This is a genomic window from Rhizobium sp. A37_96, assembly GCF_053521765.1.
Map to the genome: position 1 here is coordinate 115344 of NZ_JBNWDS010000009.1, position 115343 is coordinate 230686.

A 115343-nucleotide genomic window follows, 5' to 3' on the forward strand; every position below is an offset into this window, starting at 1 on the left:
GCGATATCTTGCGGAACGTCGGCTCGCCGGTTGCGAAAGTGGTGTGAAGGCATATTCGATAGCCCTTGATGTCCTCGGCAGGCCAAGCGGTTTCGATGCTGCAAACGATCCGATCGTTCGCATAGAGATCAGCCGCCTGAGAACCAGCCTCGAAAGCTACTACGGCGTCTTCGGCGCGGATTTGGGCGTGTCGGTCTACATACCGAAGGGGAGCTATCTCACCCTGTTCCTGAAGACGCCCGACCGAGGCGGCGTCGAGGACTTGCCTGTAAACGGCGGCTTGCCGGCACCTTTGCGCGATTCCGTCCGCGTCGCCGACGTCAGACGGCCATCGCGTCCGAGATGGAAATGGCTTCTGGTTGCAGGGGCGGCGGTGTCCGTTGCCTTGTTGCTGGTGACAGCCGGCACTCTTTATCTCCTGCCGAACACCACGAGCAAACCCAGCGTCACGCTCGCCATGACGGCCGTATCCGCCGATCTGAACGACGAGGCCGCGCAGACAACGGATATGCTGCTCACCGCCCTCACGCAATTTCAGACCGTCGTCGTCGCGAAGCCGTCCCTGGAATCGAGCCGGAGCCTTGGGGTCTTCTCGAGATATGACGTTGAGATGAAGTATTACGGCACGAGCGACGATCATAGTGTGTGGTGGCAGATCGTGGACCGCATGTCCGGCGAGCTGTTGAAATCGGGCGTCGAAACCGTCGAGATCAGCGGCAGGAGCCCGGCGGCCGTCCGCGAGGAAATAACCGGAATACTGGCAAGGCGCATCGCCGCCACCCACGGCGTCGTCAACACATTCGAAGTGCAGAGCAGTCCGAAGGGAGCGCTTGGAAATGCATGTGTGCTGCGCGCCGAATATGCGTTGGACGAAGGCGGCAGCCGCGGCATTGCCGCCGCGTCCCTCTGTCTCGAGCGCACGCTCGCGCGCGCGCCTGACGATCCCGATGCCAACGCCCTGCTTTCGCGCATTCTGCTTGCTCCGCGCGACAGCGCCATCGATGCAGCCACGCGCGCGCGGTCGCTGGAATTGGCGAAACGCGCCGTGCTGCTTGCGCCGCTTTCCGACCGGGCACAGACGGCGCTGATGATCGCGCATTTTCTGGATGGAAGGACAGATGCGGCGATCGAGGCGGGCAATCGGGCAATGGCTCTCAATCCGAACAATCCGGATGCCGCCGCTTCTTTGGGCCTCGTGCTATTTTCCGCCGGATATTGGAAAGCGGGCGTGGATCTGGCGCAGACCGCAAGCAACGAGAGCGACACGCCGCCGCGCGATGCCATGGTGGTGCTGGCGCTCGACGCCTACCGAAACGGCAATTGGTCCGAAGCATCGCTTCTGTCAGATCGCGTCAACTGTACGGACTTCATCGTTCGTGCCGTGAGAGCGGCTGCATCGGGGCAGCTCGGAGCCACGGATGCGAATGCCCTCCTCAACGACGTGAAGGGATCCGACCACAACTTCGAAGACCTGTTTCGCGACCGGATGGCGACGGCTCGTATGCGGCCGGAGATCGTGGCCGACCTCGAGGCCGGCCTTTCGAAGGCAGGTGCAAATTTCCCGACCGTCATCAGCGCCCAGCAGCCGTAAATTACAGCCCGGTTTACCGTTGCGTACTTGCGCATGAACTCCCCGCACGAGATCCTTCGTTAGAATAGTGATTCTACTTGGGATTGTGTTCAAGGGGGCTGCATGAAGTCGTATTATTTGGTCTGCCTGATGGCTGCGGGTGCTTCCTTGCTGCTGTCGGGTGTGGGCGTTCATGCCGCAGAAAATGGAACAGGCTTCTATCTGCTTGGCTCCAAAGGCCCCGGTGCAGGCTTCACGCCTCCGCCGGGCGTCTATTTCGAGAACGACGTTTATATCTATTCCGGTAGCTTGGGTGGCGGCAAATCCTTGCCGACCGGGGGCCGGGTTGCGGTCGGCGTCGATGGGAATGCCGTCTTCGAACTGCCGACAGTTCTGTGGATCCTTCCGGAGGATGTTGCCGGCGGCCGGTTCGGCCTTTCCGCGACGGTGCCGGTCGGCTGGATGAAGACGTCTGCGGATCTGACCTTGAAAGGTCCGCGAGGCCACGCGGCGGACGGTAGCGTGACGGATACGGTATTCACTGTTGGCGATCCCGTGGTCAGCGCTTTGCTTGGCTGGGAATCGGGCAATTTCCACTGGCAGACCGGCGTCATGGTCAACGTGCCGATCGGCGACTATCAGGACGGGGAAATATCCAACGTGGCCTTCCATCACTGGGGCGCGGACGTCTCGACATCGCTGACGTGGCTTGATCCCTCGATCGGCCTGGATCTCTCGGGAACGGTCGGCATGACGTTCAATGCCGAAAATCCGGCGACCGACTACAGAACCGGTAACGAGTTCCATTTCGAATGGGCGGCCGTTCAGCATTTCAACGAGCAGTTCGATGCCGGCCTGGTTGGATATTATTATCAACAGGTCACGGGCGACAGCGGGCAAGGTGCCACGCTCGGCGACTTTAAGGGACGGTCGCTCGCAATTGGCGCGACGGTGGGCTGGACCTTCAAGGTTGGCGAGCTTCCGCTATCCACGCGCCTGAAATATTTCCATGAATTCGACACGAAGAACCGAGCAAGCGGCGATGCTGTCTTGCTCACCCTTTCAATGCCGTTGTCGATTACAAAGCCGGTCTCCGCGCAATAAGCGATATCCGCCTCGCAAGTTTCCATGATCGCTGTCGGCTTGAGAGAGGCCCGGCGAAGCCGCCGTCCGCGTTTGAATCCGGCGCCATGAGCAAAGCCCCACGAATATGGCTGCCGCTCCGTCAGGCTCATGACGGAGCGGCTTTATCGTCATTGTTCGAAGGCGAAGATCTTCTTCCAGTCGGTCTTCATGTCAACGACCAGCCAGTTCCGGCGTTCGGCCTCGTTCAGCGCCTTGTCGAGCTTGCCAAAAGCCGATTGGCGGTCGTAGGCATATTCCCGGTCTGCGTCGGTATGGTGGACCAGCATCGCAAAGCCCGGTCCTTTGGCGGCCGTCACCCATCGCATCATCTCGTAGTCGCCATCGGAGTTGCCTGCCACGAAGATCGGCTTGCGGCCAATGAACTTGTTGATGCCCACCGGTTTGCCTCGGCCGTCGTCGACGAAATCTATCTTCGGCAGGCGCTTCAGCACAGGCACGTCGCCGACGATGGCATATTCCGTGGCAATCGTGCTGCCGACGACCTGTTCGGGAGGAATGCCGTACAGACGCTCGCTGACCGGCCGCATGAATTCGACGCCGCCGCCGGAGACGATGTAGGTCTTGAAGCCGTTGGCGCGAAGGTAATCCAGGAGCTCGCGCATCGGCAGATAGGTCATGTCGGTGTAGAGCTTGCCTGTCTTCGGATGGGTTGCCGTTGCAAACCAGTCCGTGACGATCTTGCTGAACTGATCGGTTGTCATGCCGGCATGGGTTGCCGTTCCCAGTTCCATGATGCCCATCTCGCCGCCCTTGGCCAATCCCTTGAGATCGCCGTTCAAAATGCTCTTGAACGGTTCCTTGGTCTTCCATTCCGGGTGTTGCGGAGCGAGCGTCTTGACACGGTCCAGCATAAAGCCGAGCTGGGGATAATATGGCTGTTCCGTCCAGAGCGTTCCGTCATTGTCGAAGACGGCGATGCGGTCTTCCGGCGCCACATAGCCTTCGCCTCCTTCGGTGACCGTCGCCTTCACGAAGTCCATGATGCGTGATTTGGCGGCAGTGTCGTTCCACGACGGCAAAGGTTCCTGGGCCAAGGCCGGGAGTATGCCGACCAGGATCATCACAAGCGCTGCGATCAAGGAAGCAAGCGTTGCCTCCGCCCTGTCATAAGCTGTTCTCATCGTCGCTCTCCTCATGCGGAAATCCGCTTGATGCATCGGAAGCCAACATGGCTCGTGGAGGTGTCTTCCGGTTCGGCATGCCGCGCCGCCGGTCTGTACCGGCGGCAGTAGTTCGGTGCGCAGAGATGCGAGCCGCCTTTCAGGACACGGCGCGGAATTCGGATGTCCGGTTGGCGCGGGTCGTAGCTGGCGTCAGCTCTGCCGCCTCGGGGATTGGCAGGAATGCAGCATGAATGCTCCGCAGGCTCCGGATGGCGCGAACTCCAGTAATCGGATGTCCATTCCCAGACGTTGCCGATCATGTCGTAGAGGCCATATCCGTTGGGGGGGAACGACCGGACGGGGGTCGTGCGTTCCTGGCCCTTGGGCTTTGTCGTGTGGGTCGGAAAGGTGCCTTGCCAGGTGTTGGCCATCGGCCGGCCGTCCGGTTGCAATTGGTCACCCCAGGCAAATTCCGTGTCCTCGAGGCCGCCACGGGCCGCAAGTTCCCATTCCGCCTCTGTCGGCAGGTCCAGACCCGCCCAATCGGCATAGGCCTTGGCGTCATGCCAGGCGACATGAACCACCGGATGATCCAGCTTGCCGCGCAAGTCGCTTAAGCCTCCAAGTGGCCGGCGCCAGTTGGCGCCGAACTTGAAGGTCCACCATTGTTGAATATCCGGCCCATCGACGGATTTCGGCTGGAAGAAGACAAGGGATCCGGCTCTGAGCATTTTGGGGATTGCACCCGGATAGTCTTTCGGATCGGGCGCCTTTTCCGCAACCGTCACGTATTCCGTCGCCTTCACGAACTCCATGAAGCGGCGATTGGTGACGGGAGCTTCGTCGATCCAGAAGCCGTCGACCTTGACCGGATGAGCCGGAGCCTCCTCCGGATAGTGGTGATCGGAACCCATCATGAAAGTCTGGCTGGGTATCCAGACCATGCCGGCCGGTCCCGCTTCTTCTGACGCCGTGCCCTCGAAAGCCAGTGCCATTCTTGCCTCCGGTTCGTGAGAGGCCATGTTTGCGTGTCATGGCACGGCTGATAAGTACGTAACAGTAAATGTCCGGGTCGTTTACGTAAGCCGGCTGTAAAAGTGCTTCATCGTGAAACTGAACGGTTTCAGCCCGGATTCAACTCGGGCAGAAAATGCTTCGACGAGGAAGCCCCAGGTCGGCTTTCCGTCTTTGCCAGAAGACGTGCAACCCGGCGCCGCGCAAAGCCTCCTTCTCGGCCGGCATACAGCTCTTCCTCGAGACGACGGACATTGTCACGCACTTCCTGCGGCTGCAGATCCGACCAGTCCTGGAGCGTCCTGTATCCCTCGAACCGGCTCCACTGCTGGAGTGCGGCATAGACCTGCGGCAGATCGGCGGACAGGAGCTTGGCTCTCAGGCGCCTGAGCCGCGATCGTCGGGATGTCGATATGCGCAAGCGGACGTCCCGCAGCATCCTCGCGGCCTGTCTCGGGAGGCGGCGGGCCAGCCAGATGGCGAGCACCAGAAACAGCAATACAGCAACTGCGACCACGATGAGGCGGGATCCTTCGGCGAATTTGCGCCGGCCGTCCCTCTGCGTGGGAACGATCCCCGCCGTTGCAGGGGCAGCGGTCACGGTGACATCTCCCGCAGTCAGGTGGGCGAATACCTGGCTGTGAGCATCGGCATCGAACCAGGGATAATCGATCGCCGGAAGCGCAAATCGTCCGGGCTTCGTTGCCGTATAGACGATGGTTTCGGTGCGGCGGCTCGCCGTTTCCCTGCCAAGAGCGACATTGTCTTCGAGCTTTGGCTGCCTGATGTACTGATCGAGCCCCGGCGCACCCTCGAACCGGATCGGGGGGATCAGCATTGATTGGGTATCGGACGCCGTAATCGTGATCGTCCGCACCAGGGCGTCGCCGGTCCTCATGGCTTCCGGGTCGCGATCGAAGGACTGTTTGATCCGAAGGCCCCGGGCGGCGAAGATCGGCGCGGAATTGTCGTCACCCTTGTCGACTGTGAAAGCGAGCGGTTGGGTTGCGGCAACAGCGGTCGTCGGCGTTCCATCGGCCGAATATCCAAGCTCGATCTGGATCGCCGGTACGGTAAAGGCGCCCGAGACTTGCGGAACCACCACATAGCCGCGGGCGATGATGGAATATTGCGTGCCGTCTATGGTCTGCACCGCGTTGCGAGCACGTTCGTCCGAAAGCGTCACCAAAGCATTCGGCATATCGAACAGGGGAAATTGCGGCGGCGAGGTGAAATAGTTCGGCGCGAAGACCTGGATGGTGACATGCAGTTGCTGCCCCGGTACGATGTTCTTGCCATCGTCAATATCCGCCCGCGCAAACGGCCCCGCCGCCATGGCGGTGGCGGGCACGAGCATAGCGAATACCAGCATTAGCCAGTTCATGGCCGTGCTCCCTTGGTCTCCAGGGCAAACCGCCGCGCCATCAAGTCTGCCGGGCTGATCGGGATATTCCGGATCCACATTTCCGCTGTCTGTTCCGCAAGGTTCACCGTGCCGGCCTTGCCACGCTTGCCCTTGTCGTCGAACTGGATGCTATCGGGCTTTTCGTTCGGCTCCTGCGCCTGATCGTCGTCTTCCTGCTGCTTCTTCAGCCGCTCGGCGATTGCGAGATTTGCCTCGGCCTCCGGCCAATCCTTCCTTGCCGCAAGCGCTCTGCGATAGGCGTCGACGGCCTCGTCGAACTTGCCCATGTGCATCAGGCAATTGCCCTGATTGTACCGGCTTTCCGGCGTGTCGCTCGCGGCAAAGGTATCGTAGGCTTGATCGAAGTGGCCAGCGCGGTAAAGAGCGATGCCTTTCCACGGCGGATCCTTGAAGAGCTTGGCGGCCGTCTCGAAGTCGCCGTGCTCGAAAGCCAGCCGTCCCTGCTGGTCCGGCGTCAGCCACATATCCGCAAATTCCCCGGCGCTTGCTTCAATCGGCGTAAGCAGACGGATTGCCACCATGGTCGCCATCAGCTTCACAACCCAGCCGCGCCGGAACGACAATGCGAAAAGCAATACCGCCGGCATGAGGAACCACCATCCCAGGTCATGCCAGCGGTCGCTATCCTTGGAGCTTTGCCGAACAAAGTTCGCTTGGATGTTTCGAGCGATCCACCGTATATCGGTGTCGCCATCCGTCATGGTCGCGACATCGGCATCCATCGCGGTGGCGGTCTTTTGCAATGCGTCCGTGTCGAGCCCCGAGGCGGTTTCGTGACCACCCGATACCGCGCCCGGATTGCCCCTGGCCGGATTGAGCGAACCGCCGGCGGCCGTCCCAAAGCCGAGGATCAGGATGTCGTTTTCGATGCTCTTGGCAGCCGTGATCGCGGCGTCCTCCACCCCGTCCGTCAGAAGCAGGATCGTTCCACTCGAACCGTCCGTCTTCAACAAGCTGTCGGCCAGCAGAAGCGCAGCGGGCGTGTCCTTGCCAGGCTTCGGCATTATGCCGGTTGCCAGCGCGTCCGTGTAGGTTTCGATCAGGGCGTCATCGTCGGTCAAAGGCACGACAAGATGCGCGCTTCCCGCGTAGGCGATCACGGCTGTGCGCGCGCCTTGCCTCATCGCCAGAATGTCATGGATCTTAAGCTTTGCGCGCTCGATCCGGCTCGGACTGATATCGGTGGCGTCCATTGATCGCGAAAGGTCGACGGCGATGACGAGGGCGGCCGTGTCTGCGGCAAAGGGCGATGCCTCGCGCCTCCATGTCGGCCCTGCCAGGCCCACCGCCATCAGGGCAAGCACCAGGGCGAGCAGCCAGACCGGCCTCAGGTGGCGCTGCTGATCCGGCTCGATCAGAAGGTTGTCGAGCAGATGCGGCGCGATCATGCCTTTCCAGTGCCGCCGAATATCCGTCGTTCGTGACGCCAGCCAAACGATGATTACAGGCAGGACGATGGCCGCCAGGCACCACGGCCTTAGAAAATGGAAATCGGAGATCATCCTGCGAGCCTCCGCCTTGCGACTCCGATCATGCCGGAAGAGAGATACCAGCCGGATAAAAGCAGAACTGCGGCGGCGAGCGGCCACGGAAAAAGTTCGACGCGCGGCCGCCAGGAGAGGCTCCGCTGCGCCTGCGGCGTGATTGCGTCGAGAACATTATAGATGGCAGACAGAGACGTCTGGTCGCTGCCGAAGAAGTAACGTCCGCCTGTTTTTGCCGCGATCTGTTGCAGCGTCGCCATATCCAGCTTGTCCTCGCCGCTCGCCTTCGGATCGCCTATGCCGATGGTATGGATCGTAATGCCCTTGGTCCTGGCGATTTCGGCGGCCTTCAGAGGCGGCATCCGGCTGGCCGTATCGTTGCCGTCGGTGAGCAGGATCAGGACTTTTTCCGGCATGTTCGTCTTGTCGAACATCCGAATGGCGAGGCCGAGCGAGTCTCCCAGTGCCGTGCGCGGCCCGGCGATGCCCGGAAGCAGGTTTGCGACCATCTTGCTCACCAGCGGATGATCCATTGTGAAGGGCGCGAGCGGGTAGGGGGCGTCGCCAAACGCAATCAATCCGATCCTGTCGCCGGTCCGCTTCGCAATGAAGTCTGTAACGGTCTGCTTGACCGCCTCGACGCGCGGCTCCGGCGATCCGTCAGGCTTGGCGAAATCTCGTGTATCCATCGATTGGGAAAGGTCGAGAGCCAGCAGAATGTCGCGCTGCGGTTCCGATTTTTCGATCGGCGGCTCGATGAACTGCGGTCGCGCCAGCGCAACGACAAGCAGACACCATACCGTTGCCTGCATGGCCGCCTGCGACCGGGTTCTTCCTGCAATGACGGAGCCCTGAGACGGTGTAATGCCGGCCGCCTTGGCGACATCGTCGAAAAAAGGCAGCCGCACCGAGGGTTCGATCGAGTGGCGCGGAGGGAGCAGGCGCCACACCAGCAGCGGGACCGGAAGCAGAAGGAGCAGCCAGGGCAGGGCGAGTTCATACATGATGTCCCTCGATCCATCGCCTGGCGCCGGCGATGGCGTCGCCCGCGGCCATCGGCGAGACCTCCTCCGGTGTCCCGTCCTTGCGATATTCGAGGTCGTCAAGCAGGCTCTTGAGAGCCGGATTTTCGGAACCGTCGAAGGAGGCGCCCAGAAACGCATTCCAGTCGGCGCCCGCCAAACCGGCCACACGCTCGCGTTGCCAGGTCGCGAGCGCCGTTCTTTTGACGATTTCCGCCAGCTCTTCCATCTGCCGGCGTTGCAGTCCCGTCCCTTCGACGTTGTCGGCGATCCGGTCCACGAGGCGCAAGGCTTCGCGGCGGTAGGCGTTTTTCTGGTATCGTCGCCATCTCGACCAGGCATAGGTGCTTAAGGCCGCAACGGCGACGATGAAAAGAACCGCCCATCCCCAGGTTTGCGGCAGCCAGGCAACCGGCTGCGGAACGGCAACGTCGTGCAGCGAACGAAGCGCGACGTTGGTCATCTGGTCGATGCTTGCCCCGGACGCCATCATCGCCTCCGTTGTCGCCAGGCCGCCTGCTCCAGGAGGCGCCGCAGTTGTGGCGCCGTTTCCTCGGCGGAAGACACAGGCAGCATGGGCAGGCCCAGATCCCGCTGCCAAGCGCGAAGCTCCCGGCCGCGACGACGGGCAAATGTGTCGATGGAACTGCGCACCGCATTCCTGCCGAGTGGAAGCTGGGCCTGCAATCCGCCGCCGCTGACGACGATATCGCCGCTTCGCGGCAGTTCCAGAAGAAACGGATCGTAAATCAGCAGGCAGATGACATCGTTGCGGCTCGACAGCCTGAGAAGGAGGTCGCGCGTGCGATCACCGTGGCCGTCGAAGTCGGTTATCAGGATCAGCAGATGATCGTGATGGGCGATGTTGGCGACCTGCAGAAGCGTTTCGTCGAGCCTGGCCGGAGATGCCTTCTCGGTGTAGGTCGCGCAAAGCGGGGCGTTCTGCCGGGCGATCGCGTCGGCAAGCGCGATGACGGCGTTGCGGCTCCGATGCGGCTTGATCTCGGCAATGCCGGTATCGCCGATGACGAATCCGCCGATACGGTCGCCCGACCCGAGCGTGCGCCAGGCACATAGCATCGCCGCCTCGGCCGCCGTGACCGATTTCATGGATCGGCGACTGCCGAAGAACATGTTGATCCTTTGATCGACGATGACGATCGCGGGCCGCTCCTTCTCCTCGTCGTAGACGCGAACGACCGGTCCGCCGGTCCGCGCCGTTACCCGCCAGTCGATGGAGCGGATATCGTCTCCCGGGAGGTACTGGCGCAATTCCTCGAAGATCAGGCCGCGGCCGCGAAGGGCCGATTGCATGCGTCCCGCGAGTTGCTGATGGCTTCTGGCGCGCTGCACGAAGGTAAGGTCCCGCGCCTGGCTTTCGAGCGCGACAAGCCCTTCCGTCGTGACATGAATCCGTTCGTCGCCCTCCGCCGTCGCCCGGGAATTCATGAGACCGCCACCAGTTCCGTGATGCGATCGACCACGTCATCTGCGCGGGTGTTGGATGCATGCGCCTCATAGGAGAGGATCAGGCGATGACGAAGGACATCGTTGACGACGGCCTTGACGTCGTCCGGGGTCACATAGTCGCGCCCGTTGAGCCAGGCCCGAGATCGCGCGACCTTGTCGAGGCCTATGACGCCGCGCGGACTTGCGCCGACCTGCAGGAGCTTGGCAAGCTCCTTGTCGTAGCGGTCCGGGTAGCGCGTCGCGAAAACGAGAGCGACGATATATTTCTCCACGGGTGACGACACCGTGACGCTGCCGATTTCCTTGCGTGCCTGGAAGACGGCCTGCGGGTCGAGGCGTTCCGTCGTCACCGGCGGGTGGCCGCTATGGGCGGCGTTTTCCTCATCGCGATTGAGGCGCATGATCGCGGCCTCCGAGGTCTCGTCCGGATAGCCGACCTCCACATGCATGAGGAAACGGTCGAGCTGAGCCTCGGGGAGCGGATAGGTTCCCTCCTGCTCGATGGGATTCTGGGTTGCCATCACCATGAAGAGATCAGGCAGGGGGTAGCTTTTTCCTCCGACCGTGACTTGCCGTTCCTCCATCGCCTCCAGAAGCGCGGATTGCACCTTCGCAGGCGCGCGATTGATCTCGTCGGCGAGGATGAGATTGGCAAAGATCGGACCTTGCTGGAACTTGAACTCGCCCTTGCCGCCGTCGGAAAAATAGATCTCCGAGCCGGTGATATCCGCTGGCAGCAGGTCGGGGGTAAACTGCACGCGCGAGAGTTCGGAGTTGAGGTTCTTGGCAAGGCTTTTGATGGCGCGCGTCTTGGCAAGCCCCGGCAGGCCCTCGACAAGGAGATGGCCATTGGCAAGAAGGCCCAGCAGCAGGCGTTCCACCATGGTCTCCTGCCCGATGATGGACTGGCCGATACGCTTGCCGAGCGCGAGGATGTCGTCACGAGCGGTCATGAGGCAGCTTTCGATCTACAGATGTGAAGCGAGGCGCGCCGAAGCGCGCCCCACGGTGATCGCCTCTATTTTTCGATGCCGCGATCCTTGAAGGACTGGTCGATCGCCTTGTCGACCTGCGCACGGACGCCTTCGATGTTGAAGCTCGCACCCCGCTGGCTCGGAGGATAGGTGAGGAATGTTTGCAGGAAGGCGGCGGCCTGCAATTGACCCTTGACGAGAAGGTAGTCGTTGCGGACGAGCCAGTCGTTGTACTGGTCGGATACGATATCCGCGCGCTCGTAGGGGTCCATTCTGAGATTGAACAGCTTCGGAACCCGCCAGGTGATCAGAGGCGTTTGCCATACCGCGAAGCCTCCAGGCGCGGGCTGCTCGTGGAACACGACCTTCCAATCGTCGAACCGCGTTGCGACCAGATTGCCGTCGTCGTCGAAGTAGTAGAAGTCGTGGCGGGCGCTCTGGTCGGACTTGCCTTCCAGGTAGTCGAGCTGGTTGTAGCCGTCGAGATGGTTCTTGAAGGTCGTGCTGCTGCCTGCAGGCTGCCATCCCTTCAGCAAGCGGTCCTTGACGCCCGGATCACCGGCAGCGGCAAGAAGGGTTGGAAACCAGTCGAGACCGGAGAAGATGCCGTTCGTGACCTGGCCGGGCTGGATGTGTCCGGGCCAACGGATCATCGCCGGAACGCGGAAGGCACCTTCCCAGTTGGTGTCCTTTTCGCTGCGGAACGGGGTGGTCGCGGCGTCCGGCCACGACCACTGGTTGGGGCCGTTATCCGTCGTATAGACGACGATGGTGTTGTCCTTGATGCCGAGATCGTCGAGCGCCTTCAGCAGCTTGCCGACATCGCCATCGTGCTCGACCATGCCATCGGCATAGTCGTTCCCCGGCATGCCGCTCTGGCCGTGCATCGATTCCCGTACATGGGTGAAGGCGTGCATGCGCGTCGTGTTCATCCAGGTGAAGAACGGCTTTTTCTGCTTGACCTGCCGGCCCATGAAATCGATCGCGGCGGCGGTGGTCTCGTCGTCGATCGTCTCCATGCGTTTCTTGGTCAAGGGACCGGTATCTTCGACCTTGCCGTCGGCCGATGCCTTGACGACGCCACGCGGATTGTAAGCCTTCAGGAATTCCGGATCGTCCTTGGGCCAATAGGGAGCTTCGGGCTCTTCCTCGGCGTTGAGATGATAGAGATTACCGAAGAATTCGTCGAAGCCGTGGTTGGTCGGCAGATATTCGTCCTTGTCGCCGAGATGGTTCTTGCCGAACTGGCCGGTCGCATAGCCAAGCGGCTTGAGCGCCTGGGCAATCGTCATGTCACCGGGCTGCAGGCCGACGGGGGCTCCCGGAGCGCCCACTTTGCAAAGACCCGTCCGCAGGCAAACCTGGCCCGTGATGAAGGTCGAGCGGCCGGCCGTGCAACTGTTCTCCGCGTAATAGTCGGTAAACATCATGCCCTGTTTGGCAATGCTGTCGATGTTCGGAGTCTTGTAACCGACCACGCCCATGGAATAGGCGCTGATGTTGGTCTGGCCGACATCGTCGCCGAAAATGACAAGAATGTTTGGCGGGGCGGGATTGGCCGGCGCTGCCGCGGTCGTGGCGGATTGTGCATGAGCTGACGTCAGGAACGTTGTCGACGTCAAGGTCATCGCGGCGGCGAAGGTCGCGAAAAAGAGCTTGTTGGAAAGGGAGGTCATCACGTCCTCCCAGCAATTCGGTCGTTGAACATTACGGTCTCCCTATCGTCGGGCGGACGGATGCCGCCGCAGCTGGATCGTCGTCATTCGACGCAGGGAAGACTTCTTCTTTATCTACGGGCGCGGAAGTACGTAACGGTAAATGGTCGCGTTGCTGATGGTAAATGCGGACGTAAAACACGGATGTTCATTGCGTCAGCGGTTTCGATTCCGGATCTTCGGTCAAAGTCGACCCGAGATCGGTCGGCGAATGGTGCGTGTGCGGCTGTTCGACGGCGTTCAAGGGGGCGGAAATCGTCGTTGCCGCAACGGTTCCGACCGTCCTTGCGGTTCCGCCGATAACGGCCGCGACGCCTTCGCCGAGCGAAACGTTGGAGTCCGTCAGCGTCTGGCCCGTCATCAGCCGCTGGCCGATAAGCTGAACGATCTGCGGGCTCTCGGCGAATTTCCCATGGTTCATGCTGTCCCCGCTCTTGACCTTCGTCAGATCGATCGCGGTGATCCCGGCCTTTTCGAGGCGCGAACGATAGGGTTCCTCGGCGGGGTTGATGGCGCCGAGCCTCTGGACGCGGCCGGTGATCCAGCTCGAAGCGGCAAGGGCACGGTCGTCCTGGGAGACGAATATCGTAAACTTGGGATGCGGGCTTCCCATCTCGACGAACTGCTTGGCAAAGACCTGAATGTCGATATCGGGCGAGGCAAGAATGACATCGCGGATCTTGGGGTCGACGTGGCCGTCGCGAATGCCCATCTGGCGCAGGGACTCCATGGCAAGCCATGTCCCCATAGAGTGGGCGAGGATCGTGATGTCCTTGACGTTGGGGTCGCGTGCAAGAATACGCAGCGCCTGTTCCAGCGCGGTTCGGGAATAGTTCGTGCTCTCCTTGTCGTATTCATAGGCGAACAGGCTTGCGCGCGACGGCCAGGTGAACAGGATCGGCGTCGCCCTCATGCGGGAGTCATGGACGATCTGCGCCAGCCGGAAGACCGAATCCTCGTACTTGTTGTTGAAGCCGTGGACGAAGACCAGGGCATGGCCATCCTCGACATGCTGCTTGAACCATGTCTTGCCCTCGGAGATCGTATCGATCTGTTTGACGCGGGTGACGGCGAAATCGGTGTCCGGGTTGGGAGGCAGGCGCCTTGGCCACTGCACGGTGCCGGGATCCCGTTTCGGCGGGATGGAGACGGCGATCTCGGTCAGATAGGGCTTCGGGCTGCGCTCGCCATTGAACAGCGTCGCCGGATTGCCGGAAGGCTGCCGCGTGGTCGCGACCAGCATATCGACCTGGGAGGTTGCCGGTGCGCCGGGGCGCAGCGCGACGGGCGTCATCACACCAGCCGGATGGCCACATCCGGCCAGCAGAAGGAGTGCAGCGATGGCGAGGTATCGATGCATGGGCGCTCCGTCGTTGATCGCTGGCACCATCGGCAATCGCGGGCGCGGGCGTAAGTACGTAACCGTAAATGCACTGTCGTTTACGGTCGGCGGCGGCGCATTTACCGTAACGTACTCCCGCAATCGAAGTCCGCGGTGTCTTATTCCCCCGCCAAGCGAAACGGGAAGGGTGCCATCATGCGACTTGTCGTCATGTTATTCGCGGTTCTGTTCGCCTTGCCGGCGGTCGCCGCCGACAAGGCATCGCAAGCCGCATTCGATCGGGAGATCGAGCGCAATGCCGTGCAGGCAGCGGTCTGGGGAATACCCGTCGTAAACTACGATCTCATGCGCCAGGAAATGCTGGCAAAGACGCCGGGCAAGGTGGGGCAGGTCATTTACTGGGGACGGCCGCTTGATTGGCGTAATCAGACCCTGACTCCAAATCCGGACGCCCTTTACTTCATGGTGTTCTTCACCACCAAGGATGGCCCGGTGGTTCTTGACCTGCCGCCTGCGGAAGAGGCGGCATCTTTCAACGGCAACATCGTGACGGCATGGCAGTTGCCGTTGGAGGATGCCGGCCTGCTCGGCTACGACAAGGGGAAGGGCGGGAAATTCCTGGTGCTTCCGCCGAATTACCAGGAGACGGTGCCGGAGGGATATATTCCGCTGAGATCGGAGGTGTATGGGGGATACATGCTGTTTCGCTCCAATCTCGCAAGCCACGGCGATGCCGACGTCCAGGCCTCCATCGCCTATGGGAAAAAGCTGAAGGTCTATAGCCTCGATCAGGCCGATCATCCACCGGAGACCGTCTTCACCGATGTGAAGGATGTGCTCTTCGACTCCACCATCCGGTGGGATGGGAGCTTCTTCGAGAACCTCAATCGGGTCGTACAGGAAGAGCCGTGGATCGCACGCGATCGAGCAATGATCGATCCGCTGAAATCTCTTGGGATCGAGAAGGGCAAGCCGTTCGCGCCGAACCGGCACACGGAAACTCTCCTGACGAAAGCCATAAAGGAAGCCCAAACGCTGCTCGAAGCAAAATACGATGCGGGATTGCCGCCATTCTTCAGCGAGACGAGCCGCTGGACTTACCCCGCCTATCCCGATCTCATCAAGGCGGCCCAGGCGAATTTCGATGATCCGGACGACTATCCGATAGAACATCGCGGCGTCGCCTATAGTTACGCCTATATCGGCATCAAGCGGCTCGGAGCCGGCCAGTTTTATTCGATTTCCATTCGCGACAAGGAAGGGCATCCCTTCGATGGCGGCAAAGCCTACCGCCTGACGGTTCCGGCGAACGTTCCCGTTCAGCAATATTGGTCGATAACGGCCTATGATCGCAAGACGCACGCCCTGATCAAAAACGTGTCGCGCGCCAGCCGCTCGTCTCAGATCCCGGAGCTTGCCAAGAAGCCCGATGGTTCCATCGATCTCTATTTCGGCCCCAAGGCTCCGCGCGGCCAGGAGGCAAACTGGATTCCGACCGACGCGAAGCGGAAATTCGAGCTGATGTTCCGCGCCTATGGCCCGACGAAAGACTTCTTCGACAAGAAATGGATACTTCCGGATGTCGAGCGGATAAACAACTAAAGCCGTTTGGTGCCTGCCAAAACGGGTACGGCCCTCATCGGAAACCTTGTCGGCCCGGCGCAGCCGTTTCCTATGGGGCGAGCGATTTCGACAGCAGCAGCAGCGTTGGATCGTCCGGATAAGGCTTTGCCGTGAAGCCCATGTTCTGTTCGAGTTCTATGGCGTCATAGTTGCTTCTGTCCTCGATGGACTCGATCTTGTCCATGCCGCGTTGTCCGGCTTCCTTGACCATCAGGCCCAGAAGCTCCCAGCCGAGGCCATGTCCCTTGAATTCGCTTCGTACGGAAATGGCGACTTCGGCCCGCTTCCTGTCGCGATCGCAGGCGAGCACGGCGGTGGCGATCGGCACTGCGTTATCTTCCGCAAAGGCGATGTAGCTCTCAACCGCGCGGTGGTCGATGCCGATCAGATCCGCAATCTGCCGTCGTGAAACATGCTTGACCGCCGACAGGAAGCGGAAGCGAAGATCTTGCGGGCTGACATGATCGAAAAGGTCGGTCAGGAGCTGCTCGTCTTCCAAGCCCGCGGGCCTGACCGAGACCCGCAAGCCATCCCGCGTGGTGATGCTCCATTTCTGTTCCGGCATGGTCGTCTCCTGTGTTCGAATGGCATTTGACCTGCATCGCCTCACCCACGATCGGCGGCAGCCTCGGGTGGTCGTTCAAGCGATCTGGGGCGCGAGATGCAGTTCGTCAATATAGCTGCATGTGCCCCCGACAAGTTCGACGAGCACCCTGATCGCCTGGCGCTGCAATTCGGAATCGATACTGCCGCTCACGCGAACCTGGGTATCGTGAACATCGACCTCGATCCGCTTGCCGTCGAGACCCAGTTCGTTCCTCAATCGCGTTTGGATCGCCAGCTTTAGAGCCGCATCGCCGGATGCGATCCTGTCCGGTGCTACGTCGGCGATGGCGCGCAGGAGATCGCGGCGGCTGACAAGGCCGACCGGCCGACCCTCGTCGAGAACGAGAACGCGCCTGATGCCATGGGATGCCAGGAGCTTGGCGATCGTGGAAATCGGTGTATCCGGCGTGACGGCAATGATGTTCGGCGTCATGATGTCGCCGACGCGCCAGGCCTTGCTCCTGATATAGTTCAGCAGCGCGCCGTCCGCTTTGCCGATATCGGCGCATGATTGTTGCAGGGAGCCGATTTCGCAGCGCGCGAGCAGATCGCCCTCCGTCAGCACGCCGCAGACGCGTCCCAGCTGATCGAGCACCGGAAGGCCGCTGATTTCGTTCTCGATCATCAGTCGCATGGCGTGGCGGACATTGGCGCAGTCATCGATCGAAACGATCGTCGTTGTCATGATGTCTTGTGCCCGCATGGCCATCTCTCCAATCGATGAACTTTGTTCAGGATGGTTCGATGTTTTCCATGGATTGGCCGATCCGACATTGATCCGCGTCAAATCCGCCGGCGAATACGAAAACGCCTGCACGTCATCGCTTCGCCCCCTATCCCGACGGGGATCCCCGACCCGCTTATGTCCGGAACGGGGCCTCAATTTTTCAGGGGAGGCGCCACCGCGACGGTTAAGAGACCGCCGCGCGCCATCGTTTCATCTTCTCACCCGGATCGCGGCCGATCGTGCCGCGGCGCGGTGATATCAGCTTCCCCAGCCGACGACGCCCTTGATTTCCAGGAAGTCGTGAATGGCCCAGTCGGCATATTCGCGGCCGTTTCCGGACTGCTTGTAGCCGCCGAAGGGGGCGAAGGTGTCCCAGTCGGGATAGTTGAGATAGACAGATCCCGCCCGCATGCGCTTTGCCACGGCGCGGGCGTGCTCGATGTTCGTCGATTGAACATAGGCGGCCAGGCCATAGACGGTGTCGTTGGCGATGCGGACGGCGTCCTCCTCGTCCTCGTAGGAGATGATGGAGAGCACGGGCCCGAAAATCTCCTCGCGCGCGATCGTCATTTCCGGTGTCACATGGCCGAAGATCGTCGGGCGGATGTAGTAGCCGCGGTTCAGGCCTTCGGGCCTGCCGGGGCCGCCGGTCACCAGCGTCGCGCCTTCGCCGATGCCGCTTTCGATCAGGCGCTGGATCTTGTCATACTGGATCTGGCTGACGACGGGGCCGAGATCGATCCCCTCGGCGCGGGGATCGCCGGTCTTGAAGGCTTCGGCTGCCTTCCGGGCGATCGCCAGCGCCTCGTCGTGGCGTTCGGCGGGCACGAGCATGCGCGTCGGTGCGTCGCAGCTTTGCCCGGAGTTGCCGAAGCAGCCGTTGACGCCCTTGGTGACCGCGGTCTCGAAATCGGCGTCGGGAAGAATGATATTGGCCGACTTGCCGCCCAGTTCCTGGGCGACACGCTTGACGGTGTCGGCGGCGGTCTTGGCGACGATGATGCCGGCGCGCGTGGAGCCGGTGAACGACACCATATCGACGTCGCGATGGCCGGCCATGACTTGCCCGACATCGGGCCCGGTGCCGTTGACGAGGTTGAAGACACCCTTCGGCGTTCCCGCCGCGGCCATGACCTCGGCAAAGATGATGCCGCTGATCGGGGCGATCTCCGATGGCTTCAGGACGACCGTGCATCCGGCGGCGATCGCAGGCGCCACCTTGCAGACGATCTGATTGAGCGGCCAGTTCCAGGGCGTGATCAGCGCGCAGACGCCGATTGGTTCCTTGAGAATGGTGGTCGTGCCGCGTTGCGCCGTGAACTCATAGGATTCGAAGGCCGTGATCGTCGCTTCAAGATGGCCGCGGCCGGCCCAGGCCTGCGAATCCCTGGCGAAGGGCAGCGGAGCGCCCATTTCGTCGCTGACGGCCTGCGCTATGTCTTCGAAACGCTCGTTGTAGCATTCGAGAATCCGCTTCAGCAGGGCAAGACGTTCTTCCCTGGAGGTCAGGGAGAAGCTCGCAAAGGCTCGCTTTGCAGCATCGACGGCCTTGTCGACATCGGCGGCCGAACCACCGGATATCGCGGTATAGGCTTCCTCCGTTGCCGGATTGATGACGTCGATCGCGTTAGGCGTGACAGGATCGACCCAGGCGCCGTCGATGAAGAATTTCAGGTGGTTTGTCATGGGTTCTCCATTGTCTCTGATTGATCAGGCCGGAAGCACGGGGCAGGTAGCGCCCGGACGCAGCGAGGCAAACAACTGCTCTCCCACCGTCATTGCGGCGGGCTGCGCCTGCCTGGGTATGTCGGCCATCAGATTGCGTTGATCGTCGGTTGCGAGGTGGACGCGCAGGCTGCGCCCGTGAAAGACGACGCTCTGCACGCGCACGCCGACGGAGTTTTCTATCCGCTCGCGCGACACCAGAATGTCTTCCGGGCGCACCCCGATCGTCGCCGCGTCGCCGGGGGCGAGCCGGGCGGCATCATCGGCGGCAAGGTTCAAGGGCAACGTTCCGGCAAGGAACTGCAGTCCGTCCGCATTGCGGCCGGCGAGTTTTGCCGCAAGCAGGTTCATCGTTCCGATAAAGCCGGCGACGAAGGTGGTCGCCGGATGATCGTAGAGCTCCGACGGCGAGGCGATCTGCTCGATCGCCGCCTTGTTCATGACGACGATGCGATCGGAAATCGACAGCGCTTCGGTCTGGTCATGTGTGACCATCACGAAGGTGGTGCCAAGCTCGCGCTGCAGCCGCTTGAGTTCCACCTGCATCTGTTCGCGCAGATGCGCGTCGAGCGCGGAAAGCGGTTCATCGAGCAGCAGCACGCGCGGTTCGCAGACGATCGCCCTTGCCAGTGCGACGCGCTGGCGCTGGCCGCCGGAAAGCGCCTGGACGCGCTGGTTGATCTTGTCGGCAAGGCCGACCATGTCGAGGGCTGCGGCAACGCGCTTGCGCCGTTCCGCGCCGGCAATCTTTCGCAACGACAGGCCGAACCCGACATTTTCGGCGACCGACATATGCGGGAAGAGCGCATAGTCCTGGAACACGGTGTTGACCGGCCGGTCGAATGCGCGGAGCGGCGTTATCTCCTTGCCGTCGAGGAGTATCCGGCCCTCGCTCGGCGCTTCGAAGCCGGCAATGACGCGCAGCGTCGTCGTCTTGCCGCAGCCGGAAGGCCCGAGAAGGCTGAGGAATTCGCCCTCGGCGATGGAAAGATCGATCTCCCTGAGGCCGACGATACCGCCGGCGAAATGTTTGGAAACCTTGTCGAGGCGGAGCAGGGCGTCAGTCGCCATCACGCGCCTCCGAAGGCTTGGTCGTGTTGACCCAGAGAATGGTGCAACGTTCTGTTCCGGGATTGCGGAACGAATGCAGCAGCGTGCTCTTGAAGGCGAAGCTGTCTCCGGTCTTCAGGAGGTAGCGCGTCGAATCGACGACGAGTTCGGCTTCGCCCGAAGTCACGATCCCGAATTCATGGCCGCTATGGGCATAGGCATCGGTGCCGCCGCCGGGCTCGACCGTCACGACCATGCCGGTCAGCGATGCGCCGGGAGGAGACAGCAGATCCTTGGTGATGCCTTCCGAATGCACGGGCAGCGGCCGGCGGCTGTTGGCGCGCACACAATAAAGATCGCTGACCGGCTCGCTGCCATCGGTAATCAGCGCGGACGGCTCGACGTCGAGCGCTGCGGCAAGCGGCCAGATCACCCGAACGCGTAGCGAAGACATGCCGCGCTCGATCTGGCTGAGTGCCCCGATCGATATGCCTGCCTTGGCGGCAAGATCCGCCAGCGACAGGTTCTTTTCGAGCCGCAGGGCGCGCACGCGCCGGCCGATGCGGACATCGGCCTCATCCGCCTCGCGCTCCGCCCTGGTTGTCAATTCATCCACGTCCATCCGCACTCCACATCTCAAGATTGGGAATGGCCCGGACAATTGCGTCCGGGCCAAGCATCTCGGGCTCAGCCGCCTGCCTTGACCTTCTCGAACATCTTCGCCAGATCGTCGTTCTGCTTCATCGGTCCGGTAAAGACGGTCGACTTCAGCATGGTTTCCGGATCGGAGGGAAGCTGCAGATTTTCGAGCTCATCCTTCGGTACGGCGGCAAAAGCCGTCGTCGTCGATGCACCATAACCATAATTTTCGATCAGCGCCTTGCCCGAATCCGCCTCGAGACGGCTGTTGATGAAATCGTAGGCCAGATCGGTGTTCTTGGCGTCCTTCAGCATGACGAAACCGCAGGCCCAGGTCAGCATGCCTTCCTTCGGCTTCATGAACTCCACCGGCACGCCCTGTTTCTTCAACGCGACGGCGGATGCGTTCCAGGTCATGGCGGCCACGAGCTGGCCGCTTGCGAGCGACTGCTCCACCGAGGTCATGTCGGTCGTATATGCCGAAACCAGCGGTCGCTGCTCGCGAAGCTTGTCGGCCACCTTGTTCAGCTGGTCCGGTGTCATGTCGAAGGGGCTGACGCCGGCGAGCAGGGCCGCGACGACAGGCGTGTCATGCACGGCATCGATGGTTGCGATGCGTCCGGCATACTGCTTGTCCCAGAGGAGATTCCAGCTCTGCTCGGGGTTCTTGACGAGGTCGGTGCGATAGAGAACCGAGGTGTTGCCCCAGTCCCACGGAACCATCCAGACCTTGCCGTTACCGGCCTGAATATCGGGAAGATTGCGGAAGACCGGGAAGATCTTGTCCCAGTTCTTGATCTTGGCCGTATCGATCGGCTGCAGCAGGCCCTCCTTGTTCCAGCGCGCCACCTTGTCGTAGCAGGGATGGGCGACATCCGGATGGAAGCCTGCCTTGACCTTGGTGAAGGCGTCATCGTCGTCGCCGAAGACGGAGATATCGACGCTGTCGGGGTGCGCGGCCGTGAAAGACTTGTGGAAATCGGGAAGCTCGTAGCCCGACCAGGTGAAGTAGGTGAGCTTGTCGGCGGCTGAGGCCGGCAGGCTCAACGACACCGAGAGGGCGATTGCCGTCATGACGCTCGATGCGCGTCTGGCGGAGCGGCCTTTATGATCATGATGCATAGCAGTTCTCCTCTTTCTGATTTTTGGCATTTCAGGTGCTGGAAGCAGGGGATTTCGACAGGCCGCGCTGCCGCAACAGCTCGGCGCAGCCGGCAATGACGATCGAGACCGCAAGAATGGCCGTCCCGAGCGCCATTACCGTCGGCAGCGACTTCGGGAATCTCAGCTGGCTCCAGATATAGAGCGGCAAGGTCGGCTGTGTTCCGGCCAGGAAGAAGGCGACGATGAACTCGTCGAACGAGGTCAGGAAGGCCAGCATGAAGGCCGAGCCGACGGCCGGCAGGGCCAGAGGCAGCATGATGCGGCGGAAAATTATCGCTTCGCCCGCGCCGAGATCTTCCGCGGCCTCGGGAATGCTGCGCGGAATGGACGCGAAGCGGCCGCGCATGATGATCACGGTCGTCGGCAGGCAGACCAGAACGTGGCCGAGCACGATCGCGAGCCGCGAGGGGCCAAAGCCGAGCAGATTGACGAGGATCAGCAGCGAGATGCCGACGACGACGCCCGGGATCAGGATCGGCAGGCGTGCGAGGCTGGAGACGAGCTTGGTAAAGGGTGAGCGGACCTGCGTGTCCATGTAGCCGATGGTGATGCCGCACAGCGTCGCGATCGCTGCAGCGGTGATGCCGATCGACAGGCTGGTCAAAAGCGCGCCGGTCAGGGTCTCGTTGCCGATCAGCGTCTCATACCAGGCGAAGGTGAAGCCCTTCAGCGGAAAGGCCGCCTGTATGGAATCGTTGAAAGAGAAGAGCGGTATCAGCGCGACGGGCAGATACAGGAAAATGAGGTAGAGGCCCACATACCAGCGTAGCCAGCCGCCATTGGCGGCGTTTGTCGGACGGCGCTTCATGTGCGGCTCCCGAACATGCGGTCCGCCTGGCGGACGATGAGCACGACGGCGAGAATAACCAGCATCACGACGACAGCCAGCGCCGCGCCGAACGGCCAGTCGTTGGCCTTGCCGAATTGCGCCTGCACGAGAGAGCCGATCATCGTGCTTGCCGGGCCGCCGACCAGGGCCGGCGTCACGTAGTCCCCGACCGTTGGCACGAAGACGACGATCGCCGCCGAGAGCACGCCGGGCATGGAATTCGGCAGGATGACCCGGCGAAATGTGGTGAAGGGCCGCGCACCGAGATCGGCCGCCGCCTCCATCAGCGATTTCGGAATGGTGTCGAGCGCAACGAAGATCGGCAGGATCGCGAAAGGGGCGTAGGCGTGGGCGAGGGTCAGCACGACCGCGGACGGCGTGTTCAAGAACAGGGTCGAGGGCTCGGATGTCAGGCCCGACAGCATCAAGGCCGAGTTCAGGACGCCGTTATAGGCCAGAACGATCTTCCAGGCGAAGACGCGCAGAAGGTAACTCGTCCAGAAAGGCAGCGTAACGAGAAAGAGGATCAGGCTGCGCCGCCGGCCGGCATGAAATGCCAGATAATAGGCGACCGGATAGGCGGTGACGACCGTTGCCAGCGTCACGAGCCCGGCAATCGTCAGCGATCGCAACACGACGAGGCCGTAGAGCGGATCGGTGAGGATGGCGATGAAGTTCTGGAGGGACGCGCCGGCGCCGAGAAGCGATCCGTCATTGATGCGGATCGAAAGGAAAAGCACCAGGAACAGGGCAAAGAGCACCAGGGCCAGGGTTACGATCGTGCCCGGCGCCAACATGGCGCCACGGAAGATCCGGGTGCCGCCCAATGCTCCAGACGAGGTGCTCTCATTGATCATGTGTGACCTATAAATGAAATTTGAATGATAATTTTCATTTTTGTGAAAAATGTCAAGCGCGCTATCCGCGCATTATTTTTCGAGCGTATCGAGCAGCCGGTACCAGGCGATCGCGGCGGCGACGCCGACCTGACGGAACGCGTGGAGCGGAATCGGCCGGATCGTCGAGATGGGGAAAGGAAGTGCTGCGCGATCGCCGGACTCGATGTATCGGGCAAAGCGTGGCCCCAGCGCCGTCATCATGCCGACGCCGCGTCCCTGGCATCCGACGACGGTCAGCAGGCCCGGCTCGGGTTCGTGAATATGCGGCAGATGGTCCGGCGTCATCGCAACCCGCCCGAACCAGCGCCTTTCGATGGGTACGCCATCGAGATCGGGGTAGAGGCGCCGCATCGCGTGCTCCAGATGTTTCCAGTCGGCCTCGCTCTTCGGCTCCGCCATCCGCCCTCTGCCGCCGAGCAGGAGACGGCCGTCGGCGCTTTTTCGATAGTAGACGAGGATCCTGCGGGAATCGGAGACTGCCTGTTCGCCTGCCAGAATGGTCTTTTGAAGCCTGTCCGGAAGCGGCCCTGTCGCGATCTGAAAGGAATGCAGCGGCACGATGCTGCGCGCCAATCCGGGAAGAAGTCCGTCGCTATAGGCGTTGGTCGCAAGGACGACGAAACGGGAGCGAACCGATTGTCCGTTTGCCGTGGTGACGATCCAGCCGCCACTTTCGCGTTTTATCGCGGCTGCCCTGGCATGTTCGGCGATCCGGACGCCGGCTCGCGTTACCGCAAGCGCGAGCTGCGTGACGAAGGAAAGCGGATCGATGACGCCGGCGCGGCGGTCGAGCCAGCCGCCGAGATAGCCATGAGCGCCTGTCAGCCTCTCGATTTCCGGAGCCTCGAGCATACGGACATCGGCGCCGCGGGCGCGCCACTGGGCGTCCCGACGTTTCGCGGCCGCCAGGGCATGTTCGGTATGTGCCGCCTGGATCCAGCCATTGCGCGTACGCGGGACATCGAGATGCTCACGGTCGATCAGATCGAAGACGGCATCCGCAGTCGATTGTGCGAATTCGATCAGGGCCTCGCCGCGCACCGCGCCGAAATGTTCGAGCAGCCAGTCCGGATCATATTTCAGCCCCGGGATCACCTGCCCGCCATTCAGGCCGGATGCGCCGGTGCCAACCTCGTTTGCGTCCAGAACGCGGACGGTCTTGCCCAGTCTTGCAAGTTCGAGCGCGGTGGAGAGACCCATGAATCCCGCACCAATGATTGCAACGTCGACGTTCTCCGCTTCCCGGATCGGCGTATGCAACGATTGATCGCCACCGGTTTTTTGCCAGGCGGAGCGAAGTTTCATGCGTAGGGGCATTTGCGATCTCCAACGATAATGTGAAAAATACTATATGATTTTCACAAATATGAAATAGCCCATGGGGCCAATCATCGCAAAATGTGCTGTTGATGAATTCAGGCGTCAGGCTATGGCGGTCGTCGGCAATGACGAGGAGATGCCGACTTCGCTGGGCAGCCTTGTAAGAATCACCGTCAGTCCAACGGCTTTCGCGGCAAGGAGCGGCGCTTCTCCGGGCCGAGGACGCGGTGACGGAATCGAGTGAGGCGGGCGGGCGCTTCCCTGCATGATGTCGGCGAGCGGATCGCGGACGCGACCGATATGCCGGATCGCAAGTCTGCTTATGCGCCCGCTATCGGGATCGTTATTGTTTCGCCTGGGATGCAATCGCCAAGGTGATTATGCGGAGCGAGATGCCACGATGACATGACGGGCCAAGCTAATCCGGTCGAACGCCGGGCCGCCCGTTCACAGGCCCCCGGCGCGTCGCCCGAGATCAGGCTTGCGGATCGACGGTTGGAAAGCGATCGGGCCGATCAAACGGCCCGGGCATCGGCACCGTCGTTCAGCGGATAGGGGAGACCATAGCGATCGCGTATCGTCTCCTGTTCATAGGCCGTTCTATAGACGCCGCGGTCCTGCAGGATCGGCACAACATTGGCCACGAACTCTTCGATGTCGTCGGGAGCGCGTGGCGGCTGCAATGTGTAGCCGTCGACGGTCCCATCGGCCCAGAGATCTATGATCGCATCGGCGACCTCCTCCGGTGTTCCGAGAACCAGCCGATGGTGCCCTTCGGACCGTCGTACCGCCTGGCGCGCGGTGAGTTTCTCGTGCGCGAGAAGATCGGACAATCCCAGGCCCATGCCCACGGCTTGAATGCGGTTGGCATCGGGGATGAAGCGTTCCGCGTCCAAAACGGCATCGGGATCGAAACCATCCGGGTCGATGCCGTTGTCCTTGACGAAACGCGCGATCAGACCATCCTCCGAGCCGGTGCCGCTAAAGAGTTCATGCTTGCGCAGCGCTTCGTCCCTGCTCTTGCCGAGGATGACGACGAGGCCCGGAACGATGCGTATTCCCGAAGGGTCGCGCCCGAACGCGACGGCTCTATCCTTGACCTTCTTGCCAAAGGCCTGACCTGCCGGGCGAGACAGAATGTTGCAATAGATGATTTCACCATGACGGGCAGCCAGATCGATGCCGCCTTCGGAGGCACCCGCCTGTGCGATGACCGGATGGCCTTGCGGACCGACAGGCACGTTCAACGGCCCCTTGACGGTGAAGTAGTCTCCGGAGTGGTCGATCGTTTGCGCGCTCGCCGCGTCCCAAAAGCGGTCGTCGGGAATTTCGCCCTCGCGCGCCGGATCCCAGCTTGACCAAAGCCGCTTGGCGACATCGAGAAACTCGGATGCCTTCGCATAGCGTTCGCTGCGCGGCGGCAATGGCGCTGCGCCGAAATTGGCGGCGACGTTCGGGTTGAACGACGAGACGATGTTGATGATCAACCGACCGCCGGAGATGATATCGGCGGATTGTGTGCGCCTCGCCAGATTGTAGGGTGAATTGTAGGTCGACGACATGGTCGCGACGAAGCCGATGTCGGGCACTTGTGCGGCCAGTGCCGTGCACAGGATCAACGGATCGATGGTGTGGAACGGGCGCCCGTTCGGATCGGTCATCAATGCGGGGTGGTCCGAGAAGAAGACCGCGTCGAACAGCCCCCTGTGTGCCAGTTCCGTCAGCCGGCGGTAGTATTCGGGGTTGTTGATATCATGGCGGTCGCCGGTGCGGTAGCGCCACGCATTGGCAAGATAGCCGGTGGTGTTGATGCCGACATTGAGATGAAGCTGTCGTTTCGCTGAGGTCATGCGGCTGCGCCTTTTATTCGGGGAGGGCGATGCACGCTAGTTCGCACGGTCAATTCTCTACAGAATTTATAGACTAATATTCCGCTGACCCGGGAAATTAATTTGCGCCCACCGGAAGCGGGGCGGATGGCCGCATCGTTCCAAGCGGCAAACGCCGAATATCCGGGTGCGGGAAGGATTGCTTTCGCCGTGCGCTAGAAAAACTGTCTTTGGATATCCGGGTTTCGAAACGATCATTTTTGCAACGGGACATCGTGCCCGATAACGCCAATTTCGGAGCGAGCAAATGTCGATCAATCGCCGTCACTTCAACCAATTGCTGCTTCTGGGAGGTGCGGGCCTTGCCTTTGGAGGCATCCCGTCATGGGCTGGCGCTGCCGAGACGCCCGTGAGCGGCGGAACCCTGAACTGGGCCTATTATCCCGATCCCACGGCGCTGATCGCGATCAACACCTCTTCCGGCACAGGGCAGGCGATCGGCCCGAAGATCAATGAGGGATTGCTCGACTTCGACTACGATCTCAATCCGACGCCGTTCCTGGCGACATCCTGGTCGGTCAGTGACGATGGTCTTCGCTACAGCTTCGCCCTGCGAAAAGGGGTCAAGTGGCATGACGGCAAGGATTTTACCTCCGAGGATGTCAAGTTCACCATTTTCCGTCTGAAGGAAGCGCATCCGCGCGGGCGCATCACCTTCCAGAACGTGACATCGGTCGAGACGCCCGATCCGCTGACGGCCATCATCGTGCTGTCCAAGCCGGCGCCCTACCTGATCTCCGCACTCGGAAGCTCGGAATCGCCGATCGTGCCGAAGCACGTTTATGAAACCTTCAAGCCGACGGAGCAGCCGACCCTTGCCCAGACGATCGGCACCGGCCCGTTCATCCTCAAGGAATGGGTGCCGGGCAGCCATCTGATCTTCGATCGCAATCCCGACTACTGGGATGCGCCCAAGCCCTATCTCGACCGCGTGGTCCTGCGTGTCATCCTCGATCCGGCGGCAAGGGCCGCAGCGCTTGAGACCGGGGAAATCGATATCGGCGCAAACCCGGTGCCGCTCTCCGATGTCGAGCGCCTGAAGGCCAATTCCAATCTCGTCGTCGATACCACGACCTATGCCTATTCCGGGCCGCAGCAGCAGCTCTTCTTCAACTACGAGAACGAGATCCTCACGAAGAAGGATGTGCGGCTGGCCATTGCCCACGCCATCGATCTGCAGAAGCTCGTGGATATCGCCCTGTTCGGCTATGGGCAGGTTTCTCCAAGCCCGATCAGCACCGCATTGCCGAAATGGTACGACCCGAGCATCAAGGCGCGCGAACCCGATCCCAAGCTTGCCAACAAGCTGCTTGACGATGCCGGCTATCCGCGCGGCGCCAACGGCACGCGTTTCAAGCTGCGGCTTGCCTACAATCCCTTCCTGCAGACGTCCTATGCCGATTTCATCAAGCAGTCGCTTGCCGCGGTCGGTATCGATGCGGAAATCCTGCAGCTCGACCTCGCGACCTTTCTGAAGACCGTCTATACGGATCGCACCTGGGATCTTGTGATCGAATCCCTTTCCAATACGTTTGACCCGACCCTCGGCGTGCAGCGCGCCTATTGGTCGAAGAACTTCAAGATCGGCCTGGTGTTCTCCAATGCCAGCCACTATTCCAATCCGGAGGTCGATGCGGTGCTCGAGGCCGCCGCCACGGAGCCGGACGAGGCCAAGCGCCGCCAGCTCTGGTACAAGTTCCAGCACATCGTCCACGATGACGTCGTGTCCGTCGATCTGGTTGCCGCGGGGGCGCAGATCGTCGCCAACAAGCGGGTAAAGAATTTTGCACCCGGGGCGCAGGGCATCAACAACAGCTTCGGCCAGATCTGGCTGAGCCCGAACGCCTGAGGGGGCCGGCGCTTTCCGCCTGTGGATCTTGAGCCGGCTTATCCAAGCCGGCTCAAGGCGTTCCTGGCCGCGATCGTACGGATCATATGGCTTTGCGGCGCGTGCGACCGGGCGGTGATCGAGTCGCGATGATGACGCTCCAGCTGAAAGTCGCGATTGAGGCCGGGATTGCCGGCAAGCTCGAGCGCGAGGCTGGTCACGGCAACCGCATTGTCGATGACGACATGGCGGACATGCATGCCGTCCATTCCGACAGGCCTGCCGGCATCGACATCCTCCCCGAGCGAGCGCAATAGCCGCGCATTCGTCGCAAGCCGTACCTCGATTTCGCCGAGGCCATCCTGGATACGCGGCACCGTTGCGATCGGCGCGCCGAGGCTGGCGGGCGCATGATGGCTTGCGAAGGCAAGAACGCGGTCGCGCGCCGCCCTCGCCACGCCATGATAGACCGCGCCGAGCAGGCCGAAGAAGAAGGCCGCGGCATGCTCGTCGCGGCGGATCGGCTCGCCGGCCGGCTGGGCCTCGATGAGGTCGTCGAGCGGGACAGAGACGTCCTCGAGGATGATGTCGTCGCTCGCCGTCGCATGCATGCCCGCCGCATTCCAGCTCTTTTCGATCCGCAGGCCGGCGGCATCGGTCGGCACCAGAAAGGAAGCAAGGCGCGGTTCCGGCTCGTCGGTGAGGGCAAGGAGCGACACCCATTTCAGGACGGGGATGCCGGTCACGTAACTCTTGTGGCCGGAAATGCGCCAGCGATCGCCGTCACGGCGCGCGATGGTTTCCGGCAGGGCGCCATGGGCCGGCGAGCCGATGCGCGGTTCGGCCTGCGCGTTGTTGATCAGTGCCACGCCCCGCCTGTTTGCCGACAGCACCCGTTCCGCCAGATGCCGAGGCCACTTGCCGAAGCGGCGGATCGCAAAATGCGAGGTATAGTGCATGGCAAGCACCAGCGCGGTCGAGGGCTCGCCCCGGGCAATCTCGCTGATGACGGCCTGCGTCGAGGTCAGGCCCTCGCCAAGCCCGCCGTGCTCGCGAGCGGTGACGAGCCCCAGCAGGCCCGCGTCGAAGAGCCTGTCGAAGTTCTCAAACGGAAAGGCGCCGGTCGCGTCGTGATGCGCGGCTGTGCCGGAGAAATCGTCGGCAAGGCTCCTGGCTTTGCCGATCAGGTCGGTGAATGTCTCGGTCATCGATGTTGCAAGTCTTCAGGCAACGGCAGGTTCGGCAAAGCCGTCGAGATGACGGCGGTCCACCCAGGCGCCAATGTCGAAATCGCCGGCCAGGAAACCGAAGTCGCGCAGGAAATTCTTGTAGTGCTCGACGGCGCCTACAAGCTCCGGATCCAATCCGAGGCCGAGATGGCGATGGATTTCCGGGCCGTTGGCCGCAAGGACCTGTTCTTCCGTGGCGCCGGATTCACGCGCGACGAAACGCCGTGTTTCCTCCGGATGGGCTTCCGCCCAGGCGCTTGCCTTGAAGATCGCCTCGATGAGCTTCCGCACGAGATCGGGACGTTCGTCGGCCAGCAGATCATCCACGGTCAGCACGCGCGGCGAGCCGGAATTGATGCGGATCTTCGGATCCGGATGAAAGCCGAATTCGGCCACCTGGACGGCGCCGATGAGATTGGCGACGTTGATGCCCGCGGTTCCCTTGACGTAGATGGCGTCCACCTCGCCACGCAGCAGAGCGGCGATTTCTTCGCCATAGGCCTGCCGGCGCTTGAGGCCGAAAAGCGATGGCCCTTCCTGGCTTGCGAGCACGGAATCGGCAAGCGCGATCTCGACAATCTCGACATCGTCCTTGGACAGGCCCTCGAGCGAGAGAGCCGAGACCAGGCCCTTGAGCGCCGTCGCACGCATGAAGTCGACGATCCCCTCGGGGCGGCGGGCAATGCCGAAGCGACGGCCCTTGAGATCCCTGGTCGTCTTGATGCCGGTTCCCCGCAGGGTGATGATTGCCTGAAACTCGTCCGTCCATGTGATGCCGACAAGGCGCGTGCGGCGCCCTTCCGAGCGGGCGCAAATGGGTGGCACGTTGCCGCCGTGGCGGAAGGACCAGTCGAGCGTATGGTTGAAGTGGCTCTGCCGGATGTTCCGGTCGGGCGAGTCGATGATGGATTTCAGCGTCACGCCCTCGGAGCGAAAGGCGTCTTCGAGATAGCCGAGCTGTGCCGCAAGGCCGACGGGCGTCGGAACAGGGCAGCGCGTGTACCAGATTTCGGAAATGGCATTGCTGGTCATGGTCGTTCCTTTCAGTGGCGCAGGCCGGCTTGTTTCATCAGCGGCAGGACGTTCGTGCCGAAGAATTCGAGGTCGTCGCGGAAGTCGAAGAAGCTGAGCTGAAGGCCGTCGACGCCGGCCGCCTTGAGCTTGACGAACTGGTCGACCACCTGTTCCGGCGAGCCGATGACCCGGATGTTGCCGCCGACGAAGCGGTAGGGATCCTGCGGGTCGCGGCCCTTCCATGCCTGGGCGTCGGAGCTCAGCGACTGGAAGCCCTGCGGAGAGCGCTGGTCGGCATGGGCGACGATCCGGTCCGCCAGTTCCCATGCCTCCTTCTCGGTCGGCCGACAAATGACCATGGGATTGAGCAGGGTGCGTACGGTGCGGCCAACATCGGTGGCGGCGTCCTTCACCCTCTTCGTGTGGGCCGGCAGGGAGGCAAGGGCGCTGTCGATATCCGCCCCGGTCGGGCTGGTGATGAAGACGATATCGGAGTAGCGGGCGGCGAAGGCGATGCCGGCATCCGAACCGGTGGCATTCACCAGGATCGGCCGGCCGAAATTCGGCTTCGGCGTGACGAAGCCGCCGCCGAGCTTCCAACTGCTCTCGCCCTCGAAGGAATAATTCTCATCGTCGCTCCACAGCCGCTGCACGACCTCGAGAAATTCCGCCGCAAGCTCATAGCGCTTGTCATGCTCGATGCGCGGCCAGCCGAACATTTCGTGTTCGACCGCCCTGTGGCCGGTGACGACATTGATGCCCCAGCGGCCGCCGGTGATGTGATCGAGCGTGGCGCCGAATTTGGCGAGATGCAGGGGATGCCATGGTCCGTAGAGAACATGCATCGTGGAAATGAGCATGATCTTCTTCGTGAGGCCGGCCAAGGCGGCGGTCGAGACGAAGCTGTCGAGCGCCTGTCCGTTGAAGACACCGCCATAGCCGCCCTTGGGAAGCCATTGCGACAGTGCGAACACCAGATCGAAGCCAAGCTCCTCGGCGCGCAGTGTCAGCGCCTTGTTGTAGTCGAAGCGCCAGTCGGTGGAGCGTTCGAGCGTCGATTGCGTCCAGCCGCCGGCCTGGATCGGCAGGAAGAGGCCGAGAAGTACAGGCTGCTTCAGGGCCTGCGACAGCGGGCTATCGGCAAAATCGGTCGGCGCGGCGAATTTCGGCAGGCCCACGATGGAGCCGGGCAGGTGCTGAATAGACATGGCATTCCCTGCTTTCTATGCTTCAGGCGGTTGCGAGATAGGCGTAGGCGAGGCTGCCGGAGATGCCTTCGCCGCCGAGCGTGTGGTTGGCGATGCGCTTGTTGTAGATGGTCAGTTCCGGCTGGCTGACGATGTCGAGCGCCGGCAGGTCGTCGACGAGGATCTCCTGGATCTCACGCCATTGCTCGACGCGCTTCTTTGCATCCACCTCGATCGCGGCGGCTTCAAGCAGAGCATCGACCTTGGGATTGTTGTAGGCCGAGCCATTGGAGAAGGGCACACCCGGCTGGAAATTCTTGCTCCAGTAGAGCCGCTGCACGCCGACGGTCGGGTCGAAGAGATTGCTCATCCCCTCGAAGGCGAAATCGAAGTCGCGATCGGTATAGATGCGCTTGGTATAGGTCGCAAAGTCCTGGCTGCGCACCGTCACCTCGACGCCGACCTTGGCGAGCGCCTGGCGGATATACTCCGAGCCACGGCTATAGCTTTCTCCGCTCGGCACGTAGTCGAGGTTGAGGCGCAGGCGCACGCCGTCCGAGCCGCGTGGATGGCCGGCTTCGTCCAGCAGCTTCTCCGCCGCGGCGAGGTCGATCGGATATGTCTTCAGGTCGGCGACGTACCATTTCGTCAGGTTGGGGTTGATGGGGCCGGGGATCGGTTCGCCGTAACCATAGTTGATCGTGTTGCGGATCACCTTCCGGTCGATGACATGCGCAAAGGCGCGGCGGACCCGGACATCCTTGAAGGCCGGCTTTTCGAGGTTGAACTCGATGCGGCTGACGCCGTTGGAATATTGATAGCCGCGGGTTTCGAAGGCGAGGCCATCCACGCTCTTGAAGCGTTCGAGATCGCTGAGCGGGACGGGCGTCGATGGCGCCAGATCGATCTCGCCGGTTTCGATCGCGATGGAGCGCGCGGCGGCATCGGGAATGAAACGAACGATTAGCTGGTCGAGATAGGGGCGGGGCTGGTCCCAATAGTCGGGATTGCGCTCATAGACGATATGGCTGCCACGCACCCATTCCTTGAACCTGAACGGCCCGGTGCCCACAGGCGCGAGATTGACCGGATTTTCCGCGACCTTCGTGCCCTCGTAGAGATGGCGCGGAACGATGGGAGATTCGGAAGCCGCGAGCGCGGTGATGAGATAGGGCGCCGGTTTGGAAAGGACGAGTACCGCGGTCAAGGGATCGGGCGTTTCGATATCGACGAGATTGAGAAACGTGTTGCGCCCGCGCGGGTGAACATCCTTCAGCGTCTTGATCGAAAAGGCCACGTCATCGGCGCCGAAGGGTTTTCCGTCATGCCATTTGACGCCGTCGCGCAGCTTGAACGTGTAGCGCAGTCCATCGTCGCTGACAGTCCACTGCGTGGCGAGCAGCGGCTGCGGATTGAGGTCGAAATCGTAGGTCAGCAGACCCTCGGTCACCTTCGGCGACACGTAGACCGAATTGAAAGCCGTGTGGGCGATCGTCGTCAGAACCGGCGGTTCGGCCGAAAGCAGCAGGGTTGCCGTGCCGCCCTTGGATGGAGCCGTATAGCCCGCCGTTCCCGTCATGACGAGCGCGCCGAAGGCTGCGGACGAAAGCAGGAAACCACGCCGTGTAGTTGCTGGAAGTCTGGTCATCTGAGGTTGCCTCGCATGTCTGGGGCCGTGCTGCGACTTACGAGCGGCGGCTGGTTTTATCTTTTCGACGAGAGCGGCTCCCGTAGGTTCCTTTGTCCCCGAAAGTTCGATTTTTAGTACGGAAAACTCGTTTGTATCGATACGTCGCACATTTATTCCAAACTTTGCCGACCAATCGATAAATTCTGGAAATATCTACCAATACGGATTTGACAAAACCTACAGATTTAGTCAACTACTATTGCGATGCAGCGATTGGAATTTCCGTGACGCTGCCGGGGAGTCTCGATGTCGGCTTACATGCGGATAGGACGAACGCTACGCCGGACGGCCGTTCAGGCGGTGCCGACGGTGCTCGGCATCGTCATCCTGAACTTCTTCCTGCTGAAGCTGGCGCCGGGCGATGCGGCGGATGTCATGGCGGCCGAAGCCGGCTCGGCGACGGTCGAGACGATGGCGGCGCTGCGCGAACGCTTCGGCCTGGACAATCCCATCCTCGTGCAGCTTGCGAACTACCTGAACAATCTTGCGCATTTCAGCCTCGGCTTTTCGCCGCGCTACGGCATGCCGGTGGCCGATCTGATCGGGCAACGATTGCCCGGCACCCTGACGCTGATGCTGGCGGCGCTTATCTTCGCCATCGTGATCGGCCTGACGCTTGGATCGCTGATGGCCAGCTTCGCCGGCCGGCTGCCGGACCGGCTGATTTCGATCGTTTCGCTGCTCTTCTATTCCATTCCCGGTTTCTGGATCGGGCTGATGCTGATCCTCCTGTTTTCCGTCAAGCTCGGATGGCTGCCCAGCGGCGGCGACAGCACCATCGGCTCGCGGCTGACCGGACTGCCGGCGCTGCTCGACCGGATACGTTACATGGTGCTGCCGGCAGTTTCGCTCGCCTTGTTCTATCTCGCCATCTACGCCAGATTGACCCGGGCAGCGATGCTGGAGGTCAAGTCGCAGGATTTCGTGCGCACCGCCCGGGCGAAGGGTGTCTCACCCTTCATCCTGACGACCCGGCATGTGCTGCGCAACGCGCTGATCCCGATCACCACCATGGCCGGCATGCATTTCGGCGGCATGCTTGGCGGGGCCGTCGTCGTCGAAACCGTCTATAGCTGGCCCGGCCTCGGACGGTTGGCCTTCGAGGCGGTCATGGCCCGCGATTTCAGCGTTCTGCTCGGCATTCTGCTTCTTTCGTCATTCCTCGTCATCATCGCCAATGCCGCAGTCGATATCCTGCAAGCCTGGCTCGACCCTCGGATCGGAGCAAGCCGATGAAAGCGCAAGAGCTCAAGGTCTATGCGGATGAAGAGCGTGATTTCAGCTCCGAAGCGTCCGGAACGGAAGCAAAGCCGGAGCCGGTCGCGGAGCGTCGGTGGACCCATATTCACGCGCCAGATGCCCGCACGACAGCCGTATCGGGCGGGCGCTGGCAGGGACGCAGGCGGGAGCTGAGGATCTTTCTTGCCAATCCCAATGCGCTCTTCGGTCTTGCGGTCCTTGCCGGCATCGTGCTTGCGGCTCTGCTCGCGCCGGTGCTTTATCCCGGCGATCCGCTGGAGATGGTGGCGCGGCCTTTCCTCTGGCCGGGCCAGAACGCGGCCTATCCGCTGGGCACGGATTCCATGGGGCGCGATGTGCTGGCGGGCATCCTGCATGGTGCCCAGATCTCGCTGACCGTCGGCATAGCCGCAACGCTTCTCGGACTTGGCGCCGGTGTCACGATCGGGGCGCTCGCCGGCTATTTCGGCGGCGTGGTCGATGATCTGCTGGTCAAGCTCATCGAGATTTTCCAGACCATACCGAGCTTCGTCCTTCTCGTGGTGCTGGTCGCAATCGCGCAGCCGACCACGTCGACGGTGACGATCGCGATTGCCATCGTCAGCTGGCCGACAGTCGCGCGCCTGACGCGCGCCGAGTTCCGGGCGATACGGGAAAAGGACTATGTTCTTGCCGCCCGCAGCCTCGGCTTCGGCCATGCCCGCATCATCTTTCGCGAGATCCTGCCGAATGCTTTGCCGCCTTTGATCGTGACGTCTTCCGTCATGGTGGCGAGCGCGATCCTGATGGAATCGGCGCTGTCCTTCATGGGGCTCGGCGATCCCAATCGCGTCTCCTGGGGGTCGATGATCGGCTCGGGTCGTGACGTCATCCGCACGGCCTGGTATCTCACCGCCTTGCCCGGACTTGCCATCGTCTTCACCGTGCTTGCGCTCAATCTCATCGGCGACGGTCTGAACGATGCGCTCAATCCCCGCTTCTCGGAGGAGCGCTGATGGTGGGGCTTCTGGAGGTTCGCGATTTCTCGGTTGGCTTTGGTGCGGCGCAGCCTGTCAAGGGTATCAGCTTCAGTGCCGTGGCCGGTGAGATGCTGGCGATCGTCGGCGAATCCGGTTCCGGCAAGTCGTTGACGGCGCTCGGCCTGATGGGGCTGTTGCCTCGGCATGCGAAGACAGCCGGCGAGATCGTCTTCGACGGGCGTGACCTCCTGAAGCTGCCCGAACGGGAGATGCGCGGCATTCGCGGGCACGACATCGCCATGATCTTTCAGGAGCCGATGACCTCGCTCAATCCGGTCCTGACGATCGGGGACCAGATCATCGAGGTCCTGCGCATTCATGAGCGGTTGAGCCGGAAGCAGGCTCGCCAGCGCGCGGTCGACCTGCTCGACCTCGTCAGCATTCCCGAGGCGGCAAAACGTATCGACGACTATCCGCATCAACTCTCGGGCGGCATGCGCCAGCGCGTGATGATCGCCATTGCCGTTGCCTGCAATCCGCGGCTGCTGATCGCCGACGAGGCGACGACGGCGCTCGACGTCACGATTCAGGCGCAGGTGCTGCAACTGCTCGATCGCCTGCGCAGCCAGCTGAACATGGCCGTGATCCTCATCACGCATGATCTCGGCATCGTCGCGCAATGGGCCGATCGCGTCGTCGTGATGTATGCGGGGCGAAAGATCGAACAGGGCCTGCCGGGCGCGCTGTTTGAAACGCCTTATCATCCCTATACGCAGGGGCTGCTCGCGGCTTCGCCGCGCCTGAAGGCCGACTATCACTATCGCGACGGACCCTTGACGGAAATCCGTGGCTCGATCGTTTCGGCAGCCAGCGAGCCGGGCTGTTCGTTCCGTCCCCGCTGTCCCGTCGCGCGATCGGCCTGCGGGCAGTCGGTGCCCCCGCTTGTCGAGGTTTCGGCCAACCGAGAAGTGGCCTGCCCTTATGTTCCAGTGATTGCGGAGAGAGCCCATGTCGCTTCTGTCGGTCGATAGGCTCTCCACGCACTATCCCGCCGCGGCTGGAACGGTGCGGGCCGTGGACGATGTCTCGCTCGAGATCGTTGAGGGCGAGACCGTGGCATTGGTCGGCGAATCCGGCTGCGGCAAGTCCACGCTCGGCAAATCCCTGATGCGCCTGATCGATCCCACCTCCGGTCGTGTCACTTTCAAGGGGCGCGATGTCGCCGGGATGTCGGGCAAGGAGCTGCAGGCGATCCGCCGGCATATCCAGATGATCTTCCAGGATCCGTTTGCCTCGCTCAATCCGCGTCAGACGATCCGGGCGATCCTGACCGCACCGCTCGCAGTCCACGGCATCGGTGACCGCAGGCACCGCAACGCCATCGCCGCTTCGATGGTGGCCCATGTCGGTCTGCCGGCAGATTCGCTCGATCGCTATCCGCATGAATTTTCCGGCGGCCAGCGCCAGCGCATCGGCATTGCCCGTGCTCTGATCCTGCAACCGGAACTCGTCATCTGCGATGAACCCGTTTCCGCGCTCGATCTCTCGATCCAGGCGCAGATCCTCAATCTTCTCGTCGAGATGAAGACGGAGCTTTCGCTTTCCTACCTCTTCATCTCCCACGACCTTTCGGTCGTGCGCTATTTCGCCGATCGCGTCCTCGTCATGTATCTCGGCCGTATCGTCGAAAGCGCGCCGACGGCAAGGCTCTGGAGCGATGCGAAGCATCCTTACACGAAGGCGCTGCTTGCCGCGGTGCCCGATCCGTCGCGGCGCAAGCAGGCGGCGCCGATCACCGGCGATCTGCCGAGCCCTCACAATCCGCCGTCCGGCTGTCGCTTTCATACGCGCTGTCCGCTCGCCTCGGACATCTGCCGGGCCGATGATCCGGCCTACCGGCAAATGGGCAACGGCCATGCGGTTGCCTGCCATCACGCACAATGAAATGGAGAAATGACATGGTCGACTATCGCTATCTCGGGCGCAGCGCGCTGAAGGTATCGCCTCTCACCCTTGGAACCATGATGTTCGGCGGCCCGACGCCCGACGACGTCGCATTCCGCATCATCGACAAGGCGCGCGACCAGGGGATCAATTTCATCGACACCGCCGACGTCTATCATGACGGCAAGTCGGAAGAGGTGGTCGGCCGTGGCATCAAGGCGCACCGCGACCACTGGGTTCTGGCGACGAAGTTCGTCAACTCCCACAAGAAGGGTCCCAATCTCGGCGGTCATTCGCGCAAATGGGTGATCGAGACGGTCGAGAACTCGCTGCGCCGTCTCAACACCGACTACATCGATATCCTTTATTTCCACCGTGCCGTCTTCGACGCGCCGCTCGAAGAGCCGGTGCGTGCGATTGCCGATCTCGTCCGCGCGGGCAAGCTGCGCTATTTCGGCGTGTCGAACTTCCGCGGCTGGCGTATCGCCGAGATCGCCCATCTGGCCGATCAGCTCGGCATCGATCGCCCGGTCGCAAGCCAACCGCTCTACAACATCGTCAACCGCACGGCCGAAGCCGAGCAGCTTCCGGCCGCCTACCATTACGGCCTCGGCGTCGTGTCCTATTCGCCGCTGGCGCGCGGCGTGCTGACCGGAAAATACGAGCCGGGTAAGGAGCCCGCGGCCGATACCCGCGCCGGCCGTGGCGATAAGCGCATTCTCGAAACCGAATGGAGGCCGGAATCGATCGCCATCGCCAAGGAAATCGCCGCCCACGCCGCCGCCCGGAAGGTGACGCCGACAGAGTTTGCGATCGCCTGGGTGCTGAACAACAGGCTGATCACCTCCGCGATCACCGGTCCGCGCACGGAAGAGCATTGGGACAGCTATCTACGTGCCCTCGACGTCAAGCTCAATGCCGAGGACGAAGCCCTGGTCGATCGCCTGGTGACGACGGGCCATCCCTCGACCCCGGGCTTCAACGACCCCAGCCATCCGGTCGAGGGCCGCGTGCCCGTCAGTGCCGCCGGCGATGCTGAAAACGTCGTGCCGCTCGCCCGCGCCGTAGCCTAGTCGCCAAGCCCAAGGCCCTGCTGGAGCGGGGCCTTCTTTCCTTCCGGCGCGAAAAGAACCGTTCATGCCCATCATAGCTTCATCAGCCGTACCCTCCGCTCCCGTCGAAACCGATCGCGCGACGCTGCTTGCCCGAATACCGGACCTGGCGATGCAGATCGCAAAAGGGGCGGCGCGGCGAGATCTTGAGCGCGAGCTTCCGTATGGGGCCTTTCAGCTGTTCAAGGAGACGGGTCTTGGCGCCTTGCGCATACCGACGACACTCGGCGGTCCGGGCGGATCGGTGCTCGACTATATCGAGATGATCATGGCGCTCGGCGCGGCCGACTCCAATGTGGCTCATGCGCTCCGGAGCCACTTCAATTTCACCGAGGCCCTGCTGCTCAATCCGAACAGCGCCGTCGATCGCACGCAGCTTGCGCGCGTTCTCGGCGGCAAACTCTTCGGCGGCGCTCATACGGAGCAGGGGACGAAACGTCCGGGCGAGGTGACGACCCGACTGACGAAATCCGGCGAAAGTTACCGCCTCAACGGTCGAAAATGGTATGCGACAGGCACGGCATTCGCCGATTTTGCCTCCTTCAGCGCCAAGGACGATGAAGACCAGCTTGTCAGCGTCTTGTTGCCAGTGGACCGCAAGGGGATCGCCATTCTCGACGATTGGGACGGCATGGGCCAGCGCCTGACGGCAAGCGGCGGTGTGCTTCTCGACGACGTCGAAGTCCTGCCGCACGAGATTTCGACGCGCGGGCTGAACACGCTGGTCGGCAGGCACACATCGACGCTACGCCAGCTTCACCTTGCCGCCTCGATGGCGGGCGCCGTCCGCGGAGCGCTGAGCGAGGGTACGGAATATGTGCGCAGGCAGGCGCGTTCGGCGGCGCACAGTGCCGCCGAAACAGCCGATGCCGATCCTTTCGTGCAAAAGATACTGGGCGAGATCGCCGCCGGCTCCTTCGCCGTCGATACGCTGATCCGCGAGAGCGCCCGCGCGCTCGACCGTACGGCCGCGGCCTTCGCGGGCGACGATCCCGAGAGGCTCGAAGCAGCCCTGGTCGAGAGTGCCCTGACAACGGCGCGCACCCAGATCGTCGCCTCCCAGCTTGCCCTTGCCGCCGCCACCAATGTTTTCGAGCTCGGGGGCGGTTCGGCGACATCGCGCCATCTCAATCTCGACCGCCATTGGCGCAACATCCGCACCGTGCTCAACCACAATCCGCTGCTGCACAAGGCGCGGGTGGTGGGCGACTATTATATCAACGGCACCACGACGCATCTGGAAGAAGGCAAGGTCTTCTGAGCCATGCACATAGACCCGCATTCCCATCACTCCATCGCCATCATCGGCGGTGGCTTTGCCGGTGCGCTGACCGCGATCAAGCTGCTCGACAGGACCGAGGTGCCTTTATCGATCACGATACTGGAGCCCCGCGAGGAGCTCGGACGCGGGGTCGCCTACAGCACGGTCGAGACCGTTCATCTCGTCAACGGCCCGGCCAGCACGTTTTCGCTTCATCCGGAGGAGCCCGAGCATCTGGTGCGCTGGCTCGGCGATCATGCGCCGCGTTACGGCTGGACGCCGCCTGCCGATATCGCCTCCAGTTTTCCGCCGCGATACCTGTACGGAACCTACGTTCGCGACGAGCTGCGCCGAGCGATCTCGACGGCACGGTCCGGATCGATATTCCGCCATGTCAGGGCTTCGGCGTCCACGCTGGTTTCCGCTCCGCACAGAGTTGCGATCACGACGAGCGAAGGAGAGACCATCGAAGCCGATGAGGTGATCCTTGCCCTCGGCGTCTTCCAGCCCGAACTTGCTGCGCGGGAGGCGTCTGTCGCGACCCATGCGGCCTATGCCGCGTCGCCATGGGATAGCGGCACGCTGGATCGTCTTGTCGACGCCGAGGAGATCCTGCTCGTCGGGTCGAGCCTGTCGATGGTCGATGCCGTCGCCAGCATGGAGGCGCGCGGCTTCCGTGGCCAGTATCGGGTGATATCCAGACGGGGCCAATTCATCGAAGATCGGCGCAATGCAGCGCTGGAGCGCGACTTTCTCGCTGAAGGACCGCTGCCGACCACCGCACGATCGCTGCTATCCGTCGTCAAGGCCGAGCGCCGCGCATTGGCGGCGGCCGGCAAGGATTGGCAGGCGCTGCCGCTTGCCATCCGGCCGCACATCCTGCCTCTCTGGCAGAGGGCCGGCGATGCGGAGAGATTGCGATTTGCCCGCCATCTCCGCGCGTTCTGGGACGTGACGGCGCATCGCGCGGCGCCCGACAGCTATCGCGCCGTCTCCAATGCGGTTGCCGAGGGTCGCCTCCGGCACCAGCCCGCACGATTGCTTTCGATGAAGCCCTCCGGCCGGTTGATCGCCGCGACGCTGAAAACCCGATCCGGCACCGAAGCCCATTCCTTCGGCGGCGTCATCGATTGCCGCGGCCATCAGTTGCACGACTGGCGGCGCATTTCGGATCCCTTCGTCAAAAACCTGCTCGAAGGCGGAGAGGTTCGTCCGCACAGCACCGGCTTCGGCATCGACGCCACGGAGCAGGGCGATGTCATCTCCGAGGAGGGGCGGGTCCACCGCAACATCAGCGCGATCGGCCATCCGCTCAGGGGCGTTGCCTGGGAATCGAGCTCGATCACCGAGCAGCGTGCGCAGGCGATTGCGCTGGCCGACCGCATCCTCGGCAAGCTGACGCCGCTTTCGCTCATCGCGTCCTAAGGCGACGGGCGACATAAAAAAGGGGGCGCCGCATCGCCCCCCAAACGATTTGCCGCGAGCGGATCTCAGCCCTCGCCTTCCTTGATATAGACATCGGCGAAATTCGATTGCACGCCTTCGGCGCCGGTCGTGTGGTTCTTGACGCGCTTGTTGAAGACGGTGACGTTTTCGAGCGCGATCAGGTTGATGACCGGAAGCTCGTCGGCGATGATCTTCTGGAAATCGTTGAACTCCTGCTTGCGCTTCGCCTCGTCGACCTCGACCGACGCTGCCTCGAGAAGCCTGTCGACCTCCGGGTTCTGATAGTGGCTGGCGTTGGAAAAGGGCAGTCCGAGCTTGAAGTTCTTCGACCAATAGATGCGCTGCACGCCAAGCGTCGGATCGAACTGGTTGCCGAGATACTCGGCCGCCAGGTCGAATGCGCGCTCGGTATAGACCTTCTGGATGTAGGTGGAGAAATCATAGGAGTCGATCCGCGCATCGATGCCGATGCGCGCCAGGTTCTGCTTCAGATATTCGGCGACGCGCTTGAAGCCCTCGTTGTAGGAATTGTGCGTCAGGCGAAGCGCGAAGCGGGTGCCATTGCCGTTGCGCTTGTAGCCGGCGTCGTCGAGCAGCTGTTCGGCGGCTTTCAGATCGAAGGCATAGGGCTTGATCGTGGTGTCCAGATATTGCGGCAGGAACGTGCTGACCGGTGTCGGCGAAACGTGTCCATAGCCATACCAGACCGTGTTGAGGATCACGTTGAGGTCGATGGCGTGGGCAATCGCGCGGCGCACGCGGACATCCTTCAGATACTCGTTGTCAAGGTTGAGGATGAGCTGCGTCTGGTCGCCCTTCGTCTCGTAACCGCGGGAATCGATGCCGATATTCGGCAAGGCCTTGATGCGATCGAGATCGGCGAGCGGAATCGGATTGTCGCCGCCGAGATCGAATTCTCCGGTTTCGAACCCTGCAGCGCGAGCGGCGCCGTCGGGCACGAAGCGGACGACGACCTGATCGAGATAGGGCTTGCCGGCATCCCAATAGTCAGGATTGCGCTCCAGAATGATATGGGAGCCGCGTACCCATTCCCGGAAGACGAACGGACCTGTACCGATGGGCGCACCGCCATTCGGGTTGGTCGGAACATCGGCGATCTTGACGCCTTCGTAGACATGCTTGGGCACGATCGGGGATTCGGCCGCGTAGAGCGCCTTCAGCAGATAGGGCGCCGGCTTCGAAAGGCGGAATACCGCAGTCAGCGGATCCGGCGTATCAACGGCGACGACGTTGGCAAAGGTGCCTCGCCCGCGGGGATGGACCTGTTTCAGGAGTTCGATCGAATAGGCGACATCAGCGGAGGTAAAAGGCTTGCCGTCATGCCATTTGACGTTGGGTCGCAGCTTGAACGTATAGGTCAGTCCGTCGGCGGCGACCGACCATTCTGTTGCGAGCTGCGGTTTCGGCGTCAGGTCGAAATCGTAGGCCAGCAGGCCCTCGGTGATCTTCGGGCTGATCTTCTGCGTGCCGCCGGCGGTGTGGGCAAGCGCAAGAATCGTCGGCGGTTCGGGTTCGACGATGAAGTTGAGCGTGCCGCCGCGCGGCGGCGCTGCGTCTGCCGCGTAGGTTGCGGCGGACGGCAGAAAGGTCGCGGCGGTCGACAGCAGAAGCAGTTGATTGAAACGGCGGCGATTGATGGTCATTCGATTTTCCTTGCCGGCTGGATGGATCGGCTTCTGTACGAATAGATGGCGGACAGGCCCCTGATCGGCACATCTTCGGGTGCCGAGCCGGCAAAACGGAAGAATGTTTTTCTCATCGACCGAGAAAGAAAAGCTTTGCGAAATCCCCTCCCGCCGGCGGCCGCCGCGAACAGTTATCTAGTAAAAATATAGACTATTTCGCGATTTTAGTTTTTGCTTCCACAGCGTCCGCAAAGCATGGAAGAAAATGTCCGTCCGCTTCCAGACAAACGCAAAGCGCGTTCTCGTCTTCGATGGTCGGATCGTGCTGCAATCGCAACATGAACACGCTTGCCAGCAAACGAAAAAAAGCCATCCAGCCGACCTTGGCGCGCCTGCCGCCGTTGACCTCGCTGCGCGCCTTCGTGGCGACCGCGCGGCATCTGAACTTTCTGGGCGCCGCCGAGGAGCTGCATGTCACGTCGGCTGCCGTCGGCCAGCAGATCCGTTTGCTGGAGGACTATCTCGGCCAACCACTCTTCCACCGCGTCAGGGGCCAGCTGCAACTGACGGCTGCCGGCCTGGCGTTGGTTCCCGGCTTGACGGACGCTTTCGACGCCGTGCTCGAGACGATGACCCAATTCATTGCCAGTGACCACGAGCTGCCGATCCGCGTTTCCGTGGCTCCGTCCTTTGCAAGCAAATGGCTGATCCCCCGGCTGGACGGGTTGAGGAGGGCGGCACCTGGTTTGCAGATCCTGGTCGATGCCTCGACCCACTTGGCGGATCTCAACGTCGGCGACACCGATTGCGCCATTCGCTACGGCAGTGGCGGCTATCCCGGCCTGGTCGTCGATCATCTCTTCTCGGAAGCTGTCGTGCCGATCTGCAGCCCGGAGTTTGCCGAGCGGCATTGGCTCTGGAACGATCCGCAGGCGATAGAGGGAGCGCCGCTCCTGCACGAGGACGGGGTTGAACACGATCACTCGTGCCCTGACTGGAGTGCGTGGCTGCGCGCCGAAGGGCTGTCCTGTCGGTTGCCGCAGGGCGGGTTCCGCCTCAACCAGTCATCGCTCGTCATCGATGCTGCCCTGGCCGGACAGGGGCTCGGCCTCGGCAAGGTCCGGCTGGCGGAGGCCGACTTGAAGGCGGGGCGTCTCGTCAGCCCCTTCGGCAGTTTGCAGCCGGTGAGCTTTTCTTACTTCTTCGTTACGGCACAACCCAAGGCGCGTGTCATGCGCGTCGAGCTTTTCCGCAACTGGCTTCAGGCCGAGGCGAAGGCGCTGCGCGCCGTCGGCGATGTCTTGTCGTGGCATTCACTCCGCAAACTCGACATCGCCGCGGCCGAATAGCGCCGATCATTTCAGCCTGAAGCCGAGGCGGCGGGCGGCAACGCCAAGCAGGTGCCGTCCCTTCAGGGCTTCGACGGTGCCGATCCTGTTCTTCACCTGTACCGTCCAGTCTACGCGCGGCATGCGCTGCTCTGCCTGGAAATCCTGCAGGACGCTGTTGTAGTGGCGCAGATCTTCCGGCTTCGGCTGTCGATCGTAGTGCTCGTTGTGCAGCACGCTTGCTTGCGGCAGACGCGGCTTGACGGCGGCCGGCGCGGCAGGATCCGGATAGCCGACCGTCAGGCCGAAGACCGGAAATACGCCCTCCGGCAATCCCAGTTCGCGTGCGACGATTTCCGGATCGTTGCGGATGGCACCGATATAGCAGGTGCCGAGGCCCTGCGCCTCCAGGGCGACGACGGCATTCTGCGCGGCCAGGGCCGCATCGATGACGCCCAGCAGGAAGCTTTCCACATAGTCCAGGCCATCGGCGGCGGAACCCTGGTCAGCGGCAATGCGGCGTGGCCTGGAAAGGTCCGCAAGCCAGATCAGCAGCAACGGCGCCTGCGTGATCTGCCGCTGCGTTCCGGCAACGGCGTTCAATCTGGCTTTGCGCTCATCGTCCCGGACGGCGACGACGCTCCAGGCCTGAAGATTGGATGAGCTCGGCGCGGATTGTGCCGCAGCGATGGCGAGACGGAGGATGTCGTCCGGAACGGCCTTCGGCAGATAATCGCGCACGGTGCGATGAGACAGCAGCGTCTCGATCGTTTCGTTCCAGTCCGAAGCAAGGGGCTGGCTGTTGCGATAGCGCTCCCTGATGAGGGCGGCGAGCCGATCATCGTCCGGAAGCTTTGCGGTCGCCACTGATGTCATGCTCTTTCTCCTTCATTCCGCGGCTATGGCATAAGGATTGGCGGGCCGGGAGAGGCCCAGATGGTCACGCAGCGTACGGCCGGCATAGCTCTTCCGGAACAGGCCGCGACGCCGCAGGATAGGCACTACCTCATCGACGAAGACTTCCAGGCCATGCGGCAGCACATCCGGCATCAGGTTGAAGCCATCCGCGGCGCCGGCGGTAAACCATGTCTCGATATCGTCTGCGATCGCGTCCGGCGTGCCGACGATGGTGCGATGTCCGGTTCCGCCATTCAATGCGCGAATGAGGCCGCGCACGGTCAATTTCTCGTGCTGCGCCAGGGCGAGCGTCGCCCGAAAGAACGTGTGTCCGCCATCGGCGGGCAGCGGAATGTCGTCGGGCAGATGTTCATCCAGCTTCAGCCGGTTTGGATCGATTTGCAGAACGCCGGCGAGCCGCGCGAGGCTGTATTCCAGCGGGATGAGTTCGCGCAGCTCTTCCTGCCGCTGTCGGGCTTCCGCCTCGGTGCTGCCGATGATGGTCGCAAGGCCGGCGAGCACCAGCAGGCTGTCCGGCGTCCGGCCATAGCGTGCGGCGCGCTGCCTGAGATCGCCGGCATAGTCGAGCGACTCCTCCAGGGATTGCGAGGCGGAAAACACGGCCTCCGCATGCTGTGCCGCGAGTTCGCGGCCATCGTCGGAGCCGCCGGCCTGCACGATAACAGGGTGTCCCTGTGGCGGGCGCGGGACGTTGTGCGGACCGTGAACGGAAAAATGCTTGCCGCGATGGGCGATCGGATGGACCTTGCTCGTATCGACGAACCGCCCGGTGGCGACGTCGCCGATAAAGGCGTCTTCCTCCCAGCTATCCCACAGCGCTTTCACGACGGTTGTGAATTCCGCTGCGCGCTCGTAGCGGCTCTGGTGCGCAACCGGCTTCTCCAGGCCGAAATTGCGGCTTTGCGAGAGGTCGGCGCTGGTGACGATGTTCCAGCCGACGCGGCCGCCGCTCGCATGATCGAGCGTCGCAAACCGGCGCGCGATGTTATAGGGCTCGTTATAGGTGGTCGATGCCGTCGCGATCAGGCCGATATGCTCGGTGTTGGCCGCCACCGACGCCAGCACGATGGTCGGCTCGAGAGACGTGAGCGGCCTGAAATCGATGCGGTCCGATATGGCCGCCTGATCGGCGAGGAAGATCGCGTCGAAGGTGCCGCGTTCGGCAATCCGGGCAACGTTGATATAGTGGTTGATATCGAAGGACGCGCGGGGATCGCTTCCCTGCATGCGCCATGCGGCCGGTGAGAAGCCGGAATGCAGGATGTTGATGTTGAGGTGAAGTTCGCGTTTCCTGCTCACTGGAATATCCCCGCTTCCGGAAACTCGCCGTCCAGGAACCATGCCCCGACATTGCGGGTCTTGTATTCGGCGGGATTGTGAAGCGTGTGGATGCGCACGTTGCGCCAGAAGCGGTCGAATCCAAGCGGCCTGACCGCGGACCTTGCTCCCATCACCTCGAATATCTCGCTCGTCACCTCGAGGGCGACCCGGCCTGCAAGGACGTTGGCGGACGCAACGGCGATCGCGGCTTCGCCGCGATCCTCTGCGGTAAGATCCGGCCCTTTTTCATAGACGGCATCGACCGCTGCCAACGCCCGGTCGGCAAGCGCCGTTGCCGCCTGCACCTTGATCCACAATTCGCCATATTGCCTTTTGATCCACGGATCGTCGGCATGACGCTCGACGCCGGAATAGATCCACGGGCGTGATTTCGTGACAGTATAGTCGCGCGCCGCGATCAATGCGCCCTGAGCGCTGCCGATGAAGACGTTGAGAAGCACGCTCTGCTGCTGCAACGGCGCCAGCAGGGACGCCGGAGCCTGTCGTCGCTCCGGCAATATCTCGCCGCCGCCGATCTCGACATCCTTGTAGAAGACGCGTCCGCTTCCGGTCTGCCTCTGGCCGATCCCGTCCCAGTCGTCGGCGATGGTGATGCCGGCGCGGTCTGCCGGTATGTAGGCAAAGCTGCGCTTGTTGGTTTCTTCATCCTCCCAGGCAACCATCAGATAATCGGCGACATGGGAACCCGAGGCAAAGGGCCTGAACCCGTTCAGCACGACCTTTCCGGCGTCCTGTCGACCGAAGAGGCTTTTCGAAAAGCTGTTCGTCGTATTGCCCCAGAACCAGCGACCGGCCGCCGAACGGCGCAGGATGTCCCGGGACCGTTCATCCTCGAGCGTGGCGACGGCATTCTGCAGCGGGCTGAAATGATAGCCATAGAGATGGCCGAGCGAGCCGTCGACCTTGGCGAATTCGCGGACGATCCGCATGGCGGTGGAGTAGCGTTCGCCGGCGCCGCCGAACTCTTTCGGGATCAGCAGATTGACGAGGCCGCTCTCCTTGAGCAGCCCGATTTGTTCGCGGGGCCTGCCACCCGACTGATCCCTCTCGACGGCATCGCGGGCGAAGATCTCGCGCAGTTCCACCGCCTTTGCCAGAAAGCGGTTCGCCTTGTCGGCCTCGAAGAGGGAGGGCGAAGGAGAGGGCGGTTCGAAGCCGCCGGGCTTTACGGTCATGGCGACCTCCGTTCATCAGTGCAAACGCGGAAAGCCGTGCCGTTCGGCGAGCAGCTCGAGGATGCGATCGGTAGAGTTGACGAAGCGCGTGCCATTCCAGTCCCCAGCATCGTCAGGCGGGTTTTCCGCGAAAATCAGGAGCGGCAGGGATTGGTTCGCTTCGCCGGCGACGTCGATCACCTTTTGCCGCGGGCGCAGGAAGGCAACCCTTTCGACATCGATTGCCGAAGCAAGATCCGGGAAGGAGGCCAGCAGTCCCTCGATAGCATTGCAATAGGGGCAGACGAAGCTGACGCCCGGATGCTTCGGATCGGCAAAGCCGGGCGAAATGAGAAACAATTTGTCACGAGCCATCTGGTCTTCTCCTATTCTGCTGCGACCGCATTGCCTGCGGAAAAACGATTGTCTGGACGTTTGAGCCCGAGATTTTCCCGCAGCGTCGCGCCTTCATATTCGGTGCGGAACAGGCCGCGCCGGCGCAATTCCGGCACGACGAGCGCAATGAAATCGGCAAGCCCTCCGGGCATGATCGGCGCCATAATGTTGAAGCCGTCGGCCCCGTAGTTTTCGAAGCGCTCTTCCATGACATCGGCGATCTGCGTCGGCGTGCCTACAACTTGCCAATGCCCGCGCGCGCCGGCGATGCGCAGATAGAGCTGGCGAATGGTCAGGTTTTCGCGGCGGGCGAGATCCAGCACCAGTTCCTGGCGGCTCTTGCCGGCATTGGTGGTTGGCGGCTCGGGCGGCACGGGGCCGTCAAGGGGATAGGAACTCAGGTCGACGCCGGTCAATTGCGAGAGAAGGTTGAGGCCGACTTCCGGCTGGATGAGGTCCTGCAGGGCCTGGAATTTGTCCTCGGCCTCCGCCTCGCTGCGCCCGACCACGGGGAAAATGCCCGGCAGAATCTTCAGGTCGTCCGGCGTACGGCCATACTTGCCGAGGCGGCCCTTGACGTCGGCATAAAAGGCCTTTGCCTCGTCAAGGGTGATCTGCGCGGCGAAGATCGCTTCGGCGGTACGTGCGGCCAGTTCCTTGCCCGGTTCGGAGGCCCCGGCCTGCACGACGACCGGACGTCCCTGCGGCGATCGCGGAATGTTCAGCGGTCCGCGCACCTTGAAATGGCGGCCCTTGTGGTCGAGGCGGTGCAGCTTTTCCGGATCGAAATAGCGGCCGCTGTCGCGATCCCGGAGGAAAGCATCGTCCTCCCAGCTGTCCCATAGGCCGAGCACGACATCGGCGAATTCCTCCGCCCGGTCGTAGCGGTCCGCATGCAGGACCTGGGCGTCGTGGCCGAAGTTGAAGGCAGCGTCCGGATCGGAAGAGGTCACGAGATTCCAGCCGGCGCGGCCGCCGCTCAAGCGGTCGAGCGAGCCGAACTGGCGCGCAAGGTTGAAAGGATCGGAAAAGCTCGTCGAGGCCGTGGCGATCAGGCCGATATTGCGGGTGACGCTGGCAAGCGCCGACAGCAGCGTGATCGGTTCGAACGGATAGACGCCGCTATGCGCCTTCCGGCTCGCGGCATTGAGGTCCTTCAGCCGGGCGGCGACGCCATCGGCAAAGAAGATGGTGTCGAACTTGGCGGATTCGGCGAGTTTCGCGAGTTCGAGATAGTTCTCGAACTCGGTGCCAACCGACGCCTCCGGATGCCGCCAGGCCGCGACATGATGACCGGTGAAAAGCAGGAAGGCTCCAAGCTTGATCTGGTCCTTGCGTCTTGCCATGAGATGTCCTTTCAGCGGTACATGGCCGGAATGGGGAGCTCGCCGGTGAGCAGCCATGTGCCGATCGTGCGCTTCTTGTATTCGGCGGGATTGTGGAGCGTGTGGGTGCGCACATTGCGCCAGAAACGATCGAAGCCGTTGGCCGTGGTCGCCGAGCGCGCGCCCATGACCTCGAAGATCTCGCTGGAGACGGCAAGCCCGATCTCGCCAGCATAGACATTGGCCGTGGCGATATCGATGGCGGCCGCCCCGCGATCCTCATGTTTCAGGCCCGGTCCCTGATTGAAGACTTCGTCCAGGCTGCGCGCCGCCCTGTCGGCAAGCTCGGCCGCCGCCAGCGTGCGGATATAAAGGTCGCCATACTGCCGCTTGATCCAGGGATCGTCCGCGTGCCTGTCGACGCCGGAATAGATCCAGGGCCGCGACGATGTCGTCGTGTAATCCCGGCCCTCTTCCAGCGCGCCTTGCGCGCTGCCGACGAAGACGTTGAGCAGCACGCTTTGCTGCAGCAGAGACGTCAACGATGTGTAGGGGGTGAGGGGGACCGCCGGAGAGCCGATGAGTTCGTCGTCCCGAATTTCAAGATCGTGAAAGCTGACGGTGCCGCTCCCGGTCTGGCGCTGGCCGATCCCGTCCCAGTCATCCTCGATGACGATACCCTGGCGGTTGGCCGGCACGGCTGCGGAAAACCGCTCCCCTTCGGCATTTTCGAAGGAAATCTGGATGTAGTCGGCCACATGCGAACCGGAGGAAAATGGACGCCACCCGTTGACAAGCCAGCCATTGTCGACCTTCCGTCCCGACGATGTCTTTGACATCGCATTGCCGGAGTTGCCCCAGACGAGGTTGCCGGCGGCGGAAGCCCGCAGCAATCGTTCCCTCTGAACGTCCGAACCGCGAAAGAGCACGAGGTTCAGCGGCAGGTGGTGATAGCCGAAGAGATGCGCGAGCGACCCGTCGGTGCGGGCGAACTCGCGCACGACCCGCAGGATGGAGAGCCAGGAGGCGCCCCGGCCGCCATAGCGCGTGGGGATCTGTGCGGAGGGCAATCCGCTCTCTTTCAACAGGCGGATCTGGTCGATCGGCCTGCCGCCTGCCTTGTCGCGCGCCACTGCGTCCCGATGGAACGCCTGTCTGAGTTCGATGGCTTTGGCAACGAACGGATCGGATGTGTCTGAATTGAAAGACATGCCTGCTCCACGCCTATGGATTCGAGCGGCACTTGGCCGCTTCAGGCACGAAGGGTTCGGTGATAACAGGCCCAAGTCCAGCAATATCTATTTGATCCGGCAGGAAGAAATTCTTTTCGGCACAGGGATCGGGATTGCTGGGCCATGACGGTTCTCGATCATTCGATGCCTGCCGGGAAGAAACGTTCTCCGCGCGGCCAAGGCCATGGCGCGATGACAATTCGAAGCGTCGGCAGTAAATAGAATATAATTTCTATAGATTATATTATTTAATGGATAGCCTTCTTCCCGCAGCGACGACGGAGAAGACGATGACGGGCAGACGACGGCAATTGAAGCTTGGGGCTTTCCTCTATCCTACCGGCCATCACATTGCCGCGTGGCGGCACCCTTTGACGCAGGCCGATGCCGGTTCCAACTTTTCCCATTATGTCGAGCTGGCGCAAATCGCCGAAGCTGCGAAGTTTGATCTGATCTTCATGGCCGACGGCGTCGGCACGCGCGGCGCGGATACCGAGGCGTTGCATCGCACCGCCCTTCGGTATGTCGCGCAATTCGAGCCGATCACACTGCTGTCGGCACTGGCGGCAGTGACGAAGCGCATCGGTTTCGTCGCCACCGCCTCGACATCGTTCAACGAGCCCTATCACATCGCCCGCAAATTCGCCTCTCTCGATCATATCAGCGGCGGCCGGGCCGGATGGAACCTCGTGACCTCCTCCAGCGATCACGAGGCGCATAATTTCGGCAGGGACGAGCATTATGCCCATGCCGAGCGCTATGACCGCGCCGAAGAGTTTGCCGATGTGGTGCTTGGTCTCTGGGATACCTGGGAGGAGGATGCTTTCCCTCGCGACAAGCAGAGCGGCGTCTACTACGATCCGGACAAGCAGCACATCCTCAATCACAAGGGAAAGCATTTCAAGGTCCGCGGGCCGTTGAATGTGGCGCGTGCGCCCCAAGGCCACCCTGTCCTGGTGCAGGCGGGTTCCTCCGAACCGGGCAGGGAGCTTGCCGCCCGCACCGCCGAGGTCGTCTTCACGGCTCACCAGACCATCGAGGACGCCCGGACCTTCTACGCGGATCTCAAGGGTCGCCTTCAGAAATACGGCCGAAATCACGACGACCTCAAGATAATGCCCGGCATCTTCCCTGTCGTCGGCAGAACGCGCGAGGAAGCACAGCGAAAGTTCGCCGAAATCCAGGACCTCATCCATCCGGCGGTCGGCCTCTCGATGCTGAGCGGCATGTCGGGCGGCGTCGACCTGTCGCAATATCCGCTCGACGGTCCCGTTCCGGATCTGCCGGAAACCAATGGCAGCAAGAGCCGGCAGAGACTGCTGCTTGAGCTTGCGCGGCGCGAAAATCTGTCGATCCGGCAGCTCTATCTGCGGATTGCCGGCGCGCGGGGTCACTGGCAGATCGTCGGCACCCCGACCGAGATCGCCGATCGGATGGAGGAATGGTTCAAGACGGGCGCGGCCGATGGCTTCAATGTCATGCCGCCGCAGCTGCCGACCGGCCTCTATGATTTTGTCGAGCATGTGCTGCCGGAGTTGCGTCGCCGTGGCCTTTTCCGGAGCAATTACGAGGGCACGACGCTTCGCGAAAATCTCGGATTGAAGGTGCCGCAGCATCCGGCCCGACGACCCGTCGCGGCGGAGTAGCAAAGCCATGGGCAACTCCCTGCATCTGCAGATCAGCCACGTCAGCCGCCAGTTCAAGGTCAACGGCGAGATCCTGACCGCTCTCGACGATGTGAGCCTCGATATCGCCGAAGGCGAATTCGTGACCATCGTCGGCGCCAGCGGCTGCGGGAAATCGACCTTGCTGCGGCTGGGTGCCGGTCTCGACACCCCCACGTCGGGTTTCGTCGGCCATGCCGGGCGGCCGGTCACCGAACCCAGTCTCGAACGCGGCATCGTTTTTCAGGAGCCGCGGCTTTTCCCTTGGCTGACGGTCGGCCGCAACATCGCGCTCGGCCTGGAAAACTCCGGCCTGCCGAAAGCCGAGAAAAGGAAGCTCGTCGAATCCCATCTCGAACTTGTCGGGCTCTCCGGTTTTGCCGGGGCCCATCCGCACCAGCTTTCCGGGGGCATGGCGCAACGCGCCGGCATCGCAAGGGGTCTGGTCAATCGACCGAACGTTCTCTTCCTCGACGAGCCCTTCGGTGCGCTGGACGCCATCACCAAGGCCAGGTTGCAGGACGAATTGCAGACGATCTGGGCGAAGGAGCGCATCACCATGGTTCTGGTGACGCATGATGTCGAGGAGGCGGTCTATCTCGGTGACCGTGTCGTCGTCATGTCACCCCGGCCGGGCCGCATCCGCGACATCATCCCGGTGGAGTTGCCGCGCCCGCGCGCTCGAACCTCTCCGCGGCTGGTCGAAATCCGCAATCGCGTGCTCGAAAGCCTCAATGAGACCACGCCGGAGTCTCGTCCGGCACCCGTCAGGGGAGGCCACCCGGCTAAAACCCGGCCAGCCGTCCTCGCCGCAGAATAGAAAACGGAGCAATAGATGAAACTGCCAGATATTTCGCGCCTGGTCGCCGGAGCCGCCATCGCCCTGACCCTGTTTTCGGCTTCCGCCAGGGCTGAGGATTCACTCGTCATTCATGTCGGCTACGCGGCGATCGGCGTCGACAATCGCCCCTATTCCGAGGGTACGTCCGCCGCAACGGCACGGGCAGGCGAATTTCTCGAAAAGGAATTTGCCGGCGATCCGAACGTCAAGATCGAATGGACCTTCTTCAAGGGCGCCGGCCCGGCCGTGAACGAGGGCTTTGCCAATGACCAGCTCGATTTCGCCTATCAGGGCGATCTTCCCGCGCTGATAGGCCGGGCAACGGGCCTGAAGACGAAATTTCTGCTGGCGAGCGGTGCACGCAAGCCGCTCTATCTCGCCGTTGCCAAGGGCTCTGGCATCAAGACGATCGAAGACCTGAAGGGGCGCAAGATCGCGCTGCAGCGCGGCACCAACGGTCACCTGGCGGCCATCAAGGTGCTGGAGGCGCACGGGCTGACCGAGCGGGACATCCAGGTGGTCAACCTCGACAGCGCCGGCACGGTCGCGGCGCTCACCAGCAGGGACATCGACGCCGCCTTCGGCGACACGCAGCTGATCAATCTGGCTGCCAAGGACAGCGCCGACATTATCTACACGACGAAGGGTGACGATCCGCGTTTCGGCCGCAACGCGGGGATCATCGCCCGCGAGGCCTTCATCGACGCCCATCCCGAAATCACGCAGCGCGTCGTGGATGCCTTCGTCAAGGCGGCGCAATGGTCGTCGGAGGAAGCGAACCGTGCGGCGCTGTTCGAGCTGTGGCACAAGTCCGGAACGCCCGTTCCGATCCTCGAGGAGTATTTCCGCAACGATACGCTGGCCTATCGCAACTCGCCGCTGATCGATGATCTGTTGGTCTCGCAGTACAAGGAGCAGGCGGTCAAGAGCAAGGAATATGGCCTGATCCGCCGCGACGTCGATCTGAATGGCTGGTTCGAGTCGAAATACCTCGACAAGGCGCTGGAAAAGCTCGGCCTGACCAAATTCTGGCAGCCCTATGGAGCCGACGGAAAGCCGGCTGCTTCCTGAATGGGGGCGGTCGAGCGAAGGAGGCTTGCGTGAGCGCTATTGTCGAGATCGCCGGTCGTGCCGGCACAGGGCTTCCTCCTGCGAAGGCGCGGCGGCTGGCCCCGCTTGCGACGGGCCTGATCTTTCCTCTGGCTCTGCTCGGCCTCTGGTGGATTACCTCCGCCAGAGGCTGGCTGCCCGAACAGATTCTGCCGGCGCCGGCCTACGTCTATCAGACCGGCCGCGACATGATCCTGAGCGGCGAGCTTCTCTATCATACCGGGGTCAGCCTGGGCCGTGTCCTCGTCGGTTTTACGATCGGTGCCGGATTGGGACTTGTTCTTGGGATCGCCATGGGGCTTTCCGAAACGGTCGAGGATTATGTTAAGCCGCTGTTTCTCGCCTTTGCGCAGATCCCGACGCTCGGATGGATCCCGCTCTTGATGCTGCTGGTCGGCATCGAAGAGACGCTGAAGATCATCATCATCGCCAAGGGTGCCATCGTGCCGATGACGATGAATACCTTGACCGGGATTCGCGGCGTCTCCCCGAAATATATCGAGGTCGGCAGGGCGCTGCGCTTCAGTCGCTGGCAGATGCTGCGGCTGGTCGTGCTGCCGGGAGCCGTTCCCTCGATATTCACCGGCATCCGCTATGGTCTCACCCATTCCTGGACCTCGCTTGTCGGCGTCGAATTGCTCGCCTCGTCCGAAGGGCTTGGCTATCTGCTGGTCTGGGGTCGGCAGATGTTCTGGCTGGATACCGTCATCGTCGCGATGATCGCCATCGGGCTGGTCGGCCTCATCATGGACAAGGGGCTGGATCGCACCGAATTGCTGATCCAGCGCTGGAAGCGGCAGGAGCGTTGACGATGGCGAGAGCGAGCCGTTTCGTCCGTTTCCGGCGCGGCATTACCTTGCCGATCCTCCTGTTTATCGCCTGGGAGGTCTCGAGCCGGACCGGCCTGGTCGATGCACGCTTCCTGCCGCCTCTGGAAGATGTCGCCGCCACCGCCAAGCGTGAGCTGATCGACAACGATCTCATCGGCGAACTGGGCTTCAGCCTGATGCGAAACATCGCCGGCTTTCTCATCGGATGCGTATTCGGTGTCGGTTTTGCGAGCCTGCTCGCCCTGTCGCGGATTGCCGACCGGCTGATCATGCCGACGTTCAACGGCCTGAAGCAGATATCCCTCCTTGCCTGGATACCGCTGATTTCCGTCTGGTTCGGCTTTGGCGAGCAGGCGAAAATCGTCTTTGTCGCTCTCGCGGCCTTCATCCCCATCGTTCTCAACACCTATGACGGCATGCGCGAGGCTCCCGCCGAGCTTCTGGAGGTCGCAAGGGCATTGAAGTTCAACGCGCGCCAGAAGGCGTTGCGAATCTACATACCGGCGGCAATGCCGTCGATCGCGACCGGCGTGCATCTGGGCTTGATCTATGCGTGGCTTGCAACGGTCGGCGCGGAATATTTCCTGGCGGTCGGTCCCGGCGTCGGCGGCCTCGTCATTGCCGGACGCGAGCGGTTCGACATGGCGCTGGTCATGGTCGGCGTTCTTGTCCTCGGCCTCGTCGGCTTCACTCTCAATCGTCTTGCCTATGCGTTGGAGGCTCACCTGCTGCGCTGGCGGCCGAGGCAGATCATGTAAACGCGCAACAACAGCCTCGACGAAACAGCACGCGTTCCGCGGGCGTATCGGCGCCAGAAAACATCAACCAGGGACACAATTCCATGACCCACCAGACGACCATTCTACCGGATGCTTCCCAGCCCGCCGTCATTGATCGCATCGAAAGTTATTTTCCGGAGCTCGTGGCTCTTCGCCACGATCTGCATGCCCATCCGGAGATCGGGTTTGAGGAGGTGCGGACCTCGGCGATCGTTGCCGAACAGCTCGAGTCCTGGGGCATCGAAGTGCATCGCGGCATCGGCAAGACCGGCGTCGTCGGGCGCCTTGTCGGCCGTCAACCGGGCAACCGCTCGATCGGCCTGCGCGCCGACATGGACGCCTTGCCCATGCCGGAGGAAACCGGCTTGCCCTATGCGTCGGTCTATCCCGGCCGGTTCCATGGCTGCGGACACGATGTTCATACGACCATTCTGCTCGGGACTGCACGGTATCTTGCCGAAACACGGGATTTTGCCGGGACCGTCATCTTCATCTTCCAGCCGGCCGAGGAAGGGCTGGGCGGCGCCCGCGCCATGATTGCCGACGGTCTGTTCGAGCGTTTCCCCGTCGATGAGATCTACGGGCTTCACAACGCGACCCATCTGCCTCCCAACCATCTGCATGTATCCCCCGGGACCGTGCTCGCCGGGGCTGACTTCTTCGACGTGACTTTCCGTGGAAAAGGCGCGCACGGCGCTCACCCGGACGTCGCGCGCGATCCGATCCCGGCGATTACCGAATTCGTCCAGGCTTTGCAGACGATCGTCAGCCGGAACGTGCCGCCGACGGAACCTGCCGTTCTTTCGGTCACCAAGATTTCCAGCGGTTCGGCCTATAATGTCATCCCGGAGACTGCGTCGGTCGGCGGCACGATCCGCGCCTTCTCGGATGATATCAGGGAACTCATTCGCGGCCGGCTCCGGACGATTGCCCATAATATTGCGGCCGCGCACGAGCTGCAGGCCGAGATCGATCTCAGGGACATCTTCTCCGTTTTGACCAACCATCCGGAGCATGTCGATATCGTCGCCGAAATCGGGCGGGATGTTCTGGGGCCGTCGCAGGTTTCGACCTTTTCGAAGCGGGCCATGGGCAGCGAAGATTTTGCCGATTTTCTGCTGCACGCGCCCGGTGCCTTCTTCACGCTTGGCCATTCCGGCACCGTTCCGGCTCATAATCCCGGCTTTATCGTGGATGACGCTATCCTGCCCGTCGGCGCGACCCTGTTTGCCCGCCTTGTCGAAAGCCGGCTGAAGGCCGCCTGATTTCCAGCCGATCCATTCCGTAGGTTCAAACACACAAGAGGATTGCGATGCATCTCTCCAGGCGCGAAGCGCTTTTGCTCGGTACCGCACTTGCCGCAAGTGCCGTTCTGCCCACACGTTCCACCTTCGCCCAGACGGCGACGCCGAAGAAAGGCGGAACACTGACATCCATCTCCGTCGGCGAGCCGACGACGCTGGTGCCGCTGCTGGATTCGAACACGCGGACGCGGGCGATTTCCACGAAGATCCTCGAGGGCCTGGTGCGCTTCGACGAGAGTTTCAACCCGCAGCCGGTCCTTGCCGAATCCTGGTCGGTCTCTCCGGATGGCCTCCGCTACACGTTCAACCTGCGCAAGGGCGTCAAGTGGCATGATGGTCAGGATTTGACCGCGGCCGATGTTCGCTTCTCGCTGCTTGCCTTCAAGCGTGTCGGTCCGCGCGGGCGAATAACCTTTGCCAATGTCGCCGACGTCGAAACGCCGGACGCTCATACGGCAATCGTCATCCTGTCCAAACCGACACCTTTCCTGCTGCGGGCTTTGACCGGCGGGGAAACACCGATCCTCGCCGCACACACCTATCCGACGGACGATTACGCCAGCAGCCGTAACGGGACGAACCCGATCGGCACGGGTCCCTTCGTTTTCGAGGAATGGAAGCGGGGAAGCCATGTGTCGTTGAAGCGCAATCCCGACTACTGGCAGGTCGGCCTTCCTTATCTTGATGGCGTCGTGGCCCGCTTCGTCGGCGATGCTGCCGCCGCCTCGATCGCCATCGAGACAGGCGAAGCGCATCTGTCGACCGACATCTCGCTAAACGACATCGACCGGCTGAAGCAGAATCCGCAGCTTGCCGTGGACATTTTCACCGACGCCTATCTCAACAATACGCAGGTCTTCGAATTCAATCTTGAAAATCCCATACTCGCCAAGAAGGAGGTGCGGCACGCGCTGGCCCATGCCATCGACCGCGATCTCATTATCGAGACGGTCTTTCTGGGAACGGCCAAGCCCGCCGCCTCCACCATTCCGGCGATATTCTCTGCCTACAATGACGAGGCGCCGTTCCAGTATCCGTTCGATCTCGCGAAAGCGGGGCAGCTTCTCGATGCCGCGGGCCACAAGAAGGGTGACGATGGCGTGCGGTTCAGCCTCCGCCTCGCCTTCATTCCCGGCGAGACCTTCAAGAAAACGTCGGAGGTTCTTCGCTCCTCGTTCGGCAAGCTTGGCGTCAAGGTCGAGATTCTCGATGGGGATCTGGCGACCTATATCAAGCGCGTTTACTCGGAGCGCGGCTTTGACATCAACCTCAACGGCATCAGCCGGCTGTTCGACCCTACGGCCGGCGTCCAGCGGCTTTACTGGTCTGACGGTATCAAGAATATCGCGCCCTACGTGAATGCCGCCCACTACAACAATCCGGATGTCGACAATCTCTTCCGTGCCGCTGCCGTCGAGCAGGACGACGCCAAGCGCGCCGGTTATTTCAAGCAGATTCAGGCGATAGTCGGCGACGATCTGCCCAATATCGCCGTTGTCGCATTGCCGACCGTCATAGCGCGGTCGGCTGCGGCGAAAGCACTGGTGACGACGGTCGATGTGGCATCCGGCGATTTTGCGGAGAGTTGGCTCGACGTCTGAGCGATGCAATGCGTGGCCCGATCTCGATCGGGCCACGCGATGGCTGCGCATGACTATGGCGCGGTGTCTTCATCTCGCATCGGCGGAGATGTCTGTCTGACGAAACAGGGTTTTGGACCCGCAACGGCTCAGTGAGTAGCCACGGTCCAGAAATAGTAGGCAAGCGGAATGGCAAGAAGGTACATGCCGATAGACACCTGCTTTGCTTCCCCCGACAGCACCTTGACGATGACGTAGAACAGCAGTCCTCCGGCGATGCCGGTGCCGAAGCTGTTGGAGACCAGGGTCAGCAGAACCATCATCAAGGCGGAAAGGCCGTCAGAGAAATTCTCCAGATCGACCCGCTTCAGGGCACTGAACATCGACATGCCGACGAGGATCAGGGCCGGCGCGGTCGCCGCGGCCGGGATCATCAGCGCGATCGGCGTAAAGAGCAGGGTGAGCGCAAACAGGGCCGCGGTCGCAAGCGAGGCGAAACCGGTACGGCCACCGGCTTCCGCGCCGGTGGCGGACTCGACGAGGGCCGTTGCGGAGGGGATGCCGAGCAGCGGGCTGATCGTCGCGGCAATCGAGTCGACGAGGAACGGCTTTCCCAGGTCCTTCATGTTACCCTCTTCATCGACCAGACCGGCCTTCGCGCCGACGGCAAGCGTCGTGCCGAGCGTCGAGAAGAATTCTGAAGCGAAGAAGGCAAAGAGGTAGGGGAAATACTGTATTTTCAGGGCGCCGAGGAAATCGAGCTGAAGACCGGTTTCCGCAATGCCGTGCGGTGCGCCGAACAGCGTCTCCGGCACCTTGGTAATTCCAAGCGGAATGCCGAGCAGCGTGCTGCCGAGAATGGCCCACAGGATCGGTCCGGGTACTTTACGGCCGCGCAGAAACACCGCCAGGAAAATGCCGAAAATGGCGACGATTGCCTGCGAGGAGTTGATCGAACCGAGCATGAGCGCGTGGCTGCGGGCATTGACGTCGACCAGGCCGGCATTCTTGAAGCCGAGAAGCGCTATGAACAATCCGATAGCGGCCCCCAGGCCGAGCTTGATCTGCGCCGGAACCATGCGGGCGATGACCTGTCGCACGCCCAATACCGTCAATAGAACGAAGATGACGCTCGACCAGAAGGAAATGGCGAGACCGGTCTGCCAGGGGATGTGCTCCACAGCCGCCATTGTCGGACCCACCAGAACCGATCCCCCGATGCCCGGGCCGACCACGAAGGGCATGTTGGCATAGAGCGCCATGAACAGGGTTGCGCCGATGATGACCAGAATGGTTGCCGTCGTCGCGGTGGCGCGGTCGATGCCTCCTGCCGAAAGCAGGGACGGGATCACGACGAGAAGATATGCAGACGCAAGGAAGGAGGTGATGCCGGCAATGATCTCCGTCTTCGTATCGGTATTGCGTTCGCGCATGCGAAAATAGGTCTTCCACCGCGCTTCAGACGCGTCGCCCGGCTGCCCGACATTCATATTTGTGGCCATTGCATCTATCTCCTAAATCGGCAAACGCTGCCGCGCGGCGAGTGACATTAGTTTTGGCTTGCAGCCAGAAGCGGTCTGATTTCCTGGGTCGTGCCGTCGGTCAGTCCGAGATCGGTGACGTGCGGGCCGGGATTGCATGCAAGGCTGGCTCCGACGACTGCCTTGAACGTGCGAACCGGAGGCATCCAGTCGGCGATCGCATCGGCCGCCGCGCGCAACCTGGCGAAATCGTCGGCGACCTCGTGTGCCGGAGCGTCCGAAAGCAACCCGCAGACGGGCAGGGCCAGCACCGCCGTGACCTCGCCGTCGGCTGCTGTCGCCATGCCGCCGCCTGCGTCGATGACGGCGTTGGCTGCGGCGGCCATGTCTTCCGGATCGCGACCGAAGACGGTCAGGTTGTGGCTGTCATGCGATATCGTCGTCGCCAAGGCACCGCGCCAATGGCCCCAGTCTTCCAGGATGCCGATGACCGGCGAGGGGTCTTTTCTGCCGTGGCGGTGGATGACTGCCATTAAAAGCATGTTGTCGGGCAGGACGAGCTTGTCGTCCTCGACCTTGACGGTCGCTTCTCCCCATTTCGTGAAGCGGGGGCTGACGACGGTATTGACGCGCGCCTTGGCCATGCCCGGTATTTCGATGCTAAAGTCGGCCGCAGAGAGCTTTCCAAGCTTTACGGTGTCGCGGTACGCATCCGTGGAGACGCGATCGGTGGTTCCGACGAGACTGCCGTCTCTGGCAACCTCGGCTCCCGAGGCATAGACACGGTCGACCACGATCTTGTCGAGATCGGACAGGATGACGATATCGGCGCGGCGGCCGGGCGCGATCAGCCCGAGATCGTAGCGGTTCAGCCACATGGCGGCGTTGAGCGTGGCGGCCCGAATGGCGTCGACCGGGTTCATGCCATAACCGATAAGACGCCGGAGAACGGACGACATCGCTCCATCGCGCACAAGGTCGTCGGGAAAGACGTCGTCGGTGCAGATCGTCAGTGTTTGCGGCAGATGCGGCAGTGTCTTCAGCGTCTCGATCACGCCGGGCAGGACATAGTCGTGGGAGCCGCGAAGCTCGACGGTGAGGCCGGCCCGTAATTTCGCGAGCAGGTCTTCGCCTGAGGTGATCTCGTGATCCGATTGAATCCCGGCAGAGGCAAAAGCCTGCAATTCCGCGCCTTCAAGGCCGCGGGCGTGGCCGCAGACACGCTTGCCGCTGGCAAGTCCGGCTTCGACGATGCCGCGCATCGGCTCGCTTCGCTCAAGCACACCGCGCATGTTCATCACTTCGGCAACGCCGGCAATCTCCGGCCAGCTCAGCATGGTCGTCATCTCGCCAGCCCTGAATTCCGCGCCGGCGAGTTCAAGGCCGGGCGCCGAAGGCACGCAGGAGGGGGCCAGGGTCAGAAAGCGCAGCGGCAGGCTTCGGGTTTCTTCCAGCGCCCACCGAATGCCGTCGAGGCCGGCGACGTTGCCGATTTCATGCGGATCCCAGCAGACTGTTGTCGTTCCCTGGGGGACGGCGGTTTCCGCATACCGTCTCGGCGTCACCATCGAGCTTTCGACGTGCATATGCGTGTCGATAAATCCGGGAGCGATGAAGCGCCCCGTGGCATCGATCGTCTCTCTGGCATCCGTCCTGCCTGCCGGCGCATGCACGCTGGCTATCAGGGGGCCGACAAGGCCGATATCGGCCGCTCTCATCTCCGAGGTCGCGACATCGACAAGCGTTCCGCCGACGATGAGCACATCGAACGGTTCGAGGCCGCGCGCGGCCCGGACGGCACGATCGCGCAGTTCGGAGGAGTTGAGATCATGGGGTTCATTCGGCATGTAAGCCTCCCTTAGCGAGAGCCGATGGGCGCGCGGTTGATTGCCTCACAACGAGGTCTGTCGGGAAAATTCTGCTGGTGTCGGATTCGCCGACCACGAAGGAGAGCGCATGGTTTGCCACCGATTCGAGATCCTGCCGGACGGTGGTCAGAGGAGGCGAGACGATTTGCGCCCACATCAGATCGTCGAAACCGGTGAGCGATATGTCTGCCGGTATGCTGAAACCCCTGTTTTGGGCAGCAATGGCAAAGCCGACGGCGAGGGCGTCGTAGGCGGCTGCGCAGGCCGTGAAGCGATGGAGATCGAGCTCGCGGCCGAGGATGCCGCCTGCTTCGAAGGTTGCGTCGCTGTATTTCAAGGCCGGCTCGATCCCGGCCGGCCGGAAGACCTCGCACATGCCTTCGACGCGCTCGCGCGCCACCTGCGAATTCTCCGGGCCGGCGAGGACAAGAAGCCTGTCGTGACCAAGCTCGATCAGATGACGCGCGATCATGCGCCCGCCCTCGCGATGGTCGCTGGCTGCAATGTTGCCGGCGGTGACGGCGCTGTCGATGACGGCAACCGGGACTGAGACGCTCTCCGGCGCAATCGTCGTGCCGCGCGTCGGTATGACGATCAGGGCATCGACGCCGCGGGCGATCATGTTTCGGATTTCGAAATCCTGCTGTTGGGGATCGCTCTGGCTGTCGCCGATCAGGACCGCAAGACCCCGCTGCTTGGCCGCGCGCTCGATGGCCTGGGCAAAGGCAGGAAACAACGGCTGTCCGATGTTCGGGACCAGCAGCCCGACGGTATTGCTTTTGCCCGTGCGCAGGGCGCGCGCCGTATGATCCGGCACATAGCCCAGTATATCCGCTTCCCGGCGAATCTGCGCGGCCAGGGTCGACGACACCCGCCCCTTGCCGCGCAGGGCATTGGAAACGGTTGCGGTGGACACACCCAGCTTGTCTGCAATTTCACGAATGGAAGAAGGGCGTGCCTGGCTCATTAGACGATGCGCTCGGATTGGATTGATTAATCGATTAATCAAAATTGCGCACTTTTGCAAGCGGATCTTTTCGGTTCCGCAAACAAGGGCGCGGCCGTTGCGATACCGCCGGCCGCCTTGTTTACCCATCAGCGATGAGAAGAGACGGGAGCGCCATAAGCCAGCATGACAGCTATGTTGTTCAGACCAGCAGGACCGTCAGCGAGCGCACGCCCTGGGCACCGTGGATCAAAACGCCTTCGATATCGGCAGTTGCCGAAGGGCCGGTGTGGAAACTGGCATAGCGGTGATGCCTGAATTCCTCCCGCAGGTAGGCATCCTGAACGGTCGGGACGATATCGGATGGCGACAGCAGGACGATAAGATGTTGGGCGAGATAGGCGATCGCGTTGCACAGGAGCTTCTCATCCGCCAAAAGCACCGAGCCGGTCTCGGCTATGCCGAAGCTCGCGCGAACGATGGCGACATCGACATCGGCAAGATCGCGCGGGTGAGCGACGCTCGCGAGATCGCGGTTGCCGAGAAATTCCGGAACCGCCGACGCGATGACCGCCGCGCCGGGAAATTTGTCGCCGAGAACGGAGGCGATATCGGTCCGTCCGTCGCTAAGGCCGCCCATCGCCTCGAGGTTTTTCAGGAAGACGGCGACAAGATCGCCGCTCTCCGCAAGCGGAAAGTGCGGCAGTTCGGGAAGCGGGTGGTCGCCTTGCGGCCGGTTCGTACGCACCGCCGTCAGGATGGCGTCTCGTGCACTCATTCTCCCTCCTCCTTGCCGCCGTCGGTCCGTTTGAACCATTGGTGGAAGGTCTCCTTCGGCGCATCGGGCATATCACGGCCGCGTGCCGTCCAGCTGTTGAGCGGATTGGCGAGTGCGAAGTTGGGGAGCGTCCGGAGCGCCGAGTCGGCCGTCGCAATCGCGGTTCGATAGAGCTGCGGATGCGACAGGACCGTACCTGCCGCCTTCATCAGCGCCTGCTTGGTCCAGCCGATATCGTGGCTTTCGGAAAGCGCTTTGCGCCAGGCGAAGATCTGCTCGTGAATATTGATCTTGACCGGACAGACATTGCTGCAGGATCCATTCAGCGTCGATGCGAAGGGAAGTGTCGAGTAGCGCTTCCGATCGAAGGTCGGGTCGAGAATGAGGCCGATCGGTCCCGAATAGGTGGCCCCATAGGAGAGCCCGCCCGAGCGGCGATAGACCGGACAGGTGTTCATGCAGGCGCCGCAGCGGATGCATTTCAGGCTTTGCCAGAATTCCGGCTCGGCGAGCCGCGCCGAGCGGCCGTTGTCGACCAGTACGATATGCATCTCGCCGCCCTCGCGCGGGGCACGGAAATGCGACGTGTACTGCGTCATCGGCGATCCGAGGGCGGAGCGCGAAAGAAGCCGGATGAAGACGCCGAGATCGGCAATGCGCGGGATCAGCTTTTCGATGCCGATCGAGGCGATATGGAGCGGCGGCACGTTTGACGACAGGTCGGCATTTCCCTCGTTGGTGCAGACCACGAAGCTGCCGGTTTCGGCGACGGCGAAGTTGGCACCGGTCATGCCCGCATCGGCTTCAAGGATGAGGGGCCGGGTCTTCTCGCGCTGTTGCTCGGCCAGGTAATGGACATCGTCGTTGCCGGCATCCGTGCCCAGTGTTCTTGCGAACACGTCGGCGACATCGGTCCGCAGCTTATGCACGGCAGGCACGACGATATGGCTCGGCGCCTCGTCGTCGAGCTGCTGGATGCGCTCGCCCAGATCGGTTTCGATCACTTCGATGCCGACCCCCGCCATATAGTGCCGGAACCCGGTTTCCTCGGTGAGCATCGATTTCGACTTTATGAGCCGCTTGGCGCCGTGATCGGAGAGAATGCCATGGACGATGCGGTTATGCTCGGCGCCATCCTGGGCCCAATGGACATGGACGCCATTGGCCAGCGCCTGGGCTTCGAATTGCTCAAGATAGTCGCCGAGATGAGAAAGCGTGTGCTGCTTGATGGAAGAGGCGAGGTCGCGAAGCTCCTCCCATTCCGGGATGGCACTCATCTGCCTGTCGCGCTTCTGGCGTAGATCCCACAGCCGCTCGTCATGCATCTTCTCATGCCGCTCGGCGTTGATGAAGCGCTGCGCTGCTTCGTCATGGTCGACAGGATGCCGGTGGCTCGGTCTGGCGCCGCGCGGCTGTATTTCCGGCGGCGCTCGCAGCGGTCGGGAGGAGGCTTCTCCATGATTCAGCCGGCTGCCGTCCGGCCCTCTTGCACCATCATCCTCATTGGCGTGCAGTTCCTCGTGAAGAAGTGCCGGAAGTCCATCCTTCCCGCGGCGGGATTCGATCGGCGTGCTCATACCGGGTCTCCGTTCAGCACCTGAGCGATATGACGGAACTTCAGCGGCAGGCCGAGCCGTCCGGCGCAGCCCTTCTGATGCAGCATGCACGAGCTGTCGGCCGAGACCACGTATTCGGCGCCGGCCGCCGTATGGTCGCGGACCTTGTCCTGCCCCATCTTCACCGAGACCGCGGGTTCGAACACGCTGAACGTGCCGCCGAAACCGCAGCATTCGTCCGGACGGGCCTTTTCGACGAGTTCGACGCCTTTGACGAGCCGCAGCAGATCGAGCGGTTTGGAATAATGCACGGTGTCCCGACGCTCCGACATGCTGGCGTGGAAGATGCCCCGAAGCGCATTGCAATTGTTGTGATAGCTCACCTTGTGCGGGAACTCGGCCCAGGGGAGGGCATCGACCTTGAGGATATCGTGCAGGAACTCCACGAGGTCATAGGTCCGCTCGCGCACCTGACGCGTTTCCTCGGTCTGCTCCGCGGCGGTCATATGACATCGTATCTGATGGGTGCAACTGCCTGAGGGCACGACGATATAATCGTAGCCGGCGAAATTGCGCACGAACAGTTCCTCGGTTGCCTTCGCTTCGGCATGACAGCCGGAATTGACCATGGGCTGACCGCAGCAGGTCTGGTCGAACGGGTATTCCGGATCGATGCCGAAACGTCGCAAAAGCCTGAGCGTGGCGATGCCGACCTCGGGTTCGAAAGCATCCATGTAGCAAGGGACGAAAAGAGCGACACGCATGACAAACACCTCAATGCAGGAGGTTGACCGTTGCGAGCTCGACCACCTCGTCGCCACGCCCGGAGAGGATGGCGCGCAGCATGTAGAGGCTGAAGCCCTTCGCTTGCGCCGCCTGGATGCGCGGCGGCACGGAAAGCTCGTGCCGTGCCGTCACGACGTCGACAAGCGCCGGTCCGTCATGGGCGAGCGCCTCGATGAGGGCCGGCTCCAGCGCCTCTGAATCCTCCACCCGAATGCCCTTCAATCCGATCGCCTCCGCAACCTCCGCGAAGTTTGGATTTTGAAGTTCAACGTTCGTGCCGGGATGACCGGATGCCTTCATCTCCATCTCGACGAAGCCGAGCGTGCCATTGTTGATGACGACGATCTTGACCGGCAGCTTCAGCTGAATGGTCGTCAGAAGCTCTCCCATCAACATGGCAAGGCCGCCGTCGCCCGATAGCGATATGACCTGCCGCCCGGGGAACGCAGCCTGCGCGCCGAGGGATTGCGGCATGGCATTGGCCATCGAGCCGTGATTGAAGGAGCCGAGCAGACGCCTGCGGCCGTTCATGTGAAGATAGCGTGCCGCCCAGATCACCGGCGTTCCGACATCGGCCGTGAAGATCGCGTCATCCGCCGCGACCTTGTCCAGCACGGCCGCGACATATTGCGGATGCAGCGGCTCACCGGCCGGGCGAGGCTTGGCAAGCTCATCCAATCCCTTGCGAGCGGATGCGTAATGCCGGACCGCATTGTCCAGGAACGAACGGTCGCGCCCTTCCTCGATCGTCGGGATCAGTGCCGTCGCGAAGACCCCGGCGTCGGCGACGACGGCAAGATCGAGCGGCGTGCGCCGGCCCAGCGCCGCCGGATCGACATCCACCTGGATGATCTTGGCGTGCTCCGGATAGAAATCACGATAGGGGAAATCCGTCCCGAGCATGAGCAGCGCGTCGCATTCCTTCAACGCATGATAGCCCGACGAAAAGCCGATCAGCCCCGTCATCCCCACATCGAACGGATTGTCCCATTCGACATGCTCCTTTCCACGGAAGGCATGGACGACCGGTGCGGCCAGTCGGTCGGCCAGCGCGACGACGGCATCGTGCGCGCCGGCGCAGCCAGAACCTGCAAGGATGGCGACGCGACCCGCGCTGGAAAGGATCGCCGCTGCTTTTTCGATATCTCCCGGCACGGGCGCCGGAGCGGCGGCCGAGGGCGGCGCAAAGGCCGGCACATTGCCGGGCACCTCGAGCAGGGACACGTCCCCGGGCAACACGATGACGGCGACGCCTTTTTTGCCGATCGCCGTGCGCATGGCGCGGTGCAGAAGCTCCGGCATCTGCCGCGGGTTGGTCACCATCTCACAGAAATGGCTGCATTCGCGAAACAGCTCCGTCGGATGGGTTTCCTGGAAATAGCCAAGGCCAATTTCGCTGGAGGGGATATGGCTGGCGATGGCAAGCACGGGGACGTGGTTGCGATGGCAGTCGAACAGCCCGTTGATCAGATGAAGATTGCCAGGACCGCAGCTCCCCGCGCAGACGCCGAGCTGTCCCGTCACGGCGGCGTCCGCTCCGGCAGCGAAGGCGCCCGCTTCCTCATGGCGGACATGCATGAAGGCGATGCGGCCGTCCTTTGCAAGCTGCCAGTTGACGGCGTTCAGGCTGTCGCCCGTCACGCCCCAAATTCGTTCAACGCCGGCATCGGCGAGGGTCTGCACCAGAAGTTCTGCGATTGTCTTTGGCATGGCGTCACCGTTCAATAGATCTGTATCGATTTTTGAAATTCACCTTGAGCCTGGCCAGGTGAGCCACCCGGCACGGCGATGGCAAAACAGTCTACGCGTCGTCGCACAGCATTCTGTGCTTCGACCAACGTGTCACAAAATTAGCTCGGCGTCATGTTCAGGCCCGATCTTTTCGAGTTCTGTTGCCGAGGGTCACCACGGCAGAAAGGCGGAATGGATGGCGCCTCCGCGAAAATGCGATGCCGGCGTGCAGCATTGCTGAACCCCGACATGGCTCGGCAACCTCAAGACCATCCTTCAAGCACGATTTTGCCGCGCGCCGTTCCGGCTTCGACACGCGCATGAGCCTCGCGCAGTGTCGCAGCCGAGATGGGCGACAATCGCTCCGTCATGGTGCTGACCACCCTGCCGGCATCCACCAGCGCCGCCACTTCGTTCAGCAGGCGGTGCTGTTCGATCATGTCGGCGGTCTGATACATGGCTCGGCCGAACATGAATTCCCAATGGACGGACAGCATTTTCGACTTGAGTTCGACGATATCGAGCATGTCCGGATCATCGATGCAGGCAATGCGCCCCTGTGGACCGATGAGCCTTCCGATCTCCGGAAGATGCTCCTTCGTATGGGTGGTCGAAAAGACAAACCCCGGCGCCCCGACGCCGAGGGCCGCATAAGCCTTGTCGAGCGGCTGGCGATAGTCGATGACATGGTGGGCGCCGAGCGAGCGGGCGCGTGCCTCCCCTTCCGGAAGCGAGGCGGTCGTGACGATGGTCAACTCGGTCATGGCCTTGGCCAACTGGATCGCGATCGAGCCGACGCCGCCGCTGCCGACGATAAGGATGGCATTGGCGCCGGGGACCGGTCTGTGAACGTCCAGCCGATCGAAGAGAGCCTCCCAGGCCGTGGTGGATGTGAGGGGCAGTGCTGCTGCGGCGGCCCAATCGAGCGACGCCGGCTTTCGGCCGACAAGGCGTTCGTCGACCGCGTGCAGCTCGGCGTTGGTGCCCGGCCGGGTAATGTCTCCGGCGTAGAACACCGCGTCGCCGGGCTTGAAGAGAGTTGCCTCCGGTCCGACGGCCTCAACGATGCCCGCGGCGTCGTAGCCGAGGATCTTGGCACCCCCATCCTTCGGCTCCACGCCCATGCGGACTTTCGTATCGACCGGATTGACCGATATCGCATGGACGCGCACGAGGAGATCGTGCGGTTGCAAAGAAGGGGGCGGTATTGTCAGGTCGACGAGAGAATCCGAGTTCCGGATCGGTCCAGCGCGATAGTAACCGACGGCCTTCATGCGGTTCTCCTGCAAAAAGCGATGGTGATCTGCGTCCGTTGCCGGCAATCATCGATCAGTTTCGGATGACTGCAGCTGGAACGGCCGTGCTCGGAAAGTCCCAAGCCGGTCAGTAGCTTTTTGCGGCATGCCGTTGATAGCAGCGTCTTGCGATTTATTGTTTCTGCTTGCTCCGGCGATCCGTGCGACGGGAAGGGGGATTCCGGGCAGGTTTGCGTCCGTGCCAACAGACGGACAGCGGCCGACGCTGCGCGTCTTTACTGTGACGGCAGGCAATCACCCTGAATCTGTCGTGATGTGGTTATCGCCGAACCACATGAGCGGCGAGGCCGCTCCGGTCAGCGATGGCAGGCTGGTAAGCCCACCTGGCGGCGTAGCGGCAAGCTCCGGCGCCGTCCGGGTACGACTATAGGGTTGGGATGCCGCATCGCGACCCCTTCGAGACTACCGGCCAAAATGGGCGCAACGTCGCCGTCTTCCGGATTATTGTGCCGCCGTCTTCTTGGGGGCGCTTGCCTGCAGATCCGCTTCGTCGGCCAGAATGGCGGCTGCCTCGTTCAGCAGCACGTCTTTCGCATTCTTGCGCGCTTTCTCCAGGGCGATATCGGCGCTCAGGCTACGCTCGTTGGCCTGAAGACCGTCGTCTTCACCGGTGTCGACGCCATCGTTGATCTGGTTTCGCGATTTGAGGCGATCGGCCTGCTCCGCCAGTTCCTTGCGGCGCTCCGCTTCGTTGAGCGAAATGGCCTTCTTCTCGCGCTGCTCCTTCAGGACCGCAATGTCTTCCACAAAGCGTTGGAAATCCGGATCCTTTTGCACACGAGCGTCGTGACGGCTCTGCAACTGCGGCAGCAATGCCTTTATGTCGCCGGCAGGCTCATAATTGGCAGGCTTCACCTGTGTCCACGGCAAGGCGTTGTCATAGCTCGATTCTCCGAAAGTCGCGAGATCGGAAAGGCCCGGCAGGCTGATATCCGGGGTCACGCCGCGCAACTGCGTCGTGCCGCCGTCGACACGGAAGAACTGGGCGACCGTCAACTTCAGCTCGCCGAATTTCGGCTTGAGATTGTGAGCCACCTGATCAAGGTTGACGACGGTCTGCACCGTGCCCTTGCCGAAGCTGGGTTCTCCGACGATCACGCCTCGGCCATAGTCCTGTATGGCAGCTGCGAAAATTTCGGAAGCCGACGCCGAGCCGCGGTTGATGAGCACGCCGACGGGGCCGGTCCAGGCCGGTGCGGAGAGATCGTCGCTCTCCACCTCCACGGCACCACCTGCATCGCGCTGCTGCACCACCGGGCCCTTGCCGACAAACAGGCCCGTCAGATCGATCGCTTCGGACAGCGATCCGCCGCCATTGTTGCGCAGGTCGATCAACACGCCGTCGACCTTGTCCTGCTTCAGTTCGCCGAGGAGCTTGGCGACGTCGCGGCTGGCGCTGCGGTAATCCTTGTCGCCTTTTCGCCGCGCGTCGAAATCCTCATAGAAAGCCGGCAGGGTAATCACCCCGATCTTGCGCGTGGCGTCGCCATCCTTCACCGAAAGGACCGTCTTCTTGGCAGCCTGCTTCTCCAGGCTGATCTTGTCGCGCACCAGGCTGATGAGGCTATGCTTGCCATCCGGCCCCGCATCCGCCGGCAAGATGTCCAGCCGCACCACCGACCCCTTCGCGCCGCGGATCATCTGCACGATTTCGTCGAGGCGCGTCCCCACGACTTCCTTGATCGGGCCGCTCTCGCCCTGACCGACGCCGATGATGCGGTCGCCGACGGCAAGCTTGCCAGACAGCTGCGCCGGGCCGCCGGCCACGAGCTCGCGGATCGTCGTGTAGTCGTCTCTCTCCTGCAGCACCGCGCCGATGCCAACCAGCGAGAGCTTCATCGAGATATCGAATTCAGCCGAGGCGGTGGCGCCGAAATAATCGGAATGCGGATCGACCGACGTTGTGTAGGCGTCCATGAACGACTGGAACACATCGTCGCTCTTGTACTTGTAGGCGCGCTCGAGCGAGTTTTGATAACGCTTGTCGAGCGTATCGCGAATGGAGGCATCGTCCTTGCCCGCCAGCTTCAGGCGCAGCCAGTCGTTCTTGACGCGCTTGCGCCACAGATCGTTGCTTTCCGCTACAGACTGGGGCCAGGGGCCCTTGTCGCGCACCAGCGGATAGTCCTCCTGGACGCTGAAGTCGAACTTCTGCTTGAGCAGGCTGCGCGCGTAGCTCATGCGATCGACGACACGCTGCTCATAAAGGTTGAAAATAGCAAACGGGATATTCAGGTCTTCCTGCTCGATGGCGTCATCGATCTTGGTGCTGCCGGCCATGAACTTGTCGATATCGGCCTGCAGGAAGAGGACACGGTCCGGATCCAGAGACTTGATGAACCGATCCATGATCTTCACCGAAAGGGCATCGTCCAGGGGAACCGGCTTGTAGTGAAAGCGCGTCAGAAATTGCGATGTCAGATGAGCAGCTTGCGCCTGCTGCGGTAGCGGTGTCAAAACTGGCGGTGAGCCGGCGTCCAGAGCATATGCCGAGGGAGCAATTGCCAGGAACATCCAGAGGAAACCATATTTCATACGCATCAAGCTCTGACCCGATTCTCAACGTTAACTGTTCAATCTATAATCTAGGTGGAACAATTATGGTTTTTTGGCAACCAGACAGATGCATTCCTTGAGGAAAGATTTCCGGAAGGGGCAGCGTTGGCCGGGCGCGGAGCGATGGCTTCGATGCACCGGTGCTCGGCATCGAAGCCAAAAAACATCATAGAAATCACCCGCATCGTCCCGTCGCGCAAGCGCGGGGCCGGATCGGTGCGGCTGCAAGATCGTTTGCTCCTGCAGCCGGGATGGCGGCCTTCAAAAAGACGCTACCGAGCGACTTTTGCCACTCGGCAGGTCCCGATCCTGCGTATGACGGGAAGCGCCGATCGGCGGCATCAATCCGGCGCCACGATCAGCGTCTCATCGATTTCGACGTTCTCTTCCGGACGGCCGCGCTGGCGGACCAGGCGCACAAGCGTGGCCAGCAGCAGGATGGCCATCAGCCCGAGTTCGACGGTAATGGCCGTGACCCCAGCCGCAAGATAGAGGCCCGAATATTGCAGGACCTGGGCGAACACGGCACCCAGGATCGCCGGTCCGAGGCCCAGTGAAACCTGCTGCATGGTCGCGAGCATGGCGCTGCCTGCGCCGGCATGTTCGTGCGGCACGTCCGCAAGCCCCAAGCGGTAGAAGCAGTTGACGATCAGCGCCTGGCCGAACCCGATCAGGATGGTGGACGGGATGAGGTTGATGACGCCCGGCTGCGGCCAGACCATCTTCAGCGTCACGATGAGCAGCACGAGCCCGGTCATCTGGATCAGGCAGCCCGTCACCAGCATGGCCTCGCGGCGGATGCCGGCAAGCCGGCGCGTGGCGAAGACGGCGGAGACGAAATAGGAGCCGCCGAGCGCGATCAGGGCATTGCCCGATTGCAGCGGCGTCAGGCCGGCGCCGGCCTGCAGCGTCAGGGCCAGGATGAACATGAAGCCGCTCCAGCAGGTGAAGAAGATGATCGCGATCAGCCCGCCGAAACGCATGCTGGAAATGCGGGTCAGCGAGGGCGGCAGGATCGGGAAGGCGCCGCGCGCCTCCTTTGCCCGCTGGATGCGCCAGAGGAGCGCCATCAGCGGCAGGATCGGCACGAAGCCGAGAAGGCACAGCCAGTTCCAATGCAGGGACGGGCCAAGCGCCGTCGGGAGCAGCACTGAAAGCGTCAGGAGCGCCAGCGTCACCATGCCGGACCAGTCAACCGGGACTTTGCCGTGGCCACGCGTCTCGGGAACGTAGCGCCACATGCTCAAGAGAATCAGGATGCAGATCGGCAGGTTGATGAGGAAGATGCTGCGCCAGCCGGAGCCGGCGATATCGGCGGAGATCAGGAAGCCGCCGAGAACCTGGCCGACAATGAAGGCAATGCCGCCGATCGCGCCATAGAGCGCAACGGCACGCGCATGGTCGCGTCCGGTCAGGCTGACATGGATGGTCGCCAGCACCTGCGGCACCATCAATGCCGCCGCGATTCCCTGCAATGCGCGGGCAACGATGAGGAAGGTGACGGAAGTGGCCACCCCGCACAGCAGAGACGCAAGGCAAAACATCAGGACCGCCAGGCCGAACATGCGCCTCCGGCCGAAATTGTCGCCGAGACGCGCGCCCATTGCCAGGCAGACGGCAAAGGCGACGCCATAGGCGGCAACGAAGAGTTCGAGTTCCGTCTCGCCGGCGTGCAGCGAGGTGGAGATGGCGGCAAGGCCGACATTGATGATGGAAAAATCGAGCTGCAGCAGCAATTGCCCGGCAAGCAGAATCATCAGGCCGACTTGGCCGAGCCGGATTGGTGCGGATGACATGGGGACCTCAGAGCATTTCCGAAATAAGTTTCACACTCTTCTACACCCATGATAAACTGGTACAAGACATCTATTTAGACTGGTATAAAAAGTGATAGGCTGGAGAGAGGACATGCACGGCACGCCCGATATCGTCACCAACCACTCGCCATCGCGGGCGCAGGAACTCGGCGAGATGTTGCGCCGACGGCGGGAAACGCTGGATCCCAAGCGACTCGGCCTTGGCCGCGCTGGTCGGGTTCGTACACCGGGATTGCGACGGGAAGAAGTGGCGGCGCGTGCCGATATCGGCATCACCTGGTACACGAAGCTTGAACAGGGCCGGCCGATCCGCGTCTCGCCGCGCGTCCTTCTCTCCGTCGCCCAGGTTCTCGAATTCAATGAGGTCGAGACGGAACACCTGTTCAAGCTGGCCAGCCTGCCGGCCCCGCTGCGACCTGAGAATTCGCGCGTCTGCGAGCCGCTCACCGCGGCAAGCCAGCAAATTCTCGACCAGCTCTGTCCCTATCCCGCCCTGATCCAGACGAAGCGCTACAACATACGCGGCTTCAACGAAGCCTACCGCCGCCTGGTCGGCGTCGATCTACATGCGGTTCCGCCCGAGGACCGGAACTGTATCTACCTGTCTCTCGTCAACCCCGCCTGGCGCGCAAGCCAGGCCGATCCCGACGAGATGCTGGCAAACATGGCCGCCTTGTTCCGTGCCTCTATGGCCGAGCATCTCGACGATCCGGCCTGGGAGCGGCAGCTCGAGCGCTACATGAGCGCCTCGGACCAGTTCCGCATCGTCTGGGATCGCTACCAGCTCAAAGGCATAGAGAATATCGTGAAGCGGTTCCGTCTGGCGGACGGCACGATCCTTGCTCTGCAATCCAACAACTGGTGGGCAAGCCCCAGCAACGACGACCGGATGATCGTCTACACGCCGACCGACGAAGCCGGCGCGGAGCGTCTGAAGGCCATGATGAAACGCCAGCGGATCTGTTGAAAGGCCGAGACGGCTCGGCCTCCTCGGTAAAGCTTAGGGCGTGGCGCTCATGACGCCCGGAGGCCAGCCACGATGTCGTGATCGTCGATGCCAGTATTTATGTGAAACGAGAGCTGTTCAATCCGGCCGGGCGCGAACCACGCGCGCCGCGCGCCGCTGCCGGGTTTCTTCGAGCGCGCATTGAAAGTTCGCGTCGGTCTGGGCGTGGCGGGCGAGATCGTCGAGGAACTCGGCGACGGCTTGAACGGTTTCGACCACAACATATCGCAGCCCTGCTCCGGCATCGATGGAATCACGGCCGATATTGACCCCGAAACCGCCCGCTACCTTGCGAAACCATGCTGACCGCCAGCCGCGGAAGGCGGCCGGATCCGATCGAAATTCATCAAGCAGGGTCTTTTGCCGATCGATCCGGGCAAGGAAAATCGCAACCACATCCGTCGCTTTCGCTTGCGGCTTTTCAGCCATCTTGGCCGACCATTTCTGGAAGAACAGGGGCGCGGTTGGCGGGGTTTCCGCCTCGTCCTCATCGATCACGCTTGCTGCCGGCAGATCCGGCGCCGGTGCATCGGGCTGCGGCGCAGGCGAACCGAACGATGGTTCCCGCTCTTCCGCCAAATTCTGCTGCAGTTCGAAGGTCAGGTTGCCCCAGATCGATTTCGGTTGCTCGGGAGCTTTTGTTCTCTTCCGGCGGGTTGTTTTAATTTCGACGATGAAGGGCTTGGGCTGTTTAGGCATGGGTTCCGGGGCGTGGTGTCGACGGTGAGTTGCTGCTTGCGGGTGATCACCGAGGAATGCCAGAGGGGACTGGCGCCCGAGATCGCTGAATATTGATTGCTTATGGTTAACGCAGTGCACGCCTACACGAAACGGCTACGCCGGGCAATGCCAAGATTCCACGCAAGCCGGCGGCGCCGGAAACATGGTCTATCGCCATTTCACCATGGACCTTATCGTCTCGGCTGCAGTCTAAGCCCCATATTTCGCGCATAGGCCGCCGGCGTGCATCCCATATGGCGATGGAATCGCCGGGTAAAGTGGCTCTGATCGGCAAAGCCGACCGTCAGCGCGACATCGACAAGGGAAAGCCGGCCCTGTTGAATAAGCCCTTTTGCCCGTTCGATGCGCATTCGTTCGACATAGCTCATCGGCGTTTCGCCGAGGCTGTTTTTGAACAGGCGCGCGAAGTGGAAGCGGCTGACGCCTGCTATCGCGGCCAGTTCGAGCAATCCGATCGTCGATTGCATGTTGTCTTCGATGTAGCTCATGATCTTGCCGATCGTCCTTGCGGTCAGCGAAGGCGGACCGGTGTCGATCGCGGCGTCGAAGGCATTGTAGTTGCGCAGGAGATGGACGACGACCGCGCACGACACGGCATCGACGATCAGGCGCTGCGCCGGATGCGGCGGCTTGCCGAGTTCGTCCGCGAACAGCCGGGCGAAGCACTCGATATTCGTATCCCTGGCGCCGAAATTGTTCAGAAGTTCGATTTCGCCGCCGACCTCTTCCGCTGCCCGCGCGATCAGTTCCGTCGGGATACGAATGCGTGTCGAGGCCGGGAAGTCGCCTTCCCAGCTTGCTTCATGACCGGCGGGCATCAGAACAGACATTCCGATAGAAAGGCGGCCGTCATGGACCCTGCCGGCGCGTTTCTGGATGAGGCGTCCGCCGACCGTCGTGCAATAGGCGAGCACATGATGGTCGTATGCGGGCACATTCTTCATGTTCACCGGCATGCGCTCGTAGGTGTCGATCGTCGCACCCGACCAGCCCCGGTTGCGGCTCGTCGCGACCGGGGCTTCCGTTACCCTGTCGATAACGGAAGCAATCGTTATCCTGTCCGCCGACACCGGCCGAGCCGCTTCGCCATGCTCCGCTTCCGGCCGAACATCATCCAGGCTCTGGGCCATCAGGCGGGCAGCGACATGCAACCTGTCGCTTTCCACCCTTTCGTTCGTCAAATGGCAGCGCATCCCTCTGCACTCAGTCTTCGTTGCGTCGCAGGGAAAGCAGGCCGGCAAGGACATCGTCCCGATAGGTCTCGAGCTCGCCGATCGAGCGGGCCTGCACCATCTCGTGAACGCCATCGATGACCTTCGCACGCACCTCCGGCGTCAGCTCCGGCTGGCCGAGAACGCCCCACCAGGCGGTCATCGGTCCGGTGAACTGCTCGAAGAAATGCTCGATCCCGCCATGGCCGCCGCCGAGATGGTAGAGCAGGCTCGGCCCCATGATGCCCCAGCGCAGGCCGGGGCCCCAGCTGACAGCGGCATCCGCATCGGCGACGCTGACGACATCCTGGGAGATCAGATAGACAATCTCGCGATAAAGGGCCGCCTGCAGCCGGTTCGCGACATGGCCGGGTACTTCCTTGCGGAGACGGATCGTCCGCTTGCCGAGGCCGCGATAAAATGCCGTCGCGCGCGCAATCGTCTCCTCGGAGGTGGCTGCCCCGCCGACGATTTCGACGAGCGGGATGAGATGGGGCGGATTGAAGGGATGGCCGATGACGCAACGCTCGGGATGCCGTTCGCAGGCCGACTGGATGGTGCTCGCCGTCAATCCCGACGAACTCGATGCGATCACGACATCGGCGGGAAGGATCTCGTCGAGATGGTGATAGAGTTCCTTCTTGAATTCGATCCGTTCCGGGCCGTTCTCCTGAATGAAGTCGGCCCCGGCGACCGCGTCGTCGAGTACCGCGGTGAATTGCAGTTTCGACGGGACTGCGCCGGGCGCCAGGCCTGATTGCTCCAGCGCCGGCCATGCGGCCTCGACGAAGTCCCGAAGCCGCTTCTCCGCATCGGGCGCGATGTCGGTTGCGATCACGTCCAGCCCTTTGGCGAGAAACAACGCCGCCCAGCTGGCGCCGATGACACCGGTGCCGATGATGGCGACACGACGAATCTCTTTGCTCATGGTCTTTGGTCCTTCGGATCTGCGGTTAAACAAATGCACTGAAGCCGCTGACCGCCTTGCCGACGATCAGCGAGTTCATTTCGCGCGTACCTTCATAGGAATAGAGCGCCTCGGAATCGGCGAAGAAGCGTGCGACGTTGTAGTCGAGCACGATGCCGTTGCCGCCGAGAATTTCTCGCGCCCAGGCGACGGTCTCCCGCATTCGCACGGTGCAGAATGCCTTTGCCAACGAGGCATGCTGGTCCAGCAGCTTGCCCTGGTCCTGCAACTGCGCGAGACGGACGACCATGCATTGCGAGGCGGTGATGTTGCCGAGCATTTTCGCCAGCAGGTCCTGGATCAGCTGGAATGAGGCGATGGGCTTGCCGAACTGCTCGCGGGTCTGGGCATAGTGCAGCGCATGTTCATAGGCGCCCATGCTGCAGCCCACGGCCTCCCACGCGACATATTGCCGTGTCAGCTTCAGAACCCGCGCCGTATCCCGGAACGAGCGGTCGCCCTGCAGGCGGTTCTCTTCGGGCACGCGGCAATTCTCGAGCGTGATGACGCCGTTCTGCACGACGCGCAGCGCAATCTTGTGCTCGATCTTCTCGACCGAGAAGCCAGGCGTCGTCTTGTTCTCGACGACGAATCCCTTGACCTGGTCGTCGTCGACATCGCGGGCCCAGATAATCGACAGGTCGCACCAGGGCGCATTGCCGATCCAGCGTTTCTGGCCGTTGAGAACCCAGGTGTCGCCCTCGCGCTTGGCCGTCGTCAGAAGCCCGCCGCCGGTGCCGGAACCGACGAGTGGTTCCGTCAGGCCGAAGCAGCCGATCTGCTCCATGCGGGCCATGGCAGGCAGCCAGCGCTGTTTCTGCTCTTCCGAGCCGCCGAGATAGATCGACCCCATGGCAAGACCGCTGTGAACGCCATAGAAGGTGGCGATCGAGGAATCGACGCGAGCGATTTCCATGGCGACGAAACCATCGAGCAACGTGCTGCCGCCGGGGCAGCCATAGCCCTCAAATCCGATCCCGACGATGCCGAGGTCGCGGATCCCGGGAATGAGTTCGAAGGGGAAAGCGTCCTCGGCCCAGTATTTGTTGATGACGGGCGCAACCGTCGTCTCCATGAAGGAGCGGACGCCTTTCAGGAGCGCCTGCTCGGCATCGCTCAGCAGCTCATGGATCATGTAGAAGTCGCTGTCGCAGGCAGGAAGCGGCTTTCGATCGGCGGTCATGACGGTCTCCCGGAGGCATGTGATGAGGAAAGGGTTGGCTGCGGTGCCAGGTAATCGTGGACGACCTCGCCGCCGGCGATGGTCAAATCGGTGAGGATATGTATCGCGGAGACGACTTCGAGGACGGGCAGCTTGGCGACGGGCGCAAAGCAGTGCGGATGCAGTTCGAGGGAGGCGGGACCGGTCCAGGCGCCTTTCACGGTGACGTCGGAGACGTGGTATTTGACCAGCTCGCAAATGCGGACCGAACCATCGACATGCGGCAGGATCTTGAGCAGAAAGCCCGGTGCGGCAAGCGTCTTTTCGACCGCCTTGGGATCGAGAGCGTTGTACTTGTACGCCATCGTCGCGGTAGCGACGCGCACGCCGTTGTAGTCGAGCGTTCCCACCAGCGCGTCGTTGCGGACTTCCAGTTTCGGCTGGGCCAGGACTTTCGGAAATCCCAGCAGTTCGCGGCCGGAGGCGATACCGGCTTCGCTATCGAGATACATGGCATGGGTGTAGCCGCCGGCTGCTCCCTGGAAGCTGACGGGGATGACCTGACCGGACTCCGTATAAGAGCCGAGGCCGCTTGAATCGGGCATCTTGATGAATTCATACTTGACGATCGGCTCGACCGGCATCAGCGGCGCGGGAACGATCTTGGCGAGCGCGTCGGGATCGGTCCGATACGCGATGATGATGAATTCGCGATCGACAAACCGGAAGGGCGGCTTCGGATAGGCCGGGCTTGCGATCGGCATCGCATAGGCGGAATTGCGGACTTCGTCTTCTGTCATGGTGTTCTCCGGCGGTCTCGGGTCAATCCTGGAAGCGCGCCACAGCGCCGGTTTCGTTGAGGTGCTCGATGTCGGTGTCGTTGAAACCCAGTTCTTTCAGGATTTCGGCGGCATGTTCGCTAAGTGCCGGGGCCGGCCGTGGCTTGACCTTCTCGGTTCCAAGAATCTGGATCGGGCTGCTGACGGTGCGCGTGGTCGGCTTGCCCGGTATGTCGAGCGGCACGACGATGTCATTGGCGGCCAGCTGCGGATCGTTGATGATCTCATGGGCAACCTGCACCACGCCGAAGATGACGCGGTTGGCAGTCAGCACGTCTTTCCAGTCCGCCAATGGTCGGCTCGCGAAGACGGGGTCGAGGATATCGACCAGCGCCGCGGCATTTTCGGCGCGCTTGTTGTCGGCAAAACGCGGATCGTCGAGCAGGTCCTGTTTGCCGATCGCCTTGGCGAAGCTCGGCCAGTCCTTCCGCTGCGCGGCGACGAGCAGGATCCACCGCCCATCGGAGGTCTGGTATGGATTGAGCAGCGCGTTGGGCGGGTTCTTGCGATCATGCTGCGGGAAAAAGTGCGCGCCGTTCAGGCCGCCCTCGACCCATGCGGCCGCCGCCCAGATGCCGTTTGCGATCAATGAGGTCGAGACGTGGCTGCCTTTGCCTGTCGTGGAGCGGACATAGAGCGCGGTGACGATCGCGGCATACAGCGTTGTTGCCGTCGCATGATCGCCTATGCCCGGGATGGGCAGCGTCGGCGGGCTGCCGGCGTCGTGGGTCACTTCCATCAACCCGGATCGCGCCCAGTAAGCCGTCACGTCGAAGCCGGGCGTATCCGCTTCCGGACCTTCGGAACCGTAGCCGGTGATATCGGCATAGATCAGCCTTGGATTGAGCGGTGAAAGCATCTCGTAGGTGACGCCGAGGGCCGCCTTCACCCGCGGCGGGAAATTGACCACGATGACATCGGCCCAGCGCACAAGCCGTTCGAGAACCTCTCTGGATTCGCCGGCTTTAAGATTGATCGCGATGCTGCGCTTGTTCCGGTTGGTGAGCTGCCACGCGTAGTTGACGTCGCTGACCGGATTGGGGGGCGTTTGCGAGAAATAGCGGTAGATGTCCCCGGTTTCCGGCGGCTCCACCTTGATGACGTCGGCGCCGAAATCAGCGAGGATCGTGGTCGCGGCCGGCCCGGCGATGTAGCTCGCAAGATCGAGGACCTTCAGTCCGGAGAAGATGTAACTGCCGTTCATGAGCTTCATTCCTGTATGCGGGCCTGTATGCGGGAAAGATCGATGGTCGCGGCGGCACCGGGAGCCGTTCCGGGGAAGTGGGAGGGGCTGCCCGAGAACATCACCGTCCCTCGAACTTTGGCTGGCGTTTTTCCAGGAAGGCGGCGACGCCCTCCTTCTTGTCCTCGGTGGCGGCGCATAGCGCAAAAAGCTTGCCCTCGAGCGCCAAGCCCTCCTGCAGCGAGCCATCGAGGCCGCGATTGACCGCTTCGATGGCAAAGCCGATGGCAAGCGCCGAGTTTCTGGTAATGTCCGCCAGCAGGGCCTCCGCCCTTGCGATCAGTTCGGCAGGTTCGACGACGGCGTTGACGAGGCCGATCCGATGAGCCTCCTCCGCCGGGATCATCGCGCCGGTGAGGATGAGCTGCATCGCGCGGCCTTTGCCGATCAGGCGAGCCAGCCGCTGCGTTCCGCCGAAACCGGGAATAAGGCCCAGCCTGATTTCGGGCTGGCCGAATTGCGCGTGGGCCGTGGCGATACGGAGCGTGCAGGCCATCGCCGTTTCGCAGCCGCCGCCGAGCGCCAGGCCGTTTACGGCGGCGATCACCGGCTTGCCGAGGTCTTCGATGAGGTTGAGCAACTCCTGGCCGGCGCGCGTCTGGCGCTCGGCGTCGATAGGGGTCGCCTTGGCCAGTTCGGTGATGTCGGCGCCGGCGATGAAAGCTCGATCGCCGGCGCCGGTGAGGATGACGCCGCGGACCTCGGCGTCATCTCGGGCATCTTCGAACGCCTTTTTCAGCTCCCGGATCGTCCTTTGGCTGAGGGCGTTCATTACTTCGGGACGGTTCAACGTCACGTAGGCGGTCGTATCCCGCTTCTCGTAGAGGATGGTTTCGAAAGGTGCCGGAGGAGAAATTTGCGTCATCGGATCGAACGTTCCTCATTTTTGACGACGCACCCGATAGCCTTGGGCGTGCCGTCAGGAGATCGGGGCCTGGGCCGCTGTCGCGAATCTCGCGCGAAGGCGGCAGCCCTGACTAATTTCAGTGGATGAGCGCGGAAAACTTCCGTCCCTTGGGCACTCGGTCGATGTCAATGTGCCCCTTGCGGCCCCTCAACTCTATCCCCCGGTTGGGGGTGAAGGCGCCACGTTTTGGGGGATGGGGAAGATAAAGCCCTTTGCCTGCGGAGGCACGGCCGACCACAGGCAGCCGGGCCTCCCTGCGGGCTTTATTCCACCAGCGCCAACCGTGCGGAAGCGCTCAATTCGGTGGATTTCGCGGCGTTTTCCGCATCGTCGAGCGCCGCATAGGCGGCGGCGGCGGTCTCATGCACCTGCCATGTCGCAAGCGGCGTTTCAAAACCTTCGCTGACGTCAAGTGCGGAGGCGACGTGACGCAGGCTTTCGGCCGGCGCGCCACGGGCAATGGCGACCCGCGCCAGCGCGTCCCAGGCCAAAGCGCGCCAGGTTCGCTCGTCTGTCTGCTCCGCCAAGCCCACCAGCTCCTCGGCATGCTCCTGTGCCGCAACAACGTTGCCTTCGGCAAGCGAGAGGTTTACCCAGCCGAATTCCATCGCAAGCCGCCAATACCAGTCCAGCAGGACGGCCTGCCTGTTCATTTCGTCTTCGGCCGCGGTCAGATAGCCACGAGCGGCGGCATGATGTCCAACTGCGATTTCGGCAAGGGCGCACAAAACAAGCGATAGCCGGCGCTCGATCGGCAGCATGTCGGCGATGGCGGGATCGGCGACCTGTTGTTCCCTGACGGCGTCGGCGGTGACGCGGCATGTGTCGAAGACGGCGTCCACCTTGCCGGTGAAGAGATAGACGAGCGCACGATAGACTTTCAGGCCGCGCGACTCGCTATGGTTGCCGTTTGCCTCGTATCTGGCGACCGCCTCGTCGAAGGCTGCGAGCGAACCGGCGAAATCGCCGAGAAACAGCAGGCAGACCGGCACCCCGATATCATGCATCCAGAGCGCGCGCGGAATATCCGGCTCGTCGCGGTAATTGGCATGATCGATGATGTATTGATAGTCGACGCGCAGGCTTTGACAGACTTCCCGGTAGCGTGACGCAAAGACACCGATCATGCCGAAATCGATCATCGCGCGCGCGGTGGTAAGGCTTTCGCCCTCGGCTCTCAAGAACGCAACCGTCTCCTCGCAAAGACGCACATCCTCACCGTTCCAGCCGTCTATCCAGATGCGGCGGATCAGGACGTTGAGCCGGGTGAGCGCGCGTACCGTCGGGCTCCGCTGGCGCGCGCTCAACGCCTCGATGTCTTTGAGAAGACGAAGGCATAACGCCTTGTCCCGCCAGCTTGCGACCTGCGCCTGGCGCAGCAGGCAGCGCGCCTGCATATCGACGTCTCCCAGCTCTGTTGCCCGCCTGAGCAACGCGGCATGGGCCTCTGCGGCACGACGATCATGGGTTGCGACATAGATGGCCGCACGGCGATCCAGAAATTCGATTTCCGTCGCGGCCTTTATTTCCGCAGGCAGGCCCGCCGTCAGATCGTCGGCGCGATCGAGCATCGCCAGCGCGTCGCTGTAGGCGAAGCGGCGGATGGCGATGCGCAACGCTATGCGGAAATATGTCAGAGCCTTCTGCCACTCGGCTGCTCTCGCGAAATGACCGGCAAGCTCTCCCGCAACCGGATCCCGCTCATCCGGCGGGTAGACGGCTTCCAGCCGGCTGCCGATCGCCGCATGAAGCCGCGAAAGGCGGGCAGGACCCAACAGGTCATAGAGAACCTGGCGGTAGATGTCATGCCGGAAGCGATATTGCCGCAACTGCCGGCCGCCCGGCAGCAGGCGCAAGCCGTCGTGCTGAATGAACAACATGCGGCGGCAGAGGCTTTCGCATGCATCCTCGAAGGCATAGAAATCGAGATCCGTGGCGGCCACGGCGACCGACGCGCAGAATTGAAGGCCAGTGACGCTCGCAGCCTCCAGGATTTGTCTCTCGGTCTCGGGAAGCCATTCGAAGCGTGCTTCGATCAGCCGGCCAAGCGTCGGCGGCGTCTCGCGCTTGATGCTTTCGGCCGGCGTCTGCAGATGCCAGGAGCCATCCGGCCTTCGTGCCACGAGACCACGTTCTGCAAGATGATCGAGCGTGGCCTGCATGAACAGCGGATTGCCGCCGGACCATTCCCGAAGGAGATGTGCGAATGCCTTCGAGGCGTTCGCGTGCGGATCGTCACCGATAAATGCCGCGACCGCGCTTTCGGTCAGTGGTTGCAAGGCGATTTCCGAACCGTAGCGGTTCAGCACGAGATCATGCACCAGGCCGCGCAACGGATGGCGGCCGTCCACGTCTTCGGGCCTGTACGTGGCGATGATCAGCAGCCTTGCCGAAGACCGCCGGCGCGATATGGCGGAGAGAAAATCGAGCGTCGCGTAATCGGACCAATGAATGTTTTCGAGGACAAGGATGATGGTGCGCTGCGAGGCGAGACGCTCCAGCAATTCGCAGCCTTCGCGCAACATGCGTTCCCGCCCGGAGACGGCCAGGAGCGGCTGCAGGGCAAGGCGCTGTTCGTGGGAAACATGCGCCGGCATCTGCACCGCCCAGCTCGGCGCAAGCGTTATCAGCGAGCGCAGGACGGTGGTTCCGAGCGCTCCCGTGCAGAGCCCCGCAAGCGCTTCCAATATCGGATAGTAGGGTTCGGTTCCGGCAAGTCCTTCGACGCACTGTCCGAAGCCCACGACGGGACTGGAGGATACGGAAAGCTGCGCAAGGAATTTCCGCACGACCGTCGATTTCCCGAGGCCTGGCTCGCCGCTGAGAAACACGAGCTGCAAACTGCCGGATTGTGCTTGCCGAAATCTGGACATCAGGGCTTCAAGCGGCGTGTCGCGCCCGACAAACAAGGGATCGCCTGACTGCGAAGCCTCCAGAGGAAATGCCGAAACGTCGCCGATGGAGCCGATGAAGCGATATCCGCGACCGCGCACGGTTTCGATGAAACGCGGCTTCTCCGAGCGATCGTGGAGTGCGTTGCGGATGGCCAGGATATGGGTTTTTACCACCTCGGGCTGGACATGCACGCCCTGCCATAGCGCATCGAGCAATTCGTCGGAGCCGATCGCGCGTCCTTTGTTGGCCAGAAGATATCGCAATAGCTGGAATGTCTTCGGCGGCAGGTCCAGGCGCTCGTTTTCGCCTGGCACATCGGTGCGCCACAAGCACTCATTCGAAAGATCGATCCGGAAGGACGGCAGATCGGCCATGCGGCGCAGCTCCCCTCATTGCGTAGAGACTATAAGTAAACCGAGTGCGTCGGCCCGTGCTACGGCTTCGGCCCGTGTTTTTACCGCGAGCTTCGAAAAAATTCGCTTGATATGCGATTTTACGGTTTCCGGCGCAATTTTCAGCGACTGTGCAATCCGTTTGTTGGATAAACCCTGGCTGACGAGCCTGAGAATGTCCTGCTCGCGCGTGCTGAGGCAATCGTAGCTCTTGGGTTTTGATTTTGATTTCGAGGGGACAGGCGCAACAGTGTCGCCATGGCTGATGAGGCCGCCGGCATAGACCAGGATGTCTGCCGCATCGCCTCCCGGCTTCAGCGCGTTTTCATAGACGCGCTGCACGATCCCGCCGACTGCCGTTCCTTCATCGATAAAGATCTGGAAGAGGCCGAGAATAGCGCCGAGCCGCAGGGCTCTGAGAACCAGAGTTTCGGCTTGCGCGGGACGGCCGAGCATTTCGAGCGCGGCGGCCTTCTGCAATCCCAATCGCAAGGCCAAAAGAAGGTCGTGGCGTTGAATGGCCTCCGCATGCAGTCGTTGCAGCTCCGCGAGGGCTGCCGCCGCCTGTTCCGCTGCGAGATCCAGACGAACATGGGCGATATCCCGATGGCGCCTGATGGTGATGGCGGGTTCGCTTCCCCGCGGTTCGAAACCGGCTGCAAAGCGATCAAGCCGGGCGGCGTACAGCTCTGCTTCCTTGGCACGCCCGGCGCGCAGAAGCAGGTTCAGGCGCTCCTCGAAACAGGCCGCGATCAGCCGGCTCCACCCGCGCTTCTGGCCGATGGTTTCTGCCTGTCGCAGGAGCAGCAGAGCGAAATCGTATTGTTCTCTTTGCGCGGCAATGCGGGAGAGAATGAAGTGGGTTCGCCAGACGCTGTCGAGCAGGCCCGTCGCCTTGATCGTCTCCAGCCGGCGGAGGAGCAGTTCCTCGGCCTCCTCCAGAAGCCCCTCTTCGTAAAGCGCCTGCGCCGCGACGCTTGCGGCCAGTGCGGCAAGCGCAGGCTCCGGCCTGTCGAGCCGCTCTGCAAGACCGAGCGCCTCCATTGCCGTCCGACGGGCGGCCGACAAGCGCAGTTGCTGCAGCTCGATCGCCGCGTCGACGATCAGAGACAGAATGTCCGCCGGCATGCGATGTCCCGCAAGCGCCGTATTCCGCCCGCCCCAGACGGACGCATCGACATGGCCGAGATGCCCGAGTTGCCAATGCGCGAACCGGCAGAGTGCCGCTGCGGCGGCGTTGTCGGTATGTGATGCGTTCTTTCCAAGAAGGGCGGAGGCGGTGGCGAAGGCAGCATGGCAACTGTCTTGCATGGCAAGCGCCATCGTCCGAAGCAGACCGACGTCCTTCCTGAACACATCGGCTTTGCCCGGGCGCAGATGGACGAGCGCGCGCTCGATCCTGGCGATCAGCTCGAGCCCTTCATCGATGCGCAACTGCGAAAGCAGACGTCGTGCGCGCCAGATGCCGCGCCCGATATGGATCGACGGCACGGTTTCCGTTTCCGTGTCGGGCCGGCCAAGTTGTTTCACCATGAAGAAGACCTGGTCGCTGTCGGCTACGGCGGGGTCTTCGTCCGCGGATCGTCGTTCGGCTGAAGGCGTCGGATGCTGCCGCAATGTACCATGGTCTTTCCGAGAGCCGGGAGCTTGCTGCCGAATGGATGAGAGATCGATCTCACTATCCAGTCTGGTCGAGCCGCCGCCGTCTCTCATATCGTGGTCGTGGGTCACAGCGGATGCGAACTCCGGCTGCCGTGAATCTATCGAAACGGCAGACTAGCACCGGCCACGCCCCCCGGTCGTGATGCCAAGGTAATGGTCGGGTAATGTTTCGGTGTTCTTCCGGTAATCATGGCATGCCATGCAGCCGTGACGCGCTTCCGGTCGCTTCTCCCCCTATGTTTTTGCCGGGATTCCCCCGGAAGGGGGATTGAGAATGACGGCGTCCGGAGACACCATCGATATAACGGGAGAGTGTTCATGCCAAGCAGACATATTGCCGGCATGGCGTGGAGCGGCGCAGCCTGCCACCGTGGTTCATATTCGTCCCCAAGTTCGCATTCCACTACATGGAGAGCCGCCGATGGCGAAGGGAAGCGATCTGACGGAGCTGACAACATGGATCGTGGCGAGTTTCGTCGCCAACAACCGGATAACGACTGAGGAAATACCTGCCTTGATAGCATCCACGCATGCGGCGCTGCTGCGTGTGCAGGGGGAGGACGAATTACGGCCGCTTCAACCGTCCCCAGCCGTTGCGATCGAGGAATCCGTCACATACGATCACATCGTCTGCCTGAACGACGGCCGCAAGCTGAAGTCCCTGAAGCGCTACATCAAGCGCAAATATGCGCTGACGCCCGAGAAATACCGGGAGATGTGGCATCTTCCAGACGATTATCCGATGGTTGCTCCGGCTTACAGCGAATACCGATCGCGAATTGCCAAGGGCAAGCGCGCGATCGGCGATGATGCCGGTCATGCCGGCTGATGCAAGGCGGAAATGGCTTGGGCCGGCTTCAGAACGGCATGGCGATCGGTTGGTCCATCGGCATCATGTTCTGGCTCACATTCGCCATGATCCATAGCGATCCGGCGAGGATCAGGAACACGATCAGGATGCCGAACGCCAGCGCAAGCACGTTGTTGGTATTATCCGGCCCGGTCGTGATGTGCAGGAAGAAAACCAGTTGCACCCCCATCTGGGCGATTGCGAGGACGAACAGTCCGATCGGGATGCCGGGGCCCCAGAGCACGCCCGCAGACGCCACCCAGAAGGAAATGCCTGTCAGCGCCAGAGACAGCACGAGCCCGATGGCATAGGTTGTGAAGCCGGAGAGAAAGCTGTCGCTTTCCTCGCCGGGGGCGGCATCACCGTGGGGCAGGGGAGAGGAGTGGGGATCGCTCATGACAATGTTCCGAACAGATAGACGACGGTGAAAACGGCCACCCAGATGATATCCAGCGCGTGCCAGAACAGGCTGAAGCACATCAGGCGGCGCAGAATATTGGGCTGGAAGCCGCGAACCCAGAGCTGCACCGTCAGGATGGTCAGCCACACGAGGCCGGAGGCGACGTGGAGGCCATGGCAGCCGACGATGGCAAAGAAGCTGGACAGGAAAGCGGATCGCCCAGGGCCGGCGCCCTGCGCAATCAAGTCGCTGAACTCATGGAGCTCGATTCCGAGGAAGATGAGACCGAGGAGCCCGGTGACCACGAGGAAGATCCGGGTGAGCCCGGCATGACCCCTTCGGGAGGCAAGCGTGGCGAGGCCGCAGGTGAAGCTCGACAGCACAAGACAGACGGTTTCGACGCCGACCGTGGAGACGCGGAACAGCTCCATGCCGCCCGGTCCACCGTTCGTCGCCTTGTGCAGGACGGCATAGGCGGCGAACAGGGCCGAGAACATGATGATGTCGGATAAGAGGAAGAGCCAGAAACCGAAGCCGGCGACGATGCGCTTGTCGGTGGGCGCCCATGGCGGTTGAGTACCGTCATCGTCCGCACCGCCCCTATGGCCCAGGCGATTGGGATCGGCCTTGCTGGTGCCGGCCGCAACCTCGAGGGACGTTGCAATCTGCCTGTTGTCGGCCCTGAGGAGAGCTTGCGTACGCACTTCCCGCCGCTCGCGATCAAGCCGGGCAACGTCCGTCGCGGAAATCATGTGCTCCGCCTCCCGCCGCCACGAGAATTCGACAACTGCCGCGAAGCTGCCCACCAGCCCCACCACGGCCAGCCACCAGATATGCCATATGAGAGCAAAGCCCGCGATGGAGGCGAAGAAGGCGACGATAATGCCGATCGGCGTGTTCATCGGCAGATAGATCGGCCGATAATCGGGTTCCGCGGTCAGCTGCTGCTGCGCGATCGCCCGTTGCTTGATCCCCCAATAGGCTTCCTCGCCATGGACATTCGGCAGCACTGCGAAGTTGAACGCCGGCGGCGGGGATGTGGTCGCCCATTCGAGCGACCGCCCGTCCCAGGGATCGCCCGCTTCATCGCGCAGGCTCTGTCTGTTGCGAATGGATACCACGAGCTGGGCCACCTGGCACAGCACGCCGCAGAAGATCAGCAGCGCGCCGGCCAGCGCAACCACCATGTAAGGCTGCCAGCTCGGGTCATCATAATACTGCATGCGCCGCGTCGCGCCCATGAGACCGAGCATATAGAGCGGCATGAAGGCGAGATAGAAGCCGATAAGCCAGCACCAGAAGGCAGCCTTGCCGAGGCCATCATGGAGGCGAAACCCGAAGGCCTTCGGAAACCAGTAGTTATAAGCGGCGAAGATACCGAACACGACGCCGCCGATAATGACATTGTGAAAGTGGGCGATGAGAAACAGAGAGTTATGCAGCTGGAAGTCCACCGGCGGGACTGCAAGCAGAACACCGGTCATGCCACCGATGACGAAGGTGACCATGAAGCCGATCGACCAGAGCATCGGCACCTCGAACCGCACCCGACCGCCATACATCGTAAACAGCCAGTTGAAGATTTTCGCGCCGGTAGGAACCGCGATAATCATCGTCATGATACCGAAGAAGCCATTCACGTCGGCGCTGGCGCCCATGGTGAAGAAATGATGCAGCCATACCATGCAGGACAGGATGCAGATGGCCATCGTGGCGATCACCATGGTCCGATAGCCGAACAGCGGTTTGCCGGAGAAGGTGGAAACGACTTCGGAATAGACGCCGAAGGCGGGAAGGATGAGGATGTAGACCTCGGGATGCCCCCAAATCCAGATGAGATTCACGAACATCATGGCGCTGCCGCCGCCGTCATTGGTGAAGAAATGGAAGCCCAGATACCGATCCAGCGTCAGCATCGCCAGAGTGGCGGTGAGGACCGGAAACACGGCGATGATGACGAGATTCGCGGCCAACGCCGTCCAGCAGAAAACGGGCATCCGCGTGAGCGTCATGCCGGGCGCACGCAGCTTCAGGATCGTCGTTACCAGGTTTATGCCCGACATCAGCGTTCCGATGCCGGCGATCTGGACGGACCAGAGATAATAGTCGACGCCGACGTCGGGAGAAAACTGAAGCTCGCTCAACGGAGGATAGACGAGCCATCCGGTCCTTGCGAAATTGCCGATGAAGAGACTGACATTGATCAGCAGCGCGCCCGTCGCCGTCAGCCAGAAGCTTGCGGAATTCAGCGTCGGGAACGCGACGTCGCGGATGCCGAGCTGGAGCGGGACGACGAAATTCATCAGGCCCACCACCAGCGGCATGGCCACGAAGAAGATCATGATCGCCCCATGGGCGGAGAAGATCTGGTTATAGTGATCCGGGGGCAGATACCCTTCGCCAGGGCCTGTCGCCACGGCCATGTGGGATCGCATGAGCAGAGCATCGGAGAAGCCGCGCAGCAGCATGATCAGCCCGAGCAGGCAATACATGACCCCGATGCGCTTGTGGTCGACGGATGTGATCCATTCTTCCCAGAGATAGGGAAGATACCCTTTCAAAACGATCCATGCGAGCACGGACACGATGACGAGGATGACAACCAGCGAGGTGAACAGCGGAAGCGGTTCGGTGAAGGGAATAGCGTTCCAGGTGAGTCTGCCGAACATGCGTCACTTACCTCTGCATAGGGGGTCTATTGCGGCCATAAAGGCGGTATCGTTGTCGGAGCGCGGGGTCGTGGATGCCGAAAGCTTCATTCCGACGATGGCGTCGAAAAGGCCGGGATCGATGCTATCGTAGACGGTCGGCGCCACGCGCTGGCTCGGCCTGGCAAGTTCAAGATAGCTTTCGGCATTCAGGGGATGGTTCTTGCCGCGCGCGGCCGAGGCCCAGGCTTCGAACTCCTGCTGCGGAACGGCATCGACAGTAAAGCGCATCGCCGAGAAGCCGTCGCCGCTGAACTGCGCGGACAGTCCGCGAAACTGGCCCGGATGGTCCGCAAGCAGGTTGAGCCGTGTCGTCATTCCCGGCATGGTGTAGATCTGGCTGCCGAGCTGGGGAACGAAGAAATTGTTCATGACGGTGGCCGACGTCAATTTCAGGGAGATCGGCGTGCCCGCCGGCACCACCATGTGGTTGACGCTTGCCACACCCTGTTCGGGGTAGAGAAAGAGCCACTTCCAATCGAGAGAGACGACTTCGATCGTCAGCGTCTTTGCATCGGCCCGGATCGGTCTCGGCGGATCGAGGTCGTGGCTGCCGATCCAGGCGATGCCTCCCAGCAGCAGGATCACCATTGCGGGTATCGACCAGACGACGATCTCTATCTTGCCCGAATAGCTCCAGTCCGGGGCATAGCGTGCCGTGGAATTGGAGGCCCGGTACCACCAGGCGACGCCGAGCGTTGCGACGATGACCGGTATGACGATGGCAAGCATGATGCCGACCGAGTTGAGAAGGATGGTCTTCTCGGCGGCCGTTATCGGACCGTGCGGGTCGAGGACGCCACCTCGCGTACAGCCTGTCGCCAGCAGACAGGCGGCGACCCATGCAGCACGGGCCATCGACCGGCCAATCGCCCGCAGCCCGTCGTTCGAACGCTCATGGCCATACGGCGATAATCTGCGCCGTGACCGTGGAACACTATTCTTGGCAAGATGACGTCTGGATGGCGTTGGCAAGAATATCCCTCCGGTCATGCGCTAGGACACACATCTTTCCCGAGGCGGATTCCCATCCGTCAGAAGGCCTCGCCGGAAATATTGTTGAGCCAGAACTGATGTTCGCCACCAGGGCGACCGCATAATGGGTATGTCCCGTCGCGATGGATTGATAGAAGTTTCATGCGCCGAATTGATCCTGATTGCGCTTGTCGCACATGACCGTGATCTCGCGTGGAAGAATACCGAAGTTACCTCCGGCCGTTTGGTAAGGAAAATCTTACCGGCTTGCGAAGTCAGTGTGGGACTATACGCAGAAGCCCGCCAGATGGCGGGCTTCCGGTAGCGGTGTGAGCAGGCTTGTTCCTTAGGGACAGCCCACCGTCGTGTCCTCGAGCGCTATGCCGGCCAATCGGCGAGGCGCGTTTCCGGTCCTATTGATCGGCGGATTTGACGACGCGGACCGGCACCCCCTTGTAGGCAGGTGTGCCCGACTTCCTGTCATAGTGGCTGAGAGCCACCACGACGTTCAGTTCGGGATAGTAGCCGGCGATCGCACCGGAAGGAATGTCGTATTCGACGGCCGTGAAGCCGCGGGCCGATTTTTGCGGCATGGCAATATCCGCCGGTTCGGCGAGGGCGTGGAGGTCGATCCTGTCGCCTTCCGCAAGCCCCCTTGCAGCAAGGTCGTCGCGGTTCATGAGGACGATGTCGCGGCGCCCGAACACGCCGCGATAGCGATCGTCGAGGCTGTAGACCGTCGTATTGTATTGATCGTGGCTGCGGATCGTCATCAGGACGAGTGCATCGGGTGCGCGCAGCCGGGGGTCTTCATCGATGCCTTGGCAGGTAAGGAAGGTCGCCTTGCCGTTTGCCGTATTCCAGTGCCGCTGCGAGGCGGCGACCGTCAGGCGGAAACCGCCCTTGACGCGCACGCGCGCATTGAAATCCCGAAAGTCCGGAAACACGATCTCGATCTTGTCGCGAATGCGGTCATAATTCGCGACCAGTCCCTCCCAGTCTATTCCGTGGCGCGTGCCCAGCGTTGCCCTGGCGATGCCGGCAATGATGGCAGGCTCCGAGCGCAGCGCCTCGCTGGGTGGCTTCAGGAAGCCGCGCGAGGCATGAACCATGGACATGGAGTCCTCGACCGTCACGACCTGCGGTCCTTCTTTCTGGATGTCCAGGTCGGTGCGGCCCAGGACCGGGAGAATGAGCGAAGTCCTCGCGGTCATCAGATGCGACCTGTTGAGCTTGGTCGAGAGATGGACCGCGAGTTCGAGCTTGCGCATGCCGGCGAAGGTCGCCTCCGGATCGGCCATCGCCACGGCGAAATTGCCGCCGAGCGCAATAAACGCTTTCGAGCGGCCATCTATGATTGCTTCCACGGCTTCGACGGCATTATGCCCCTTTGCATCGGATGGGCGAAAGCCGAAGGCTTTCTCCATTCCATCCAGCAGCGCCTTGTTCGGAATTTCCGTAATGCCGACCGTACGGTCGCCCTGGACGTTGGAATGGCCGCGGATCGGTGCAATCCCTGCTCCCTGCCGGCCGATATTGCCTCGCAGAAGCAGGAGATTGGCAAGCTGCTGCACATTGCTGGTGCCTGTGCGGTGCTGTGTGAGGCCCATGCCATAGCAGGCGATGACGTTCTTGGCGCCGAGATAGACGTCGACGGCGCTTTCGATCGCTTGCCGCGTCAGGCCGGAGATCTTGAGGATCGGCTCCCAATCGGTCGCCTCGGCATCCGCCTTCAACTCTTCGATACCGACGGTATGCTCGGCGATGAAAGCACGGTCGAGTAGGCCTTCCCGGCCTGCCGCGATATCCGCGGCATCCCGCTCGAAGATCGATTTCATCATTCCCTTCAGCACGGCGAGATCGCCGCCCGCCCGAACCTGATGATAGGCCGAAGCAATCGGCGTCGATGAGAATGTCACCATTTCGATCGGATTTTGCGGCGCCGCAAATCGTTCGAGCGCGCGTTCCTTCAGCGGATTGAAGACGACGATCGGTACGCCGCGCCGGGCTGCATCGTGCAGCGTCGTCATCATCCGCGGATGATTGGTCCCCGGATTGTGCCCGAAGCTGAAGATGGCATCGGCATGGTCGAAATCCTCGAGCGTCACGGTCGCCTTGCCGACGCCGATCGATTCCGGCAGGCCGACGCTGGTTGCCTCGTGGCACATGTTCGAGCAGTCGGGAAAATTATTCGTCCCGTAAGCCCGCACGAAAAGCTGATAGAGGAAGGCCGCCTCGTTCGAGGCGCGTCCGGACGTATAGAACTCCGCCATGTTCGGATCGGGCAATGCGTTCAGCTCCTGCCCGATCAAGGCGAAGGCCTCATCCCATTCGATGGGGCGGTAGTGATCCGTTTCGGCCTCGTAGACCATCGGATGGGTGAGGCGCCCCTGATCTTCCAGCTGATGGTCCGACCATGTCCAGAGCTCGGACACGGAATGCTGCTCGAAGAATTCGGGCGGAACCCGTTTTGCCGTGGATTCCCAGGTGATCGCCTTGGCGCCGTTCTCGCAAAATTCGAAGGAAGACGTATGCTTCGGGTCAGGCCATGCACAGCCCGGGCAATCGAAGCCCTCCGGCTGGTTCGCCCTCAGCAGCATGGCGGAACCCTGGGCCACGACCTGTTGATGTTTCAACGTCTTGGCAACGGCTCGCAGAGCGCCCCATCCACCAGCCGGTTCGTTGTAGGTCCTTATGCCCTCGGGGCGGTCTTTTTCCATTGCCATGGCCTCGCTTCTGGTGATGATCCCACCGTTTAAAGGGGATACTGTTTTCGACGGCCGCGCCGGCACGATGCGCCGGAGATGCCGTCACAGAGTGCTGAACCGCGATTCGAGCAGGTCGACTTCGCGGATCAGCTGGCTGGTAAGCTCTTCAGGCAGATTGTTGTCGTGGGCGACCCGATAAAGCTCGGCCCGCTCGGCGCGTATGGCGATCAGGTGCAATTCGCGCTCGATCTCGCTCATGCTTCGCGCGAGGTCGGTATTCGTGCCCGTCTTGATGCGGTTCTCCAGCCTTTGCCGATAGAGCTCCATGACGCGGGCGGCGATCTCCATTTGAAGATCCACGGGCCGCTGGCTGGGCGGCATGTTCTGCAGGCGCTGTTCGATCGCCTCGATTGCCGCGCGGGCGGCGGCAATGCGCGCATCGTCTTCCTCGCGTTGGCGCATCGGTTCCGGCAGCGCCGTCACGCCGGCCAGGACATATGGCAGGCCCAGATTTGCGGCGATCAGAGATACGACGATCACACCGGCGGCGAGGAAGATCGCCAGATCGCGGGCAGGGAAGGGTGAGCCGTCGTTCAACGTCAGAGGCAATGCGAACACGCCGGCCAGCGTGACCGCGCCTCTCACCCCGGCCAGCGAGGCCGCCGCGACCACGCGCCAGGTGGGCGTCTGAAAACGCTCGTCACTGTCCTGCCTGCGAAGAAGCATCAGGCCGAGCGTGCCCCACACCCAGAGCGCCCGCAGCACCAGGAGGGCCAGAACGATAGCGAGAACATAGCCGATCAGCCAGAGTTGCCCGGCATGGTCGGTCTCCTGCACGACGTCGGCAGCCCCGGAAACGATCGTCGGCAACTGCTCTCCAAGCAGCACGAAAATGACGCCGTTGCCCGCAAATTGCAGCGCGTTCCACACGGCGGTGCGCTGGAGGCGCGTCGTGGCCGACGCACGCCCCGCCAGCTCCTCGTAGCTCATGACGATGCCGGAGGCGACCGCGGCGAGAATGCCAGACGCTTCGACGCGTTCGGCAAGGATATATGCGCCGAACGGGATAAGCAGGCTGATCAAAATCTGCGACCCGGTCTCCTCGCCGAAGCGCCGTGATGCCCAATCCTTACCCCGCGTCGCCAGAAAGGCGACGAGCGTGCCGATGCAGATGCCGCCGGTGGCGACCCACAGAAACGCGCCGAAAGCCTGGGTGATGGAAAAATAACCGGTTGCGGCGGCGGCGATGGCAAAACGCATGCACACCAGGCCGGAAGCATCGTTCAGCAGCGATTCCCCTTCCAGAATGTGAACCAGCCGTTTGGCAACGGGTACGCGGGCGACGATGGCCGATACCGCCACGGCGTCCGTCGGCGAAATAGCCGAGGCAAGCGCGAAGGCGACCGCAAGAGGCATGGCCGGAATCATCCAGTGAATGAAGTATCCGGCCCCGATGACCGTGAAGATCACCAGCCCGAATGCAAGCGCGGCAATGGTTCCCTTGTCGCGCAGCAGGCCATCCTTCGGAGTCCGCCAGCCGTCGAGAAACAGCAGCGGCGCCAGGAAGAGCAGGAAGGTGCTGGGATCGAGATGAACTTGGAAATCGAAAACGGAGGCAATCAAGGCGCCGAGGGCGATCTGCACGAACGGCAGCGGCAGGACGAAGGGTGACATGCGCGCCAGAATGCTGCTCGCCACAACGGACGCAATAAGAAGCAAACTGACGGTAAAGGCGTCCAAAGCTCACTCCGTTGATGAAAGACGGTCTTTGCGGATGGCCCGCAGCCACGCATCGCAATTGCGCGCATCGCTGGGAAATCCGAAGAAGTATCTTATGGGCAGGGGGGCGGACATTGTCGTCATCGCTGCCGGTGCCTCGAAAAAACAATGCGCCCGGCATTGCGTCGAGAAATGCTGCGACCGTAGACGGCCGCCGCCAGGACCAGCAGAACCGCCGTTCCCAAATTCCAGCCGAGCACCATGATCGTCGCATCCAGCGGATGAAACATCGAAAGCGCCGAGGAGGCGATACCGGCGACTGCCAGGCTGCCCATCAGCGCCGCCGAAACAGGTCGCAGCAGCACCACATGGCGCAACATGACCACCATCAGCAGGGACAGCGGCACACTCGTGACAACGAGCGTTAGCAAGCAACCGGAAGCAGCCTCCACGGTCACGGCGCCGGGCGGAAGCGCCACCCATCCGGCAAGACACTGGTAGCCGATATTCGACATCCACAGCAGAAGGGGAGGAAGTGGCAAGAATAGCCAGAGGCGAGACTTGTCGGGAAGGCTTATCATGAAGGCTGCGATCGCCGCGAGAATGCCGGTTGCCAGAGAGGACAGCACACCGATCATGAAGCCGGTCTCCGCCATCCGCTCCGCAAACCGGGGCCGAACACCGTGCAGGGCGATGAGCAGGCCCATGAGGGCAGCCGCCACGCACAACCAGAGGGCCGCCCTCAACAACGGCGGCCGAAGCGGCCTGACCGGTGCGATATTGTCTGCGAGAGAGCGGATGAGATCGGCGGTCTCCATCAATGTCCACCACGATCCAGCAGCACCTTGCGAAGGCTCTTCAAGGCGCGGTGGGTGGCCACCTTCAGCGAGGGGATGGACATGCCGCTCTCCGTTGCAGCCTCCCTCAGCGACATTTCCTTCAGTTTGAGCATGCTTATGGCCTGCCGCTGCGCAGGAGGAAGATTGCCGATCGCACCTTCAAGAGGAAGCCTGTTCGCAGTCTCTTCGATATTCTCCGTCGTTGCAACGGCATCGTGTTCCTGCGTCAGCGGAAATTCGTGGGCGCGCTGCCGGCATTGACGGCGCAGCCGGTCGAATGCGCGGCGATTGGCGATGCCCACGAGCCAAGGTCCGAATGGCCGGGATGGGTCATAGGTTTCTCGTACCGAGTGTATGGTCAGCAGAATGTCCTGCACGGTGTCCTCGACATCCCGTGGATCCCGATGATACTTGCCGGCAAGCGAGCGCAGATAGGGCGTGATCTCCTGCAGCAGGCGCAAGTATGAGGCCGCATCGCCGCCTTGAGCGCGCGCCATGAGCATGGTCCAGTCGAATCCGTTGTATCTGTCCGAACGCTCGGCCACGATCAGTTTCGGCCTATCGTCAAGCTCCTCGCTCATGTAGTCCCGCCCTGAACGGTCGAGCGCGAGAAGAAGCGATAGATCAGGTAGTCAAGCGAAAGCACGCCGGGGCCAAGCGCCATGATGGCAAGTGCTATCGCGGCCCAGTAGAGGTGAAAATTCACCCATCCGTCCGGAAACACCAGCTGTATGACACCTGTCATGATGAGCAGCGCGAGAGCTGCGAAGCGCGTGGCAAAGCCGGCGAAAAGAAGTATCGGCAAGGTGATCTCGGCAAGCCCGACCAGATAGGCGACAACATCGGGGGCAGGGAAGCCATAGAGATTGCCGAGAATGTGAAGCTTGAACTGCTCCTCGAACAGATACTGCGTACCGATCGAAAGCGACAGAAAGCCATCCCATCGGGTCAAGCCGGAGCGAAGGAAGGGGAGTGCAAGTGCGATCCGCAGGACCGGTGGAGCGACCGATGAGCCGATCAGACCGATCAGGGCCGCGATGCGAAGGATCAAGCCGCGCAGGCCGCCGGGCGAATATTGAAAGGCCGTCATGATGCTTGCCTCGGCTGGCTGTGTTGAGCAGTTGCGATGTCGAAGGCGATGAAGGCGTGCGCGGTCATCAAACCGGAAAGGCAGCTTGACAGATCGAATCCTCTTTCGTCCGTCATGGCTCGCTTCATGGCCTCCATCATCGTAAATCCCTCGGCCAGGGCCTCGATGAAATCGGCGCCGCCGGGCGGGAGCGATCTGATCTCGACGTTTGTGCCGGAGCGAAGGACGAAGGCATCCTCGCCGCCCGCTTCCATGTCGACTTCCCGAGGCATCGCATCGCCGATGTTCATCTGCCAGATCGTCAGCGCGGGAAAGGCCGAACGCACGATCCGCCAGGAGGGATGAAGCGTGACGCGGAGCTCTGGAAAATCCATTGCGCTGATCTGAGCAAAGGCCGCCGCTTCCAATGGTGCGATGTCAGCCGAATGATAGGCCTCGACCCATGCGCGTTCGATCCGCGCGACGTCGCTCAGATAGGGAAGGCTCGCCACCGGCTCGAAACTTTGGAGGAAGGTCGGAAACCCCTTTCCGTAGTCGAGCATGATGGGTGAGCTTGGCGGCTCGATGGCGACATAGATTCGGCCCATGGCGAGGAAGAATTCCTCGCCTACGATGCGGGCAACCGCCGGAAAGGCGTCCTTCAGCGTCGCGGTGAGGCCGACGACGACGTTGTTGCGATAGACATTGAACCGCTTCCGGCTCGGACGGCCATCCGGGCCGACCAGGCCTTCCGGCACGGATCGCTCCGGATCGAGCAGGGCGCAGGCGAAAGCATGTTGCCTTTCGCCCAGGGACGGCATTGCGGGCATCAGCCATCCCCTCTTGAAACGACGTTCGTCCAGAGGCGACGCAGGCTTTCCAGGCCACCGGCCGTCGAGCTCCACAGCGTCGCGTCACCGACCAGCAGATCGCCGCCGAAAACGCCGGGCCGCGACTGCAGCAAGGCGTCGAAGGTGGATCGTCCGTCGCGTGTGAAAGGATGCGGCGGAGCGGCAAGGTCGATGGATTGGCGAACAAGCACATCCATCTTCCCTGCGGCATCTCCAATGCTCACGAAGTGCGGCAGGTGGGGATGAAGATTGAACGTCGGCACGTCCGAAAGCAGTCCTAGCCGGTCCAGGTCATGCTCGACCTTGATCGGGCTGGGCGATCCATCCGGCTCGGACGCCGGATGCAGCCCGAAGCGGTTTTCGATTGGCAGGCCAAGCCCTGCAAGCAGGGTCCGCGCGAAGCCGCCAAAACGCTGTTGGGGAGGAATGGTGCGATCGCCATGATGGAGGAAATGCTCCGTCTGGATCTCCGTCCGCTCCTCCTGCGCCACATCGTCCACGTCGCCGATGTCGTGATGCGGGCAGACGAAGAGCAGATTGCCGGGTTTTGCCAGGAAGGATCGAACCGCCTCGATCTCCTCGGCGCCTGCCTGCTGATGGGTTCGCAGCGAATCGAAGCTGATGATGATGAGCGTATCGATCGCCTCGAGCGTCTTGTCGTCGATCCGCACGACACTTCCCGCGTCGCCGCCGCGTTCGATCTCCAGTACGGCCTGACCGGTCGTGGCCGCCGCGTGCTCGACGAAGGCGACAAAGTTCTTTTTGAGGATTTGATCGAGGAAGCCTGCAATGCCCTGATCGAATTGTGCGGGGTCGGACAGTTCCTCGAAATGCGGGTAGAGGATCCTGCGGCTTTCGAAGAGCGCCGGAAAGCGGTTCTCGATGATTTCCAGGGGAGCGGCAGTTTCGCTTGCCCGATCCCAGGCGTAGTAGACGCCAATCCTGTGGCTGGTCATGTGTAAACCCTCGCGAATGATAATGGTCCGGATCGGCCTGAACTACTCGGCTGCAGCCTGGCGGTTTGCACTGGCTGCTTCCTGCATCAGCAGCTCCGCGCGCGCAGCCTCCGCCGCAAGCACGGGCCAATCCGGAAGATCTGTGTCCCACTCGATCAACGTCGGGAGCGGGCCGGCGCGGCTGACGACATGCGAATACAGGTCCCAAACGAGATCGTCGACGCGCCGGTCATGAGTGTCGATGAGCAGGGGCCGATCGTCGTCGTCGGCCTCTGTTGCGTGCCCCGCCAGATGAATTTCCCGGACGTGAGCAAGCGGGAAGGAATTGACGTAGTCGAGAGCGTTCCAAAGCTGGTTCGTGCACGAGACATGGACGTTGTTGACATCGAGCAGCAGGCCGCAACCGGTGCGCCGAACGACCTCGGCAATGAAATCGACTTCGGAATAGGTGCTTTCAGAGAAAGCAAGATAGGTGGACGGATTTTCGAGCAGCATCTGGCGGCCGAGGGCTTCCTGGACCTCGTCGATATGGTCGGCGACGCGGCCGAGCGTCTCCGCCGTGTAGGGCACCGGCAAAAGATCGTTCAGGAAGCCTGCGTCGTGCGTCGACCAGGCGAGATGCTCGGAAAACAGCGAAGGCTTGTATCGGTCGATCAGGGTCTTCAGCCGCCGGAGATGATCCTTGTCCAGCGGCCGGTCGGCGCCGATGGAAAGACCGACGCCATGGAGCGAGAGGGGATAGCGCTCCCGGATTGCCGCAAGATACCGGTGCGGCGGTCCGCCTGCTCCCATGTAATTTTCGGCATGGACCTCGAAGAAGCCGATGTCAGGCAGGGTCTCGATGATGTGGCGGTAATGTTCCGCCTTGAGTCCGACGCCGGCGCGTGCCGGCATGTCGAGTTCAAAGAGGGAACCAGAGGGTTTTTGCATGGATCCATACCTGATTGCAGATACGATGCGACCGGCCGCGCCGAAACGCGGCCGGTCTTCCGGATCAAGCCTTGGGGGTAAGGCTGCCCGGGCCGTTTGGCGTGGACATCGTCGTGCAGGTGCCCTTGGGAACGAGCTTGAAGGCATTGCCCTGGTAGTCGGCAGTGCTCGTGCCTGCGCAGGTGGTGCCGGCGCCGGCGTAGCAATCGTTCTGACCCTTCAGGGCCGTGCCGAAGCAGGGCTCGACCTTGCCCGACTTGACGAGGGCGGTGTGTTCGGCCTGGATCTTCTTTTGCGCTGCCGTGAATTCCTCGGCGCTTGCCGGAGCAGTGGAAAGAGCACCGATGGCGCTGGCAAAAGCACCGACGACAAGCGTAGACAACATGCGATTAGACATTGCTATTCTCCGATTTATGAGGATGGTCCAGAAGACTGCTCGGTCGCCTGGGGCGGCGATATCCGCCTAATGTGAAGTTCGGTCCGGCGCCTGAAAGGTTACCTCTCGACAGAAGGGCAGCGTAATTTCGAGCAACGGACATCGCTGATAAATTCCTTAGTCGGCTATTGTCTTTTGTGCGCTCACCGTGGAGGGATGAATGCCCGGCGCATCCGCCAGAAGGGGAGGAACCGTGGCGAAGATCAGCTTTGCGGCCTCGCCGTTGAAATGAGCGTCCCGGCTCTTCTGGTCGGCGAAGAGATCGACCAGAAAAACCGTGTCCGGATCCGCCTCCGAGCGCAGCACGAGCCAGGTCGTCGTACCTGCCTCCCGTTCGACATGGGGTAGCGCGTTCGAAATCAGACGCGCGACCTCCTCGCCGTATCCCGCCTTTGCCTTGAATGAAACAACCGCAGCCGGTGTCGCCATATCCTCCCGCCTTTCTTTTCGTTGCTGATGCGATGGAAACGAAATCGAAGCCAAAGCGGCCGCGATCAATCCGTTCGATTGAGCGGCTTTCCACGGCATTAACTGCCAAACTTGACAGGCTGTATTGAACGGCGTTGCCCGGCGTGGTTTCCGATTGCTGTTGGAACGTGAGGCGGCCATCTAGCGCGATCGCCGATTTCCGACGCGGCAATTCGATCGTCTTCCCATCTGTCGAGGACCTGGTTCAAGGCAGGCGGCGGCATGGTAGACGCGTCAAAACACGGCTTGCCGATCAGCTCCGCGAACTGCGACAAAAGCCAAAGGTGCTCCCCGGCAATGCCTGGAAAAGCGATAGGGCAAAACGGCCCCGGGGATTCCGGGTGGAGCTGATAGTCTCTAAGACGCCTCGGGCAGGGGATCGGTTTCCTGTCCCTTCCGCGAGCGATAGGATTCCAACAGTATCGCGATACCTGCGTAGACCGCCGCGAGTATCCACAACGTCGCGAGCGGCAGACGCATGATCGACAGCGGTGCTCCAAGCTGTGAGACTTCGACGATGCCATTGATCGCGGTGGTGCTCGGCAGCAGAATCGTCAGCGTCTTCAGAGGTTCCGGAATGGCTTCCGTCGGCCAGGAGAAGCCCGCCAGGAACAGGAAGGGCAGGCCGGCTGCCGCAAACACCAGCTGAACCGCGAGCGGACTGCGGATCAGGCGCGAGATCGCAATGCCGAGGGCGCCTACCGCCAACACGAAAGGCAGCGAAATCATGATGACCGCCCAAAGCGAGCCGAGGCGCGGGATGCCGTAGAGATAGGGAAGAACGATGAGATAGAAAGGCACGACGAAGGCTTCCACCACGAGATAGGCAAGCATCTTGCCGAGCACGAGCGAGACCGGTCCCGCCGATGCGCTGGCCCGATCCGCAGCGAGGCGGCCGTCTCGTATCGTACCCAGCAGGCCGACGCCGATCAGCAAAGTCTGCTGCAGGATCAGGACGAATGCCGCGGGCAGGATGTAGGTCGCATATCCGCCTTGAGGATTGAAAAGCGCGACTGCCGTCAGCGGCATCGGATTGGAGGCGGCAACGGCCAGCGCCGGGTCCACGTTCATGGCGATCAGCCTTGCCGTTTCCACTTCCGCGCCGAAGGTCTTGGCGACAGCGGTCACCGCTCCGGAGATACGCTGGTAAATGAGGAAATAGCTGGCATCCGCATAAAGGGCGAGCGGCGATTGCCGCCCATGCAGCAGATCGCGCTCGAAATGCTGGGGAATGACGACAATCCCGAAGAGCTGGCGCCGATAGACCTCGCGTTCGGCGCTTGCCTCGTCCGGCAGCACGGCTGCGACGGCAACGTCGCTCGAAGCATCGATCAGCCGGGCGAGCTGCCGGCTGCTGTCGGTGCCGTCGAGGTCGACCAGGGCGATCGGTACGTCGCGCAGCGCCTCGTTGCGATAGGGCTGGGGATAGTAAAGCGCATAGATGAGGGGACCGAGGATGAGCACGCTCAACACAGGCCGCAGTGCCAGCACGCGCTTAAGTTCGATGCGCAAGACCGCAAGCAAGCTTTTCATGGAGCAACCTTCCGTGCGGCGAGATCCGGCATTGGTTGCGCCGCATTACGGGAACGCATGATCTCCAGTCTCAGCGCCGTCAGGCCGGCCAGCGCCACGACGAAGATTGCAAGCACCAGAATCGGTCGCCAGGAAAGATCGGCAGGCGTGCCGCGGATCGTCTGGTCGATGCGCGCCATGAGATACCAGGTGCCGGGAATGAGTTGACCCCAGTGATAGGCAAAGACATTCATGCCGAGGCGCGGAAACCCGATGCCCATATATCCGAAGGACGGTGCGAAAATAAGCGTGCCGATGCTGATCGCGCTTGCCATCGGCCGGAGCAGCAGGGCTAGAAGCACGCCAAAAAACTGGTTCGCGAGGATGAAGAGCACGCCGGCAATGAGCAGTATCCAGTTCTGGCCACGCAACGGCATCCCCAGTAGGCCGAACAGCACGGCATCGGAGATGCCGAGCACGACGAGGAACAGCAGCGTATACGGCAGGACCTTGCCGGCGATGGCCGGCCACAATCCGCCGCCGAGCCTCCTGAGAATGCGGAAGCGATGGCGGGTTTCGGCATCGAGCCCGATCGTATAGGACATGGTGGTGACGATCACGACCTGCAACACGCTCGGCAGCAACGCCGCCAGCAGGAAATGCGCGTAGTTCAGCGTTGGATTGAACAAGGGATTCACCTGCACCGGTATCGGTGCCAGATCGGCTTCGGCAACGTCGACCGGCTGCCCCTCGGCCGTGCGCAGCGCCAGCCGGATGCCGGCCTCGACCGACGGCACTGCGGCGCTGACGCCGCGCAGAGTGAGATTTCCGGTTGTCAGCGTCTGCGTGTTGTAGAAGAAAACGACTTCCGGTCTGCGCCCGGCAAAGACGTCGCGCTCGAGATTGCGCGGCAGGAACAGCAATCCGTGCACCTTGCCTGCGAGAATGAGCGCGCGACCCTCGGTAAGATCGGCGACGCGCACGGCCACCGCCGTATCGGGCGTGGCATCGACGGTCCGAATAATCTGCCGCGAAAGATTGCTGCCATCCTGGTCGAGCACCGCAATGGGCAGTCGCGTCGCAAGTCCGGCGCTGAACACCACCGCCAGCAGCCCCATCAGCAGCAGCGGCAGTCCTGTCGCAAGGAAGAACAGGAAAGGCCGCCGGTAGAAGAGGCCGAACTCGCGTCGAAACACCAGCACGAAACCGGGGCGCAGGCGGCCACGCGGCATCATCTTAACGCTCCTCGAAGGGCCAGGAGGCAATGACGCTCATGCCCGGGCGCAATCCTTCCGGCAGGACGACCGGTTCGGCCCGCACCTCGAAGGTGCGAAGATCAAAGTCGCCGGTGGCGCGCGTTGCCCGCCAGGTGGCATATTGTCCCTGAGCGTTGATGACGGTCACCTTGACCTGCAGCTTGTCCTGCTTGAGCGCCGGCACGGAGACGTTGAAGACATCGCCAACTTTCAGGCCGTTCAGCAAATCCTCACGAAGATTGAAGGTGAACCACGGGTGGTCGATGTCGATGATCGAAAACAGCGGAGCGCCGGCCGAGAAGTTTTCGCCGAGCTCGGCCACGCGTGTCGTGACCTGGCCGGAGATCGGAGCGCGGATCGTCAGTTCGCTCACATCCACCTGCTGCTGGTTCAGGGATGCCCTGGCCTGTTCGACCCTTGTGGCCGCGAGGGCCTTTTCTTCCTTGCTGGCGCCGGCGACGACCAGCCGCAAATTGGCTTCCGCCGCTTCCTTCTGGCGGATTGCCGCCTCGAGATTGCGGGCGGTCTGATCGACGAGTGCCTGTGTGGAAGCCCCGGTGCTGATCAGCTTCGCCTGGCGGCTGGTCTCTTCCTGATAGAGCGTGACATCGGCATCGGCCGCTGCCAGCTGCGCTTTCGAAGCATCGATGGTTTCCGGACGGGTGCTGTTGACGCGGATGAGATCGGCCTGAGACACGGCCAATGCAGCGTCCGCCATATGCAGCGATGCCGTCAGCTGCGGGCTTTCCAGCTCGGCGATCACGTCACCCTGCTTGACCACGTCGCCCACATCGGCATTGAGCTTTGCCACGCGCCCTGGAACGCGCGGGCTGATATCGACGCGGTTCGTCGACACCTCGCCCTGCACGACCAGCGGCGGCGGCCGGGTTGCAAACCACAAGAGAACACACAGGGCTACAACAAGGCCCAGCCCTACTATTGCACGGATCGCCGTCTTCATCGCCCTTTGACAAACCTCTTCATGTTTTCTGCATCTCTCAGCGTCGATGGTACCTGATCGGAAATAAGTCTTCGCGCCTTCTTGGGGTCACGAGGACGGCCTGCTTTTTCCATTCAGGAAGGAACGCTATAAACTCGTATTTCTCTGTCTATTCCCCGCAGATTGGCCAGGAAACTGCTGGGGGCGGCACCCTGCCGCCTGATAAAATCATGGGCTTCCGCATCATCCGCCGAGGACGAGGTGACGAGGATCGCGTCGGGAGATGCGATGTTTTCGACACGGGAGGCGATATTGACCGTCTGGCCGAAATAGTCCTGGCGGTCGTTCATCGACACCGCGAGGCAGGGGCCGCTGTGAATCCCGATCTTGAGAAGCAGCTCCTGGCGGTTGTTCCGGCGGTTCAGCCTGTTGACGGCCTCTCTGATTTCAAGCGCGGCGGCGATGCCTTGCACGGGATTGGGAAACGTTGCCATGATCGCGTCGCCGATGGTTTTCACAATGGCGCCGCCTTTTCTGGAAACGATCTCTTCCGCGATCTGAAAGTGAGAGCGCACGAGGTCGAATGCGGCAAGATCGCCGATCCGCTCATAGAGCTCCGTCGATCCCTTCAGGTCCGTGAACAGGAAGGTCAGATTGGTGATCTTGAAACGTTGATTGATGTCGAGAACGTTGGTTCGGTAAAGATCGCGAAACGTCTGGTGCGTCAGAAGGCGCTTGGCGGTCAGAACGGGGATGTGACGCTCGACCATGTGTTTGAGCGCTTCCCCCACGCTCCATAGAATGGGCATCACTCTTCGGGACGTATTGTTTTCAAGGACGAGATTCAGCACGCCGGGCGCCAGCCGATGCATCGCGGTCTGCAGGCGCGTATCATCGATGTGAACCGTTATTTGCTGCGGATCCGCCGAAGGCGCGCCCGTCACCTCCAGCGACTGCGAACTATGGGTCACGGGATCGAAGAGGACGGCCAATCCCTCGCTCATCTGGATTTGACGGACGACACGCTCACCGGGCGCGACTTCCACCGCATCAAGCACTGCCTCCCTGGCGACATCGCTCAGATCGTCCGGAAGATCGCTGCCCGAACTCCAGAAGACCTGCCGGACATAGGGCCACAAGGACAGGCTTTCGGGGCTATGGGCTTCGATCTTTCGAACGCGGGGATCGACGGTGAACGTGATTTCCACGCTCTCATCCAGATTGGGCTCGCAGTTTACCGCGCACAGCGCGCAGCGATAGCGGGCCTGGTTGATTGCCCGGAGCGATTCGCATGCCTGAAGGACGCCGCCGCAGCTGGCGCAAACCACATTCCAGGAAAGCTCGAAAAGACCGAGCTGCGTCGCATGGAGAAATGCTGCCACGCACTCGCGTTCATCGAGCTTGTGTGACAGGGCGAAGGCGAGAGGATTTATCCGATTGAGCCGCGTATCCGGGGCTTCGCGGATCAGCTGCTCTATCGCGGCGGCGACACCATCGTCAACGTACTGGCGTATTGCCAGAATGCGATCGGTAATATCCAGCATCAGCTATTCCGCACACTAAAGATAAGGGCAGAATAAGCTGGCTGCCGCGAGGACGCGAGCCGTTTAATTTTTATTTTTTGTGTAACCTTTCGATTGTCGGAAGCGAACATAAAGCGATAGGGATCAGGAGAGAGGTCATAGGGGCGGTGGAGAGCTTTGTCTGGGAAACGAGCATTGCAGCCTCTGCCGACGACGTATTTTCACTGCTCGCCGACTTGCGGGACTATGATCGATGGCTGCCGAATTCGGCGGCCTATCACGGGACGCTTCAAATCTCCGACGGACCGATCAAGGTAGGCACGACCTATGTCGAACCTGGACCGTTCGGCACGCGCCACGGAACGGTCACGTCCCTGATCCGGCCAGGGGAACTCGATTTCGAGCAGCCGATGACCATGAAACCGCGTTTTATGGGCACCATCGGCATCCGGCTTTTTCACAGGATTGCGGTTGAAGGCGAGACGGTCAGGCTCATGCGCCGTCTCGAACTGTCATTCCACGGTCCCGTCAGGTTTCTCAAGTCGCCGATCATCCGGGCATTTATGAAGGAGAACGATCGGATGATGAAAGCATTGAAGGCGTTCGCAGAAGGAGAGTGGCGGCCGCCTTCTTTCGCGAACCCTGCATCAGGGGCCTGACCGCGGGCAGTTCGCGAGACTGAAGATTCAGCGTGTTCTCACGGCGATGATGCTCGGATGCTAGTTGGGAAGGCGCCGCTTGAATCGTCTTCCGTGCTCGCGCGCAAAAGCGGCGGGCGTGCTGCCGATCAGGCGGCGAAACCGCCTGGTGAAATGACTTTGATCGGCAAATCCGGTTATGAGGGCGACTTCCGCAAGCGAGACATCCGTTTCCGAGATGAGCGATTGTGCCTTGTTGATCCGGCATTGCTCGACGAAGGTCATCGCCGTCATGCCGGTGCTCTGCTTGAAAATGCGCGCGAAATGAAAGCGGCTGACATTGACGATCTCCGCCAATTCGCCAAGGCCGATCATCCGGTCGAGATTGTCTTGAATGTAATCCGCGAGGCGATCCACCTCCATTTTGCTCAAGCGGGGCAGCCTGTCAGGCTCTATTGCCTCGAAAGCATTGTATTTTCGCAGGAGGTGTGCCGCAAGCGCGGCGGAAACATGATCGATAATAAGGGCTTGCGCCGGATGAGGCTTTTGCTGAAGTTCCGACAGGAGAACGAGCGCCATATGCTCGATCAGGGTGTCGCGCGTCTCGAAAATGTTCCGGATTTCGATTTGGGGGACGCTGTGCCTGCCGAATTGTTCTCCGGCGGCCGCCACCAGCGCGGTTGGAATTCTAAGTCTCGCCGATGTCGCCGTCGGCCCTTCCCATGTCGATTCACATCCTGCGGGCATGAGCAGCGATATGCCTGCGGACATGATGCCCTCGTGCACGGCACCGTCTCGTCGTTGGATCAGCCGCGCTCTTCCCGAGGGACAATAGCAGATCAGATGATGATCGAGAGCCGGATAGGTCTGCGAGCAATCCGGACGCGGACGGTAGAGATCGACGGTCACGCCATCCCATCCCCGGCCCCGGGTGGTCGCGATCGGCCGTCGCGTCTTGATATCGATGATTTCCTCGATGGAAACGAGTTTTCGGGGCGGGTTCTGGATGTTTTGCAATTCAGTCATCGTGGCCCAATCACGTTTATGGTGACCCTAGACGCATAGTGTTTGCACGCTGTTGGCTCGATGATTCGACCTTGCGACAAGGCGACGATCCCTAAGCCATGGAGAATGCGAAAAAGATGACGGCGCGGCCAGCATAACTCCGAGTTTGGATTTAATCGAGTGGGATTGCAGCGTGAAGTGGAAATTCCTGGGAGGGGTTGGCTCTTCACCGGACCTCCGAACCGCCCTACCTCATTGTTTTCACGAAGCTTCGGTCGAAAAATCAATGCGCAATTTTCCGGGAATTGCTCCCCTCGGTCGATGGGGCAAGGAGATCCATTGATTCTTGCGTCACGTATCGCCGGCCAGCGTCCGCCAACACCAATGCTTCGAGCGAGCGTGAGCTTTGCCCGAGGAGAGCCGGCGGGTAGTTATTCCTGACCTGGCCTCATCCGAAGCTGCGGTTTTTCGTGCCCCTTACGATGAATATGCCCGCGACAATGGCCAATATCAGCAGCGCGACCTGGCTTGCGACAACGGGCGGCTCATTGCCGGTCGGGGCAATGGCGTTCAGCGGCGGGATTTTCTGGAAGACCTGCGCGATCAAGACGAGACAGTTGAAATAGAGGAGAAGCAGACATCCGATCACGTAGGAAAGCCGCCAAATGCCGGTCATCTGTGTCCGGTAGCGTGCATAGACAGTCGCTATGAAGATCAGCACACAGAGGATGCCCACCGCTATGGCCGGCGTAACGCCGTTGAAGGGAAACATGAACCCGGTGATGAGCGTGATCGCCACGGACCATAAGAACCAGCGTGCCGCACGAAGAACCGGCGTGTCGGTGATGAAGCCAACCACGACATAGATGCCGCTTGCGATGGCAACGAGGCTGACAAGCGTGTGAAAGACGGTCAGAACCAGAATAGCAGACATTGGAAACCTCTCCCCAAAGGTAATGGACCAGTCGCTGCCAACGTTCCCGAGGCTGCGATTTCGCTACTATAAGACCCTTCGGCCGGAAGAGCCATTCACCCGGCCGAAGGCGATCTCGCGGGAAGACTACGCCTTGATGAACTCGAGCAGATCGGCATTGATGACGTCGGCGTGGGTGGTTGCCATGCCGTGCGGGAAGCCCTTGTAGGTCTTCAGCGTGCCGTGCTTGAGCAGCTTGATCGACAGCAGCGCCGAATCCGCGATCGGAACGATCTGGTCGTCCTCGCCGTGCAGAACCAGCGTCGGCACGTCGATCTTCTGCAGATCCTCGGTGAAGTCCGTTTCCGAAAAGGCCTTGATGCAATCGTAGTGCGCCTTGGCGCCGCCCATCATGCCCTGGCGCCACCAATTCTGGATCACGCCCTGGCTGACCTTGGCATCCGGCCGGTTGAAGCCGTAGAACGGTCCCGTCGGCACGTCGAGGAAGAATTGCGCCCGATTGGCAACGAGGGCCGCGCGGAAACCGTCGAAGACCTCGATCGGCAGCCCGCCCGGGTTCTTGTCGGACTTGACCATGATCGGCGGCACGGCGCCGATCAGGACCGCCTTGGCGACGCGGCCCTTCCTGGCGCGGGCAACATAGTGGGCGACCTCGCCGCCGCCCGTCGAATGGCCGATGTGCACCGCATTCTTGAGGTCGAGATGCTCGACAAGCTCGGCAACGTCGGCAGCATAGGTATCCATCTCGTTGCCGGTCGCCGTCTGGCTGGAGCGGCCGTGACCGCGCCGGTCATGCGCGATGACGCGATAGCCCTTCTCCAGAAAGAACATCATCTGCGCGTCCCAGTCGTCGGCGCTCAACGGCCAGCCGTGATGGAAGACGATCGGCTGCGCATCGCGTGAGCCCCAGTCCTTGTAAAAGATCTGAGTGCCGTCTTTGGTGGTGATGAACGACATAGTGTTGGCTCCCTTGGTAGAATGTTGCTCGGTGGTGGATTTCGCGCCGGCCGGGTCTGTCGGCAGTATCAATGCTGTGGTCAGCGCCGCGCCGGTCAGCAGGGTTTCGCGGCGGCTCATTTCGAGATGAAACTTGGAACGCTCAGGCATGAGGGGATCCTTCAATTCTGATGGCTTGTTTCGGTCATTTGCGGGCAGAAATGAAATGGCGAACCAGTGGCGGGTCGCTTCCCCGGTGATAGGAAAGGACGCCCTGCTGGATATCGGCATCGGCTTTCGAGACGCGGCGATGCTGGCGGATGTGCTCGGCCCAGGATTCGACCATGAACCATTCGATGAAAATCTGCGGATCGGCGGCGTCTTCGGTGATGCCCCAGCTATAGGCGCCATCGCGCTGCCGTTCGCGCGACAGGTCGGAGACGGCCGCGACGAAAGCCTCGCGATCGGCGGGATCGATGCGATACTCGATCAGAATGAGGACCGGTCCGCGATCGTTCTCGATGGGTGCCGCCGTCAGGGGCTCGGGCCAGTGATTGGAGGGAACGAGATCCTGCTCGCCCTTGGGGATCTTCAGGCGATGCAGCCCCGCCCCGGCGATTAGAAGCCCGATGCCGGCGACCAGCAGGGTCCATGGCAGGCCGATCGCCTCGGCAACCAGACCCCAGAGGAGGCTGCCGGCGGCCATCGCGCCGTTGAAGACGGTGAGATAGACGGCGAGCGAGCGCCCGCGCACCCAGTTCGGCAGGACGGCTTGCGCGGCTCCGTTGAGCGTCGTCAGCGCGGCGAGCCAGGCGGCCCCAAGCACCAGGAGGATGAGGACGGCGGCCCATTGGGGCGGAGCGAAAGCCAGGCCCGCCATGACGGCGGCCGTAAGTACCGAGGCGCCAAGCATAAGGCCGTCGGCATCATAACGGTTCCGCAATTTCGGCATGATCAGAGCGCCACAGATGGCCCCCACGCCGACCGCACCAAGAAGAATGCCGTAAAAACCGGCCGAGCCTGCGAGCAGGTTTCTCGCCAGAAGGGGAAGCAGGGCCCATACGGCGCTGGCGAAGACGAAAAAAACACCGGCGCGCGCAAGGATGACGTGAAGGTCGCGGCTGGCCTTGGCGTAGCGGAGGCCGGCGCGAAACGCGCCTGCAAAGCGTTCGCCGAAGGGGTCTTCGGGCGCTACCGGACGCTTCCACCACCATAGCGCGGCTATGACGAAGGCATAGCTGATGACATCGACGCCGTAGGTAATGGACGCCCCGAAATAGGCAAGCAGCACACCGCCGACGGCGGGACCTATGGCGCGGGAAATATTGACCCCCAGCGAATTGAGGGCGACGGCGCTCTTGATATCGGTCTTGCCGACGAGCTCCGGAACGATTGCCTGCCAGGTCGGCGCCATCAACGCCGCTCCGATGCCGCCGATGAACGTCAGCGTCACCAGCGACGTGATCGATTGAAGCCCCGTCGCCGAAAGGACAAGGAGGCAAACGCTGGCAGCTGCGAGCACCAGCTGGATGACGATGAGAAAGTGGCGACGATCCAGAATATCCGACAGGACGCCGGCGGGTATGGCAAGCAGGAAAACCGGCAATGCGGCGGCGGCCTGCATCATGGCGACGGCCGCAGGAGCGGCCGAGAGATCGGTGACGAGCCACGAACTTGCGACGTCGCGCACGAAGCTGCCCGTATTGCCGACGATCGTCGCGACCCAGAGAACGAAGAACACGCGGTTCCTGAGCGGCGCAAAGCTGTCCTGCTGCCTGGATGGCGTTGCCGGTGGCTCGGTCATCGCTTGTCTCCGCCTCTGCAAGTGTGGAAACCCTTCCCCTGTCGTCTGTCCTCGATCGAAACGATGGCCCTCACCATGCGAATGCCATCTGCAAACCAACGTAATTCCCGTCGTGCCCACCTGCGCGGCGAATGGCATCTCCCGCTTCGAAGTGGACGGCTTCGATGGCGCCCGTGAGATTGGGGGTGAACGCGTAGTCGAGCCTGATCTGGCCGTAGGCGCCCGACCATGCGCCGCCGTGGCCGGCGGTTCCAGACAGTGGCTGGTTGGGCTGGACATAGATCGCGTCGGCGGTCGTCTGGCGCCATTGCAGGCCGATCGCGCCGGTCAGCGTCATCTTGTCGGTCGGCTTCACCGTGATCGACGGCTTGAGATGGATCAGGTTGGCATAGCCGGTATAGCCGGCAAGCGAGAAATAGTAGCCGTTCGGGAACAGCGGGTTGAAGGTGCCGACGGTATTGTCGCCGGGGTGATCGTCGCCTGAGGCCATGTCGAACTGCAATCCGATCCTCGGCGTCCAGCCGATATCCTCGAATGTGTAGCCTGCGCGCACGCCGAGCGCCCAGGCACGGATATCCTTGTCGCCGATATCGCCGAGCTGCCCCATGGCTTCGGCGTCCCAGTCGAAGCCTTTGCTCGACCCGGCAAAGCGGGTGTCGAACACATGACGGTTCTCGCGGCCGCCGCCATCGAGATAATGGGCGTTTTCGCGTTGATAGAGGGAATAGTAGGCCGATAGCTCGTTGGTTCCGAGCACCTGGCGCTCGATGCGCACGGTGCTGAAGCGGAAGTCGCCGTTCGAGGTATCGTCGAAGGGATCGTCGTCGCGGTACTGAACCGGCTGGCTGACGAAGCCGATGAAGCGCCACGGGCCGGTTTCCCAGTCGGCCCAGACGGCATCGAAGGACTGGCGCACGTTCGGCCCGTCGCGCGAAGAGACGAAACGCTGCAGGTCGAAGGCGAAGTCCTGGCGGCCGATGCGCGCCTTGAAGGTGCCGGCGTCGAAATCGTGGCTGTAGGCCAGGAAGGCCAGCCTCAGGTCGAGCTGGTCGGCGTCGGCCGGCCCGACGTCCTTCTTGCCGAAGGCGCGATCGTCCTCGAACTGGGTAAAGACCTGCCAGTCCTCGAAGAGATGCAGGTCGATGTGGAACTGAACGCGCTGGATGAGATAGCTGTCGCGCTCCACGCCGCCGATGCCGAAGCCGGGCGCGCTGTTGCTCTCGAAACGCTCCCTGACATTGGCGCCGAAGGAGACGTAAGTGCCGGGATCTGCGGCCGACAGCGGAAGATACTTCAGCCTGTCCAACGGCTGTGTCGCAAGCGCCGGATCGGCCAGCACGGACCAGTCTTCCTGCCAGCGGTTGGACTTGATCGCCGGCCGTTTCGGCTTGGCCGGCGGGTCGTCGGCAAAGGCAGCGCCCGTTGTCGCGCAAAGAATGGCGACCGCCGCGAGGGAGAGAAAGCTCTGTGCGCGCAGGTCGGCCTTGTGGGTCGAGACGCGTGGCAGGACCTCGAGCGGTCGCATCGCGATCACGGTGCCGCGGCAGCGTGGATTTCGGCGACGTAACCGCCGGGAAACTCGACCATGGCCGCCTGCCGCTTGTCGGAGGTAAAGGCGTTCACCAGGACGGTTGCGCCATTGGCCTTGGCCTTGTCGAGTGTCGCCGCAAGGTCCGCAACCTCATATCCCGTCGTCTCGTGGCCATAGGGGTACGGCAGATGGCCGTCGGTGGCGAGCACCGTCATCCTGCCGTAGACGGACTCGATGCGCAGGCGGCGGAAAGTGTCGTTCGGCCGGCCGATCTCGACGCCCGGAGCTTGTCTGTCGTCGGCGACGACCTTGCCCTTCGAGAAGGTGAGGAAGGCCTTGACGAACTTGTCCACGGCATCGGGAGAGACGTAGACACGGTTTTCGGGGATCTTGTCGAAGGCGGCGTAGGAGGGCTTGGTCGTATGCCAGTAGAGCTGCATGTTGACGCCGCCCGGCCATTGGATGACGGCATCGCGGCCGATCGGATCGGGAAAGGAATCGACGACCAACGAGGCGCCGGCGGCGCGGGCAGCGGCGATCGCCTGGTCCAGGTCGGTGACGAGATAGCCAGTGCGCTCGGCGCCGAACGGATAGGGGATCGGTGTCTTGAAGCCGAAGAGCGAGACGGTGCCGACCGGCGTCTGCAGCAGCTGCGACGTGGTGCTGCTGGGGGTCGGCGTCACGGTCGCGACGACCTGCTTGGTGCTTGCGCCGCCGAAGGTAGCAACGAAACTGCTGGCGAATGCATCCACCTTGTCCGGATCGACATAGACGTGGGAGGTGTCGTATTGCGACCCGACGCCGACCTGCGGATGCGCCGCGCGGGCAAGGGCCGCGCCGGCGGGCGTCAGGGCAAGGGCAGTCAGAAGACCGATCGTATAAGCGTAACGGGAAAACATGTTCTAGGCCTCCATGGTCTTTGCAGTATCCTGATCCAGATCGAGCCAGGCGACCAGCAGAAAGCCGCCGACGAGACCGAGATGTTCGAAAAATGAATTGGCTGCCATGAAGCGTTCCATCCCCGGGGGCAATTCCCAGAAGCGGAGCGCCAGGACGGTGGCGAGCAGCGTGAAGCCGGCAAGGCCGAGTGCGCCGAGCCAGCGGAAAAAGCCGGTGAGGATCATCACCGAGGCGCCAAGCTCAAGCGCTATGACGAGCACGGCGAAGAGCGGGGCTGGCGACAGGCCGAAATGCGCCATCTCGCCAAGCGCTTCGTTGAAATCCGTGAGCTTGTCCAGACCGCCTTGCAGATAGGCGGCGCAAAGGCCGAGATAGGCCAGGAAGCGCATCCAGGCCGCCCCGAAGAGGGGGCGGGCGATGGCGGCGAGTTTCGTTTCGAGGCTGTGCATGGGTCTTGCCTCAAACGGCCCAGCAGGAGCACCCGAGCGCCCCGAAGAAGCC

97 protein-coding genes and 1 pseudogene (2 of these 98 cut by a window edge) are annotated in these 115343 nt (G+C 62.0%); 22 read left to right on the forward strand and 76 right to left on the reverse strand.

The features are described from left to right. Together ACQZ6J_RS21680 and ACQZ6J_RS21685 are read left to right on the forward strand one after the other, a co-directional pair. On the forward strand, positions 1-1591 hold the 3' portion of the coding sequence (locus tag ACQZ6J_RS21680; protein ID WP_449085572.1) for a tetratricopeptide repeat protein. Its footprint begins 122 nt before the window's first position; 1591 of the gene's 1713 nt are visible here — the last part of the coding sequence; its start codon lies beyond the left edge, outside the window; the stop codon is at positions 1589-1591. A gap of 129 nt (positions 1592-1720) precedes the next feature. Then, on the forward strand, positions 1721-2674 hold the full coding sequence (locus tag ACQZ6J_RS21685) for a SphA family protein (RefSeq protein ID WP_449085649.1): 954 nt from the start codon (positions 1721-1723) through the stop codon (positions 2672-2674). Positions 2675-2823: 149 nt separating this feature from the next. Here the strand turns inward: ACQZ6J_RS21685 and ACQZ6J_RS21690 are convergent, their stop codons facing one another. From ACQZ6J_RS21690 to ACQZ6J_RS21735, 10 genes are all read right to left on the reverse strand, one after another. Beyond that, positions 2824-3777: an HAD family hydrolase gene (locus ACQZ6J_RS21690; protein WP_449085650.1), complete on the reverse strand. Its 954-nt coding sequence runs from the start codon at positions 3775-3777 to the stop codon at positions 2824-2826. Positions 3778-3848: 71 nt separating this feature from the next. After that, the gene (locus ACQZ6J_RS21695; RefSeq protein WP_449085573.1) at positions 3849-4814 is read right to left on the reverse strand and encodes a formylglycine-generating enzyme family protein; all 966 of its coding nucleotides are present in this window, start codon (positions 4812-4814) and stop codon (positions 3849-3851) included. 128 nt (positions 4815-4942) lie between these two features. Continuing rightward, a complete protein-coding gene (locus ACQZ6J_RS21700) occupies positions 4943-6217 on the reverse strand; it encodes a hypothetical protein (protein ID WP_449085574.1) in 1275 nt (424 codons plus the stop codon). After that, complete coding sequence (locus tag ACQZ6J_RS21705; protein ID WP_449085575.1) at positions 6214-7761, reverse strand: VWA domain-containing protein; 1548 nt, start codon at positions 7759-7761, stop codon at positions 6214-6216. The genes ACQZ6J_RS21700 and ACQZ6J_RS21705 overlap by 4 nt, the downstream gene beginning before the upstream one ends. After that, positions 7758-8747 carry a vWA domain-containing protein gene (locus ACQZ6J_RS21710; protein ID WP_449085576.1) on the reverse strand — a complete coding sequence of 330 codons (990 nt, stop codon included), beginning with the start codon at positions 8745-8747 and terminating at the stop codon, positions 7758-7760. Before ACQZ6J_RS21710 ends, ACQZ6J_RS21705 begins: the two co-directional genes overlap by 4 nt. Continuing rightward, entirely contained in the window at positions 8740-9255 is a 516-nt protein-coding gene (locus ACQZ6J_RS21715; RefSeq protein WP_449085577.1) for a DUF4381 domain-containing protein, read from the reverse strand. The genes ACQZ6J_RS21710 and ACQZ6J_RS21715 overlap by 8 nt, the downstream gene beginning before the upstream one ends. After that, positions 9255-10214 carry a DUF58 domain-containing protein gene (locus ACQZ6J_RS21720; RefSeq protein ID WP_449085578.1) on the reverse strand — a complete coding sequence of 320 codons (960 nt, stop codon included), beginning with the start codon at positions 10212-10214 and terminating at the stop codon, positions 9255-9257. Before ACQZ6J_RS21720 ends, ACQZ6J_RS21715 begins: the two co-directional genes overlap by 1 nt. Next, positions 10211-11188: an AAA family ATPase gene (locus ACQZ6J_RS21725; RefSeq protein WP_449085579.1), complete on the reverse strand. Its 978-nt coding sequence runs from the start codon at positions 11186-11188 to the stop codon at positions 10211-10213. The genes ACQZ6J_RS21720 and ACQZ6J_RS21725 overlap by 4 nt, the downstream gene beginning before the upstream one ends. A 65-nt stretch (positions 11189-11253) precedes the next feature. Further along, positions 11254-12885: an arylsulfatase gene (locus tag ACQZ6J_RS21730; protein ID WP_163989559.1), complete on the reverse strand. Its 1632-nt coding sequence runs from the start codon at positions 12883-12885 to the stop codon at positions 11254-11256. Between the two features lie 187 nt (positions 12886-13072). Beyond that, the gene (locus ACQZ6J_RS21735) at positions 13073-14284 is read right to left on the reverse strand and encodes an alpha/beta hydrolase (protein ID WP_163989557.1); all 1212 of its coding nucleotides are present in this window, start codon (positions 14282-14284) and stop codon (positions 13073-13075) included. Between the two features lie 177 nt (positions 14285-14461). Here ACQZ6J_RS21735 and ACQZ6J_RS21740 point away from each other — a divergent pair, with 177 nt between their 5' ends. Beyond that, entirely contained in the window at positions 14462-15868 is a 1407-nt protein-coding gene (locus ACQZ6J_RS21740) for a DUF1254 domain-containing protein (protein WP_449085580.1), read from the forward strand. A gap of 70 nt (positions 15869-15938) precedes the next feature. Here the strand turns inward: ACQZ6J_RS21740 and ACQZ6J_RS21745 are convergent, their stop codons facing one another. The 10 genes from ACQZ6J_RS21745 to ACQZ6J_RS21790 form a co-directional block, all read right to left on the reverse strand. Then, positions 15939-16454 (reverse strand): N-acetyltransferase family protein, encoded by a 516-nt coding sequence (locus tag ACQZ6J_RS21745; RefSeq protein ID WP_449085581.1) that lies wholly within the window; start codon positions 16452-16454, stop codon positions 15939-15941. Between the two features lie 75 nt (positions 16455-16529). After that, positions 16530-17198: a CBS domain-containing protein gene (locus tag ACQZ6J_RS21750; RefSeq protein ID WP_449085582.1), complete on the reverse strand. Its 669-nt coding sequence runs from the start codon at positions 17196-17198 to the stop codon at positions 16530-16532. 282 nt (positions 17199-17480) lie between these two features. Then, on the reverse strand, positions 17481-18908 hold the full coding sequence (locus ACQZ6J_RS21755) for an aldehyde dehydrogenase family protein (protein ID WP_163989548.1): 1428 nt from the start codon (positions 18906-18908) through the stop codon (positions 17481-17483). A gap of 24 nt (positions 18909-18932) precedes the next feature. Beyond that, a complete protein-coding gene (locus ACQZ6J_RS21760) occupies positions 18933-20018 on the reverse strand; it encodes an ABC transporter ATP-binding protein (protein WP_449085583.1) in 1086 nt (361 codons plus the stop codon). Next, on the reverse strand, positions 20008-20619 hold the full coding sequence (locus ACQZ6J_RS21765; RefSeq protein WP_449085584.1) for a helix-turn-helix domain-containing protein: 612 nt from the start codon (positions 20617-20619) through the stop codon (positions 20008-20010). Before ACQZ6J_RS21765 ends, ACQZ6J_RS21760 begins: the two co-directional genes overlap by 11 nt. A gap of 65 nt (positions 20620-20684) precedes the next feature. Then, positions 20685-21758 (reverse strand): ABC transporter substrate-binding protein, encoded by a 1074-nt coding sequence (locus ACQZ6J_RS21770; RefSeq protein WP_449085585.1) that lies wholly within the window; start codon positions 21756-21758, stop codon positions 20685-20687. A gap of 31 nt (positions 21759-21789) precedes the next feature. Next, positions 21790-22608, reverse strand: a complete 819-nt coding sequence (locus tag ACQZ6J_RS21775) for an ABC transporter permease (protein WP_163989539.1) — start codon at positions 22606-22608, stop codon at positions 21790-21792. Continuing rightward, on the reverse strand, positions 22605-23486 hold the full coding sequence (locus ACQZ6J_RS21780) for an ABC transporter permease (RefSeq protein ID WP_163989537.1): 882 nt from the start codon (positions 23484-23486) through the stop codon (positions 22605-22607). Before ACQZ6J_RS21780 ends, ACQZ6J_RS21775 begins: the two co-directional genes overlap by 4 nt. A gap of 72 nt (positions 23487-23558) precedes the next feature. Continuing rightward, positions 23559-24845, reverse strand: a complete 1287-nt coding sequence (locus tag ACQZ6J_RS21785) for an NAD(P)/FAD-dependent oxidoreductase (protein WP_449085586.1) — start codon at positions 24843-24845, stop codon at positions 23559-23561. Positions 24846-25363: 518 nt separating this feature from the next. After that, entirely contained in the window at positions 25364-26698 is a 1335-nt protein-coding gene (locus tag ACQZ6J_RS21790) for an NtaA/DmoA family FMN-dependent monooxygenase (RefSeq protein ID WP_449085587.1), read from the reverse strand. 286 nt (positions 26699-26984) lie between these two features. Between ACQZ6J_RS21790 and ACQZ6J_RS21795 the strand changes: the two genes are divergently transcribed. Then, positions 26985-28586: an ABC transporter substrate-binding protein gene (locus ACQZ6J_RS21795; RefSeq protein ID WP_449085588.1), complete on the forward strand. Its 1602-nt coding sequence runs from the start codon at positions 26985-26987 to the stop codon at positions 28584-28586. 38 nt (positions 28587-28624) lie between these two features. On the opposite strand, the gene ACQZ6J_RS21800 is transcribed toward ACQZ6J_RS21795, so the two are convergent. From ACQZ6J_RS21800 to ACQZ6J_RS21815, 4 genes are read right to left on the reverse strand one after another with little or no spacing between them, the layout of a single operon-like run. After that, positions 28625-29773: an acyl-CoA dehydrogenase family protein gene (locus ACQZ6J_RS21800; protein WP_449085589.1), complete on the reverse strand. Its 1149-nt coding sequence runs from the start codon at positions 29771-29773 to the stop codon at positions 28625-28627. A 15-nt stretch (positions 29774-29788) separates the two neighbouring features. Then, positions 29789-30826: an ABC transporter substrate-binding protein gene (locus tag ACQZ6J_RS21805; RefSeq protein WP_449085590.1), complete on the reverse strand. Its 1038-nt coding sequence runs from the start codon at positions 30824-30826 to the stop codon at positions 29789-29791. Positions 30827-30837: 11 nt separating this feature from the next. Beyond that, positions 30838-32016: an LLM class flavin-dependent oxidoreductase gene (locus ACQZ6J_RS21810; RefSeq protein WP_449085591.1), complete on the reverse strand. Its 1179-nt coding sequence runs from the start codon at positions 32014-32016 to the stop codon at positions 30838-30840. A 22-nt stretch (positions 32017-32038) separates the two neighbouring features. Then, entirely contained in the window at positions 32039-33643 is a 1605-nt protein-coding gene (locus tag ACQZ6J_RS21815; RefSeq protein ID WP_449085592.1) for an ABC transporter substrate-binding protein, read from the reverse strand. Positions 33644-33931: 288 nt separating this feature from the next. Between ACQZ6J_RS21815 and ACQZ6J_RS21820 the strand changes: the two genes are divergently transcribed. The 7 genes from ACQZ6J_RS21820 (at position 33932) to ACQZ6J_RS21850 (ending at position 41625) form a co-directional block, all read left to right on the forward strand. Beyond that, positions 33932-34921, forward strand: a complete 990-nt coding sequence (locus tag ACQZ6J_RS21820; RefSeq protein WP_449085593.1) for an ABC transporter permease — start codon at positions 33932-33934, stop codon at positions 34919-34921. Then, the gene (locus ACQZ6J_RS21825) at positions 34918-35919 is read left to right on the forward strand and encodes an ABC transporter permease (RefSeq protein WP_449085594.1); all 1002 of its coding nucleotides are present in this window, start codon (positions 34918-34920) and stop codon (positions 35917-35919) included. The genes ACQZ6J_RS21820 and ACQZ6J_RS21825 overlap by 4 nt, the downstream gene beginning before the upstream one ends. Then, the gene (locus ACQZ6J_RS21830) at positions 35919-36914 is read left to right on the forward strand and encodes an ABC transporter ATP-binding protein (RefSeq protein WP_449085595.1); all 996 of its coding nucleotides are present in this window, start codon (positions 35919-35921) and stop codon (positions 36912-36914) included. Before ACQZ6J_RS21825 ends, ACQZ6J_RS21830 begins: the two co-directional genes overlap by 1 nt. Beyond that, on the forward strand, positions 36892-37827 hold the full coding sequence (locus tag ACQZ6J_RS21835) for an ABC transporter ATP-binding protein (protein WP_449085596.1): 936 nt from the start codon (positions 36892-36894) through the stop codon (positions 37825-37827). The genes ACQZ6J_RS21830 and ACQZ6J_RS21835 overlap by 23 nt, the downstream gene beginning before the upstream one ends. A 14-nt stretch (positions 37828-37841) precedes the next feature. After that, positions 37842-38900, forward strand: coding sequence for an aldo/keto reductase (locus tag ACQZ6J_RS21840; protein ID WP_449085597.1), 1059 nt, complete (start codon positions 37842-37844; stop codon positions 38898-38900). Positions 38901-38964: 64 nt separating this feature from the next. Then, positions 38965-40200, forward strand: a complete 1236-nt coding sequence (locus ACQZ6J_RS21845; protein ID WP_449085598.1) for an acyl-CoA dehydrogenase family protein — start codon at positions 38965-38967, stop codon at positions 40198-40200. A 3-nt stretch (positions 40201-40203) separates the two neighbouring features. After that, on the forward strand, positions 40204-41625 hold the full coding sequence (locus ACQZ6J_RS21850; protein ID WP_449085599.1) for an FAD/NAD(P)-binding protein: 1422 nt from the start codon (positions 40204-40206) through the stop codon (positions 41623-41625). 65 nt (positions 41626-41690) lie between these two features. On the opposite strand, the gene ACQZ6J_RS21855 is transcribed toward ACQZ6J_RS21850, so the two are convergent. After that, positions 41691-43310 (reverse strand): ABC transporter substrate-binding protein, encoded by a 1620-nt coding sequence (locus tag ACQZ6J_RS21855; RefSeq protein WP_449085600.1) that lies wholly within the window; start codon positions 43308-43310, stop codon positions 41691-41693. A gap of 320 nt (positions 43311-43630) precedes the next feature. On the opposite strand from ACQZ6J_RS21855, the gene ACQZ6J_RS21860 reads away from it, so the two are divergent. Further along, the gene (locus ACQZ6J_RS21860; protein ID WP_449085601.1) at positions 43631-44641 is read left to right on the forward strand and encodes a LysR substrate-binding domain-containing protein; all 1011 of its coding nucleotides are present in this window, start codon (positions 43631-43633) and stop codon (positions 44639-44641) included. A gap of 6 nt (positions 44642-44647) precedes the next feature. On the opposite strand, the gene ACQZ6J_RS21865 is transcribed toward ACQZ6J_RS21860, so the two are convergent. Genes ACQZ6J_RS21865 through ACQZ6J_RS21890 form a run of 6 tightly spaced genes read right to left on the reverse strand, consistent with a single transcriptional unit; the run spans position 44648 to position 50965 of the window. After that, the gene (locus ACQZ6J_RS21865) at positions 44648-45496 is read right to left on the reverse strand and encodes an NADPH-dependent oxidoreductase (protein ID WP_449085602.1); all 849 of its coding nucleotides are present in this window, start codon (positions 45494-45496) and stop codon (positions 44648-44650) included. A gap of 12 nt (positions 45497-45508) precedes the next feature. Beyond that, positions 45509-46837: an LLM class flavin-dependent oxidoreductase gene (locus tag ACQZ6J_RS21870; protein WP_449085603.1), complete on the reverse strand. Its 1329-nt coding sequence runs from the start codon at positions 46835-46837 to the stop codon at positions 45509-45511. Next, entirely contained in the window at positions 46834-48054 is a 1221-nt protein-coding gene (locus ACQZ6J_RS21875) for an acyl-CoA dehydrogenase family protein (RefSeq protein WP_449085604.1), read from the reverse strand. Before ACQZ6J_RS21875 ends, ACQZ6J_RS21870 begins: the two co-directional genes overlap by 4 nt. A gap of 15 nt (positions 48055-48069) precedes the next feature. Then, on the reverse strand, positions 48070-48408 hold the full coding sequence (locus ACQZ6J_RS21880) for a DUF3088 domain-containing protein (protein ID WP_449085605.1): 339 nt from the start codon (positions 48406-48408) through the stop codon (positions 48070-48072). A gap of 11 nt (positions 48409-48419) precedes the next feature. After that, positions 48420-49775, reverse strand: a complete 1356-nt coding sequence (locus tag ACQZ6J_RS21885; protein ID WP_449085606.1) for an LLM class flavin-dependent oxidoreductase — start codon at positions 49773-49775, stop codon at positions 48420-48422. 11 nt (positions 49776-49786) lie between these two features. Then, on the reverse strand, positions 49787-50965 hold the full coding sequence (locus ACQZ6J_RS21890; RefSeq protein ID WP_449085607.1) for an acyl-CoA dehydrogenase family protein: 1179 nt from the start codon (positions 50963-50965) through the stop codon (positions 49787-49789). Positions 50966-51276: 311 nt separating this feature from the next. Here ACQZ6J_RS21890 and ACQZ6J_RS21895 point away from each other — a divergent pair, with 311 nt between their 5' ends. From ACQZ6J_RS21895 to ACQZ6J_RS21925, 7 genes are all read left to right on the forward strand, one after another. Continuing rightward, on the forward strand, positions 51277-52632 hold the full coding sequence (locus ACQZ6J_RS21895) for an LLM class flavin-dependent oxidoreductase (protein ID WP_449085608.1): 1356 nt from the start codon (positions 51277-51279) through the stop codon (positions 52630-52632). Between the two features lie 7 nt (positions 52633-52639). After that, positions 52640-53470: an ABC transporter ATP-binding protein gene (locus ACQZ6J_RS21900; protein WP_449085609.1), complete on the forward strand. Its 831-nt coding sequence runs from the start codon at positions 52640-52642 to the stop codon at positions 53468-53470. A 15-nt stretch (positions 53471-53485) separates the two neighbouring features. Continuing rightward, a complete protein-coding gene (locus ACQZ6J_RS21905; protein WP_163989474.1) occupies positions 53486-54562 on the forward strand; it encodes an ABC transporter substrate-binding protein in 1077 nt (358 codons plus the stop codon). 29 nt (positions 54563-54591) lie between these two features. Beyond that, entirely contained in the window at positions 54592-55410 is an 819-nt protein-coding gene (locus ACQZ6J_RS21910; RefSeq protein WP_449085610.1) for an ABC transporter permease, read from the forward strand. Positions 55411-55412: 2 nt separating this feature from the next. After that, a complete protein-coding gene (locus tag ACQZ6J_RS21915; RefSeq protein ID WP_449085611.1) occupies positions 55413-56189 on the forward strand; it encodes an ABC transporter permease in 777 nt (258 codons plus the stop codon). A gap of 83 nt (positions 56190-56272) precedes the next feature. Then, entirely contained in the window at positions 56273-57475 is a 1203-nt protein-coding gene (locus ACQZ6J_RS21920; RefSeq protein WP_449085612.1) for a M20 aminoacylase family protein, read from the forward strand. Between the two features lie 47 nt (positions 57476-57522). After that, entirely contained in the window at positions 57523-59115 is a 1593-nt protein-coding gene (locus ACQZ6J_RS21925) for an ABC transporter substrate-binding protein (protein ID WP_449085613.1), read from the forward strand. Between the two features lie 128 nt (positions 59116-59243). Here the strand turns inward: ACQZ6J_RS21925 and ACQZ6J_RS21930 are convergent, their stop codons facing one another. The 10 genes from ACQZ6J_RS21930 to ACQZ6J_RS21975 form a co-directional block, all read right to left on the reverse strand. Continuing rightward, on the reverse strand, positions 59244-60596 hold the full coding sequence (locus ACQZ6J_RS21930) for an NCS2 family permease (protein ID WP_449085614.1): 1353 nt from the start codon (positions 60594-60596) through the stop codon (positions 59244-59246). Between the two features lie 47 nt (positions 60597-60643). Continuing rightward, a complete protein-coding gene (locus ACQZ6J_RS21935; RefSeq protein WP_449085615.1) occupies positions 60644-62422 on the reverse strand; it encodes an adenine deaminase in 1779 nt (592 codons plus the stop codon). Next, positions 62412-63410 carry a LacI family DNA-binding transcriptional regulator gene (locus ACQZ6J_RS21940; RefSeq protein WP_449085616.1) on the reverse strand — a complete coding sequence of 333 codons (999 nt, stop codon included), beginning with the start codon at positions 63408-63410 and terminating at the stop codon, positions 62412-62414. Before ACQZ6J_RS21940 ends, ACQZ6J_RS21935 begins: the two co-directional genes overlap by 11 nt. 181 nt (positions 63411-63591) lie before the next feature. After that, entirely contained in the window at positions 63592-64167 is a 576-nt protein-coding gene (locus tag ACQZ6J_RS21945; protein WP_449085617.1) for a LutC/YkgG family protein, read from the reverse strand. Beyond that, positions 64164-65744 (reverse strand): lactate utilization protein B, encoded by a 1581-nt coding sequence (locus tag ACQZ6J_RS21950; protein WP_449085618.1) that lies wholly within the window; start codon positions 65742-65744, stop codon positions 64164-64166. The genes ACQZ6J_RS21945 and ACQZ6J_RS21950 overlap by 4 nt, the downstream gene beginning before the upstream one ends. After that, entirely contained in the window at positions 65741-66487 is a 747-nt protein-coding gene (locus ACQZ6J_RS21955; protein ID WP_163989456.1) for a (Fe-S)-binding protein, read from the reverse strand. The genes ACQZ6J_RS21950 and ACQZ6J_RS21955 overlap by 4 nt, the downstream gene beginning before the upstream one ends. Positions 66488-66497: 10 nt before the next feature. Further along, positions 66498-68219: a ubiquinone-dependent pyruvate dehydrogenase gene (poxB, locus tag ACQZ6J_RS21960; RefSeq protein WP_163989454.1), complete on the reverse strand. Its 1722-nt coding sequence runs from the start codon at positions 68217-68219 to the stop codon at positions 66498-66500. 284 nt (positions 68220-68503) lie between these two features. Beyond that, positions 68504-69514 (reverse strand): zinc-binding alcohol dehydrogenase family protein, encoded by a 1011-nt coding sequence (locus ACQZ6J_RS21965; RefSeq protein WP_449085619.1) that lies wholly within the window; start codon positions 69512-69514, stop codon positions 68504-68506. 483 nt (positions 69515-69997) lie between these two features. Further along, positions 69998-72097 (reverse strand): carboxy terminal-processing peptidase, encoded by a 2100-nt coding sequence (locus tag ACQZ6J_RS21970; RefSeq protein WP_163989451.1) that lies wholly within the window; start codon positions 72095-72097, stop codon positions 69998-70000. Between the two features lie 356 nt (positions 72098-72453). Next, positions 72454-73908: an MFS transporter gene (locus ACQZ6J_RS21975; RefSeq protein WP_163989449.1), complete on the reverse strand. Its 1455-nt coding sequence runs from the start codon at positions 73906-73908 to the stop codon at positions 72454-72456. Positions 73909-74020: 112 nt separating this feature from the next. Here ACQZ6J_RS21975 and ACQZ6J_RS21980 point away from each other — a divergent pair, with 112 nt between their 5' ends. Next, positions 74021-74896, forward strand: a complete 876-nt coding sequence (locus ACQZ6J_RS21980; RefSeq protein ID WP_163989447.1) for a helix-turn-helix transcriptional regulator — start codon at positions 74021-74023, stop codon at positions 74894-74896. 117 nt (positions 74897-75013) lie between these two features. Here ACQZ6J_RS21980 and ACQZ6J_RS21985 read toward each other — a convergent pair whose 3' ends face one another. The 9 genes from ACQZ6J_RS21985 to ACQZ6J_RS22025 form a co-directional block, all read right to left on the reverse strand. Continuing rightward, positions 75014-75754: a hypothetical protein gene (locus ACQZ6J_RS21985; RefSeq protein ID WP_449085620.1), complete on the reverse strand. Its 741-nt coding sequence runs from the start codon at positions 75752-75754 to the stop codon at positions 75014-75016. Positions 75755-75846: 92 nt separating this feature from the next. Next, a complete protein-coding gene (locus tag ACQZ6J_RS21990) occupies positions 75847-76857 on the reverse strand; it encodes a helix-turn-helix domain-containing protein (protein ID WP_449085621.1) in 1011 nt (336 codons plus the stop codon). Between the two features lie 22 nt (positions 76858-76879). Next, complete coding sequence (locus tag ACQZ6J_RS21995; protein WP_449085622.1) at positions 76880-77815, reverse strand: 3-hydroxyacyl-CoA dehydrogenase NAD-binding domain-containing protein; 936 nt, start codon at positions 77813-77815, stop codon at positions 76880-76882. Positions 77816-77840: 25 nt separating this feature from the next. Continuing rightward, positions 77841-79037: an acyl-CoA dehydrogenase family protein gene (locus tag ACQZ6J_RS22000; protein WP_449085623.1), complete on the reverse strand. Its 1197-nt coding sequence runs from the start codon at positions 79035-79037 to the stop codon at positions 77841-77843. Then, the gene (locus ACQZ6J_RS22005) at positions 79034-79816 is read right to left on the reverse strand and encodes an acetoacetate decarboxylase (RefSeq protein WP_449085624.1); all 783 of its coding nucleotides are present in this window, start codon (positions 79814-79816) and stop codon (positions 79034-79036) included. The genes ACQZ6J_RS22000 and ACQZ6J_RS22005 overlap by 4 nt, the downstream gene beginning before the upstream one ends. Positions 79817-79838: 22 nt before the next feature. Further along, positions 79839-81059 (reverse strand): CaiB/BaiF CoA transferase family protein, encoded by a 1221-nt coding sequence (locus ACQZ6J_RS22010; RefSeq protein ID WP_449085625.1) that lies wholly within the window; start codon positions 81057-81059, stop codon positions 79839-79841. Positions 81060-81159: 100 nt separating this feature from the next. Further along, on the reverse strand, positions 81160-81963 hold the full coding sequence (locus ACQZ6J_RS22015) for an enoyl-CoA hydratase/isomerase family protein (protein WP_163989437.1): 804 nt from the start codon (positions 81961-81963) through the stop codon (positions 81160-81162). A 305-nt stretch (positions 81964-82268) separates the two neighbouring features. After that, a complete protein-coding gene (locus ACQZ6J_RS22020) occupies positions 82269-85274 on the reverse strand; it encodes an AAA family ATPase (RefSeq protein ID WP_449085626.1) in 3006 nt (1001 codons plus the stop codon). A 15-nt stretch (positions 85275-85289) separates the two neighbouring features. After that, positions 85290-86825 (reverse strand): LuxR C-terminal-related transcriptional regulator, encoded by a 1536-nt coding sequence (locus ACQZ6J_RS22025; protein ID WP_449085627.1) that lies wholly within the window; start codon positions 86823-86825, stop codon positions 85290-85292. A gap of 550 nt (positions 86826-87375) precedes the next feature. Here ACQZ6J_RS22025 and ACQZ6J_RS22030 point away from each other — a divergent pair. After that, on the forward strand, positions 87376-87783 hold the full coding sequence (locus ACQZ6J_RS22030; RefSeq protein ID WP_163989431.1) for a Ros/MucR family transcriptional regulator: 408 nt from the start codon (positions 87376-87378) through the stop codon (positions 87781-87783). Between the two features lie 28 nt (positions 87784-87811). Here ACQZ6J_RS22030 and cyoD read toward each other — a convergent pair whose 3' ends face one another. From cyoD to ACQZ6J_RS22120, 18 genes and pseudogenes are all read right to left on the reverse strand, one after another. Further along, positions 87812-88201 (reverse strand): cytochrome o ubiquinol oxidase subunit IV, encoded by a 390-nt coding sequence (gene cyoD, locus ACQZ6J_RS22035; RefSeq protein ID WP_163989428.1) that lies wholly within the window; start codon positions 88199-88201, stop codon positions 87812-87814. Further along, positions 88198-88908, reverse strand: coding sequence for a cytochrome o ubiquinol oxidase subunit III (gene cyoC, locus ACQZ6J_RS22040; RefSeq protein WP_449085651.1), 711 nt, complete (start codon positions 88906-88908; stop codon positions 88198-88200). Before cyoC ends, cyoD begins: the two co-directional genes overlap by 4 nt. Beyond that, positions 88903-90873: pseudogene (cyoB, locus tag ACQZ6J_RS22045) on the reverse strand (cytochrome o ubiquinol oxidase subunit I); the annotation flags it as partial. The pseudogene cyoB and the gene cyoC, both read right to left, overlap by 6 nt. A 3-nt stretch (positions 90874-90876) precedes the next feature. Then, complete coding sequence (gene cyoA / locus ACQZ6J_RS22050; protein WP_449085628.1) at positions 90877-91770, reverse strand: ubiquinol oxidase subunit II; 894 nt, start codon at positions 91768-91770, stop codon at positions 90877-90879. A 530-nt stretch (positions 91771-92300) separates the two neighbouring features. After that, positions 92301-94607 carry an FdhF/YdeP family oxidoreductase gene (locus ACQZ6J_RS22055; protein ID WP_449085652.1) on the reverse strand — a complete coding sequence of 769 codons (2307 nt, stop codon included), beginning with the start codon at positions 94605-94607 and terminating at the stop codon, positions 92301-92303. A gap of 90 nt (positions 94608-94697) precedes the next feature. Continuing rightward, a complete protein-coding gene (locus ACQZ6J_RS22060) occupies positions 94698-96335 on the reverse strand; it encodes a Na+/H+ antiporter (RefSeq protein ID WP_163989423.1) in 1638 nt (545 codons plus the stop codon). Positions 96336-96454: 119 nt separating this feature from the next. Beyond that, a complete protein-coding gene (locus ACQZ6J_RS22065; RefSeq protein WP_449085629.1) occupies positions 96455-97132 on the reverse strand; it encodes an NrsF family protein in 678 nt (225 codons plus the stop codon). Continuing rightward, a complete protein-coding gene (locus tag ACQZ6J_RS22070) occupies positions 97132-97734 on the reverse strand; it encodes a sigma-70 family RNA polymerase sigma factor (protein ID WP_163989419.1) in 603 nt (200 codons plus the stop codon). Before ACQZ6J_RS22070 ends, ACQZ6J_RS22065 begins: the two co-directional genes overlap by 1 nt. Then, positions 97731-98243 (reverse strand): DoxX family protein, encoded by a 513-nt coding sequence (locus ACQZ6J_RS22075; protein ID WP_449085630.1) that lies wholly within the window; start codon positions 98241-98243, stop codon positions 97731-97733. Before ACQZ6J_RS22075 ends, ACQZ6J_RS22070 begins: the two co-directional genes overlap by 4 nt. Next, positions 98240-99052, reverse strand: a complete 813-nt coding sequence (locus ACQZ6J_RS22080; protein ID WP_449085631.1) for an HvfC/BufC N-terminal domain-containing protein — start codon at positions 99050-99052, stop codon at positions 98240-98242. Before ACQZ6J_RS22080 ends, ACQZ6J_RS22075 begins: the two co-directional genes overlap by 4 nt. Beyond that, a complete protein-coding gene (locus tag ACQZ6J_RS22085) occupies positions 99052-100029 on the reverse strand; it encodes a hypothetical protein (protein ID WP_163989415.1) in 978 nt (325 codons plus the stop codon). The genes ACQZ6J_RS22080 and ACQZ6J_RS22085 overlap by 1 nt, the downstream gene beginning before the upstream one ends. Positions 100030-100071: 42 nt before the next feature. Then, positions 100072-100959, reverse strand: coding sequence for an MNIO family bufferin maturase (gene bufB / locus ACQZ6J_RS22090; protein WP_449085632.1), 888 nt, complete (start codon positions 100957-100959; stop codon positions 100072-100074). A gap of 64 nt (positions 100960-101023) precedes the next feature. Further along, positions 101024-101356 carry a BufA1 family periplasmic bufferin-type metallophore gene (locus tag ACQZ6J_RS22095; RefSeq protein WP_163989411.1) on the reverse strand — a complete coding sequence of 111 codons (333 nt, stop codon included), beginning with the start codon at positions 101354-101356 and terminating at the stop codon, positions 101024-101026. A 156-nt stretch (positions 101357-101512) separates the two neighbouring features. Further along, positions 101513-101824 carry a putative quinol monooxygenase gene (locus ACQZ6J_RS22100; RefSeq protein ID WP_449085633.1) on the reverse strand — a complete coding sequence of 104 codons (312 nt, stop codon included), beginning with the start codon at positions 101822-101824 and terminating at the stop codon, positions 101513-101515. Positions 101825-102220: 396 nt separating this feature from the next. Continuing rightward, a complete protein-coding gene (locus ACQZ6J_RS22105) occupies positions 102221-103396 on the reverse strand; it encodes an ABC transporter permease (RefSeq protein WP_163989408.1) in 1176 nt (391 codons plus the stop codon). Next, a complete protein-coding gene (locus tag ACQZ6J_RS22110; RefSeq protein WP_163989407.1) occupies positions 103393-104610 on the reverse strand; it encodes an ABC transporter permease in 1218 nt (405 codons plus the stop codon). Before ACQZ6J_RS22110 ends, ACQZ6J_RS22105 begins: the two co-directional genes overlap by 4 nt. 1 nt (position 104611) lies before the next feature. Then, complete coding sequence (locus ACQZ6J_RS22115; RefSeq protein WP_449085634.1) at positions 104612-105592, reverse strand: HlyD family secretion protein; 981 nt, start codon at positions 105590-105592, stop codon at positions 104612-104614. 113 nt (positions 105593-105705) lie between these two features. Further along, positions 105706-107115 (reverse strand): DUF5939 domain-containing protein, encoded by a 1410-nt coding sequence (locus ACQZ6J_RS22120; RefSeq protein WP_449085635.1) that lies wholly within the window; start codon positions 107113-107115, stop codon positions 105706-105708. Positions 107116-107261: 146 nt separating this feature from the next. Here ACQZ6J_RS22120 and ACQZ6J_RS22125 point away from each other — a divergent pair, with 146 nt between their 5' ends. Further along, entirely contained in the window at positions 107262-107753 is a 492-nt protein-coding gene (locus ACQZ6J_RS22125) for an SRPBCC family protein (protein ID WP_449085636.1), read from the forward strand. 60 nt (positions 107754-107813) lie between these two features. Here ACQZ6J_RS22125 and ACQZ6J_RS22130 read toward each other — a convergent pair whose 3' ends face one another. The 8 genes from ACQZ6J_RS22130 to ACQZ6J_RS22165 form a co-directional block, all read right to left on the reverse strand. Continuing rightward, on the reverse strand, positions 107814-108758 hold the full coding sequence (locus ACQZ6J_RS22130) for a helix-turn-helix domain-containing protein (RefSeq protein WP_163989399.1): 945 nt from the start codon (positions 108756-108758) through the stop codon (positions 107814-107816). 427 nt (positions 108759-109185) lie between these two features. Continuing rightward, positions 109186-109671, reverse strand: coding sequence for a hypothetical protein (locus ACQZ6J_RS22135; RefSeq protein ID WP_163989397.1), 486 nt, complete (start codon positions 109669-109671; stop codon positions 109186-109188). Positions 109672-109797: 126 nt separating this feature from the next. Beyond that, positions 109798-110628 (reverse strand): alpha/beta fold hydrolase, encoded by an 831-nt coding sequence (locus ACQZ6J_RS22140; protein ID WP_449085653.1) that lies wholly within the window; start codon positions 110626-110628, stop codon positions 109798-109800. 184 nt (positions 110629-110812) lie between these two features. After that, positions 110813-112411 (reverse strand): MFS transporter, encoded by a 1599-nt coding sequence (locus ACQZ6J_RS22145; RefSeq protein WP_449085637.1) that lies wholly within the window; start codon positions 112409-112411, stop codon positions 110813-110815. Positions 112412-112481: 70 nt separating this feature from the next. Next, positions 112482-113936 carry an alginate export family protein gene (locus ACQZ6J_RS22150; RefSeq protein WP_449085638.1) on the reverse strand — a complete coding sequence of 485 codons (1455 nt, stop codon included), beginning with the start codon at positions 113934-113936 and terminating at the stop codon, positions 112482-112484. Between the two features lie 5 nt (positions 113937-113941). Beyond that, positions 113942-114841: a glyoxalase gene (locus tag ACQZ6J_RS22155; protein WP_449085639.1), complete on the reverse strand. Its 900-nt coding sequence runs from the start codon at positions 114839-114841 to the stop codon at positions 113942-113944. Between the two features lie 3 nt (positions 114842-114844). Beyond that, the gene (locus tag ACQZ6J_RS22160) at positions 114845-115291 is read right to left on the reverse strand and encodes a DoxX family protein (protein WP_449085640.1); all 447 of its coding nucleotides are present in this window, start codon (positions 115289-115291) and stop codon (positions 114845-114847) included. 10 nt (positions 115292-115301) lie between these two features. After that, positions 115302-115343: the 3' portion of an amidohydrolase gene (locus ACQZ6J_RS22165; RefSeq protein ID WP_449085641.1), read on the reverse strand. The gene runs 1848 nt beyond the window's last position; the window shows 42 of its 1890 coding nt (coding positions 1849-1890); the start codon falls outside the window, past its right edge — the gene reads right to left on this strand; it ends in the stop codon at positions 115302-115304.

Excerpts from the sequence above, each read along its gene's own strand:
- ACQZ6J_RS21685 (WP_449085649.1), top strand. The coding sequence starts at position 1,721 with ATGGCTGCGGGTGCTTCCTTGCTGCTGTCGGGTGTGGGCGTTCATGCC.
- ACQZ6J_RS21690 (WP_449085650.1), bottom strand. The coding sequence starts at position 3,777 with ATGATCCTGGTCGGCATACTCCCGGCCTTGGCCCAGGAACCTTTGCCG.
- ACQZ6J_RS21695 (WP_449085573.1), bottom strand. The coding sequence starts at position 4,814 with ATGGCACTGGCTTTCGAGGGCACGGCGTCAGAAGAAGCGGGACCGGCC.
- ACQZ6J_RS21700 (WP_449085574.1), bottom strand. The coding sequence starts at position 6,217 with ATGAACTGGCTAATGCTGGTATTCGCTATGCTCGTGCCCGCCACCGCC.
- ACQZ6J_RS21705 (WP_449085575.1), bottom strand. The coding sequence starts at position 7,761 with ATGATCTCCGATTTCCATTTTCTAAGGCCGTGGTGCCTGGCGGCCATC.
- ACQZ6J_RS21710 (WP_449085576.1), bottom strand. The coding sequence starts at position 8,747 with ATGTATGAACTCGCCCTGCCCTGGCTGCTCCTTCTGCTTCCGGTCCCG.
- ACQZ6J_RS21715 (WP_449085577.1), bottom strand. The coding sequence starts at position 9,255 with ATGGCGTCCGGGGCAAGCATCGACCAGATGACCAACGTCGCGCTTCGT.
- ACQZ6J_RS21720 (WP_449085578.1), bottom strand. The coding sequence starts at position 10,214 with ATGAATTCCCGGGCGACGGCGGAGGGCGACGAACGGATTCATGTCACG.
- ACQZ6J_RS21725 (WP_449085579.1), bottom strand. The coding sequence starts at position 11,188 with ATGACCGCTCGTGACGACATCCTCGCGCTCGGCAAGCGTATCGGCCAG.
- ACQZ6J_RS21730 (WP_163989559.1), bottom strand. The coding sequence starts at position 12,885 with ATGACCTCCCTTTCCAACAAGCTCTTTTTCGCGACCTTCGCCGCCGCG.
- ACQZ6J_RS21735 (WP_163989557.1), bottom strand. The coding sequence starts at position 14,284 with ATGCATCGATACCTCGCCATCGCTGCACTCCTTCTGCTGGCCGGATGT.
- ACQZ6J_RS21740 (WP_449085580.1), top strand. The coding sequence starts at position 14,462 with ATGCGACTTGTCGTCATGTTATTCGCGGTTCTGTTCGCCTTGCCGGCG.
- ACQZ6J_RS21745 (WP_449085581.1), bottom strand. The coding sequence starts at position 16,454 with ATGCCGGAACAGAAATGGAGCATCACCACGCGGGATGGCTTGCGGGTC.
- ACQZ6J_RS21750 (WP_449085582.1), bottom strand. The coding sequence starts at position 17,198 with ATGCGGGCACAAGACATCATGACAACGACGATCGTTTCGATCGATGAC.
- ACQZ6J_RS21755 (WP_163989548.1), bottom strand. The coding sequence starts at position 18,908 with ATGACAAACCACCTGAAATTCTTCATCGACGGCGCCTGGGTCGATCCT.
- ACQZ6J_RS21760 (WP_449085583.1), bottom strand. The coding sequence starts at position 20,018 with ATGGCGACTGACGCCCTGCTCCGCCTCGACAAGGTTTCCAAACATTTC.
- ACQZ6J_RS21765 (WP_449085584.1), bottom strand. The coding sequence starts at position 20,619 with ATGGACGTGGATGAATTGACAACCAGGGCGGAGCGCGAGGCGGATGAG.
- ACQZ6J_RS21770 (WP_449085585.1), bottom strand. The coding sequence starts at position 21,758 with ATGCATCATGATCATAAAGGCCGCTCCGCCAGACGCGCATCGAGCGTC.
- ACQZ6J_RS21775 (WP_163989539.1), bottom strand. The coding sequence starts at position 22,608 with ATGAAGCGCCGTCCGACAAACGCCGCCAATGGCGGCTGGCTACGCTGG.
- ACQZ6J_RS21780 (WP_163989537.1), bottom strand. The coding sequence starts at position 23,486 with ATGATCAATGAGAGCACCTCGTCTGGAGCATTGGGCGGCACCCGGATC.
- ACQZ6J_RS21785 (WP_449085586.1), bottom strand. The coding sequence starts at position 24,845 with ATGCCCCTACGCATGAAACTTCGCTCCGCCTGGCAAAAAACCGGTGGC.
- ACQZ6J_RS21790 (WP_449085587.1), bottom strand. The coding sequence starts at position 26,698 with ATGACCTCAGCGAAACGACAGCTTCATCTCAATGTCGGCATCAACACC.
- ACQZ6J_RS21795 (WP_449085588.1), top strand. The coding sequence starts at position 26,985 with ATGTCGATCAATCGCCGTCACTTCAACCAATTGCTGCTTCTGGGAGGT.
- ACQZ6J_RS21800 (WP_449085589.1), bottom strand. The coding sequence starts at position 29,773 with ATGACCGAGACATTCACCGACCTGATCGGCAAAGCCAGGAGCCTTGCC.
- ACQZ6J_RS21805 (WP_449085590.1), bottom strand. The coding sequence starts at position 30,826 with ATGACCAGCAATGCCATTTCCGAAATCTGGTACACGCGCTGCCCTGTT.
- ACQZ6J_RS21810 (WP_449085591.1), bottom strand. The coding sequence starts at position 32,016 with ATGTCTATTCAGCACCTGCCCGGCTCCATCGTGGGCCTGCCGAAATTC.
- ACQZ6J_RS21815 (WP_449085592.1), bottom strand. The coding sequence starts at position 33,643 with ATGACCAGACTTCCAGCAACTACACGGCGTGGTTTCCTGCTTTCGTCC.
- ACQZ6J_RS21820 (WP_449085593.1), top strand. The coding sequence starts at position 33,932 with ATGTCGGCTTACATGCGGATAGGACGAACGCTACGCCGGACGGCCGTT.
- ACQZ6J_RS21825 (WP_449085594.1), top strand. The coding sequence starts at position 34,918 with ATGAAAGCGCAAGAGCTCAAGGTCTATGCGGATGAAGAGCGTGATTTC.
- ACQZ6J_RS21830 (WP_449085595.1), top strand. The coding sequence starts at position 35,919 with ATGGTGGGGCTTCTGGAGGTTCGCGATTTCTCGGTTGGCTTTGGTGCG.
- ACQZ6J_RS21835 (WP_449085596.1), top strand. The coding sequence starts at position 36,892 with ATGTCGCTTCTGTCGGTCGATAGGCTCTCCACGCACTATCCCGCCGCG.
- ACQZ6J_RS21840 (WP_449085597.1), top strand. The coding sequence starts at position 37,842 with ATGGTCGACTATCGCTATCTCGGGCGCAGCGCGCTGAAGGTATCGCCT.
- ACQZ6J_RS21845 (WP_449085598.1), top strand. The coding sequence starts at position 38,965 with ATGCCCATCATAGCTTCATCAGCCGTACCCTCCGCTCCCGTCGAAACC.
- ACQZ6J_RS21850 (WP_449085599.1), top strand. The coding sequence starts at position 40,204 with ATGCACATAGACCCGCATTCCCATCACTCCATCGCCATCATCGGCGGT.
- ACQZ6J_RS21855 (WP_449085600.1), bottom strand. The coding sequence starts at position 43,310 with ATGACCATCAATCGCCGCCGTTTCAATCAACTGCTTCTGCTGTCGACC.
- ACQZ6J_RS21860 (WP_449085601.1), top strand. The coding sequence starts at position 43,631 with ATGAACACGCTTGCCAGCAAACGAAAAAAAGCCATCCAGCCGACCTTG.
- ACQZ6J_RS21865 (WP_449085602.1), bottom strand. The coding sequence starts at position 45,496 with ATGACATCAGTGGCGACCGCAAAGCTTCCGGACGATGATCGGCTCGCC.
- ACQZ6J_RS21875 (WP_449085604.1), bottom strand. The coding sequence starts at position 48,054 with ATGACCGTAAAGCCCGGCGGCTTCGAACCGCCCTCTCCTTCGCCCTCC.
- ACQZ6J_RS21880 (WP_449085605.1), bottom strand. The coding sequence starts at position 48,408 with ATGGCTCGTGACAAATTGTTTCTCATTTCGCCCGGCTTTGCCGATCCG.
- ACQZ6J_RS21885 (WP_449085606.1), bottom strand. The coding sequence starts at position 49,775 with ATGGCAAGACGCAAGGACCAGATCAAGCTTGGAGCCTTCCTGCTTTTC.
- ACQZ6J_RS21890 (WP_449085607.1), bottom strand. The coding sequence starts at position 50,965 with ATGTCTTTCAATTCAGACACATCCGATCCGTTCGTTGCCAAAGCCATC.
- ACQZ6J_RS21895 (WP_449085608.1), top strand. The coding sequence starts at position 51,277 with ATGACGGGCAGACGACGGCAATTGAAGCTTGGGGCTTTCCTCTATCCT.
- ACQZ6J_RS21900 (WP_449085609.1), top strand. The coding sequence starts at position 52,640 with ATGGGCAACTCCCTGCATCTGCAGATCAGCCACGTCAGCCGCCAGTTC.
- ACQZ6J_RS21905 (WP_163989474.1), top strand. The coding sequence starts at position 53,486 with ATGAAACTGCCAGATATTTCGCGCCTGGTCGCCGGAGCCGCCATCGCC.
- ACQZ6J_RS21915 (WP_449085611.1), top strand. The coding sequence starts at position 55,413 with ATGGCGAGAGCGAGCCGTTTCGTCCGTTTCCGGCGCGGCATTACCTTG.
- ACQZ6J_RS21920 (WP_449085612.1), top strand. The coding sequence starts at position 56,273 with ATGACCCACCAGACGACCATTCTACCGGATGCTTCCCAGCCCGCCGTC.
- ACQZ6J_RS21925 (WP_449085613.1), top strand. The coding sequence starts at position 57,523 with ATGCATCTCTCCAGGCGCGAAGCGCTTTTGCTCGGTACCGCACTTGCC.
- ACQZ6J_RS21930 (WP_449085614.1), bottom strand. The coding sequence starts at position 60,596 with ATGGCCACAAATATGAATGTCGGGCAGCCGGGCGACGCGTCTGAAGCG.
- ACQZ6J_RS21935 (WP_449085615.1), bottom strand. The coding sequence starts at position 62,422 with ATGCCGAATGAACCCCATGATCTCAACTCCTCCGAACTGCGCGATCGT.
- ACQZ6J_RS21940 (WP_449085616.1), bottom strand. The coding sequence starts at position 63,410 with ATGAGCCAGGCACGCCCTTCTTCCATTCGTGAAATTGCAGACAAGCTG.
- ACQZ6J_RS21945 (WP_449085617.1), bottom strand. The coding sequence starts at position 64,167 with ATGAGTGCACGAGACGCCATCCTGACGGCGGTGCGTACGAACCGGCCG.
- ACQZ6J_RS21950 (WP_449085618.1), bottom strand. The coding sequence starts at position 65,744 with ATGAGCACGCCGATCGAATCCCGCCGCGGGAAGGATGGACTTCCGGCA.
- ACQZ6J_RS21955 (WP_163989456.1), bottom strand. The coding sequence starts at position 66,487 with ATGCGTGTCGCTCTTTTCGTCCCTTGCTACATGGATGCTTTCGAACCC.
- poxB (WP_163989454.1), bottom strand. The coding sequence starts at position 68,219 with ATGCCAAAGACAATCGCAGAACTTCTGGTGCAGACCCTCGCCGATGCC.
- ACQZ6J_RS21965 (WP_449085619.1), bottom strand. The coding sequence starts at position 69,514 with ATGAAGGCCGTCGGTTACTATCGCGCTGGACCGATCCGGAACTCGGAT.
- ACQZ6J_RS21970 (WP_163989451.1), bottom strand. The coding sequence starts at position 72,097 with ATGCGTATGAAATATGGTTTCCTCTGGATGTTCCTGGCAATTGCTCCC.
- ACQZ6J_RS21975 (WP_163989449.1), bottom strand. The coding sequence starts at position 73,908 with ATGTCATCCGCACCAATCCGGCTCGGCCAAGTCGGCCTGATGATTCTG.
- ACQZ6J_RS21980 (WP_163989447.1), top strand. The coding sequence starts at position 74,021 with ATGCACGGCACGCCCGATATCGTCACCAACCACTCGCCATCGCGGGCG.
- ACQZ6J_RS21995 (WP_449085622.1), bottom strand. The coding sequence starts at position 77,815 with ATGAGCAAAGAGATTCGTCGTGTCGCCATCATCGGCACCGGTGTCATC.
- ACQZ6J_RS22000 (WP_449085623.1), bottom strand. The coding sequence starts at position 79,037 with ATGACCGCCGATCGAAAGCCGCTTCCTGCCTGCGACAGCGACTTCTAC.
- ACQZ6J_RS22005 (WP_449085624.1), bottom strand. The coding sequence starts at position 79,816 with ATGACAGAAGACGAAGTCCGCAATTCCGCCTATGCGATGCCGATCGCA.
- ACQZ6J_RS22010 (WP_449085625.1), bottom strand. The coding sequence starts at position 81,059 with ATGAACGGCAGTTACATCTTCTCCGGACTGAAGGTCCTCGATCTTGCG.
- ACQZ6J_RS22015 (WP_163989437.1), bottom strand. The coding sequence starts at position 81,963 with ATGACGCAAATTTCTCCTCCGGCACCTTTCGAAACCATCCTCTACGAG.
- ACQZ6J_RS22020 (WP_449085626.1), bottom strand. The coding sequence starts at position 85,274 with ATGGCCGATCTGCCGTCCTTCCGGATCGATCTTTCGAATGAGTGCTTG.
- ACQZ6J_RS22025 (WP_449085627.1), bottom strand. The coding sequence starts at position 86,825 with ATGGTGAAACAACTTGGCCGGCCCGACACGGAAACGGAAACCGTGCCG.
- ACQZ6J_RS22030 (WP_163989431.1), top strand. The coding sequence starts at position 87,376 with ATGGCGAAGGGAAGCGATCTGACGGAGCTGACAACATGGATCGTGGCG.
- cyoD (WP_163989428.1), bottom strand. The coding sequence starts at position 88,201 with ATGAGCGATCCCCACTCCTCTCCCCTGCCCCACGGTGATGCCGCCCCC.
- cyoA (WP_449085628.1), bottom strand. The coding sequence starts at position 91,770 with ATGGCCCGTGCTGCATGGGTCGCCGCCTGTCTGCTGGCGACAGGCTGT.
- ACQZ6J_RS22055 (WP_449085652.1), bottom strand. The coding sequence starts at position 94,607 with ATGGAAAAAGACCGCCCCGAGGGCATAAGGACCTACAACGAACCGGCT.
- ACQZ6J_RS22065 (WP_449085629.1), bottom strand. The coding sequence starts at position 97,132 with ATGGAGACCGCCGATCTCATCCGCTCTCTCGCAGACAATATCGCACCG.
- ACQZ6J_RS22070 (WP_163989419.1), bottom strand. The coding sequence starts at position 97,734 with ATGAGCGAGGAGCTTGACGATAGGCCGAAACTGATCGTGGCCGAGCGT.
- ACQZ6J_RS22075 (WP_449085630.1), bottom strand. The coding sequence starts at position 98,243 with ATGACGGCCTTTCAATATTCGCCCGGCGGCCTGCGCGGCTTGATCCTT.
- ACQZ6J_RS22080 (WP_449085631.1), bottom strand. The coding sequence starts at position 99,052 with ATGCCCGCAATGCCGTCCCTGGGCGAAAGGCAACATGCTTTCGCCTGC.
- ACQZ6J_RS22085 (WP_163989415.1), bottom strand. The coding sequence starts at position 100,029 with ATGACCAGCCACAGGATTGGCGTCTACTACGCCTGGGATCGGGCAAGC.
- bufB (WP_449085632.1), bottom strand. The coding sequence starts at position 100,959 with ATGCAAAAACCCTCTGGTTCCCTCTTTGAACTCGACATGCCGGCACGC.
- ACQZ6J_RS22095 (WP_163989411.1), bottom strand. The coding sequence starts at position 101,356 with ATGTCTAATCGCATGTTGTCTACGCTTGTCGTCGGTGCTTTTGCCAGC.
- ACQZ6J_RS22100 (WP_449085633.1), bottom strand. The coding sequence starts at position 101,824 with ATGGCGACACCGGCTGCGGTTGTTTCATTCAAGGCAAAGGCGGGATAC.
- ACQZ6J_RS22105 (WP_163989408.1), bottom strand. The coding sequence starts at position 103,396 with ATGAAAAGCTTGCTTGCGGTCTTGCGCATCGAACTTAAGCGCGTGCTG.
- ACQZ6J_RS22110 (WP_163989407.1), bottom strand. The coding sequence starts at position 104,610 with ATGATGCCGCGTGGCCGCCTGCGCCCCGGTTTCGTGCTGGTGTTTCGA.
- ACQZ6J_RS22115 (WP_449085634.1), bottom strand. The coding sequence starts at position 105,592 with ATGAAGACGGCGATCCGTGCAATAGTAGGGCTGGGCCTTGTTGTAGCC.
- ACQZ6J_RS22120 (WP_449085635.1), bottom strand. The coding sequence starts at position 107,115 with ATGCTGGATATTACCGATCGCATTCTGGCAATACGCCAGTACGTTGAC.
- ACQZ6J_RS22130 (WP_163989399.1), bottom strand. The coding sequence starts at position 108,758 with ATGACTGAATTGCAAAACATCCAGAACCCGCCCCGAAAACTCGTTTCC.
- ACQZ6J_RS22135 (WP_163989397.1), bottom strand. The coding sequence starts at position 109,671 with ATGTCTGCTATTCTGGTTCTGACCGTCTTTCACACGCTTGTCAGCCTC.
- ACQZ6J_RS22140 (WP_449085653.1), bottom strand. The coding sequence starts at position 110,628 with ATGTCGTTCATCACCACCAAAGACGGCACTCAGATCTTTTACAAGGAC.
- ACQZ6J_RS22145 (WP_449085637.1), bottom strand. The coding sequence starts at position 112,411 with ATGACCGAGCCACCGGCAACGCCATCCAGGCAGCAGGACAGCTTTGCG.
- ACQZ6J_RS22150 (WP_449085638.1), bottom strand. The coding sequence starts at position 113,936 with ATGCGACCGCTCGAGGTCCTGCCACGCGTCTCGACCCACAAGGCCGAC.
- ACQZ6J_RS22155 (WP_449085639.1), bottom strand. The coding sequence starts at position 114,841 with ATGTTTTCCCGTTACGCTTATACGATCGGTCTTCTGACTGCCCTTGCC.
- ACQZ6J_RS22160 (WP_449085640.1), bottom strand. The coding sequence starts at position 115,291 with ATGCACAGCCTCGAAACGAAACTCGCCGCCATCGCCCGCCCCCTCTTC.